At 73.1% G+C, this 115,343-nt stretch carries 87 protein-coding genes, 3 tRNA genes and 2 pseudogenes (2 of these 92 running past the window's edge); 56 read left to right on the top strand and 36 right to left on the bottom strand.

The features are described from left to right. A protein-coding gene (locus F0L17_RS08310; RefSeq protein ID WP_155070558.1) for a cation:proton antiporter crosses the window boundary here: on the top strand, nucleotides 1-977 show its 3' portion. 277 nt of this gene lie to the left of the window's left edge; 977 of the gene's 1,254 nt are visible here — the last part of the coding sequence; its start codon lies beyond the left edge, outside the window; it ends in the stop codon at nucleotides 975-977. Nucleotides 978-1,024: 47 nt separating this feature from the next. On the opposite strand, the gene nhaA is transcribed toward F0L17_RS08310, so the two are convergent. Then, on the bottom strand, nucleotides 1,025-2,374 hold the full coding sequence (gene nhaA, locus F0L17_RS08305; RefSeq protein WP_155070557.1) for a Na+/H+ antiporter NhaA: 1,350 nt from the start codon (nucleotides 2,372-2,374) through the stop codon (nucleotides 1,025-1,027). 404 nt (nucleotides 2,375-2,778) lie between these two features. Between nhaA and F0L17_RS08300 the strand changes: the two genes are divergently transcribed. After that, on the top strand, nucleotides 2,779-3,885 hold the full coding sequence (locus tag F0L17_RS08300; RefSeq protein ID WP_155070556.1) for a PucR family transcriptional regulator: 1,107 nt from the start codon (nucleotides 2,779-2,781) through the stop codon (nucleotides 3,883-3,885). Between the two features lie 37 nt (nucleotides 3,886-3,922). Here F0L17_RS08300 and F0L17_RS08295 read toward each other — a convergent pair whose 3' ends face one another. After that, a complete protein-coding gene (locus F0L17_RS08295; RefSeq protein ID WP_155070555.1) occupies nucleotides 3,923-4,354 on the bottom strand; it encodes a nitroreductase/quinone reductase family protein in 432 nt (143 codons plus the stop codon). Nucleotides 4,355-4,540: 186 nt separating this feature from the next. On the opposite strand from F0L17_RS08295, the gene F0L17_RS08290 reads away from it, so the two are divergent. The 3 genes from F0L17_RS08290 (at nucleotide 4,541) to F0L17_RS08280 (ending at nucleotide 12,657) form a co-directional block, all read left to right on the top strand. Beyond that, entirely contained in the window at nucleotides 4,541-5,230 is a 690-nt protein-coding gene (locus tag F0L17_RS08290) for an OB-fold-containig protein (protein WP_155070554.1), read from the top strand. 55 nt (nucleotides 5,231-5,285) lie between these two features. Further along, nucleotides 5,286-7,331, top strand: coding sequence for an SPFH domain-containing protein (locus tag F0L17_RS08285; protein ID WP_155070553.1), 2,046 nt, complete (start codon nucleotides 5,286-5,288; stop codon nucleotides 7,329-7,331). A gap of 193 nt (nucleotides 7,332-7,524) precedes the next feature. Further along, nucleotides 7,525-12,657, top strand: coding sequence for a DNA repair ATPase (locus tag F0L17_RS08280; RefSeq protein ID WP_420802398.1), 5,133 nt, complete (start codon nucleotides 7,525-7,527; stop codon nucleotides 12,655-12,657). Between the two features lie 166 nt (nucleotides 12,658-12,823). On the opposite strand, the gene F0L17_RS08275 is transcribed toward F0L17_RS08280, so the two are convergent. Next, nucleotides 12,824-14,047, bottom strand: coding sequence for a GGDEF domain-containing protein (locus F0L17_RS08275; protein ID WP_155070552.1), 1,224 nt, complete (start codon nucleotides 14,045-14,047; stop codon nucleotides 12,824-12,826). A 221-nt stretch (nucleotides 14,048-14,268) separates the two neighbouring features. On the opposite strand from F0L17_RS08275, the gene F0L17_RS08270 reads away from it, so the two are divergent. From F0L17_RS08270 to F0L17_RS08240, 7 genes are all read left to right on the top strand, one after another. Then, a complete protein-coding gene (locus F0L17_RS08270) occupies nucleotides 14,269-14,757 on the top strand; it encodes a helix-turn-helix domain-containing protein (RefSeq protein ID WP_202917852.1) in 489 nt (162 codons plus the stop codon). Nucleotides 14,758-14,761: 4 nt separating this feature from the next. Beyond that, nucleotides 14,762-15,313, top strand: coding sequence for a hypothetical protein (locus tag F0L17_RS08265; protein ID WP_155070551.1), 552 nt, complete (start codon nucleotides 14,762-14,764; stop codon nucleotides 15,311-15,313). Nucleotides 15,314-15,320: 7 nt separating this feature from the next. Then, entirely contained in the window at nucleotides 15,321-16,646 is a 1,326-nt protein-coding gene (locus tag F0L17_RS08260; protein ID WP_155070550.1) for an MAB_1171c family putative transporter, read from the top strand. A 46-nt stretch (nucleotides 16,647-16,692) separates the two neighbouring features. Then, on the top strand, nucleotides 16,693-18,102 hold the full coding sequence (locus F0L17_RS08255) for an NAD(P)/FAD-dependent oxidoreductase (RefSeq protein ID WP_338018008.1): 1,410 nt from the start codon (nucleotides 16,693-16,695) through the stop codon (nucleotides 18,100-18,102). Nucleotides 18,103-18,222: 120 nt separating this feature from the next. Continuing rightward, nucleotides 18,223-19,449 (top strand): acyl-CoA dehydrogenase family protein, encoded by a 1,227-nt coding sequence (locus tag F0L17_RS08250; RefSeq protein WP_338018007.1) that lies wholly within the window; start codon nucleotides 18,223-18,225, stop codon nucleotides 19,447-19,449. A gap of 3 nt (nucleotides 19,450-19,452) precedes the next feature. Continuing rightward, complete coding sequence (locus F0L17_RS08245; RefSeq protein WP_155070548.1) at nucleotides 19,453-20,304, top strand: phosphate/phosphite/phosphonate ABC transporter substrate-binding protein; 852 nt, start codon at nucleotides 19,453-19,455, stop codon at nucleotides 20,302-20,304. Further along, entirely contained in the window at nucleotides 20,301-21,530 is a 1,230-nt protein-coding gene (locus F0L17_RS08240; RefSeq protein ID WP_338018006.1) for a ferritin-like domain-containing protein, read from the top strand. The genes F0L17_RS08245 and F0L17_RS08240 overlap by 4 nt, the downstream gene beginning before the upstream one ends. A 115-nt stretch (nucleotides 21,531-21,645) precedes the next feature. Here the strand turns inward: F0L17_RS08240 and F0L17_RS08235 are convergent, their stop codons facing one another. Beyond that, on the bottom strand, nucleotides 21,646-22,962 hold the full coding sequence (locus F0L17_RS08235) for an SPFH domain-containing protein (RefSeq protein ID WP_162465960.1): 1,317 nt from the start codon (nucleotides 22,960-22,962) through the stop codon (nucleotides 21,646-21,648). Then, entirely contained in the window at nucleotides 22,959-24,650 is a 1,692-nt protein-coding gene (locus tag F0L17_RS08230) for an SPFH domain-containing protein (protein WP_155070547.1), read from the bottom strand. The genes F0L17_RS08235 and F0L17_RS08230 overlap by 4 nt, the downstream gene beginning before the upstream one ends. A gap of 117 nt (nucleotides 24,651-24,767) precedes the next feature. On the opposite strand from F0L17_RS08230, the gene F0L17_RS08225 reads away from it, so the two are divergent. Further along, on the top strand, nucleotides 24,768-25,775 hold the full coding sequence (locus F0L17_RS08225; RefSeq protein WP_162465958.1) for a NucA/NucB deoxyribonuclease domain-containing protein: 1,008 nt from the start codon (nucleotides 24,768-24,770) through the stop codon (nucleotides 25,773-25,775). A gap of 66 nt (nucleotides 25,776-25,841) precedes the next feature. Here the strand turns inward: F0L17_RS08225 and F0L17_RS08220 are convergent, their stop codons facing one another. Continuing rightward, entirely contained in the window at nucleotides 25,842-26,348 is a 507-nt protein-coding gene (locus F0L17_RS08220; RefSeq protein WP_155070545.1) for a hypothetical protein, read from the bottom strand. Nucleotides 26,349-26,971: 623 nt separating this feature from the next. On the opposite strand from F0L17_RS08220, the gene F0L17_RS08215 reads away from it, so the two are divergent. Both F0L17_RS08215 and F0L17_RS08210 read left to right on the top strand, forming a co-directional pair. Beyond that, entirely contained in the window at nucleotides 26,972-27,136 is a 165-nt protein-coding gene (locus tag F0L17_RS08215) for a hypothetical protein (RefSeq protein ID WP_155070544.1), read from the top strand. 62 nt (nucleotides 27,137-27,198) lie between these two features. Next, nucleotides 27,199-27,576 carry a hypothetical protein gene (locus F0L17_RS08210; RefSeq protein WP_155070543.1) on the top strand — a complete coding sequence of 126 codons (378 nt, stop codon included), beginning with the start codon at nucleotides 27,199-27,201 and terminating at the stop codon, nucleotides 27,574-27,576. 608 nt (nucleotides 27,577-28,184) lie between these two features. Here the strand turns inward: F0L17_RS08210 and F0L17_RS08205 are convergent. Next, nucleotides 28,185-28,934: an SDR family NAD(P)-dependent oxidoreductase gene (locus tag F0L17_RS08205; protein ID WP_155070542.1), complete on the bottom strand. Its 750-nt coding sequence runs from the start codon at nucleotides 28,932-28,934 to the stop codon at nucleotides 28,185-28,187. 128 nt (nucleotides 28,935-29,062) lie between these two features. On the opposite strand from F0L17_RS08205, the gene F0L17_RS08200 reads away from it, so the two are divergent. From F0L17_RS08200 to griH, 6 genes and pseudogenes are all read left to right on the top strand, one after another. Next, a complete protein-coding gene (locus F0L17_RS08200; protein WP_101254336.1) occupies nucleotides 29,063-29,497 on the top strand; it encodes an Rrf2 family transcriptional regulator in 435 nt (144 codons plus the stop codon). A gap of 195 nt (nucleotides 29,498-29,692) precedes the next feature. Then, nucleotides 29,693-29,851, top strand: a complete 159-nt coding sequence (locus tag F0L17_RS08195) for a hypothetical protein (protein WP_338018005.1) — start codon at nucleotides 29,693-29,695, stop codon at nucleotides 29,849-29,851. A 378-nt stretch (nucleotides 29,852-30,229) separates the two neighbouring features. Next, nucleotides 30,230-30,577, top strand: a pseudogene (locus F0L17_RS08190) (hypothetical protein); the annotation flags it as partial. Nucleotides 30,578-30,705: 128 nt separating this feature from the next. Continuing rightward, nucleotides 30,706-31,992 (top strand): aspartate kinase, encoded by a 1,287-nt coding sequence (locus F0L17_RS08185; protein ID WP_155070541.1) that lies wholly within the window; start codon nucleotides 30,706-30,708, stop codon nucleotides 31,990-31,992. A 34-nt stretch (nucleotides 31,993-32,026) separates the two neighbouring features. Further along, nucleotides 32,027-32,842 (top strand): 2-amino-3,7-dideoxy-D-threo-hept-6-ulosonate synthase, encoded by an 816-nt coding sequence (locus F0L17_RS08180; protein ID WP_155070540.1) that lies wholly within the window; start codon nucleotides 32,027-32,029, stop codon nucleotides 32,840-32,842. Between the two features lie 70 nt (nucleotides 32,843-32,912). Continuing rightward, on the top strand, nucleotides 32,913-34,019 hold the full coding sequence (gene griH / locus F0L17_RS08175) for a 3-amino-4-hydroxybenzoic acid synthase (protein WP_162465957.1): 1,107 nt from the start codon (nucleotides 32,913-32,915) through the stop codon (nucleotides 34,017-34,019). A gap of 82 nt (nucleotides 34,020-34,101) precedes the next feature. Here the strand turns inward: griH and F0L17_RS08170 are convergent, their stop codons facing one another. The 9 genes from F0L17_RS08170 to F0L17_RS08130 all read right to left on the bottom strand — a co-directional run bounded on the left by F0L17_RS08170 (nucleotide 34,102) and on the right by F0L17_RS08130 (nucleotide 44,228). Further along, complete coding sequence (locus tag F0L17_RS08170; RefSeq protein WP_338018004.1) at nucleotides 34,102-35,424, bottom strand: MFS transporter; 1,323 nt, start codon at nucleotides 35,422-35,424, stop codon at nucleotides 34,102-34,104. Nucleotides 35,425-35,571: 147 nt separating this feature from the next. Beyond that, a complete protein-coding gene (gene griF / locus F0L17_RS08165) occupies nucleotides 35,572-36,492 on the bottom strand; it encodes a grixazone synthase (protein ID WP_155070539.1) in 921 nt (306 codons plus the stop codon). A 24-nt stretch (nucleotides 36,493-36,516) separates the two neighbouring features. Further along, nucleotides 36,517-36,912, bottom strand: a complete 396-nt coding sequence (locus F0L17_RS08160; RefSeq protein ID WP_155070538.1) for a tyrosinase family oxidase copper chaperone — start codon at nucleotides 36,910-36,912, stop codon at nucleotides 36,517-36,519. A gap of 77 nt (nucleotides 36,913-36,989) precedes the next feature. Continuing rightward, nucleotides 36,990-38,357, bottom strand: a complete 1,368-nt coding sequence (locus F0L17_RS08155) for an aldehyde dehydrogenase family protein (RefSeq protein ID WP_155070537.1) — start codon at nucleotides 38,355-38,357, stop codon at nucleotides 36,990-36,992. Beyond that, entirely contained in the window at nucleotides 38,357-39,415 is a 1,059-nt protein-coding gene (locus F0L17_RS08150; protein ID WP_155070536.1) for a class I adenylate-forming enzyme family protein, read from the bottom strand. Before F0L17_RS08150 ends, F0L17_RS08155 begins: the two co-directional genes overlap by 1 nt. Before the next feature lie 210 nt (nucleotides 39,416-39,625). Beyond that, the gene (locus F0L17_RS08145) at nucleotides 39,626-40,975 is read right to left on the bottom strand and encodes an MFS transporter (RefSeq protein ID WP_155070535.1); all 1,350 of its coding nucleotides are present in this window, start codon (nucleotides 40,973-40,975) and stop codon (nucleotides 39,626-39,628) included. Between the two features lie 98 nt (nucleotides 40,976-41,073). Then, complete coding sequence (locus F0L17_RS08140; RefSeq protein ID WP_338018003.1) at nucleotides 41,074-42,447, bottom strand: FAD-binding oxidoreductase; 1,374 nt, start codon at nucleotides 42,445-42,447, stop codon at nucleotides 41,074-41,076. Nucleotides 42,448-42,636: 189 nt separating this feature from the next. Then, the gene (locus F0L17_RS08135; RefSeq protein WP_238419300.1) at nucleotides 42,637-43,449 is read right to left on the bottom strand and encodes an AfsR/SARP family transcriptional regulator; all 813 of its coding nucleotides are present in this window, start codon (nucleotides 43,447-43,449) and stop codon (nucleotides 42,637-42,639) included. Nucleotides 43,450-43,604: 155 nt separating this feature from the next. After that, nucleotides 43,605-44,228 (bottom strand): NAD(P)-binding domain-containing protein, encoded by a 624-nt coding sequence (locus F0L17_RS08130; RefSeq protein ID WP_155070533.1) that lies wholly within the window; start codon nucleotides 44,226-44,228, stop codon nucleotides 43,605-43,607. A gap of 231 nt (nucleotides 44,229-44,459) precedes the next feature. Between F0L17_RS08130 and F0L17_RS08125 the strand changes: the two genes are divergently transcribed. After that, nucleotides 44,460-45,590, top strand: coding sequence for a LuxR C-terminal-related transcriptional regulator (locus F0L17_RS08125; RefSeq protein ID WP_162465956.1), 1,131 nt, complete (start codon nucleotides 44,460-44,462; stop codon nucleotides 45,588-45,590). A 111-nt stretch (nucleotides 45,591-45,701) separates the two neighbouring features. Here F0L17_RS08125 and F0L17_RS08120 read toward each other — a convergent pair. Next, a tRNA-Arg gene (locus F0L17_RS08120) sits at nucleotides 45,702-45,774 on the bottom strand. A 301-nt stretch (nucleotides 45,775-46,075) separates the two neighbouring features. On the opposite strand from F0L17_RS08120, the gene F0L17_RS08115 reads away from it, so the two are divergent. From F0L17_RS08115 to F0L17_RS08090, 6 genes are all read left to right on the top strand, one after another. Further along, the gene (locus F0L17_RS08115) at nucleotides 46,076-47,710 is read left to right on the top strand and encodes a dynamin family protein (RefSeq protein WP_338018002.1); all 1,635 of its coding nucleotides are present in this window, start codon (nucleotides 46,076-46,078) and stop codon (nucleotides 47,708-47,710) included. Next, a complete protein-coding gene (locus tag F0L17_RS08110; protein WP_202917851.1) occupies nucleotides 47,707-49,755 on the top strand; it encodes a GTPase in 2,049 nt (682 codons plus the stop codon). Before F0L17_RS08115 ends, F0L17_RS08110 begins: the two co-directional genes overlap by 4 nt. A gap of 412 nt (nucleotides 49,756-50,167) precedes the next feature. Next, a complete protein-coding gene (locus tag F0L17_RS08105; protein WP_155070532.1) occupies nucleotides 50,168-51,622 on the top strand; it encodes a thioester domain-containing protein in 1,455 nt (484 codons plus the stop codon). Between the two features lie 264 nt (nucleotides 51,623-51,886). Next, nucleotides 51,887-53,551 carry an energy-dependent translational throttle protein EttA gene (gene ettA, locus F0L17_RS08100; protein ID WP_155070531.1) on the top strand — a complete coding sequence of 555 codons (1,665 nt, stop codon included), beginning with the start codon at nucleotides 51,887-51,889 and terminating at the stop codon, nucleotides 53,549-53,551. Nucleotides 53,552-53,566: 15 nt separating this feature from the next. After that, entirely contained in the window at nucleotides 53,567-54,007 is a 441-nt protein-coding gene (locus F0L17_RS08095) for a thioesterase family protein (protein WP_162465955.1), read from the top strand. Beyond that, nucleotides 54,004-54,786, top strand: coding sequence for a DUF8010 domain-containing protein (locus tag F0L17_RS08090; protein WP_155070530.1), 783 nt, complete (start codon nucleotides 54,004-54,006; stop codon nucleotides 54,784-54,786). The genes F0L17_RS08095 and F0L17_RS08090 overlap by 4 nt, the downstream gene beginning before the upstream one ends. An 85-nt stretch (nucleotides 54,787-54,871) precedes the next feature. On the opposite strand, the gene F0L17_RS08085 is transcribed toward F0L17_RS08090, so the two are convergent. From F0L17_RS08085 to F0L17_RS08040, 10 genes and pseudogenes are all read right to left on the bottom strand, one after another. Further along, complete coding sequence (locus F0L17_RS08085) at nucleotides 54,872-55,285, bottom strand: globin (protein ID WP_202917850.1); 414 nt, start codon at nucleotides 55,283-55,285, stop codon at nucleotides 54,872-54,874. A 75-nt stretch (nucleotides 55,286-55,360) separates the two neighbouring features. Further along, nucleotides 55,361-56,500, bottom strand: a complete 1,140-nt coding sequence (locus tag F0L17_RS08080) for an ABC transporter permease (RefSeq protein WP_338018001.1) — start codon at nucleotides 56,498-56,500, stop codon at nucleotides 55,361-55,363. Then, nucleotides 56,497-57,225: an ABC transporter ATP-binding protein gene (locus F0L17_RS08075; RefSeq protein WP_155070529.1), complete on the bottom strand. Its 729-nt coding sequence runs from the start codon at nucleotides 57,223-57,225 to the stop codon at nucleotides 56,497-56,499. Before F0L17_RS08075 ends, F0L17_RS08080 begins: the two co-directional genes overlap by 4 nt. A 199-nt stretch (nucleotides 57,226-57,424) precedes the next feature. Beyond that, nucleotides 57,425-58,567, bottom strand: a complete 1,143-nt coding sequence (locus F0L17_RS08070; protein WP_155070528.1) for an FHA domain-containing protein — start codon at nucleotides 58,565-58,567, stop codon at nucleotides 57,425-57,427. Between the two features lie 539 nt (nucleotides 58,568-59,106). Then, on the bottom strand, nucleotides 59,107-60,570 hold the full coding sequence (locus tag F0L17_RS08065; RefSeq protein ID WP_155070527.1) for a protein phosphatase 2C domain-containing protein: 1,464 nt from the start codon (nucleotides 60,568-60,570) through the stop codon (nucleotides 59,107-59,109). Between the two features lie 622 nt (nucleotides 60,571-61,192). Then, entirely contained in the window at nucleotides 61,193-62,476 is a 1,284-nt protein-coding gene (locus tag F0L17_RS08060; protein ID WP_155070526.1) for a hypothetical protein, read from the bottom strand. A gap of 644 nt (nucleotides 62,477-63,120) precedes the next feature. Then, nucleotides 63,121-64,188, bottom strand: a complete 1,068-nt coding sequence (locus F0L17_RS08055; RefSeq protein WP_155070525.1) for an N-acetylglucosamine kinase — start codon at nucleotides 64,186-64,188, stop codon at nucleotides 63,121-63,123. Then, the gene (locus tag F0L17_RS08050; protein ID WP_155070524.1) at nucleotides 64,179-65,444 is read right to left on the bottom strand and encodes a 6-phospho-beta-glucosidase; all 1,266 of its coding nucleotides are present in this window, start codon (nucleotides 65,442-65,444) and stop codon (nucleotides 64,179-64,181) included. The genes F0L17_RS08055 and F0L17_RS08050 overlap by 10 nt, the downstream gene beginning before the upstream one ends. Before the next feature lie 67 nt (nucleotides 65,445-65,511). After that, nucleotides 65,512-66,813 carry an ROK family transcriptional regulator gene (locus tag F0L17_RS08045; RefSeq protein WP_155070523.1) on the bottom strand — a complete coding sequence of 434 codons (1,302 nt, stop codon included), beginning with the start codon at nucleotides 66,811-66,813 and terminating at the stop codon, nucleotides 65,512-65,514. A gap of 392 nt (nucleotides 66,814-67,205) precedes the next feature. Continuing rightward, nucleotides 67,206-68,105 (bottom strand): annotated as a pseudogene (locus tag F0L17_RS08040) (mechanosensitive ion channel family protein); the annotation flags it as partial. Between the two features lie 214 nt (nucleotides 68,106-68,319). Between F0L17_RS08040 and F0L17_RS08035 the strand changes: the two are divergent. Continuing rightward, nucleotides 68,320-68,859: an HNH endonuclease gene (locus tag F0L17_RS08035; protein WP_162465954.1), complete on the top strand. Its 540-nt coding sequence runs from the start codon at nucleotides 68,320-68,322 to the stop codon at nucleotides 68,857-68,859. A gap of 104 nt (nucleotides 68,860-68,963) precedes the next feature. Here the strand turns inward: F0L17_RS08035 and F0L17_RS08030 are convergent, their stop codons facing one another. Beyond that, nucleotides 68,964-72,269, bottom strand: a complete 3,306-nt coding sequence (locus F0L17_RS08030) for a beta-N-acetylglucosaminidase domain-containing protein (protein WP_338018000.1) — start codon at nucleotides 72,267-72,269, stop codon at nucleotides 68,964-68,966. A gap of 710 nt (nucleotides 72,270-72,979) precedes the next feature. Between F0L17_RS08030 and F0L17_RS08025 the strand changes: the two genes are divergently transcribed. The 6 genes from F0L17_RS08025 to F0L17_RS08000 all read left to right on the top strand — a co-directional run bounded on the left by F0L17_RS08025 (nucleotide 72,980) and on the right by F0L17_RS08000 (nucleotide 80,811). Further along, entirely contained in the window at nucleotides 72,980-73,243 is a 264-nt protein-coding gene (locus tag F0L17_RS08025) for a hypothetical protein (protein ID WP_162465953.1), read from the top strand. 38 nt (nucleotides 73,244-73,281) lie between these two features. After that, the gene (gene malQ, locus F0L17_RS08020) at nucleotides 73,282-75,630 is read left to right on the top strand and encodes a 4-alpha-glucanotransferase (RefSeq protein ID WP_155070521.1); all 2,349 of its coding nucleotides are present in this window, start codon (nucleotides 73,282-73,284) and stop codon (nucleotides 75,628-75,630) included. A 9-nt stretch (nucleotides 75,631-75,639) separates the two neighbouring features. Then, nucleotides 75,640-75,936 (top strand): hypothetical protein, encoded by a 297-nt coding sequence (locus tag F0L17_RS08015; protein WP_162465952.1) that lies wholly within the window; start codon nucleotides 75,640-75,642, stop codon nucleotides 75,934-75,936. Between the two features lie 436 nt (nucleotides 75,937-76,372). Continuing rightward, the gene (locus tag F0L17_RS08010) at nucleotides 76,373-77,815 is read left to right on the top strand and encodes an FAD/NAD(P)-binding protein (protein WP_155070520.1); all 1,443 of its coding nucleotides are present in this window, start codon (nucleotides 76,373-76,375) and stop codon (nucleotides 77,813-77,815) included. A gap of 243 nt (nucleotides 77,816-78,058) precedes the next feature. Beyond that, complete coding sequence (locus tag F0L17_RS08005; protein ID WP_162465951.1) at nucleotides 78,059-79,432, top strand: cation:proton antiporter domain-containing protein; 1,374 nt, start codon at nucleotides 78,059-78,061, stop codon at nucleotides 79,430-79,432. Between the two features lie 164 nt (nucleotides 79,433-79,596). Beyond that, a complete protein-coding gene (locus tag F0L17_RS08000) occupies nucleotides 79,597-80,811 on the top strand; it encodes an SMI1/KNR4 family protein (RefSeq protein WP_155070518.1) in 1,215 nt (404 codons plus the stop codon). A gap of 51 nt (nucleotides 80,812-80,862) precedes the next feature. Here F0L17_RS08000 and F0L17_RS07995 read toward each other — a convergent pair whose 3' ends face one another. Next, nucleotides 80,863-82,569 carry a TIGR03767 family metallophosphoesterase gene (locus tag F0L17_RS07995; protein WP_155070517.1) on the bottom strand — a complete coding sequence of 569 codons (1,707 nt, stop codon included), beginning with the start codon at nucleotides 82,567-82,569 and terminating at the stop codon, nucleotides 80,863-80,865. 331 nt (nucleotides 82,570-82,900) lie between these two features. Here F0L17_RS07995 and pepN (F0L17_RS07990) point away from each other — a divergent pair, with 331 nt between their 5' ends. Next, on the top strand, nucleotides 82,901-85,474 hold the full coding sequence (gene pepN, locus F0L17_RS07990; RefSeq protein ID WP_162465950.1) for an aminopeptidase N: 2,574 nt from the start codon (nucleotides 82,901-82,903) through the stop codon (nucleotides 85,472-85,474). A gap of 165 nt (nucleotides 85,475-85,639) precedes the next feature. Here pepN (F0L17_RS07990) and F0L17_RS07985 read toward each other — a convergent pair whose 3' ends face one another. Together F0L17_RS07985 and pepN (F0L17_RS07980) are read right to left on the bottom strand one after the other, a co-directional pair. Beyond that, complete coding sequence (locus F0L17_RS07985) at nucleotides 85,640-86,746, bottom strand: hypothetical protein (RefSeq protein WP_155070515.1); 1,107 nt, start codon at nucleotides 86,744-86,746, stop codon at nucleotides 85,640-85,642. Between the two features lie 239 nt (nucleotides 86,747-86,985). Beyond that, a complete protein-coding gene (pepN, locus tag F0L17_RS07980; protein WP_162465949.1) occupies nucleotides 86,986-89,589 on the bottom strand; it encodes an aminopeptidase N in 2,604 nt (867 codons plus the stop codon). A 255-nt stretch (nucleotides 89,590-89,844) separates the two neighbouring features. Here pepN (F0L17_RS07980) and F0L17_RS07975 point away from each other — a divergent pair, with 255 nt between their 5' ends. Beyond that, nucleotides 89,845-90,483, top strand: coding sequence for a mycothiol-dependent nitroreductase Rv2466c family protein (locus F0L17_RS07975; protein WP_155073324.1), 639 nt, complete (start codon nucleotides 89,845-89,847; stop codon nucleotides 90,481-90,483). A gap of 136 nt (nucleotides 90,484-90,619) precedes the next feature. Here F0L17_RS07975 and F0L17_RS07970 read toward each other — a convergent pair whose 3' ends face one another. Then, nucleotides 90,620-92,062: an amino acid permease gene (locus tag F0L17_RS07970; RefSeq protein WP_155070513.1), complete on the bottom strand. Its 1,443-nt coding sequence runs from the start codon at nucleotides 92,060-92,062 to the stop codon at nucleotides 90,620-90,622. Nucleotides 92,063-92,433: 371 nt separating this feature from the next. Here F0L17_RS07970 and F0L17_RS07965 point away from each other — a divergent pair, with 371 nt between their 5' ends. The 3 genes from F0L17_RS07965 to F0L17_RS07955 are packed head-to-tail and all read left to right on the top strand — an operon-like array spanning nucleotide 92,434 to nucleotide 94,388. Then, nucleotides 92,434-93,039, top strand: a complete 606-nt coding sequence (locus F0L17_RS07965; RefSeq protein WP_155070512.1) for a biotin transporter BioY — start codon at nucleotides 92,434-92,436, stop codon at nucleotides 93,037-93,039. 24 nt (nucleotides 93,040-93,063) lie between these two features. Next, nucleotides 93,064-93,552, top strand: coding sequence for a ribose-5-phosphate isomerase (locus F0L17_RS07960; RefSeq protein ID WP_155070511.1), 489 nt, complete (start codon nucleotides 93,064-93,066; stop codon nucleotides 93,550-93,552). Nucleotides 93,553-93,560: 8 nt separating this feature from the next. Then, nucleotides 93,561-94,388, top strand: coding sequence for a DNA-formamidopyrimidine glycosylase family protein (locus F0L17_RS07955; RefSeq protein WP_162465948.1), 828 nt, complete (start codon nucleotides 93,561-93,563; stop codon nucleotides 94,386-94,388). 45 nt (nucleotides 94,389-94,433) lie between these two features. On the opposite strand, the gene F0L17_RS07950 is transcribed toward F0L17_RS07955, so the two are convergent. Next, nucleotides 94,434-95,666, bottom strand: a complete 1,233-nt coding sequence (locus F0L17_RS07950; protein WP_155070510.1) for a GNAT family N-acetyltransferase — start codon at nucleotides 95,664-95,666, stop codon at nucleotides 94,434-94,436. 113 nt (nucleotides 95,667-95,779) lie between these two features. Here F0L17_RS07950 and F0L17_RS07945 point away from each other — a divergent pair, with 113 nt between their 5' ends. Continuing rightward, the gene (locus tag F0L17_RS07945; RefSeq protein WP_155070509.1) at nucleotides 95,780-96,934 is read left to right on the top strand and encodes a PP2C family protein-serine/threonine phosphatase; all 1,155 of its coding nucleotides are present in this window, start codon (nucleotides 95,780-95,782) and stop codon (nucleotides 96,932-96,934) included. A gap of 56 nt (nucleotides 96,935-96,990) precedes the next feature. Further along, a complete protein-coding gene (locus tag F0L17_RS07940; protein ID WP_162465947.1) occupies nucleotides 96,991-97,725 on the top strand; it encodes an endonuclease V in 735 nt (244 codons plus the stop codon). A gap of 14 nt (nucleotides 97,726-97,739) precedes the next feature. On the opposite strand, the gene F0L17_RS07935 is transcribed toward F0L17_RS07940, so the two are convergent. After that, entirely contained in the window at nucleotides 97,740-98,933 is a 1,194-nt protein-coding gene (locus tag F0L17_RS07935) for an acyltransferase family protein (protein ID WP_155070508.1), read from the bottom strand. 467 nt (nucleotides 98,934-99,400) lie between these two features. Between F0L17_RS07935 and F0L17_RS07930 the strand changes: the two genes are divergently transcribed. Further along, on the top strand, nucleotides 99,401-99,595 hold the full coding sequence (locus tag F0L17_RS07930) for a hypothetical protein (protein WP_155070507.1): 195 nt from the start codon (nucleotides 99,401-99,403) through the stop codon (nucleotides 99,593-99,595). 90 nt (nucleotides 99,596-99,685) lie between these two features. On the opposite strand, the gene F0L17_RS07925 is transcribed toward F0L17_RS07930, so the two are convergent. Continuing rightward, nucleotides 99,686-99,759: transfer RNA gene (locus F0L17_RS07925), tRNA-Gly, on the bottom strand. Between the two features lie 130 nt (nucleotides 99,760-99,889). Between F0L17_RS07925 and F0L17_RS07920 the strand changes: the two genes are divergently transcribed. The 5 genes from F0L17_RS07920 to clpX all read left to right on the top strand — a co-directional run bounded on the left by F0L17_RS07920 (nucleotide 99,890) and on the right by clpX (nucleotide 104,532). Continuing rightward, a tRNA-Pro gene (locus F0L17_RS07920) sits at nucleotides 99,890-99,966 on the top strand. Nucleotides 99,967-100,061: 95 nt separating this feature from the next. Further along, complete coding sequence (gene tig, locus F0L17_RS07915; protein ID WP_162465946.1) at nucleotides 100,062-101,459, top strand: trigger factor; 1,398 nt, start codon at nucleotides 100,062-100,064, stop codon at nucleotides 101,457-101,459. Nucleotides 101,460-101,708: 249 nt separating this feature from the next. Beyond that, nucleotides 101,709-102,311: an ATP-dependent Clp protease proteolytic subunit gene (locus F0L17_RS07910; protein ID WP_155073320.1), complete on the top strand. Its 603-nt coding sequence runs from the start codon at nucleotides 101,709-101,711 to the stop codon at nucleotides 102,309-102,311. A gap of 64 nt (nucleotides 102,312-102,375) precedes the next feature. Then, nucleotides 102,376-103,062 (top strand): ATP-dependent Clp protease proteolytic subunit, encoded by a 687-nt coding sequence (locus F0L17_RS07905; protein WP_155070506.1) that lies wholly within the window; start codon nucleotides 102,376-102,378, stop codon nucleotides 103,060-103,062. Between the two features lie 180 nt (nucleotides 103,063-103,242). Continuing rightward, nucleotides 103,243-104,532: an ATP-dependent Clp protease ATP-binding subunit ClpX gene (clpX, locus tag F0L17_RS07900; RefSeq protein WP_162465945.1), complete on the top strand. Its 1,290-nt coding sequence runs from the start codon at nucleotides 103,243-103,245 to the stop codon at nucleotides 104,530-104,532. 92 nt (nucleotides 104,533-104,624) lie between these two features. On the opposite strand, the gene F0L17_RS07895 is transcribed toward clpX, so the two are convergent. Beyond that, nucleotides 104,625-105,578, bottom strand: a complete 954-nt coding sequence (locus F0L17_RS07895) for a hypothetical protein (protein WP_155070505.1) — start codon at nucleotides 105,576-105,578, stop codon at nucleotides 104,625-104,627. A 145-nt stretch (nucleotides 105,579-105,723) separates the two neighbouring features. Between F0L17_RS07895 and F0L17_RS07890 the strand changes: the two genes are divergently transcribed. The 8 genes from F0L17_RS07890 to mrdA form a co-directional block, all read left to right on the top strand. After that, nucleotides 105,724-108,372, top strand: coding sequence for a valine--tRNA ligase (locus F0L17_RS07890; protein WP_162465944.1), 2,649 nt, complete (start codon nucleotides 105,724-105,726; stop codon nucleotides 108,370-108,372). Between the two features lie 87 nt (nucleotides 108,373-108,459). Beyond that, the gene (folC, locus tag F0L17_RS07885; RefSeq protein WP_162465943.1) at nucleotides 108,460-110,016 is read left to right on the top strand and encodes a bifunctional tetrahydrofolate synthase/dihydrofolate synthase; all 1,557 of its coding nucleotides are present in this window, start codon (nucleotides 108,460-108,462) and stop codon (nucleotides 110,014-110,016) included. Nucleotides 110,017-110,021: 5 nt separating this feature from the next. Beyond that, on the top strand, nucleotides 110,022-110,363 hold the full coding sequence (locus F0L17_RS07880) for a DUF4233 domain-containing protein (RefSeq protein WP_162466768.1): 342 nt from the start codon (nucleotides 110,022-110,024) through the stop codon (nucleotides 110,361-110,363). A gap of 102 nt (nucleotides 110,364-110,465) precedes the next feature. Next, a complete protein-coding gene (gene ndk, locus F0L17_RS07875; RefSeq protein ID WP_155070504.1) occupies nucleotides 110,466-110,879 on the top strand; it encodes a nucleoside-diphosphate kinase in 414 nt (137 codons plus the stop codon). Nucleotides 110,880-111,163: 284 nt separating this feature from the next. After that, a complete protein-coding gene (locus F0L17_RS07870) occupies nucleotides 111,164-112,183 on the top strand; it encodes a rod shape-determining protein (RefSeq protein WP_155070503.1) in 1,020 nt (339 codons plus the stop codon). A 138-nt stretch (nucleotides 112,184-112,321) separates the two neighbouring features. Further along, complete coding sequence (gene mreC, locus F0L17_RS07865) at nucleotides 112,322-113,257, top strand: rod shape-determining protein MreC (protein ID WP_162465942.1); 936 nt, start codon at nucleotides 112,322-112,324, stop codon at nucleotides 113,255-113,257. A 2-nt stretch (nucleotides 113,258-113,259) separates the two neighbouring features. Then, nucleotides 113,260-113,970, top strand: coding sequence for a rod shape-determining protein MreD (gene mreD, locus F0L17_RS07860; RefSeq protein WP_155070502.1), 711 nt, complete (start codon nucleotides 113,260-113,262; stop codon nucleotides 113,968-113,970). Nucleotides 113,971-113,983: 13 nt separating this feature from the next. Beyond that, on the top strand, nucleotides 113,984-115,343 hold the 5' portion of the coding sequence (gene mrdA, locus F0L17_RS07855; RefSeq protein ID WP_162465941.1) for a penicillin-binding protein 2. 755 nt of this gene lie beyond the right edge of the window; only the first 1,360 of its 2,115 coding nucleotides appear in the window; the start codon lies at nucleotides 113,984-113,986; the stop codon falls past the right edge of the window.

The following is a 115,343-nucleotide window of genomic DNA, read 5'->3' as shown; positions in this document are numbered from 1 at the left end:
TGGGCATGCCCCTGGCGTTCCTCGGCGTCGCGCTGCTGACGCACTTCCTGGTCGGCCTGGACTGGACGACGTCCTTCCTGGTCGGCGCCGTGCTGGCGCCCACCGACCCGGTGTTCGCCTCGGCCATCGTGGGCCGCAGGGAGGTGCCCGCGAGGCTGCGCCAACTGCTCAACATCGAGAGCGGGGTCAACGACGGGCTCGCCCTGCCCTTCGTCCTGATCCTCATCGCGGCCGCCGCGCCCACCGGGCACGCCGAGAGCGCCGACTTCGGCACGATCGCCACCGAGCTGGGCCTCGGCCTGCTCTTCGGTGTGACCCTCCCGCTACTGGTGAACTGGTTGGTGCGGTTCCGGTTGCTGGGTGCGGAGCCGAAGCTCCAGCCGCTGCTTCCGTTGGCCGTCGGCGTGATCCTGTACGCGGCCTGCCACCTCACCCACGCCAACCCCTACCTCGCCGCGTTCTCCGCCGGCGCGGTGATCGTCGCCGTGGCGCCGGAGGCCAAGGAGGCGTTCGAGTCGCTGGGCGAGTCCCTGGCCGAGCTGGCGAAGTTCGCGGCGCTGCTGGTCTTCGGCGCGCTGCTCACCCCGCAGCTCTTCGGTGACCTGTCCGTCGGCGGCTACGCGGTGGCGGTGCTGGCCATCGTGCTGATCCGGCCGGCCTCGCTGCTGCTGTCCCTGGTGGGCACCGAGTTCAATCGGAAGGAGAAGCTCACCGCGGCCTGGTTCGGCCCCAAGGGCTTCGCCTCGGTGGTCTACGGGCTGCTGGTGCTCAAGGCCGGGATCCCCCAGGGCGAGGAGGCCTTCACGCTGATCGCCGTCACCATCGCCTTCTCGATCGTCGCCCACAGCAGCACGGACGTCCCGATCGCCCGGGTCTTCGACGTCGAGGAACTGGCGGGCATCCCGGACGACGGCAGGGGGCCGCGCGGGAAGGCTCGGAAGGGCGGCGACGGCGCGGGGGGCGGGACCGGCGGCTGACGTCTCCGTGGCCTGCCGGTCCCGCCCCCCGGGGCGGGTCGGGTGTGTCAGCCGTCGCGGTCGGTCGCGGTGGGCGCGTCCTGGTCGGTCCGCGCCAGTCGCTGGTAGATGTCCGGGACGTTGTCGTGGTCCTCGTCCCGGTTCTCCTCCTCCCACAGCCGCTTGTACTTGGTGTTGCGGATCCGCAGGAAGACGCAGGCGAAGAGGGCCGAGGCCAACGAGCCGATCAGCACGGCGGCCTTGACGTGCTCGGAGATCACGGGGTCCTCGAAGGCCAGCTCGCCCACCAACAGCGAGACGGTGAAGCCGATGCCGGCGAGCATCGAGACACCCGCGACGTCGGCCCACTCCAGGTCCTCGTTGAGCTGGGCGCGGGTGAAGCGGGCGGCCAGGTAGGTGCCCCCGAGGACACCCGCGATCTTCCCCAGGAACAGACCGAGGATCACGCCCAGCGCCTCGGGCTGCCGGAAGGTCTCGGCCAACGCGTCGCCGGAGACGCCGACACCCGCCGCGAAGAGCGCGAACACCGGCACCGCGAAGCCCGCCGACAGCGGACGCACCTTGTGCTCGATCCGCTCGGCCGGGGACTCCTTCTCGTCGGCCCAACCGGCGCTGCCCCGGTGCGGCTTCACCCGCAGCAGCATGCCCATCGCCACGCCGGCGATGGTGGCGTGCACCCCGCTGGCGTGCATCAGCGCCCAGATGACGAGGCCGAGCGGCACGTACACGTACCAACCCCGCACGTGCAGCTTGTGGTGGAGGAAGCCGAACAGCGCCAGTCCCGCCACGGCCCCGGCCAGGGCGGGCAGGTTGAGGGTGGAGGTGAAGAAGAGGGCGATGACGATGATCGCGCCGAGGTCGTCGACGATCGCCAGGGTGAGCAGGAAGGCCCGGATGCCCGAGGGCAGGTTGGTGCCGATCACGGCCAGCACACCGAGCGCGAAGGCGATGTCGGTGGCCATGGGCACGGCCCAGCCGTCCATCTGTCCGCCGCCCGCCGCGTTGACGGCGACGTAGAACAGGGCGGGCACCACCATGCCGCAGATCGCCGCCACCACCGGCAGCGCCGCAGCGGCCGGCCGGCGCAGTTCGCCGACCAGCAGTTCACGCTTGAGTTCGATGCCGGCGACGAAGAAGAAGATCGTCAGGATGCCGTCCGACGCCCAGTGCCCCACCGAGAGGTCCAGGTGGAGGGAGGGGATCCCGAAGTGGAAGTCGCGCACGGACTCGTACACGTCTCCCCAGGGGGAGTTCGCCCATGTCAGCGCCACCACCGCCGCCGCCAGCAGCAGCATGCCGCCGACCGTCTCGGTGCGCAGCGCGTCCAGCAGGAAGCGGCGCTCCTGGAACGACGGCAGTCCGAACAGGGAGGTGCGCTCTTTGGGAGCCTGGGACATGGAGTGGGTCCTCCGGGTCGGTTTCGGGTACGTCGATAACGTTGCCGACCAGACTTCCCGGCACACCACTCGTGATCTTGATTGTCATACCACCGTACCCACACGGGATCGTTTCCACGCAAGAGCGGGTCCGTGCGCGGCCGTGTGCGTACCGTCAGGTGGTGCCCCGATTCGCCCGGTCCACGCCGTTGTTCACGATCTCCGGGGTGCACGGCCTCCGGCGCCACGAGTGGCGACCGTCACACTCCGGCCCCGCGCCCGCGCGTGAGCGGGGAGGCCGTGACGGACGCGGCCGAACGTGCCACCGCGCGGCCGGCTTACGCTGAGCCGGTGACACGAGCCGGGCGGAGCGGGTCGGGCCCCCGGCCCGGAAGTCGGAGGTCGGAAGTGGGGGCGGCACGGGGATGAGGCGCGGCGAGATCCCGGATTCCTTTCTCGGCGACTACCCCGAGCTGCTCGCCGAGGTCTCCGAGACCGGACGGCTGCCGCGCCGTCCCGAGCTGGACGCCCTGCGCGAGTTGGGGGAGCGGGCCGCCGAGGAGGGGCACGGGCTGCGCGAACTGGTCGGCCTCTACCTGGGCGCGACCCGACGGCTGTGGGGCGCCCTGCCCGGCATCGCCCGATCGGCCACCGCCGTCGAGCGGGCCCGCACCGGGGACGCGTTGCTGGCCGCCCTGGAGGCGTCCGTCGCCGCGCTCGGCGAGGGGCACGAGCGGGCCCAGCGACTCGCGGTGCGGCAGGCGGAGGCCGAACGGCGGGAGTTCGTCGACGACCTGCTCTACGGCCGCAGCGACCTCGGCCGGCTCGCCGAGCGGGCCCAGCGCTTCGGGTTGCGCCTGGCCCGGGCGCACGCCGTCGCGGTCGCGGAGGGCACCGAGCGGTACGACGACGTGCACCCCGCCGTCCGCCGCGTCGAGCGGGAGCTGGTGGGACGCTTCGGCGAGCGCGACGTGCTGCTCGCCACCAAGGACGGCCGGCTGGTGTGCATCGCCCCCAGTACCGAACGCTCCGTCCTGGAGGCGTTCGCGAAGCTGGCCGAGAACCCCGGGCCCGGTTACACCTCCGCCCGTCGTGTCGTGCTCGGACGCGACCACAGCGGCCCGAGCGGTGTGGTGCGCTCCTACGAGGAGGCGCTCGGCGCCCTGGACCTGGCCGACCGGCTGGAGCTGCCCGCCGCCCGGTTGAACGCCGCCGAGATGCTGGTCTTCCCCGTGCTGATGCGCGACCGCGCGGCGATGGCCGATCTGGTGAAGACCGTGTTGGGCCCGCTCACCCAGGCCCGCGGCGGTGCCGGGCCGTTGGTGGACACCCTCTCGGAGTGCGCGGCGGCGGGCTATGTGAACGCCGAGGCCGCCCGTCGGCTGGGAGTGAGCGTGCGGACCCTGTCGTACCGTCTGGCCCGCATCCGCACCCTGACCGGATACGACCCCGGCGACGGTCTCCAGCGCTACACCCTGGAGACCGCCGCGATGGGCGCCCGGCTGCTGGGCTGGCCGGAACGACCCCTCTGACGCCCGGCGGCGCCCCCGGTCCGGGAGCGCCGCGCGGTCAGGCGTCCGCGCGGCGGAGTTCGACGACGGGGATCGTCCGGCCGTGGCGTCCCGCCCGCTCCCGGTGCTCGGCGAAGAACGGCTGCTGCCGCACCGCCTCCTCGAACAGCGCGTCCCGTTCGGGGCCGGCGGGGACGACGGCGGTGGCGGGGAAGGTCTCGCCGCCGAGCTCCACGGTCACGGCCGGGTGGGCCGTGATGTTGTGGAACCAGTCCGGATGCCGGGGCGCCCCGTCGTTGGAGGCGACCACGCACAGTCGGCCGTCCAGGCGCAGGAACATCACGGGGGTGGTGCGACGCGCTCCGCTCCGGGCGCCGGTGTGGGTGAGCAGCAGCAGCCGTCCCGCGTCGAGCCGCCCTCCGACCGTGCCCCGGCCGCCGCACGTCCGGAACTCCTCGATCACCTGCCTGTTGAACGCGGAGAGATCCATGCTTCTCCCGGGAATCGATCGTCCGTCAGTTCGAACGAGAGTAGTGACCGGAGCGGATCGGCGTGTTCGGTTCCGCCTGCAGCCGGATATAAACGCGCCGTAAAGATTGCCTGATCCTGGCAATGATCGAGAGACGGTGGAGTGCCACCATACGAGCACACCGCAACGGACACGGGGGTGGGGACGATGAGCGAGTTCATGCGTGTGGCCATGGACTTTCCGGCCGTCCTCTTCGGTTTCGGCCTGCTCGTCGTCCTCTTCTACTGGTTGGCGGTGCTGGTGGGGGGCGTAGGCGTCGATGCCCTGGACGGGGGTGAGGGCATCGACGCCGCGGCGCCCGGTACCGGGTTCGCAGGGGCGCTCGCCGCCGTCGGACTCGGTGGCGCGCCCGTCCCCATCTCCCTCACCATCTTCCTCTCCATTGCCTGGTTCGCATCACTGAGCGGTACGGCCGTCGTATCGGGAACCCTCGGGGGGACCCTGCCGCGTCTGCTGGTCCTGCCGGCCGCGCTGCTCGTCGCCTGGGCGGCCACCCGGCTGCTGGTCCTCCCGCTGCGTCGGCTCTCCCGACGCGAGACCGGCATCAACCACCGGGACCTCGTCGGCCGGGTCTGCACCGTCCGCACCGGGCACGTCGGCCACCGCTTCGGACAGGCCGAGATCACCGCGGACGACGGTTCCTCCGCGCTGGTCCAGGTCCGCGCCCTGGACGCGGACGCCGTCGGGCTCACCGCCGGGAGCACCGCCCTGGTCTACGACTACGACCCCGAGGACGGCTCCTTCCGGATCATGCCCTGCGATCCGGTTCTCGACCCCACGGCCGACCCCACCACCGACCCCGCGCGGAACCGGGACCCGGGCGCGTCGCCGCACTGAGCGCACCCGCCCTCACCGGCCTCCCCGCACACGACCTCACAAGGGATCCATCGCCATGGACGCCATCTCCACGGGCTTCGGCGTGCTCGTCGCCGTGCTCCTGCTCATGGGAGTCGCCCTCCTGATCGTGGTCAGCCGCCTGTTCCGCAAGGTCGAACAGGGCAAGGCGCTGATCGTCTCCAAGATGCGCAAGGTCGACGTGACCTTCACCGGCACCGTCGTCCTGCCCGTCCTCCACCGCGCCGAGGTCATGGACATCTCGGTGAAGACCATCGAGATCGCCCGCACCGGCAGCGAGGGACTGATCTGCCGGGACAACATCCGCGCCGACATCCGCATCTCGTTCTTCGTCCGCGTCAACAAGACCGTCGAGGACGTCATCAAGGTCGCCCAGGCCATCGGCACCGACCGGGCCAGTGACCGGGGCACCCTCCAGGAGCTGTTCAACGCCAAGTTCTCCGAGGCGCTCAAGACCGTCGGCAAGCAGTTGGACTTCGCCGACCTCTACACCAAGCGCGACGAGTTCCGCGACCGGATCATCGCCGTCATCGGCACCGACCTCAACGGCTACAGCCTGGAGGACGCGGCGATCGACTACCTGGAGCAGACCCCGCTGGCCCAGCTGGACAGCGACAACATCCTCGACGCCCAGGGCATCCGGAAGATCACCGAGCTGACGGCCGCCGAGCACGTGCGCACCAACGAGTTCCGGCGCAGCGAGGAGAAGGAGATCACCCGCCAGAACGTCGACGCCCGCGAGGCCGTCCTCGAACTGGAGCGCCGCCAGGCCGACGCCGAGATCCGCCAGCAGCGCGAGATCGAGACCGTGCGCGCCCGCGAGGAGGCGGAGACCGCCCGCGTCCAGGCCGAGGAGCGGCTGCGCGCCCACACCGCGCACATCAAGACCGAGGAGGCCCTCGGCATCCAGAACGAGAACCGCGAGCGCGAGATCGCCGTCGCCAAGCTCAACCGCGACCGGGTCGTGGCGATCGAGAACGAGCGCATCGAGAAGGACCGCCTGCTGGAGGTCATCGCCCGCGAGCGCGAGACCCAACTGCGCCGGATCGCCGCCGACAAGGAGGTCGAGGCCGAGAAGCGGGACATCGCCGACGTCGTCCGCGAGCGGATCGCGGTGGAGAAGACCGTCGCGCAGCAGGAGGAGGAGATCAAGAAGCTGCGCACCGTCGAGGAGGCCGAGCGCGAGCGCCAGGCCCTGATCATCGCCGCCGAGGCCCAGGCCCAGGAGCGGCTGGTCAAGGACATCAAGGCGGCCGAGGCGGCCGAGCAGGCCGCCGAGCACCGGGCCGCCGAGGAACTGACGATGGCCGAGGCGCGGCGCAAGGCCGCCGAGTTGGACGCGGCGGCCGCCGTCCGGCTCGCCGAGGGGAGGAAGGCCGAGGCCGCCGCGGCCGGACTCGCCGACGCCGAGGTCAAGGAGCGCATGGCCGACGCCATCGCCAAGACCCGCCACGCCGAGGCGGAGGCCGAGCGGGAGCTCGCCCTGGCCCAGGCCGACGGGCTGCGCGAGAAGCTCAAGGCGGAGGCCGAGGGGCTCACCGAGAAGGCCGGTGCCATGGCCCGGCTGGACGAGGCGAGCCGGGAGCACGAGGAGTACCGGCTGCGGCTGGAGGCGGAGAAGGAGATCCGCGTCGCCGGCATCGACGTCCAGCGGCGGATCGCCGAGGCCCAGGCGACCCTGATCGCCACCGGCCTGGAGAACGCCAACATCGACATCGTCGGCGGCGAGTCCGTCTTCTTCGACCGGCTGGTGAACTCCATCGCGGCCGGGAAGAGCATCGACGGCTTCGTGAACCGCAGCGAGACCGTCCGGGCCATGGCGGGCCCCTGGCTCGACGCGGAGAACTCCACCTTCACCGGCGACCTCGCCGGAATGCTCTCCGGGCTCGGTGCCGACGGACTGCGCGACCTGACGCTGGCCGGCCTGCTGACGAAGCTCGTCGCCGCGGGGGGACCGGACGCGCCGAAGCTCTCCTCCCTGCTGGACGCGGTCCGCGGCTCCGGGGTGGCGGACCTGCCCCTGTCGGCCCTGACCGGTGGTGCCGCGGCCTCGGTGCCGGCCGCCAACGGAGCGGCCGCCTGACGGCCGTCCGGCAGCCGTCCGGTGTCGCGGGGAGAGGGGCCGCGCGGCACCGGCCGGTCCGGCGGCCCCGGGCGTCCGAACGCGCCCCGCGCACCCGATGGACCGAGTACGTCACAAGGACCCGGCACGCCCGAGCGACCCGGCACGTCCGGCGCGTTCGCGCCCGCTCCGGGGACCGGTGGAGGAACAGGAGTTGAGCAGCGTGGAGACCCAGGTCACGGAGGTCCGGGCGGTGCAGGACGGCGGATCCGGCGCGCCCGACGCCCCGCCGGAGCGACCGGACGCGGGCACCTACGAGGTGCTGCGCGGCCGCATGACGGCCGCCGCCGCGGACCTCGCGGCCCGCGCGCGGGCCCTCGACGACCGCCGCACGGCGGCCTTCGGCGGCGCCGGGTTCGAACTGGCGGGCGTCGCGCGACTGGACACCGGGCAGCCCCGGGTGCCGTGCGACCTCGTCCAGGTGGGCGGGATGCTGCTGCTGGGCGCGAACCCGCCCGTCGGACACGGCCGGGCGACCGGTGTCGACGACGTGTTCACCCTCCACCGCCCCGTGTCGGACACCGCCACGGGCGGGACCGGCGCGCCCTCCTTCCGGGCCGCCGACCCCGGCGCCGTCCCCGGCCTCCTCGACGACCCCCGCCTCCACCGCGACGTGGAGGAGCTGTACCGCTACTACCGGCAGGCCCGCCTGCTGCGCCTGCGCCGCACCGGGCCGCTGCTGCTGGCCGTCTTCCGCACCGGCGAGCGGGTCGCCGACATCCGCGTGCTGCGCTGGCGTGTCGAGCCCGACGGCACCGTCGCCTACCTCGACGCCGAGGGCGAGCGCGACCACCTCGACCACCCCGGCCGCGCGACCGCCTCCGCCCGCTTCGCCCACGAGATCGAGTGGACCACGGCCGGCCGCGAGGACCACGTCACCGGACGCCACCCGCACGTCGCGGTCGCCGGGGGAGAGCTGTACGTCTCCACCGTCGGCGGCTCCCTGACCGTCAAGACCGTCGACGACACCGAGACCGCCGAGGGCGTCCACAGCGAACCCGTCGACGACCCCCTGCAGTCCCTGGCCGACGCCGAGATCGCCCACGCCCGCGTCGGCCCCCTGGTCCTGCTGCGCGTCCTGCCCTACAACGAGACCGTCCACCGTCACCTGGTCTTCAACACCCGCACCGGCGAGGTGCTGCGGCTGGACGGCATCGGGCGGGCGTGCCGCCGCCTCCCCGACGACCAGGGCGTCGTCTTCCCCGGCGGCTGCTACCTGGCCGACGCCCCGACCGGTTCCGCGGCCCGCACCTTCGACGTCGACACCGAGGGGATGGAGTACGAGGCCGCGGTGTGGTCACCGGGCGGCGAGGACGTGCTCCACGTCTTCCACGCCCCCGCCCGCGGCCGGACCCTGCTGCTGCCGTACAACCTGATCCGCAAGGAGCCGGCCGCACCCGTGCCCGCCCTGGGCCACGCCCTCCTCGACGACGGCACCCTCGTGGTGCTGCGCGGGCCGGAGGCGGGGGCGGACGGCGCCGAGGCCGCCGGGCAGGACGCGCCGCGCACCCACCCCGTCCAGGTCTGGAGCACCCCGTACCTCTCCGACGACCACGCCGCCGCGCTCGCGGCCGAGCGGCCGGTCGAGGACGGACCGCTGAACCGGGTCGGCAACGCCGAGGTGGTGCGCGCCGTGGCCGACTGCCTGTCCGTGGTGCGGCTGACCGACGGCGCGGTCGGGGACGCGGGGGCCACGGTCGCCGCCCTGGAGGCGGTCGCCGCCGCCTGCGCGCGGACCGTCGACCGGCACCACTGGCTCTCCTCGCCCGCCCTGGCCCGCGAACTGGAGGGTCTCGACGCGCCGTTGCGGACGCTGCGCGAGACCGCCGAGCAGGCCGTCGCCGAGTACGAGCGGGTCGCCGAGATGCGCGCGCGGGCCGCGGAGGCCGTGGAACGGGCCGCGGCGGAGGCGACCGCCCTGGTGCGCCGGGTGCGGGGCGAGAACCCCCGCGGGGCGGCCGGCTGGGTGGAGTCGCTGGCCGGACTGCGCCGCGCCCTGGGGTCGGTGGAGTCCCTGCGCGAGACCCGCCACGCCGACACCGACCGGATCGACGCCGTCGCCGCGGAGTTGGGGGAGGCGTTGCGCGCCACCGGTCGCCGCGCGCTGGCGCACCTCGCCCGTCCCGGTGCGCTGGACGACGTCACCACCGCCGTCACGGAGGTGGCCGACCGTGCCGCGGCCGCCGGCACCGCCGCCGAGACCGTGCCGCCGGCCGAGGAGATCTCCGCGCGCGCCGACGACCTCGCCGGTGTCACCGAGGTGGTCGCCTCCCTGGAGGCGTCCGACACCACCGTGCGCACCGCCGTGCTGGAGCGGATCGGCGAGGCCACGGCCGCCGTCAACCGCGCCCGCGCCCGGGTGGAGGGCCGGCGCCGGGAGTTGCTGGAGGCCGAGGGGCGGGCCGAGTTCGCGGCCGAGACGGCGCTGCTGGGCCAGGAGGTCACCGCGGCGCTGGCCGCCGCGGGCACGCCCGAGGAGTGCGACGAGCAGCTGGGGCGGCTGCTGGTGCGCCTGGAGGACCTCGAGTCGCGCTTCGGCGCCCACGACGACTTCCTGGACCGCCTCGCCGAGCGGCGCGAGGAGATCCGCGAGGCCTTCGCCGGCAGGCGACAGGCCCGGTCGGACGAGCGGAACCGGCGCGCCGAGCGTCTGGCGCGCTCCGCGGCGCGCGTGCTGGAGACCATCGCGCGCCGCTGCGCCTCCCTGAACACCCAGGAGGAAGTGGCCGCCTACTTCGCCGCCGACCCGCTGGTCGCCCGCGTCCGCACCACCGCCGACGAACTGCGCGCCCTCGGCGACACCGCGCGCGCCGAGGAACTGGCGGGGCGTCTGAAGGCGGCCCGGCAGGAGGCGGGCCGCGCCCTGCGCGACCGCGCCGACCTCTACGACGGCATCCCGGGCGCGGGCGGCACCGTACGGCTGGGCCGCCACCGGTTCGCCGTCACCACCCGGCCGTTGGAGGTGACCCTCGTCCCCGACGGACCCGACGGCGGCGGGCCGGCGTTCGCCGTGTCCGGCACCGGCTACCGCGCCCCCGTCCGCGACGCCGACCTCGCCGGCGTCCGCGAGTTCCGGGACCAGCCGCTGCCCTCGGAATCCCCGGAGGTCTACCGCGCGGAGTACCTGGCGGCCCGCGTGCTCGACGAGGCGCTCCGCGGCACCGGCACCGCCGTCCGGCCGGCCGACGCCGAGGGGGCGGGGGCGGGGGCGGAGGCAACGACGGAGGCCCTGCTGCCGGTGGTCCGCCGGGTGGCGCAGGAGGCGTACGACGAGGGGTACGACCGGGGCGTCCACGACCACGACGCCGCCGCGATCCTCGCCGCCGTGCTGCGGTTGCGCGCCGGGGCGGGACTGTTGCGCTTCACCCCCGGCACCCGGGCGGCGGCCCGGCTGTTCTGGGCGTACGGCGTGGCCGGCGGCGCCGAGGGGACCGGAGACCGAGCCCGGTGGATCGCCCGTGCCCGCTCCCTGGTCAGGGCCCGGGACGTGTTCGGGGCGCGCGAGGCGGTGGACTCCCTCGCCGCCGAGCTGGGGCGGGCCGCGACCCGCTTCCTGTCGGAGGCCGGCCTGCCGGTGCCCTCCCGCCCGGAGCCGGTGGGCGCGTACCTGACCGAGGAACTGGCCGAGAGCCGGGGCCGCTTCGTCACCGGGCCCGGCGCCCGCGCCCTGCTCGACGGCTTCCGCGGCGCGCTCGGCGGCCCGTCCTCCGCCGCCGTCCGGGAGTTCGACGAGGACCTGCGGGCGCTCGGCGGCGGATCGCCGGACGACCCCGGGCACCTGGCCGCCCGCCACGAGCTCGCGGCGGCCTGGCTGGGCTCCTGGGCGGCGTCCGCCCAAGGGGCCGGCGGCCCCGTCCCCGGCGGCGCCGACAACCCCGACCTGCCCGAGGCCGTCGCCGCCCTGCTGTGCGCGGACGCGGCGCCGGGACGGGACGCCGACGCACCGCTGACGGCCACCGTCACCGGACTGTTGGGCACCCACCCGAGGATCACCGGCGGCGTCCTGCCGCTGCGCCTGGACGAGTTCCTGGAGCGCACCGCGGAGTTCCGGGCCGTCCGCGTCCCGGCCCACCGCGCGTACACCCGGCGCCGCGCCGAGCTGCTGGAGACCGAGCGGAGGCGGCTGCGGCTGGAGGCGTACGTCCCCCGCGTGCTGCCCACGTTCGTCCGCAACCGCCTCGTCGACGAGGTGTACCTGCCGCTGGTGGGCGACAACCTCGCCAAGCAGCTCGGCGCGGCGGGCCGGGACCGCCGCACCGACAGCCAGGGCCTGCTGATGCTGCTGTCGCCGCCCGGGTACGGCAAGACGACGCTGATGGAGTACGTCGCCTCCCGCATCGGTCTGACCTTCGTCCGCGTCGATGGACCGGCGCTGGGACACCGCACCACGTCCCTGGACCCGGCGGCGGCGCCGGACGCCGGAGCGCGGCGCGAGGTGGAGAAGATCAACTTCGCGCTGGAGACGGGCGACGACGTCCTGCTCCACCTCGACGACGTCCAACACACCTCGCCGGAACTGCTCCAGCGCTTCATCCCGCTGTGCGACGCCCAGCGCCGCCTGGACGGCGTGCGGTTCTCCGACGGCCGCCCGGCCACGTACGACCTGCGCGGCAGGCGGTTCGCGATCTGCATGACGGGCAACCCCTTCACCGAGTCCGGCGCCCGTTTCCGCGTCCCGGACATGCTGGCCAACCGGGCGGACGTGTGGAACCTGGGCGACGTGCCGGCCGGGCGCGCGGAGCTGTTCGCGCTCAGCCACGTCGAGAACGCCCTCACCGCCAACCCGGTGCTGGCGCCCCTGGCCTCGCGCGAACGCTCGGACGTCGAACTGCTGGTGCGGATGGCGCGCGACGGCGCCGGGGACGGAGCGGCCCGCGCCGACCGGCTCGTCCACCCCTACGCCCCGGCGGAGCTGGAGCAGGTGCTGGGCGTGCTGCGCGGGCTGCTGAGGGTGCGGCGCACGGTGCTGGCGGTCAACGCCGCCTATATCGACTCCGCCTCCCGGGACGACGACGCCCGCACCGAGCCGCCGTTCCTCCTCCAGGGCTCCTACCGCGACACGGCGAAGCTGGCCGCGCGCCTGGTGCCGGTGATGACGGACGAGGAGGTGGAGGCGCTGATCGACGACCACTACACGGCGGAGGCCCGCACCCTGACCACCGGCGCGGAGGCCAACCTGCTCAAGCTCGACGAGCTGCGCGGCCGGCTGACCGGGGAGCGGGCGCGGCGCTGGGAGGAGGTCAAGGCGGCGTTCCGGGCGGGCCGGCCCGCGGTCGCCCCCGGGTGATCGGCGTCGGGCGGGACCGGTGGGGACGGGCGACGGGGGAGACGGCGTGCGAAGGAGCGGCGCGAACGGGGGGACGGCGAAGGGAGACGCCCCCTACAGTGCGGGTGTGGCCGTTGAGGGGGAGGGACGGGCGGTCGCCCGCAGCCGGCCCCCCGGCTCCCCGCGGCTAGGAGGCGCAGGAAGTCGGGGCGGAGTCCTCGGGTGTCCGGTGCGACCGGCTCCCGTGGCGCCCGGACGTACCGAGGGGGCCGCCGGGCGGCCCGTCACCCCCCTCGGCGCGGCCTCCCAGCACGGCCGCCATCGCCTCCCGCAGCGCCCGGACGCCGGTCAGGCGGCGACCGGGGGACGGCGGCACGAGCCAGTGCAGTCCCGGCGGCCGGACGCAGGCCGCGTCGGGCACGACGACGTAGGAGCCGCGTCCCAGAACGTGGGCGCCCGGCAGCCCCCGGTGGTCGGCGGCCCGGGGCGGGATCAGGAAGTACACCCGCGACCGGTCCTCCGGCCACGTCCTCGCCCCCGCCCCGGTGCGCGCGTCGAGGTCGTCCCCTCCGCCCCTGGGGTCGGCTATGACCGGCCCGGGGGGCCGTCCGCCCTGCCGCAGCAGGGCCTCCAGCACCCGGCGCCCGGTCGGCCCCGGCATCCGGACGGCGTCCCACCAGGTGCCGGCGGGCACCGCGCGGTGCATCCCGCCGTACGGCACCCAGCTCGGCCGGTCGGCGCCCGGTGCCCCGGGGCGGGCGCGGCGCGGGGGGCGGGGAACGACCGGGAGCCCCCCGTCGGTCACCGCGGGGCCGGGGGTGCCGGCCAGGTGGACCCGGTCGCCCCCGGCGCGCTTGGCCTGGCGCAGCGCCACGTCGGAGTCCAGCAGCAGGTCCGACAGCCCACCGGGGGCCGGGTCGCCCGGGTGCCGGACGCAGAGGCCGAGCGAGACGGACTGTCCGGTGAGGGTCACGGTCGTGTCGCGATCGACCGGGGCCGTCACGGTCATCTCCCGCACGTCCCGCAGCAGCAGCCGGGCCGTCTCCGTCGCCGCCGCGACGCCCGCCCCGGGCAGCAGCACCAGGAACTCGTCGCCCGCGTGGCCCCCGTAACGCCCGCACAGCGCGCCCTCGACACGCCGCAGCACCTCGGCGACGCCGCGCAGTACGGCGTCGCCGGCGAGGTGACCGTAGGCGTCGTTGACGCTCTTGAAGCGGTCGAGATCGCCCAGCAGCAGCGCGAGGGGCTCGCGCCGCCGGTGGGCGAGGTCGAGGGCCTGGGAGGCCCTGATCTCCCAGGCCCTCCTCACCAGCAACCCGGTGAGGTCATCGGTCGGGGGTCGGTGGCCGCCCTCCGGGCAGCACGAGGGGGACGAGAGGTGCTCCTCGGCTGTCCTTCGCGCAGTACTCATCGATCCCCTTCTCCTCCGGTCGGTCCGGTGTGCGGATGGTGGCGGTGAACCTGCGGTTGACTTACTCGTTGCCCTACTCAACCAGTAGTTGAGTGCATGCGATGAGTGAGTTTAGGCTTGCGAACAGGCCCACTGTCAACTCCCGGGCATGTGCCGCGCGTTATGATGCGGTGACGCATTCCGGCCGTTCAGGCGTGGCGGACGAGGTGGAGGTGGATACGGTGTCCGATCCCGGTGGGCGTCGGACGCTGGCCGAGAATCTCGACCGGCTCTTCGACACCATCCGTCCGGAGGGTCCCAAGGGCCGCCGGTACACCAACGAGGAGGTCGCCACCGCCATCAAGCGGGCGGAGCCGGGCATCCGGGTGGGCGGCGCCTACCTGTCGGCCCTGCGCAAGGGCACCAAGCGCAACCCCTCGACCGAGTTGCTGGGCGCCCTGGCCCGCTTCTTCGGCGTCCCGGCCTCCTACTTCCTGGACGAGCGGACCGCCGCCCAGACCGACGCGGAGCTCGAACTGGCCAAGGTCGCCCACAACCTGGGCGTCAGGAAGCTCGCGCTGCGCGCGCTGGAGCTGTCCCCCGAAGGACTCGCCGCCGTGACGAGGATCGTCGAGCACGTCCTGGAGAGCGAGCCCAGGTCCCGTACCCGGCCGCAGGGCGGCCCGTCGCCGGGGGACTTACCGCCGGACGACCGACCGGTGGAGCGCTGATGCGATGGACCTGAAGGCGATGCGCCGTAGTTGCGCGGCACTGGTGCGGGACCTGGAACTCCCGGTCCCCGCCGAGCCGGACCGGGTCATCGCCGCGCTGTGCGGCAGGATGCGGCAGCGTCTGGGGAAGGACGTCCACCACCGTCTCGTGCCCTTCCCGCCCGACACCGTCAGCGGACTGTGGGTGGCCACCGACTCCGCCCACTACATCCTGTGCGAGGAGCGCACCAGCCCCTGGCACCAGCTGCTCATCACCTGCCACGAGTTCTGGCACATGGAGGCGGAGCACGCCGCCACCGACGCGGACGAGGACGCCCCCGGACTCGTCCTGCCCTCCCTCGACGCCGGAACCGTCGCCCGCATCGTCGCCCGACGCAGCCACTGCGACGCCATGGCCGAGCAGGAGGCCGACTTCTTCGCGTCCATGCTGCTGGCCAAGGTCAGTCGCTGGCTGCCCGAACGCACCTGGGAGGTGCCCGACTCCGCCGCCGCGGTCGTCCACCGGCTGGAGGACTCCTTCGGCAACGGACCCGACCCCCGAGGAAAGACGCGGTGAGACACCCGTGAGCGACCAGAGCGCGATCCAGGCCCTCTGCTCCGCGGTCGGCTGGGTGGCGTTCGCGGTCAAGCTGCGCGATCTGCGGCGCGCCCCGCGCAACCCCATGCGTCGGGCGATCTGCTCCACCCTCTTCCTCGCCTCCGCCTGCGTCCTCTTCGGCGCCCCCGCCGTCATCGACCGCGTCAACGACCTCACCGGCGTACCCAACTTCTCGGCTCCCCTGGTGTACTGCCTGCTCGTCGCCCTCGGCGCCTCGTGCCACGTGTTGCTGGCCTACTGGCGGCAGCCCGCCGAGGAGGCCAAGGCGGTCGCGCGCCGCTGGACGCTGGGCTACGCGGCGGTCGTCGTGGCGTTGATCGCGCTGTTCACGGTCGGCGAGGCGCCGGACGAGCGGCTGGCGGACTTCGACACCCACTACGCCACCACCCCCTACATCGCCCAGTTCGTCGTGCTGTATCTGCTGGCGCTGTTCGTCGCCATGGCGGCGCTGGTGCACACCTGTTGGGGCTGGGCGAAGGTGGCCGGGCGCCCCTGGCTGCGGCGCGGGCTGCGGCTGATCGCCCTGGGGTCACTGGGCGCGCTCGGCTTCTCCGTCGCCAAGCTGGTGGCCGTGGTGGCCCGGTGGGTCGGCGTCGACTGGAGCGAGCTGGACTCCGCGCTCGCCCCGGCGCTGGCCATGGTGGGCCTGGTGGTCAGTGCCGTCGGCTACGCGCTGCCCGTCCTGGGCGACCACCTCTCGCAGCTGGGCGACCTGGCCGGGCGCCGGCGCGCCTACCGTGCCCTGTACCCGTTGTGGGACGCGCTGCGGCGGGCCACTCCGGCCATCGTCCCGTCGACCCCCGTGCCCTGGTGGGACTTCGAGCTGCGGTTGACGCGGCGGCTGGCCGAGATCAACGACGGCCGCCTCGCCCTGCGCTCCCACACCGACCCCGAGGTCGCCAAGGCCGCCGAGCGGCTGGCGCGGGAGGCCGGGCTGGAGGGCGTCGAACTCCACGCGGTCGTCGACGCCGCCCGGCTGAGGGCCGCCATCGCCGCCAAGGCCGCCGACATCAGGTTCCCCCAGGAGACGGCCGACGCTCCGTACGGGGGCCCGCGCGGCGGCACCGACGGCATCGGCGAGCTGGCCTGGCTCGTCGGCGTCTCCCGGGCCTTCGCCTCCTCGCCGCTGGTGGCCGCGGCGGTCGCCCGCGCCGACGTTCCCCGTGCCGCCGAGGCCGACGGGGCTCCCGGGGCCTCTCACGAACGTCGCGACGGCGATGCCGCCGTCGGCGGGGAGGGCCTCGACCGGGCGGCCCGGCCGCCCGACTCCCCGCGCCCCGCGAGAGACTGATGGGTCGACGCGGGTCCCCGCCCGGGGACGCAGTGAAGGAGGATCGGTGCGCCCGACGCAACACGCCGTGGTGCTCGGTGGCGGTCTGGCCGGAACCCTGGCCGCCGCGGCCCTCGCCCGGCACCTGGACACGGTCACGATCGTCGAACGCGACGTCATGCCCGAGGGGCCCGGACCCCGCAGGGGCGTGCCGCAGGCCCGCCACTCCCACCTCCTGTGGTCGGGGGGCGCCCGGGCCGTGGAGGAGCTGCTGCCCGGGACGACCGAGGCGCTGCTGGCGGCCGGGGCGCGGCGCGTCGAACTGCCCGACGGGCTGGTGTTGCTGACCGCGCACGGGTGGCTGCCGCGGTGGTCCGGGAGCCAGTTCATGGTCGCGTGCAGCCGCGACCTGCTGGACTTCACGGTGCGTCGGCGCGTCCTGCGGGTGCCCGGGGTGGAACTCCGCGAAGGGGTGCGGGCCGTCGGACCGGTGGGCACCGCGGAGCGGATCACGGGAGTGCGGGTCCGGGACGAGCGGACCGGAGAAACCTTTGTGCTGGAAGCCGACCTCGTCGTCGACGCCAGTGGCCGCGCCTCCCGGGCCGACCGCTGGCTGACCGGGCTGGGCCTGCCGCCGGTCCGCGAGGAGACCGTCGACTCCGGACTCGCCTACGCCACCCGGATCTTCCGAGCCCCGGCGACCGCCGGCGAGGACTTCCCCGTCATCACCATCCAGGCCGACCCCCGGGACGGCGAGCCGGGGCGGGGAGCGGTGTTGCTGCCCATCGAGGGCGACCGCTGGCTGGTGACGATCTCCGGCACCCGCGGTGGCGAACCGCCCACCGAGGAGGGGGAGTTCGTCGAGTTCGCGCGGAACCTGCGCAGTCCCGTCGTCGCCGAGCTGATCGACGGCGCCGAACCGCTGACCCCGATCCACGGCTCCCACAGCACCGCCAACCGCCGTCGCTACTTCGAGCGGCTCCGGGTCTGGCCCGACGGGTTCGTCGTCCTCGGCGACGCGGTGGCCGCGTACAACCCCGTCTACGGGCAGGGCATGTCGGTGCTGGCGCAGGGGGCGGTGGCCATCGGACGGATCGTCGGACGCCACGGCCTGCGCCCGGGGACGGCGCGGCGCGCCCAGCGGGCCGTCGCCCGGCCGGTGAACGGCGCCTGGATGACGGCCGTCGGTCAGGACGTCCAGTTCCCCGACGTGGTCGGCCCTCGTCCCTCGGCCGTGGACCGGCTGCTGGTGCGCTACGTGGACCGGCTGGTGCGGACCGCCGCCTCCAGGCCCACGGCGGCCGAGGCGTTCCTGGAGGCGTTCAGCCTCTCCGGGCCGATGACCCGCATGGTGGGCCCGAAGGCCCTGCTGGCCACCCTGCTCGGCCCGACCGGACCGGCCCCCGCCGCCCCGACCCTGACCGCCGACGAGTACGCCCGGGCGCGCGGCACGGGGAGCGCCGGAAGCACCGTCTGACACCGCGGGGAACACCCGCCGCCCCGCGCCACCGGGCCGTCGTCGAGGGATGGTTGCCGGAAATGACCGATCCTCCTACGCTTTGTCCCGGTTGATCTTCCATGAGAGGCGGTCCGGGCCGTGAGCACCCAGTCATCCGAGCACGAGGGCGTCCTGATGGCGGGTCACCCGCCCCGCGGTTCCCAAACCCCCGACGTCGCGGCGACGGTGCGCTCGGTCGTCGAACGCACCGTCTCCCGCGAGGCACCCGAGGTCGACCGGCAGGGCCGGTTCCCCCGCGCGAGCGTCGAGGCGCTCGCCGAGGCCGGGCTGCTCGGCCTGCTCGCCGCCCCCGAGGTGGGCGGCGCCGGCCAGGGACTGCGCGCCGCCGCCCACGTGGTGGAGCGGCTCGCCGCGAGCTGCGGCTCGACCGCCATGGTCACGCTGATGCACTACGCGGCCACCACCCTGATCGAGGCACACGGCCCCACCGAGGTGCGCCGGGCCATCGCGGCCGGTACCCACCTGACCACCCTGGCGCTCTCCGAGGCGGGTTCCCGCAGCCACTTCTGGGCGCCGCTGGGCACCGCGCGACCCGACGACCGGGACGGCACGGGCGGGGTCCTGCTGGACGCCGACAAGAGCTGGGTCACCTCCGCCGGCGAGGCCGACAGCTACGTCTGGTCCAGCCGGCCGCTCGACGCCGACGGGCCGATGACGCTGTGGCTGGTGCCCGCCGACACCGACGGGCTGAGCGTCGCCGGCGGATTCGACGGACTCGGACTGCGCGGCAACTCCTCCAGCCCCGTGACCGCCCGCCAGGCACGCCTGCCGCGCGCGGCGATGCTGGGGGACGACGGCGCCGGCATGGACATCGCCCTGGCGACGGCCCTGCCGGCCTTCCTCGTGCTCAACGCGGCCGCCTCACTGGGCACCATGGAAGCCGTCCTGACCGCCGCCCGGGAACACCTGACCGGCACCCGCCTGGCCCACCTGGGACGCACCCTGGCCGACGACCCCTCCCGCCGCGGCCGGTACGCCGAACTGCGCGTCCGCGCCGACGGCGTGCGCGCCTTCGTCACCGACACCCTCACCGCCCTGGAGACCGACCGCGAGGACGCCACGCTGCGGGTCCTCCAGGTCAAGGCGGTCGCCGCCGAGGCCGCCGCCGAGGTGACCGACGGTGTGATGAAGCTCTGCGGCGGCTCCGCCTTCCGCCGCGACCTGGGCGTCGAACGCCACTTCCGCGACTCGCTCGCGGCCCGGGTCATGGCCCCGACGACCGAGGCGCTCCACGACTTCACCGGCCGGGCGAGCCTCGGACTCCCGCTCTTCGACGCCCCGGACGGATCCGACGGAAGGGCCTGACCGATGACACTGCTGATGGGCGCCGTCGCCTACGACCCCAAGGTCGTCACCATCTGGGAGGGCTTCCGCGCCTGGCTGCGCTCCCAGGGCCTGCCCTTCGACTTCCTGCTGTACTCGCACTACGAGCGCCAGGTCGAGGACCTGCTGGCGGGCCGGCTGCACGCCGCCTGGAACTCCCCGCTGGCCTGGGTCCGCGCCCGGCGGCTGGCACGGACCCGTGGCCGGGAGGTCCGCCCCCTGGTGATGCGCGACACCGACCGGGACCTGACCTCCGTCGTCCTCGCCCGTCACGACGCGCCCGTCACCACGCTCGCCGACCTCAAGGAACGCACGGTGGCCGTCGGCGCCGTCGACTCCCCGCAGGCCACCCTGCTGCCGCTCGCCCTGCTGCGCCGGGCGGGCCTGCGGCCCGGGGAGGACTTCACGGTCCGCCGGTTCGACATCGGCACCGGGCTCCACGGCGACCACGTCGGAGGGGAACGGGAGGCGGTGCGCGCCCTGCTGGCGGGCGAGGCGGACGCCGCCTGCCTGGTGGACGCCAACCACCTGCTGTTCGGCCGGGAGGGGACGCTGCCGCCGGGCGGGACACGGGTGCTGGCGCAGACGGAGCCGTACGACCACTGCGTCATGACGGTCGTCGACACCGCGCCCGCCGACCTCGTCGAGGAGTTCGCCGGGCTGCTGCTGTCCATGTCCTACGCGGACCCCGAGGTGCGCCCGCTGCTGGACCTGGAGGGGCTCACCGCCTGGCGGCCCGGACGCACCGCCGGGTACGCGCAACTGGAGGAGGCCGTCGACGGGGCGGGCTTCTACGACGCGGCCGGGCGGGTCACCGCCGAGGAGTACGCGCCGTGACCGCGTCCGACACCGGGCCCACGCCCCCGGTGCTCCGCCTGGGCGCCCTCGGCTTCGAGCGGGGCGCCCACCTCCTGCTCCGGCGCGCGCTGCGCGACCTGCGTCCCGGCGAGGAGCTGGCGGTGGCCGGGGACGACCCCGCGCTGCCGGTCCACCTCCGCGCCTGGTGCCGCGCACAGGGCCACCGGATGCGCGCCCCGGAACCCGACGAGCACCGGGCCGACGGAGTCCGCGCCCGGGTGGAACGCGGCCGCGGTGACCTCGACCGCTGGGCGGGCGCCGAACGGGCCGGCGGCCCCGGCTCGGGCGGCCTCGCCGCGCGCCCCTCGCCGGCCTGGGGCCTGGCGGCGCGCGGCGCCCTGGTCGAGGGCGGCGGACCGGCCGGTCCCTTCGACCTGATCGACCGCGACCACGTCTGGGCGGACGTGGCGCCCCACCTCTACGCCCGCGCGGCGGCCGAGCAGTGGGACCCGGGCCGGGCGGTCGACTGGGACGCTCCCTTCGGCCTCCCCGACGAGGTGGAGCGGGCCGTCGTCCAGGTGATGACGTACCTGGTGGAGAACGAGCAGGCCGCCCTCGTCGTCCCCGCCCGGCTGCTGGCCCGCATCCATCCGCACTTCCGGGAGGTCCTCCAACTGCTGGCCGTCCAGGCCGCCGACGAGGCCCGGCACATGGAGGTCTTCACCCGCCGCGCCCTGCTGCGGGGCGGCGAGATGGGCACCTCGTCGGCCGGGGGGCGGGAGTCGCTGAACACCCTGCTGACCGAACCGGACTTCTCCCTGGCCTCCTTCCTCCTCTCCGTGCTGGGCGAGGGCAGCTTCCTGAGCCTGCTGGCCTTCCTGGAGCGCCACGCCCCGGACCCGGTCACCCGCCGGATCACCGCCCTGGCCCGTCGGGACGAGGCCCGGCACGTCGCCTTCGGAGTGGCCCACCTCCACCACCGGGGCACGGTCGACCCCGCCCTGCGCGGCAGGCTCCGCGCCGCCGTCGAGCGCCGCCACGACGCCCTCACCGACACCGCCGGCCTCAACCAGGACGTCTTCGACTCCCTCGTCGTCCTGGCCGCCGGCGAGTGGACGCCGGAGGCGATCGCCCGCGGCCACGACGCGGTCATGGGACTCCAGGCCGAGATGGACGAGGGGCGGCAGCGCCGCCTGGTCCACCTCGGCTTCCCCGCCGACGAGGCCGCCGAGCTCTCCGCCCTCCACACCCGCAACTTCATGTGACCCCGGCGGAGGCCGGGACCGCCGCCGGCGCCGCCCGCCGCGGGGGCGAGGGCCTCCCGCGGCCCGGGAGGACGCCCGTCCACCCGGTCGGGGGAACCGGGCGGACGGGCGGGGCTCAGCGCTCGCCGTCCGCCGCGTCGGCGGACCGCGGTGCCGGGTCCACGGGCGGGAGAGCGGTGAGGCGCGGCAGCAGCTGGGCCGTCAGGAGCGTGGACAGCGCCGAGGTGTCGCCGCCCCCGGCGCCGTCGGTGCGCACCACGACCGGCCGGGGCGCGCTGCCGGCCAGGGTCGCGCCGACCTCCAGGCGACGGCGGGCGAGTTCGTACTGGAGGACCGCCCGGTTGTCGCGGTACGCCTGGGCCAGCCGGCGCTGGGCGCGGGCCTCGTTCTCGGCGGCGATCAGACCGCTGCGCCCGCGGGTCTCGATCTCGAACCGCACCCGCTGCGCGTTGGTCTCCTGCTCCTCCAGGAGCTGGGCCACCTCCTCACGCGCCCTGTTCAGGGCGGCCTTCACCTCGACGATGCGCGCGTCGCGCACCTTCTTCGCCCGCTCGATGTCCATCTGGAGGCTGTCGATGCGGCGCTTGCGGGTCAGGCCCCACTCCTGGTCGTACGCGGCGCGCTCCTTGGCGACCCGCTCCCGGGTGGCCAGGTGCTGCTGGTACTGGGCCGGGAGCTGCACGTCCGGGATGTTGCAGCCGGTGATGCGCACCCCGTAGCGGGACAGCTGGCGGTTGAGCAGCTCCTGCATGTCGGCCACGTCCGAGCCTCGCAGGTCGTAGGCCCGTTCGGTCCGCATCTTGCGCGCCCGCTGCCGGATGGCGTCCTGCACCGCGCTGGAGAGCACCAGGTCGAAGTTGCCCGCGCCGATGGTCCGCACGAACAGCACCGCGTCGGTGATGCGGAACTTCAGGAAGAACTCGATCGACCGCAGCGGCACGTTCTCCTGGGTGGGGCAGGCCATCACCGGGGCCGAGTAGGGGATCTCGGTGGCGGTGTCCACGACGAACTCCACCCGCGACCACGGGTGCCACAGGTAGTGGCGGCCGGGGTCCAGGGTGCGGGTGACCGCGCCGTAGCGGGTCAGGACCCCGTTGGTGCCCTGCTCGATCTCCACGATCGAGGAGCGCCACCACCACAGCGCCCCGACCAGCAGGGCGAGGACGCCCAGGACGTAGGAGAGCGCGGCCAGGGAGCCACGGGCGGCGCCGGCCGGCCCGTCGGAGTCGCCCGCGCTCAGCAGGACGCCGGTCAGCAGCGCGAACGCCCCCAGCCACAGCGGCAGCAGCCACCACAGCCGGCGGCGGTGGCGGGGGATGATGACCGGGACCAGGGTCCCCGCCTCGCCGCCGCGCAGCAGTTGGGCGATCTCGTTCCAGGGGGCCACCGCCTCGGAGATGACCGACCTGCGTGCGGTGGACACGGCGCTCACTGCGCGGCCTCCTCGGTGTCGTCGGGCGCTCCGGGCGCTCCGGGTGTTCCGGTGTCGTCGGGTGCTCCGGGCTCCGCGGCCGCCACGCTTCCGGAACCCGCGGTGTTCCCGGCCGGCACGGTCGGCCGGTCCTCCTCCAGCAGGGCGCGGATCTCCTCCTGGCGCTGGTCGATGCGGTCGGAGACCGCCTGCAGCCGGGCGCGGACGGCGGCCATGTCGGCCTCCGTGAACAGCTCCGCGCCGTGCTCGCCGATCATCTCCCGGGCCAGCCGGAGGAAGTCGACCCCGGCCGTGCCGTCGGACTCCTCCGCGCCGCCGACCCGCACCAGCTGCGGCAGGTGGTCCGCCACCTGCTCCAGGGTGTCGAGCATCTGCTGCCGGTAGCGGTACTCCAGGATCTCCGGGGCCTCGGCGGCGGTCACCGCGCGGATGTCCAGGGCCTGTGCCTCCAGCAGCGCGGCGTTGGCCTTCGCCTCCGACTCGGCCTGCACGTAGCGCTGCCGGGCCAGCGCCTGGGCCCGGTTGGTCTCCCGCTCGACGGCGGTGTCCATCTGGGCCTGGTACTGGGCGATCTCCGCCTGGATCGCGGAGAACGTCTCCTGGAGGGTGGCCAGCTCCTTGGTGAGGTCGCCCTCGTCCTGCTCCTTACGGAGCTGGAGCGCGTACTCGTGGGTGTAGGCCTCCTTGGCGACCCGCACCATCTCCGGGGCGGCCAGGTCCATGCGGTAGTTGCGGTCGGCGGGCTCGGCGTGCGTGATGTTGGCGTTGGTCAGCTCCACCGCCGGCTGGAACTGCTGGTTGAGCTGTTCCAGGAGCCGGCCGGTGTCCTCGCCGACCATGTCGTAGATGCCGGCGGCCTCCTGCTCGTAGATCAGGCTGCGGATGGTCTCGCTGACCGCGTTGCTCAGCTTCTCCTCGAAGCCGCGGACCGCGCCGAGGGTGTAGACGAACTCCACCGGGTCGTTGATCCGGAACTGGATGAACAGGTCGATCGAGGCCTTCACCCCGCTGCGGGTGGGGGCCTCGCGCACCGGCGCGTTGAACGGGTACTCGCGGGTGGTGTTGAGGATGTACGACACCCGCTTCCACGGGTTCAGCAGGATCACCCGACCGGGGCCGACCACCTGCTCCAGCTTCCCGAAGCGGGTGATCAACGCCTGGCAGCCGTCCGGCACCATCACCATGCCCTGCCGCCACCAGACGAAGGCCACGGCCAGCACCGCCAGCACCCAGTAGTGGAGGCCGAAGAAGGGGTTGGTCAGCGCGCCGCCGCCGATGGCGGACACCACCGAGGAGCCCACCACGCCCACCACGAGCAGCGTGAGCACCGGGAGCATGCTCAGCAGGGAGCGCCCGCGCGGGAGCACCATCGGGCAGATGACGTGCACCGACTCGCCGCCCTCGCGCCGCTGCTCGCTGCGGTTGAGCGCCTCCCCGGCCTCCACCAGCGGAACGGCCCGCTGCGTCATGACGGTGGCGATGGAGCCGCCCTGCTCCCGTGCCGCGGGGAAGTCGGCGGGGTCCATGCCGTCCTGTTGGGAAGGGGCGCCCTGCCGGGAGGTGTCGTCCCCGCCGCCCCCGCCCTCGCCGGGGGGTTCCGGGCCCCTCCCGACGCGCCGGCGCAACTCCTCCTCGGCCATGGCCCGAGGATTCGCCCCTCCGGCGACCGTCTGTGCGATTCTGCGCATCTCCTGGGATCGTGCCACGTCTGCCCTTCGCCGTCGTCGGTCGCGGTCGTGTCGTACGGGTGCTCCGTTTCATCTCACAGCATGCGGCACGGTGGGGGCGAGGCCAGTAGGCCGATCGTGACCCGCGCGGAACCTTCGGCTTCCCCGGCCCGTACGGAACGTACCGACAGGCGACCCGGCCCCGACCCCGGGCCTCCCGCGACAAGGCCGGGCCGTGTCGACGAGTGCGGCCTGCTGGTTTTCGTCTCCGAGGGGGACTTCAACAAAGCCGGCGCCAAGCTGGAAGCGAGACCGGAGTGCGAGGGGGAATGGAACACCGGAGTTCCCGGCAACCCCACGGAAGAGGACGCCCGCCGGCCCGGAATCCGGACGGGCCGCAGTGACTCGCCCAACCAGTGGAAGTACGACGGCGACACGAAGTTCGACCTGTGGTCGCTGGCGCCGAAGCTGCCCGATGTCGCCAATGGTGACCAGATCGCCACGGGCCTGTTCACGCCGGTCCTCGAGTTCACGATCCCCGGCTATTCCCAGGTCATACCGGCCGAGGGCGAGCAGGGGGAGGTCCGCTTCGACAGCGCCGCCTACAACAAGCGCGCTCAGCTGGGGTCGGTTTTTCCCGACGCCACACCCGCCCTGCGCTACGACCGCAGCGACACGAGCGATCCCTCTGCTCCCGTGGAGCCGTACCTCGGGGTGGCCGCGGTCGCGGACCACATCGGCGACGCTCTCGAAGACCCGGGCAGCACCTACCCGACGAAGAGCGACAAGAACCTGTCCGGTGGGAATTCCTTGAACCCGATGCACCGCCTCGCAAAATCGGCCGGAGCGGACGAGTTGAGCCGCTACAACGCCAACAGCAGGGCTAAAGATTCCGCCTGCGGCAGTCCTGCCATGCCGGGCAAGCCCGGACCGGATGAGAAACTCGACTGCGACGAGTTCCCCATGGCCTCTACCTATGAGGGTGCGGCGCGCGCGACCCACGAAGGGGACCAGTACGCGAATGGATTCTCCGTTCGCTACATCGACTGGGTTGAAAACCGAGAAGCTGGGCGCCGCCTCGACAGCTGGTACGACAACGACCGGATCCTGAACCACGACCCCTTCGTGATCGTCATCGGCGACTGACCGGGACGGATTTTCGGAAGTGGTCAAGCTGCGGGGTTGGCTCATCATGCCGGCCCCGCGGTCCTTTCACCCGGAATTGGTGCAGGCGGCTATGCGCCAGATCTGCACGAGGCAGTATTGCTCTTTGCCGGCCAATTCCTTTTCTTGTCCTGGCGGGACTTGCAACGTGCGCGCCCCTCCGATCGGCGAAATGAAAGGACCCCTCTCGCCATTGAACATCCACTGCCACCGCATCTTGTACAGGCCGGGTGAGGGGATAATCAGAGGGATCTCTTGCACCCCGCCGTCAATGGTGTAAATCCCAAGGTCTCCTCCAGGGATTTCCACTTCCACTTCTTCCCGACCGAACCAGCGAGCGTCTTTTTCGGGAGGAAGGGTGGACCAGCTCTCCAAGCGGACGACCGCCTCAATGACCTGGGATGGCACCTGCAGGTAAACCAGACCGGGGGCGGAGAGCAGCCAATGTGCATCATCCGGATCCAGTCCATACGCATCGACAGCCGTATCAACCAGCCCGAACAGACGGTAACTTGGGATGACTACGGTTTCGAATACGTCCAGCAGCCTACTCAAGGGTCACCTCGCGCGTCATCGGTTGAGCTTCGATTTCCGTTTGTTCCCGGGGGACCTCCGGGGCCTTTCACACCAGCTGATCCGAAACTGCCATCGGCCAGGTCACGGTAGATGCGGCCCCTCTTCCGAGCCCGAGTCCCTCTGATCCACCACAAGGCGTGCCGTGGGCGGATCCAGTGACAGACACGTCCGATCCGGCCAGTACGCCTCGTCGACCAGACCGAACATGCCATCCCCGATGTACACGCTCTGCTGCATGGCAGTCGACACCTGTGCCGCGTCCCCTCTCGCCAACATGGCGGCTCGGCTTCCGGTCCCGGACACGGCTCATGCGGCTGTAACGGCGGCGCCCCGCGCGGAGGGTGAGATCGGTGCCGTCACGCGATCGCTTTACGATATTACGCTCCGTGAGGAACTCTTTCGCTCGGATTCAGGGCGCGAGGACGGTCAGCCGCAGCAGCGCGGCCGGCGACTTTCGGTCTCCGTCCGTCCCACGCCGGGGCGGGGAAGGGCGCGGCGTCGCTCGTCTCGGTGCCCTCTTCACCCGGTCGGAGCCGGTCTCGTGTCCCGCAGTAGCGTAAGCACCCGGTAGCGGACCGTGGACCGAACGGTGAAGGAGAGCGGTGCGCGACGTGCGCGAGAAGCAGCCCAGAGCGCTGGCGTACCTGTGGATGGACGCCAATCCCGATCACCCCGAGGCGAAGATGGACTACAGCGTGCGGGATGAGATCAGTGCCGCGGCTTACGACGGGAACAACCGCGCCAAGGGCTTGGCGGGGCAGCAGTGATGCGTCGGCCACCGCGTCACCGGCTCACCGGCTGTCTCCTCGCGGCATCGGTGCTCGCCACCGTGACAGCCTGCTCGGAGTCTCAGGACTACCCGGTCCCGCAGGAGGTCTGCGGGACCGCCGTCGAGGGTTCTCCGACTGTTCCGCTGCTGCCGCCGGGGGAGTCGATCGACGAGGAGTACCGTGTTCGGGAGGCGGGCAGCGAGACCTGCTGGATAACGGTGGACCGGCGACGGGTCATGATCCTGTGCAAGGACCGTCATCCCGACGAGGTCGATCCGCTGAAGCTCGCACACGGTGTCGTGCATCAGCTGGCCAACCCCGAAGCGGTGGATCCCGGGGACCGTGCGGCACTCGGCGACCTCTACCAGGACCTCAGCGAACACGCCCGCAAGACCTACGCCCTGCCCCACCAACCGTTCACGGGGTCAGGGGCGTGAGCCCGCCGCGTGGGCGGTGAGGGCCGACCAGGCGGCAGGGGCACGGACAACGGCCGCCGCTGCGTGTCCTCGGAATCCCGGACGAGGACCGTCGCAGGCCGTACCGTCACCTCGACGCTGTAGCCGCTCTTGAACCAGTGCGGTTCAGTGAGCCTCCACCAACTTGAAGGCGCAGGTCGAAGGGCTGGTGTGACCCGTACTCGGGGGACTCGCTCTGGTCGTGGGCGGCAGTCCGCGGAGAAGATCGTTCGTCAGGAACCGCTCTCCTTGGAGCTCGTGACGCGATCACGATCCGGTCTTCTCGAGGCGTGTGGAGCGGACGAGGCCGCAAGTCAACGAGAGGAAGGCATCGTGGAGTTCGATACGTTGTTCCCAGCGGACCGCGAGGCGTTTGAACCGGTGGAGCAGGGCGAAGGTCTGCTCGGCGGCTAGCGGAGCTTGCCTGGGCCCTTGGTGTTCGGGGAGTCCTTGCGGGAGATCAGCGCCTGGATGCAGCGGCGTCGCAGCTCACGCGCACACCCTTCGAGTCGTACGCCTTGTCGCGGTTCGTCGGCCGTGCGCGCCCCGAAGGCACGATGTTCTTCGGGGCGCGCGGCAGGGGTTCGGGTTCAGGCGTTGTAGCCGCCGTGGGCGTCCAGCACCGCGCCCGTGACGTACGACGCGGCGGGGCTCGCCAGGAAGGCGATCGCCGCGGCGATTTCGTCGGGGTGCCCCATGCGTTGCAGAGACAGCGAGCTGACCAGGGCATTGAGGGTCTCGGGGTCCGGCGGTTGCATGCCGCCCTCCATCAGTCCGGCCTCCACGACGTTGGCCGTGATGTTCCGGGGCCCGAGGTCGCGTGCGACGCCCATGGTGTACCTCTCGATCCCGGACTTGGTCGCCGCGTAGTCGGCAAGGCCGGGGGCGCCGACCCGGGAGCCCAGTCCGGAACTCACCGTGATGATGCGGCCGCCCTCGCGCAGCACTCGGGAGGCGGCCCGGATGACGGCGATCACGCCGAGGTAGTTGGTGGCGTGCATCCGGTCCAGTGCGGCGGTGTCGGCGTCCGGGTCGTCCACCGTGCCGGCCACGGAGATCGCCGCGTTGTTGACGAGGATGTCCAGGCCGCCGAAGTGCGCGACCACGTCGTCGATCAGCGCCGGCGCCCGGCTCGTGTCTGCCTGGTCGGACTGGAAGGCGACGGCCTTGGCTCCCTTGCCGTGCACCTCGTCGACGACGGCCTGCGCCTGCTTCTCGGAGCTGACGTAGGTGAAGGCGACGTCGGCACCCTGCTCGGCCAGCAGCCGTACGGTCGCGGCTCCCAGTCCGCGCGACCCCCCGGTGACCAAGGCGACCTTGCCCATGAGTGGCTTGCTCATTCTTCTCACCTCGTTGATCGACCCTTCCCGACAGTCGCAACTCTAATTGTTACGACAGGGTGTTGCAACCTTCACTGTTACGACTGCACTGTCGTAACATAAAGCGTTGCGGCCGAGAGGAGGGCTTCATGAGTGCCAACAGCAGGTTGACCATTGCCGCCCACGCGCTGGCCTGGATCGGTCTCTATCAGCGCCAGGGTCATGAGGTCGCCACCTCCGAGCAGATCGCGACCAGCGCGAACACCAACCCCGTGGTGATCAGGCGGCTGCTCGGCGAGCTGCGCAGGGCCGGGCTCGTGGAGTCCCGGCGGGGCGTGGGCGCGGGCTGGTCGCTGGCGCGCGAGCTGGAGTCGATAACCCTGCTCGACGTGTACGAGGCAGTGGAACCCGGCCCGCTGTTCGCGATGCACCGCACCACCCCGGACCAGGGATGCGTGGTGGGTTACGGCATCCAGCCGGCGATGCAGAGCATCTACGAGGGCATCGAGGAGACCCTGAGGCACGAGCTGGCCCGCGTCACGCTCGAGAACGTACTCCGGGACGTACTCGCGGCACCTCGCTAGCCTCCCCGTTACGCCTTGACATCACCAAGATCCCCATCGATGCCCAAGCCAGTGAATAGCCTGGCAAGACGAGCTCGCCTTTGTCGCGCCGGTGCCCGGGCAGGTGGGCGGACGTGCGGTGATGCTGATCCCGCACCGCACCTCAGGCGTGGAGGAGACCACCCTTCCGCCGGACTGCCAGCGCATTCTCGCGCCGTGCGGCAGGCCGCCGGTCCGGTCAAGGCCCGGCAGATCGGCGACGCGCTGGGAATCGACGTCAGCGTGCGGGCCGCGCTGCGCGGGAAGCTGGTCAGACTCGTCGGTCGCGGCCGGCTCCGCAAACCACCCGACGGCCGGTTCATCACGCGCCCGTGACCTGAGCCTGCAGCAGCGCGGCGCGGGCGTAACCGGAGTGCCCCCAGCGGCCGTTGGAATTGTGTGACGAAAACCAAAAAGCACGGCGAGGATGCCTGCCCGCTTGTCCACCAGTGCCGTCTGCCGCCGTCCTCGCGCACCGTCAACCACCTCGCCGAGCTGCTGCGACGTCATCTGAAAGTGATCCGGTCCAGGTGGCGGATCCTGCCGCCCGGGAAGATCGCGGTGATCGTCCCGGCCGTGCTGCGCCACGATCAGCGCCTGGCGGACCTCGGCTTCCGCGGCCTGGACGGCGACGTACGCGATCCCGTGATCGTCCCCGGCTTCCACGCCGGCCGCACCCACAAGCTCACCCCCGGCCAGAAGACCGCCAACGGCGTCATCGTCTCCACCGGCACACTGGAACCCGGCATCGACGTCGGCGACCCGGACCGGGTGATCCGGATCGACGCGCCGTCCTCCGTCGCCTCCTTCCTGCTGGGCGCGGCCGGACTGCTGCTGTGGTCGTGAGGCCGGGTGGAGTCGGTCGCCGCGCCGCCCCGGTTCACCGTCCCGGACGGGCGCGGGGAGATCGGCCGCACCGGCCCCGGTCCGCTCGCCGAACGCGCCGACGGGCCGCGCCGCCTGCTGCCGGCCGGGCGGAGCCGGCAGGTCACCCACATCGACCGGCGGCGCAGGCGCTGCTTCGTCGAGCCGGTGGACGGCGGCGGCAGGGCCAAGTGGGCCTGGACCGGGCACCGGGCCCGTGATGCGCGGCCGATGCGGCCGTGGTGCGGACGGATAACGGCGGCGATACCCGCCTCCCGGAAGCTCGTCCCAGTGGCGACGCACGAGTCCGACGAGCGGAGGCGACGATGGCGCTGGACGACGCGCGTACGAACGGCATTGTGGTGCAGAAGTACGGCGGCAGTTCGCTGGCCACCGCCGAGCAGGTCCGGTCGATCGCCCGGCGGGTCGCCGCCGTCGCCAGGTCCGGCCGCCGCGTGGCCCTGGTCGTGTCGGCCCGGGGCGGGACCACCGACGCACTGATCCGTCAGGCCGGGGAGTTCTCCCCCGCGCCCCGGGGGCGCGAACTGGACCAGTTGCTGGCCACCGGCGAGACCGCCTCCGCGTCCCTGATGGCCCTGGCCCTCCAGCACGCCGGAGTCCCCGCCACCGCGCTGGCCGGCGCGCAGACCGGCATCCTCGCCACGGGCCCGCACGGCTCGGGGATCATCGTGGCGATCGACACCGAACGCGCCGTGGAGCTGCTGGACGCCGGTCATGTCGTGGTGATCGCGGGGTTCCAGGGCGTCACCGCCGAGGGTGACGTCATCACGCTGGGCCGCGGCGGCTCCGACACGACGGCGGTCGCCGTCGCCGCCGAGCTCGGAGCCGCGGCCTGCGAGATCTACAGCGACGTGCCGGGCGTGCTCACCGCGGACCCGCGGGTCGTCCCCACCGCCCGGCTGCTGCCCTCCATCGACCTCGACGTCATGGCCGAGATGGCGTTCGCCGGCGCCCGGGTCATGCACTCCCGGGCGGTCGAACTCGCCGCCCTCCACGGGATCGGCATCCACGTGGGCCACTCGGCCACCTCGCGGATCGGTACCCACATCCACAAGAGAGACGGAGACGCCATGCTCGAGACCCAGACCGCCGTCACGGCGGTCGTGCACGACCGGGACGTCGCGCGGGTCACCCTTCGAACCGACCGTGTCCGGGAACACCCCGCGCTGGCGGTCTTCCAACTGCTCGCACGGGAGGCCATTCCGGCCGACATGACCACCGTCTCGGAGCAGTCCGGCGGGGGCCTGTCCATCGAGCTGACGGTCCACGACACGTACACCTCGGCGGTCCGGCGGTCGCTCTCGGAGCTCGCCTCCCCCTCCGGACGGGGCGGCGTGGACGTCGACGAGGGCGTGGCCAAGGTCTCGATCGTCGGCAAGGGACTGCTGAGCCGCCCCGAGTACGCGGCCCGGATGCTCTCCCGTCTCACCGAGTCCGGCATCCGCGCCGGCTCGCTGTCCACCTCCCAGACGAGGATCTCGGTCACCGTGCCCCGGGGCGAGGAGGAGCAGGCCGTGCGGCTGCTCCACACCGAGTTCGGGCTCGACGCCCCGGAGGGCGCGGATCCCGTCCCGATGGCCTCGCACCCGTGACCACCGACTCCCTTCCCACCCCACGGGGGCATTGATGATCACCAACACGTCCTTCGCCAGAAGGCTGAGGCTTCACCGGCTCCACCGTCACGATCCCGACCGCCTGTTCGTCGTCCCGCTCGACCACTCCGTCACCGACGGCCCCGTGACCGGCGGGAGGCACCTGGGGGAGCTGGTCGGGCAGCTCGCCTCGCACCACGTCGACGCCGTCGTCCTCCACAAGGGGTCGCTGCGCCTGGTCGACCCGGAGTGGTTCACCCGCACCTCGCTGATCGTGCACCTGAGCGCGAGCACCGTCCACGCGTCCGACCCCAACGCCAAGTACCTGGTGGCCGGCGTCGAGGAGGGGCTGCGGTTGGGCGCCGACGCGGTCAGCGTGCACGTCAACCTCGGCTCCGCCGAGGAGCAGCGGCAGATAGCGGACATGGCGGCCGTCGCCGAGGCGTGCGACCGCTGGAACGTCCCGCTGATGGCGATGATGTACCCCCGCGGCCCCCGGATCGGCAACCCCCGGGACCCCGCCCTCGTCGCCCACGCCGTCCAGCTCGCCGCCGACCTCGGAGCCGACCTGGTCAAGACGCCGTACGTCGGTTCCGTGGCCGAGATGAGGGCCATCACCGAAACGGCCCCGGTCCCCGTGCTCGTGGTCGGCGGACCGCGTGCCAGGGACGAGGCGGCGACCCTCGCGTACGTCGAGGAGGCGCTCAGCGCCGGCGCGGCCGGGGTCGCCATGGGGCGCAACGTCTTCCAGGCGCCCGACCCCGGAGCCATGGCGGACAAGCTCTCCGACCTCATCCACGGCAGGAAGGAGATGCCCGCCGTACCGGCCGCCAAAGGAGCCGTCGCCTGACCGCGGCGACGACACCGCGCACCGATTCCCGTACCGCACCGCATTCCGCAACGACACGAGGAGTACGTACGTGAAGCTCAGCTGGCTCGACATCCGTTCCCTCGGCGAGGCCCGCGACGCCATCGTCCAGGAGGCCCTGCACCACCGTGTGGAGGCGCTCGTCTCCGACGACCCGGCGGACCTGGCCGACCTGCCCCCGACCGTGACGAAGGTGCTCTTCCCCCAGGGCAAGCCGCTGCCGGAGGAGTTCGGGGACGCCACGGTCGTCATCGTCGACCCCGAGAAGCACGGCGTCACCCCCGCGGAACTGGCGATCCGCCACCCGGAGATCGAGTTCGGCCGGTTCGTCGAGATCGTCGACGCGCCGACCCTGGAGGAGGCCTGCGACTCGGCGCGCACCGAGAAGTGGAGCCTGCTGCTCTTCCGCGACCCGACCAAGATCCCCCTGGAGATCGTGATCGCCGCCGCGGCACGGGCCAAGGGCTCGCTCGTCACCGTCGCGCAGGACGTCGAGGAGGCCGAGATCATCTTCGGTGTCCTGGAGCACGGGTCGGACGGCGTGATGATGGCCCCCAAGGCGGTCGGGGAAACCGCGGCCCTCAAGCGGGCCGCCGAGGCCGACGTGCCCAACCTCAACCTCGTCGAACTGCGCGTCGTGGAGACCTCCCACATCGGCATGGGCGAGCGTGCCTGCGTGGACACCTGCACCCACTTCCGCGAGGACGAGGGGATCCTGGTCGGGTCGCACTCCAAGGGCATGATCCTGTGCGTCAGCGAGACCCACCCGCTGCCGTACATGCCCACCCGCCCGTTCCGGGTCAACGCCGGCGCCATCCACTCGTACACGCTGGGCAAGGACGAGCGCACCAACTACCTGAGCGAGCTGAAGGCGGGCAGCAAGGTGACCGCCGTGGACGTCAAGGGCAACACCCGACTGGTGACGGTGGGCCGGGTGAAGATCGAGTCCCGGCCGCTGATCTCCATCGACGCCGAGTCCCCCGACGGGCGGCGCGTCAACCTGATCCTCCAGGACGACTGGCACGTGAGGGTGCTGGGCCCCGGCGGCACCGTGCTCAACAGCACCGAGCTCAAGCCGGGCGACACGGTCCTCGGCTACCTCCCGAGCGAGGACCGCCACGTCGGCTACCCGATCGACGAGTTCTGCCTGGAGAAGTAGGGACCACCGAGCCGAGGGGCCCCCTCGGCCTCCGCGGCCGGCCGTGCCGCCCCCACCTCCCGGGCGGCACGGCCGGCCGCGTTCACGTGGACGCGCCGGGACGGGAGCGCGGCACCGCCAGCAGGACCGTGACGGCCCCCACCAGACCGGCCAGCGCGAAGACGGCGAAGCCCCACTCCTCACGCCCCCGGCTCACCAGGACGCCGCCCAGCCACGGACTGACCACGGCGCCCAGCCGGCCGATCCCCGTGACCCAGCCGATGCCGGGCGCCCGCAGCGCGGGCGGGTACAGCCGCCCGGCCGCCGCGTACACCATGGTGCCGGCGCTGAACAGCCAGACCCCGGCGAGCGCGATGACGCAGTAGGCCACAGCCAACGGCGGCCGGGTGCCGAGCAGCAGCATCGACACGGCGGTCAGCGCGAACCACACACCGGCCACCGGAGCCGCGCCGAACCGCCCGGCCACCTTTCCGGCGACCAACATGCCCACGATCCCCCCGGCGTTGACGACCATGAGCAGGCCCACGGAGGAGTCGAGGCCGTAGCCGGAGGACCGCATCAGCTGCGGCAGCCAGGTGCTCACGCCGTAGACGAGCATCAACCCGCAGAAGGAGGCGACCCACAGCAGCAGGGTCGTTCGGCGCCGGCCCGCGTCGACCAGGTCCGCCACGGCCCTCAGCCGTCCGGACACGCCGCCGGTGGGGGTGTCGGCGGCCTCGGGGAGCGGCAGACCGTACCGCTCGGCGGTGTCCGCCGCGCGGTCGGCGTGCCCCCGGGAGTACAGCACGGCCGGGGACTCCGGCATCCGGAGCAGGAGCAGGAGCACGGCCGGGACGGCCGGCAGGACGCCCGCGGCGAAGGCCCAGCGCCACCCGTGGGAGGGGGCCACGGCCAGGCCGATGCCCGTCGCGGTCATGCCGCCCGCGTGGTAGGCCGTCATCAGCACGCCGGTGGCCAGGGCCACCCGCCCGGCCGGCGCGAACTCCGCGACCACGGCGAGGCAGGTCGGCAGCAGCCCGCCCAGGCCGAGCCCGGCGAGGAAGCGTCCGGCGCCGAAGGACACGGGATCGCCGGCCAGGGCGCAGACCCCGGATCCCACGGAGAAGACCACGACGCAGGAGACCGTCATCGGGCGCCGGCCGAACCAGTCCATGGTGTTGCCGGCGCCCAGCGCGCCCAGCAGCATGCCGAAGGTGGTCCAACTGCCGATGGTTCCGGCCGTGGCGGGGTCGAGGCCGAACCCGGTGTCGTCGAGCATGTACGGCATGACGGCCCCGTACACCATGACGTCGAAGCCGTCGAAGAAGACCGCCGTCCAGCACAGGGCGAGCACGGGCGCCGCGGCGCCCAGCCCCTGGGGCGGGCGCGCGGCCCGTGGGCCGCGCGGACGTGTCACGGAGAGCACTGCGACCTCCGGGGGGAAGAGGGGACGGGGAGGGAGGAGCGGGCCGCGTCCCGAGGCGGGCGCCGAGGGGCTCCGCCCGGCACACCGCCTCGCGAACGCGCAAGGCGCCGGGCAGCGGAGGATCCACTGCCCGGCGCCGGGTGGAGGTCACTTGTCGTAGCGGTACCACTTGGTGTGGTCGATCAGCTTCGCGGGGGTCAGGGTGTGCCACGGGCCCAGCGGGGTGTGCAGGTCGGGCACGTCCTGGGTGTCCGTCAGGGGCAGGTAGTGCGGCACGTCGGGGTGGCGCTCCTGCCACAGGGCCCAGCACCGGTCGATCATGCAGTGGTTGAGGAAGAACACCGGGTCGTTGGGCGAGCCGATGTACATCATGTGGCCGCCCACCCAGACGTGGCCGGCCCCGTGCAGCTTGCCGAGCTTCTCCTCCCAGGGGAACTTGACGTACCCCTCCAGGTGGTTGCGGAAGCTCTCGAACGGCGGCTCGCCGCCCGAGGTGTGGTTCCACGGCGGGCAGTCGTAGACGGGGAGGGCGAGCGTGTCGTCCAGCTCCTTGGACGTGGGGAGCCGGTCGGTGAGCGTGCCCATGTCGCGCACCAGGAAGTCGCGGTCGTCGTGGGTGTAGTTGCCGTTGAGGGCGGGGTTCTCGTCACCGACCGGGACGACGCTGATGTCGAGGACCCAGCCGTTGTCACGGGCGAAGGGGCCGGTCATCACCCGGCGGTCGCCGGGCCGCCCGTTGCCTCCCATGAACTCCTCGTCCCACAGGGGGGAGTCCTCGCCCTGGTCCACGGTCCAGTCCCAGTACGGCAGGGTGACGCGGGGATCGACCTTCTGCAGCTCCCGCTCGAACCGCAGCAGGTACTGGCGGTGCCAGGGCAGGAAGCCGGGGTTGACGTGCCCGAGCCGCTTGCCGGTCTCCTTGTCGAGGTAGTCCATGGAGTTGACGCGGATGTGCAGCGCGACGAACCGGTCGTAGATCCCTCTGCGCTTGATCTCCAGGACCGCGTTGACGAAGCGGCGCTTCTCCTCGCGGGTCATGTCCAGGTGGTTCTTGCGGATGTGCACCATGGTGGGCTCCGTTCGTGGGGCGGGTCAGACGACGGTGACGTGGGAACCGTGGGCGCTGGGCAGCAGGGCGGCCCCGCGCAGCTCGTCGACCGCCCGCCGTGCGGCGACCAGGGGAGTGGGGGCCATCTCGTAGTGGCACATCGAGCTGAGGTAGGCGTCGTCCGCGAACTTCATCAGGTGCAGCGGACGGTCGTCGATGAAGACGCCGCCTCCGGCGGCCGCGGCGGCGATCCGTATCGTCCGCCCCTTGTACCGCTCCGTGTACTCGGTGTCCTCGGCGTTGTCGGTGCCGGCGGCGCGGGCCCGCGCCGCCGCCGGGTCCGCGGACAGGGCGCCGGTGGCGAGCGGCACGCCCGCCGCGGCGGCGGCCAGCGTCGTGCCGGCCGCCAGCTTGACCACGTCTCGCCTGTTCACGTCCATGGAAAGGGGTCCCTTCTGATCGGTGACGGTGGAGGGAACGGTGGAGGAAACGAGGAGCGGGAGGACGCCTTTCGGGGTCAGTCCCGGACCACGACTCCCTTGGGCTCCAGCAGGAACTGGGTGTAGTTGTCGTCGTGCGGGATGCCGGGGACGGCGGTCCAGGGCAGCACGGTGCCGCGCGTCACCTTGCGCACGCTCGGCTCGCGCACGGCCGCGTCGACCAGGTCCTCGCGGTCCGTCAGGAGGTTCAGGACGAGCGAGTCGCGCAGGGGGGCCACCCCGTCGGCCTCGGACCACGGCGCGACGACGACGAACGGGAAGGGCAGTTCGGTGCCGACCGCCGGGTGGTCCGGCCGGTTCGCCGAGAGGACCACCGGCCGCAGCAGGAAGGAGCCGTCCGCCAGTTCGACCACCGACTCGCCCGGGTCGAACCGGGCGCTGTGGTCGGTCAGCTCGGCGCGGAGCGCGACGACCTGCCGGCGTATCCGCTCCGCCCGCTCCCGGTCGGCGACGAGCAGGGTGGCCTGCTCGTCCGTGGCGGGGAGGGAGGGCAGGCGGCCCAGCCGCTCGGCGAGCCGGTCCGCCACCTCGCCGACCGGACGGGAGGTGAGCACGGCGGACAGGTTGGTGCACCGGGTGCCGCCGTCGAAGGAGGCGGACACCGCCAGGTGCTCCACCACGGCGTCGTCGGGGTCGGCGTCGAGCAGGGCCTTGGTGCGCCCGGGGCCGCGCACCGCGACCGACTCGTGGCCCTGCCACCGCCGCACCGCGCTGTCGCCGCCGTAGACGATGCCGCGGTCGGCCTCGCGCAGCAGGAACTCGCCGGTCCGGTGCGAACAGGGCAGGTAGGCCACCTTCTCCGGCGGCAGTCCGGCGGCCAACAGGGCCCGCATCAGCCGCCTGGCGGTGAAGGGGTCCCGACTGCCGGGCCTGACCAGCACGCTGTACCCGTGGAAGAGGGCCTGCGCCCAGGCCACGTTGGGCACCGGGTGGTTGCTGGCCATCACGGCGGTGAAGGTCCGGCCCCGGGGCACCCAGCGGGTGTCGAAGCCCGGACCGAAACCCGTGCTCGGCAGTTCGGCCGCCGTCGTCTGGGGAAGCTCCGCCAACTCGGTGACGAGGTCCTCCACCGCCTGTGCCACCGCCGCCGCCGTGAGCCCGGTGGCCCGCGAGACGCGCGCCGCGTACTCCCGGGGGTCCTCGTCGTCGAGGACCTCCTCGGCGAACAGGCGGGCCGCCTCGGCGAAGACGCCGGCTCCGGGACTTCGGCCGTCGGCGTGCCGCCGGATCTCCCCGAGCGCCGACAGGGCCAGCAGGTGGGGCGCGAGACCGACGTCGGCCAGGTCGCCGCCGAGGACGCTCGGCAGCCGGGAGCGGTCGGCGCTGTGCACGGTCCGGCCGCAGACGTACGGGTCGACGGTGACGAGGGTCGCGACGTCGCTCATCAGTAGACCCCCTCGATGACGCGCACGTCGCCGATCTCCCGGTACGTCTGGACGTCCGCGAGGCCGTCGACGGGCGAGCCGGGGCGCGGCTCGACCCGTATCGCGCTGTCCCGCTCCAGGATGTTGGGCAGGAACATCTCCTCGGTCACCAGGTGCAGCCGCACCCGGCCGCGTTCGCCGTACCCGACCCGCCGCCCCTCGCCGTCCACGAGCTCCAGCCGGGTGGTGGCCGGGAACGGTTCGAACACGCAGGGGTGGGGGTCGCCGGGCGCGGCCGGCCGTTGGGGGGCCACGCCCATCAGGCTGTTGCCGTAGATGCCCACCACCGCCGCGTCGGGGAAGAACACCTCGTCGATCTGGCGGAGGCTCTCCGTGCTGATGGACGTGCCCGCCCAGATCACGGCCCGGACCTTGGCGCGCACCATCTCGTAGAGCTCGCCGCGGGCGCAGAGGGCCTCCAACAGCGGGGGAGTGATGTTGAGGACGGCGACGTCCTGGGTGCGGAGGATCGTTTCGGCCTGGTCCAGCAGGTGCTGGACGTACTCGTCGGCGTCGTCCTCGCGCCCCTCGGCCAACAGGCGCTTGACCCAGCGCGGGTCCAGGTCGACGGTGTAGAAGACGCCCCCGCCGAGCGCGGCGTAGCGCGCGACGTCGAAACCGATGACGTGCGGGCCACTGGGGCCCAGGTGCAGCCAGTTGCCGCCCTCCGGCACCCCGGACTCGACGAGCCGGCGCCGGGCCCACTCCAGCATGTGCGACCGGTAGCCGCTGTCCACGATGCGCTTGGGCGATCCCGTGGTGCCGCCCGAGTCGTAGACCCGGAAGGACCGGTCCGCCAGGCCCCGGGGGATCAGGTCTTGGGCCGGCACCGTGCGCAGCTCGGCACTGACGTCGGGGAACCGGGTGAGGTCGTCGATCCCCTGGACGTCGGCGATGGGGTCGAAGCCGAGCGTCCCACGCTTCCCCAGCCAGAAGGGCGAGCCCGTGTCCTCCCCGAAGTGCCAGGCCGTCAACTTGCGTATGTGAGCGTCGAACTCGGTGTCCGCGACAGGTGTCATGGCTTCTCGTGGCCTCTCTCAACGCGTGCGGGAGCCGGCCCGCCCATCGTCGGGCCGGTGGCTATCACCGCCGTATCGCCGGTGTTTCGCGGACCGGGGCCGACGACGGCCCGTTCGTCCGCTCGCCCGCCGGGGGAGCCCACCACGCGACCGAGGCCACGGCCCCGGGGGTGGGGGCCGTGGCCTCGGCGTACCGGACCGGGCGCGGGGCTAGCGGTCGCGCCGGTCGAGGGTGAGGGCGAGCGGGACGGCCAGGAGCGGGAAGACCGCGACGGCCCCCACCACGCCCGTCAGGGACACGGACTTCACCAGGGCCCCCGCGGCGGCGCTGCCCACGCCGCCCCCGACGAAGAAGGCCAGGTTCAGCAGGCCCATGGCGCCGCCTCGCAGCGCCGGTTCGATGCGGGTGGACATCAGCCCGGTCGTGACGACCTGGGTGACGGCGAAGGCGGCGAAACCGAGGGAGGCTCCGACGACGGGCAGGAAGGCCGCCTCCGCGAGCAGGGAGCCGGCGAGCGCCACGGCCGTGGCGCCGGCGATCACGGACAGCAGCCTGCCGCCGCTCCCGGCGAGTCGCCCGGCGAAGCGGGAGAGCACCGCGCCGACCACGGCACCGGGCAGCAGCCAGGCGCCGACGGCCAGGACGCTCCAGCCGTGCTCGCGGACCAGGACCTGCGGCACCGCGTACATCGCGCCGAACAGGCCCGCGTACACCCCGACGCCGGTGGCGGCGGCGCGCAGGAAGGTGCTGTCCGTGACCAGCCCGCGGGGCACGAACGAGGACTCCGAGGAACGGACGCGCAGCACCAGGCCGGCGCCGGCCAGCACCAGGGCGGCACCGAGCGCGACCACGACGGGGGCGGACAGGCTGAGGGCGGAGACCTGGAGCAGGAGCAGGAACGACATCGCCGCGACGGTGAGCAGGACGGCACCCGGCAGGTCCAGCGGCCGGCCGGAGCCGCGCCGGGCCGCGGCCGGGCGCAGGCACAGCGGGACGGCGAGCAGGGAGAGCGCCGGCAGGACGAGGGTGATGCGCCAGGTGACCCACTGGGTGAACACCCCGCCCGCGAGGGTGGCGCTCGCGGAGAAGACCGCCATGGTCGCGCCGAACCCGGCCAGGACCCTGGGGCGGTCGGCCGGGTCGGAGGAGGCGGAGAGGGCCAGGGCGTTCGACGTCATGGCGCCGGACCCGGCCGCCAGGACGAACCGGCCGGCGACCAGGACTCCGATGTTGGGGGCCAGCAGACAGATCACGGCCCCGACCGCCAGCACCACCGAGCCGATCAGCATGGAGGCGCGCACTCCGCGGGAGTCGGCGAGCCGACCGAAGAGCGCCGTCCCCACGCCGAGCGCGAGGGCGTGCGCGGTCAGCACCCAGGCGGCGGCCGAGGCGGTGGTGTTCAGGGAGGAGGCGACGTCGGGGAGCGCGACGCCCGCCGCGGTGACTCCGAAGACCGCGGGACCGAAGAGGGCTCCGTAGCGCAGGCCGGCGGAGCGGGGGCTGAGGGGGACCGGACTGGGGACAGCCGCGGTGGTGGGCGCGACCGGATTGGTGGTCATGGCGATTCCTTGTGGCGAGAGCGAGCGGGTTGCGTACCTGCTGACGGGAGGCGGTGCGGTGGTGCGGCGGTGCCTTCCGGGCCCGACACGGAAGGCGCCTACGGGGCGGGCGGAACGGTGTGGCCCAGCCTGAAGAGGTTCCGCGGGTCGTACAGCGCCTTCAGCCGCGTCAGACGGGCGTAGGCGTCCGGGGTGTAGCAGTCCGCGGCGGCGTCGGCCGTGTCGGGACCGGCGAGGAAGTTGAGGTACCTGCGCCCGGTGCCCCAGCGGGCCATCGGGCCCAGTACGCGGTCGGGGGAGCCCGGCGGGGAGAGGGTGGCCAGGGTGAACGACCCGTCCCTGCCGCTCACGGCGTTGGGCACGGCCGCCGGGCGGCCGAGGGCTCCGCCCAGGTGCCGCAGCTCCACCACCAGGTCCGTGTTCGGCGACTCGGGCCCGGCCACCGCCATCAGGGTGTCCAGCGCCTCACGGTCGAGGTCGCGCAGCACGATGTTGCGCTCGTGGTAGGGCAGCGGTTCCGTGGGGTCCTGGTGGATCCGGGGGACCTCCGCGTACGGCATCTCGTCGACCGTGTCCGCGAGGGCGGGACCGACGGCCCGCAGCGGGCGGACGAGCCGTTCCCCCTCCTCCGCGGAGCCGGCGAAGGCGATGCGCAGGTGCGCGGCCGGGCGACCGCGCAGGAACTCCGGCACCGCGGGCACGTCCGGCAGGCGGAGCAGCGCCACCGAGGAGGTCATGGACTCGGGAACGGTCCCGGTCCACTCCCGCCAGGTGTCGAAGAGCCGCGCGGCCGACTCGGCCGGGAAGTAGACGCCACCCCCGTACAGTCGCCGAACGGGCATCAGGCGGAACTCCAGGGCCGTGACGATGCCGAGGGAGCCCTTGCCGCCGCGCAGCGCCCAGAACAGGTCGCCGTTGCGGTCCGCGGTGACCGTGCGGAGGAGCCCGTCGGCCGTCACGACCTCGATCCGGGTGACGTGGTCGGCCGCGTAGCCGTACCGGCGACCGAGCGGGCCGAGCCCGCCGCCCAACGTGTACCCCACCACCCCGACCAGGTGGGAGGAGCCGTTGAGCGGGGCGAGGTGGTGGCGGGCGGCCGCCGAGATGACCTGGTGCCACCGGGCCCCGGCCTCGACGCGCGCGATCCGGGCGGCCGGGTCCACCCGGACGGCGTTCATGCGGCGCGTGCCGACGAGGACACCGCCCTCGGCGGGGGCCGCGATGCCGTGGCCGGTGGCCTGCACCCCGATCGGGAGGTCCTCGGCGGCGGCGAAGCGCACCGCGTCGACGATGTCGTCGGGATCGACCGCCGCCACCACCAGGGAGGGGCGGTGCCGTGCGATCCGGTTGAATCCGGCCAATTCGGCCTCGTACTCCGGGTCGTCCGGTGTGAACACCTCCCCCTTCACGCCGGAGGCGAGCCGATCCACCCTCTCCTCCGGGATGGCCGGGGTCCGTGTCTGCTCCGTCACGGGCGTCCCCCTCTCTCTGCGGTGCTGTTCGTCGTGCCGTTGTTCCGGCTGTGACCAGCAGTCTTTCCGCGGTCGAAAGGGTTCTCCATCCCTCCTCCCGAGGGACCTGGGGGACCGGGCCCCCCTCAAGCGAGGGGGGCGGCGCGACGGTGCGCCCCGCCCGGGGCCGATCGGCCCCGGGCGGGGCGTTCAGGAGCGCGACCAGGCGGACCGGAGGCTCTCCTCGCGCAGCAGGGCGATTTCCTTCTCCAGGAGCGCGATCCGGTCCTGCGGAGGAAGAGCGGGGAAGGCCGCCTCCGGATTCCCGGAGCGGTGGTGCGAGGCCGGCGCGGGCACGTTGGAGAGGGGGCCCGCCGTGGCGTCGCCGAGAATGAACCGTTCGATGGAGCGCAGCCGTTCGCCGGGCTCGATGCCGAGTTCGTCGCAGAACATCCTGCGCGTTTTGCGGAACAGCGCCAGTGCGTCGGCCGTCCGCCCCGAGCGGAACAGAGCCAACATGAGTTGTGCCGCGAGCGTCTCGCGGAAGGGGTGTTCGGCGACGTGCCGCGCCAGTTCACCCAGGATCTTGCGGTGGTTTCCCAGTTCCAGTTCCAGCTCGAAACAGTCCTCCAGCGCGGAGTAACGGTCCTCGTGGTACTTCAGGGCGATGCTCTCCAACAGGGGACTGTCCAGGCCGGCGCCGATCGGGCCCCGCCACAGGCCGAGGGCCTCCCGGAACATCCGGACGGTGGACTCGCGGTCCGTGACCCGCGCCTGTGCGCGGGTCCGGGCCAGGAGGTCCCCGAAGAGGTGGAGGTCGGTCTCCTCCGCGGGAGCCCGCAGGCGGTAGCCGGTCTTGTGCGTTTCGATGGTGGCGGCGACCCCGCCCGCCGCGAACTGTCTCCGGAGTGACGAGACACATATTCTTATCTGGCTGCGGGCCGTGGCCGGTGGCGATTCACCCCATATTGCCTGGATCAGGCGCGGAGCCTCGATCACGCGGTCGATTTCGAGTAACAGCATGGTCAGCAGGATGTGCTGTCGGTTTCCGCTGAGTTTGACCTCGCCGTTCGTGCCGTGCACGACAAGAGGTCCCAATAAGCGGAAGGAAAGATGCCCACCCACGAATTCCCCCCAACCTTCCATTGGCATAGAAAGTGTTGCGTCGTCTGGGTAGTTCACCAGTCGGGGAGGAACTTGACTCCCCAACCTTCCGTCGTCAGCAGCCGGTCGCTCAGCTCCCTCCCGAGACAGGCTATAGCGTCCAGAGCGTCGGCCTTGTCGAGTGTCCCGGCATCCAGGGCCCGCAGCCCCGAGAGGTTCATCATTTCGGCCACCGCCACCTTGGCGTCCTCGTCGTCCGACGCCACGAACATGTCGACGGGCAGGCCGTCGATCCGCCCCGAGTAGACGGCGTCGGCGTCCGCCGCCGCGAAGATCTTCACCCACCTGGCCGCCGGCGCCGCCGTCACCAGGTCGCCCGTGACGGTCGTGACCACCGCGTCCGGGAGCGGGGGCGCGGTGGCGTCCACCAGGAACTTCCCCGCCAATGCCGTGGCCCGGTCCCGCACGAAGGCGAGCGACTCGTCCCTGTCCGGCGTCAGCATGACGAGACGGGGGCTCAGGGCGCCCCGCACCGAGGAGGCCAGCACCGCCCCGGGAGCGCCGGCCGCCGCCTCGGCGGCCACCTTTCGAGCCTTCCCGATGCTGCGGTCCGCCAGCAGCACCACGGCGCCCGCCAGCGCCGCCCGCCGGGCCAGTGCCCTGCCCATGCCGCCGGCTCCGATGACTCCAACCCGCATGGCCTGGTCGACTCCTTGACTTTTCCGGGAGCAGTGGCGTTTCTTCTTTCCGCACCGCCGGGGCGGTGGTCCCGCGCCCCGCTTCGAGCCCCCTGTCGGTCGCGCGCCGCCGGGAACACTTGCCCAATCGGGGTCCGCTTTCCATCCCTCATTCGGGGGAGGGAGCCGCGTGCTTCCGCACCCCCCAAACGAGGGGTTGGCGAGGCCGCCGCCGGTTGGGAGGATCGAGGTGTGACCGGTCCGAGCTCCTCCCGAATCGAAGTCGGCCGTACCGAACTGCTCTCGCGGGCCGCGAAGGCCACCGACGCGCTCGGCATGTTCGCCGAGGCCTCGCACCACCTGCGCAGGCTCATGCCCTACGACGCGGCGGTCTGGCGGGTCACCGATCCGCTGACCGGGATGATGGCCGCCCCGATCCGCGCCGAGAACCTCGACGAGGGCGGGTGTGCCGTCTACTGGGAGAGCGAGCTGTTCACCGAGAACATCAACCTCTTCCGGGATCTCGCCCGGGCCCCCGTGCCGGTCGCCGGACTGCGCGAGTCCACCGGGGACCTCCCGGCGCGCAGCAGCCTGTACCAGGAGTTCATGCGCCCGCGCGGACTCCAGGACGAGCTGCGCGCCGTCCTGCGGATCGGCGGACGTCCCCACGGCCACATCAGCCTCTTCCGGGCGAAGGGGCGCCCCGCGTTCGGCGCCACCGAGATGAAGCTGATCGAGAGCCTGGTCACCCCACTGGCCAAGAGGTTGCGCGCCTTCGCGGAGCCCACCCCCCAGGCCCTGCCCGACGCCCGACACGGTCCCGGGCTGCTCCTGTTCGACGCGTCCGGAGCGCTGCTCTCGGCCAACGAGGACGCGCGTGCCCATCTGGAGGACCTGCCCGACGGGCCGGCCACCTCCTTCCAGCTCGGTCTGCGCGTCCCGGCCTGGGTGCAGTCGACCGCCTTGAAGGCGCGCGCCATCGCCCAGGAGCGGGACCGCGGACAGGCCCGCGTGCGGGTGCGCACCCGCAGCGGGCGGTGGCTGGTCTGTCACGCCTCGTGCCTGCGCGAGGCCGACGGGAAGCTGGGCCCTTCCGCGGTGGTCATCGAGCCGGCGAAGACGTCGGAGATCGTCCCGCTGATCGTCGAGGCGTACGAGCTGACGGAGCGGGAGACGGAGGTGACCCGGCTCATCGCCCGGGGACTGCCCACCGGGGAGATCGCCGAGCGGCTCCACCTCTCCCCGCACACGGTGCGCGATCACGTCAAGAGGGTCTTCGAGAAGGTGGGGGTCTCCAGCCGGGGCGAGCTGGTGGGGAAGCTGTTCACGGAGTACTACGCCCCGTTCGCGGACGACGGCATGGTGCGCGTCCACGACGCCTGACCGGGCCCGCGGGCACCGTCGCGGAGCCCGGCCGGTTCCTTCCACACGGAGGCCCGGCCGGGCTCCGCCCTTGGGCGCTCCTCGGCGATGGGCGCGGCACTGGGCCGGCGGCGCCCCCGGCAGGACTCGAACCTGCGGCCAAGCGCTTAGAAGGCGCCTGCTCTATCCACTGAGCTACGGGGGCCGAAAGCGGTCACGGACGGACGGTGGGGCGCCCCCCGGGAACCTTGCCGCGACAAGGATAGGGGCCCGGACGGTTCCTCCCCGTTGCTTCACGTCCGCGACACCCTGTGGAGGTTCAGTGAAGCGGTCCGATAATCGCAGGCGAGTACGAATCATGCATCGGTTTGCGCGCTCCGGCGCAGGGGTGTTGTGCAGTCGTTATGCCGTTCAGCCTCACCGTTACGCGAGCCACAGGGGTCAAAACACCTCGTTCTAGGCCGAATGCGCTTCAAAAAACGCTCTAATTTGGGCATTCTTCACATGTGGCGATCTTGGAAGCTAGGACCGAACTGCTCGACGCGCTCAACACGCTGCGTGACCGCGTCGCCGCAGCCCGCTTTCCGTTGCCGCTCCCCGGGGCCGAGCGCGCCCGGCGCTGTCGCAACGAGCTGCTCGCCCAGCTCGACGACTACCTGGTGCCCCGGCTGCGCGCCCCCGAGGCGCCGCTGCTCGTCGTGGTCGGGGGGTCCACCGGCGCCGGCAAGTCCACCCTGGTCAACTCGATCGTCGGACGGCGGATCAGCGACGCGGGGGTGCTGCGCCCCACCACCCGCACCCCCGTGCTCGTCTGCCACCCCACCGACCAGCACTGGTTCGCCGGCCCCCGGATCCTGCCCCGACTGAGGCGGGTGTGGACGCCCCGCCGCGACGACCGTCCCGCGGACGGGGAGGAGCCGACCGCCGTCGCCGACGACGACCCCTCGACCGAGGAGGCGGACGTCCCGCCCGCGCTCGCCGTGGAGACCGCCGAATCCGTGCCCACCGGGGTGGCCCTCCTGGACTCGCCCGACATCGACTCCCTGGTGACCGCCAACCGAGAGCTGGCCGCCGAGCTGTTCTGCGCCGCCGACGTGTGGGTGTTGGTCACCAGCGCCTCCCGGTACGCCGACGCCGTCCCCTGGCACCTGCTGCGCGCCGCCCGTGAGTACGACGTGACCCTGGCCACCGTGCTGGACCGGGTGCCCCACCAGGTGGCGGCCGAGGTCTCCCGGCACTACACCGCCCTGCTGGAACGTGCCGGACTCGGTGACGTGCCGTGCTTCACCGTCCCCGAGCTGCCCGAGTCCACCCGCGGCGGCTGTGGACTGCTGCCCGCCACGGCCGTCGCCGAGCTGCGCGAGTGGCTGCTCCACCAGGCCCGGGACCCCGCCGTCCGCGTGGTCGCCGCCGACCGGACCGCGTCCGGGGTACTGGCCTCGCTGCGCTCCCGCGTCCCCGAGCTGGCGGCCGCCGCGGCGGCCCAGCACGCCGCCGCGCTGCGGTTGATGCGGCACATCGAGGACGCCTACGACGCGGTCGGCGAACGGGTGCGGCGGCAGCTCGCCGACGGGGAGCTGCTGGCCGGCGACGCCCTGGCCCGCTGGCGGGGCTTCCCGCAGGACAGCGGTGGCGACGAGCTCCTGGACGCCTTCTGCGACGGCCTGTCGGCGCTGTTGCGCGGTGCCGTCGGCGACGCCGACGAGCGGGCCGCCGAGGCCTGGCGCCGTGAACCCGGGGCGCCGGAGTGCGGGCGCGCCGACGAACTGGCGGCGGAACGCGTCGACATCCAGGTGCGGCGCTGGCGGCGCTGCCTGGAGGAGCTGGCGGAGGAGGAGTCGCGGACCGCCGACGGCTGCCCGTTGTCGGCGGAGGAGGTGGCGGCCCTGCTCGCCGCCGCCGCCCTGGGCGGACGCCGCGCCCGGGGCGCGGGCGACGCGCTGGCCGTCGCGCTGGGCGCGGGCGTCGCCGGACGGCTGCGCGACCAGGGCGACGGGTTGTTGGAGGAGTGCCTGGACCGGGTGCTGCGGGGGGAGCGCGCCTACCGGCTGGCGCCCCTGAAGGATCTCGACGCCACCCCCGGCCAGCAGGTGGCCCTGATCGCGGCCCTGTCGGTGCTGTGGAGGAGGAAGAGGAGGTGACCGAGGTGACGCCGGACGTCCGCACGGACACGGGGACGGACACGGAAGCGGGAACGAGCGCGGGAACGGTCGAGGAGGTGGCCGAGAGCACGAACGCCGAGAGCACGAACACGGCGTCGGAGGGCGGCGGGGCCTGGGACGACGGCCTGATCGCCCGCAGGGCCCACCCGGACGCCTCCCGGGACGGCCGCGCGTTCGGCGGGCCCGACCGGAGCCGTGGGGACGCCGGGTGGGAGCCGTTCCCCCCGGAACCGTTCGCCGGCACCCGTTGGGAGGACGCCCGTCAGGGGCGCCGCCGGACCGGCCGGGAGGGCGACCGGCGCCTGGAGGCGCGCTTCGGCGCCGTGCCGATGTCCGCCGTGGGGGAGGCGGAACCGTTGCGCGGGAGGCTGCGCGCGCTGCGGGAGCTGGTCGGTCTCTCCCGCACCCGGCTGGACGGCGAGGTGCTGGAGGAGGCGGGACGCGTCCTGGACGAGGCGGGCGCGCGCGGCCGGCTGCCGCGGACGTACACCACCGTCGCCGTCGCCGGAGCCACCGGCAGCGGAAAGTCGATGCTGTTCAACACGCTCGCCGGGGTCCGGTTCTCCGCGACCGGGCTGCGCCGCCCCACCACCGCCGTGCCCGTCGCCTGCGTCTGGGAGGGCGAGTGGGACGGCGGCGCCGACGGGTTGCTGGAACGGCTCGGCGTGCCGCCCCGGGCCCGGCGCCGGGTGCAGCCCCGCGATGCCGCCCTGCGCGGCCTCGTCCTCATCGACCTGCCCGACCACGACTCCGCGGCCCCCGGCCACCGCGAACAGGTCGACCGGATGCTGAGGCTGGTGGACGCGGTGGTCTGGGTGACCGATCCGGAGAAGTACGCGGACGCCGCGCTGCACGAGCGCTACCTGCGACCGCTGGCCGGCCACGCCGAGGTGACGTTCGTGGTGCTCAACCAGACCGACCGGCTGCCCGCGGACGCCGTCGACACCGTCATGGACGACCTGCGGCGGCTGCTGGACGAGGACGGCATGGCCCTGGGGGAGCACGGCGAGCCCGGTGCCACCGTCCTGGCGCTCTCGGCCCTCACCGGCGAGGGCGTGGAGGAACTGCGGCAGTCGCTGGGCGAGCTGGTCTCGGGGCGGCGGGCGGCGGAGCTCCGGCTGGCCGCCGACGTGGACGGCGCCGTCGCCCGACTCCGCCCCGTCTACATGGTCGACACCCCCTACGGCCCGGTCGGGCTGACCGAGCGGGCCCGCGAGGACTTCGAGGACCGGTTGGCCTCGGCGGTGGGCGCGACGGCGGCCGGGCAGACCGCCGAACGCCTCTGGCTGCGGCACGCCGAGCACGCCTGCGGCACCCCCTGGGCCCGGCTGCTGCGCTGGTACGAGACCCGGCGCGGACGCGGCGAGACGGCCGCGGCGCCCGTGCCGTCCCCGCCCGTGCCGTCCCCGCCCGTGCGGGGCGTGGCCGGGGAGGGGTTCGGGGACGGGGGCGGGAGCGCACCCGCGGTGGCCCGCCCCGTCCTGGCGCAGGCGGTGCGCACGCTGGCGGAGGAGGCGTCGGCCGGGCTGCCGCAACCGTGGGCGAAGTCGGTGCGGGACGCGGCCTGGCGGGGTGCCGCCGGACTGCCGGAGGCGTTGGAGGAGGCGATCGTCGGGAGCGGGAGCGGGGAGGACGGTGCGGGAGGCGGGGGCGTGCGCCCACCGCGTCCGCGCTGGTGGACGGTGGTCGCGTGCACCCAGTGGCTGCTGCTGGTCGTCCAGGCGTTGGGCGCGTACCTGCTGGTGGACCTGGTCGCCGGGGGACCGGGGCGGGTCGGCGTCTGGCTCCCGGTGGGGCTCCTGACCGGTGGCGCGCTGGCCGGGCCGCTGCTGGCCTGGAGCTGCCGGATCGCGGCACGGGGACCGGCGCGGGCCTACGGACTGGAGAGGGAGCGCGGGCTGCGGCGGCTCGCCACGGGGTGGGGGCAGGCGTGGGTGCTGGAGCCGGTGGCCGCCGAGTTGCTGCGCTACCGCGAGGTGCGTGAGCAGTACGTCATCGCCGCGGGCGGGACCGACCGCGCATGAGCGAGTGGGCGGGACCGACCGCGCATGAGCGAGTGGGCGGGACCGACCGCGCGTGAGCGAGTGGGCGACACCGGCCGAGCGGTTGCGAGTGCAGCAGGGCGAACGGGACGGGGAACGGTGGACGTCAAGGGAGTTGATACGGCGTCAGTTGGGGTGATCCGGCCCACGACACCTCGACCTTTCTCCGTGCCGCTCGTACGCTTCCCAACAGCGAACCGTCGACGGGTCTGTGACGCCGTGTCACGACCGGCCGGTAACAACCCGCATGCCGGTTAAAGTCCGACTCCTGGGGATTCCCCGATAACGATTCGGCCTCGGAGTGTGTAACATCTGACTTTTCTGGGGACTGCGTCGCGCGCGCTCCCTACGATCGCCCCCTGAGACACGGGGGTTGACGAGGGGACGACCACAGATGATTTCTGTACGCGGACGAGGCCCTGCCCGTCTCGCCGCCGCAGCAGTTGCCACGGGCCTGCTGACGGCAGGAGCGATAGCCGGCGCGGGGAACGCCGTCGCCGACGAGAACAACCCGCAGCCGGGCGGTGCGACCGCCGTCCTGGACGGGCTGAAGACCTTCGACAGTGCTGTCATCCACGGACGCGACGGGGACAAGAAGATCGGCGCCGGCCTCTTCGAGATGGCCGTCGACGGCGGCGGCGTCCTGAAGACGTACTGCATCGACATCCACACCGGGACCCGCAAGGACGCCAAGTACAAGGAAGCGTCCTGGGCGGAGTCCTCGCTGCACAGCAATGAGAACGCGGGCAAGATCCTCTGGATCTTGGAGAACTCCTACCCGCAGGTGAACGACCTCGCGGCGCTCGCCTCGAAGGTCGGCGAGGACGTCAAGCTCACCGAGAAGACCGCCGCTGCGGGTACGCAGGTCGCGATCTGGCGCTTCTCCGACGGCGCGAACGTCGAGGCGGTCGACCCGAGCGCCGAGAAGCTCGCCGACTACCTGGAGGAGAACGCCCAGAACCTCGCCGAGCCCAAGGCGTCGCTCACGCTCGACCCGCCGGCCGTCTCCGGCAAGGCCGGTGAGAAGCTCGGTCCGATCACCGTCCACACCAACGCGCAGACCGTGTCCGTCGCGCCCGGCGCGCAGGCCGAGACCGCCGGTGTGAAGGTCGTCGGCGCGGACGGCAACCCGATCACCACGGCCAAGAACGGCGATAAGCTCTTCTTCGACGTACCCGAGGGCACCGAGGACGGTTCCGCGTCGCTGTCCCTCCAGGCCAGCACCGAGGTGTCGGTGGGCCGCGCCTTCACCAGCATCGACCGGCAGTACCCGAGCCAGACCCAGATCCTGGCCGGTTCCAGCGAGTCCGGCGTCACCGCGACCGCCACCGCCACCTGGGCCACCGAGGCCCCGGCCCCGGCGGTCACGGCCGAGAAGAAGTGCGTCGAGGGCGGCGTCGAGGTCTCCGTGGTCAACAAGGGCTCCGAGCCCTTCACCTTCGCCCTCGCCGGTGAGGAGCACGAGGTCCCGGCCGACGGCAAGCCGGTGTCCGTGCTGGTGCCCGTGAAGGAGGACCAGCCCTACAAGATCACGATCACCGGGCCGAACGGCTTCGAGGAGACCTTCGAGGGCACTCTCGACTGCGAGACCGCCAGCGAGGTCACCACCGGCGGCACCGGCGGTGGCGAGGAGTCCCCCGAGCCCTCGACCGCGCCCAGCCCGGCCACCGTCGGCGGCGGCACCGGTGACACCGGCGACACCGACACCGGCGGCAACCTCGCCGAGACCGGCTCCGACAGCAGCACCCCGATCATCGCGGGGGTCGCCCTCGCCCTGGTGGTCCTGGGTGGCGCCGCGGTCTTCTTCCTGCGGAAGAGGAAGCCCGCCACGGCCGGTTCCGACGACTGACCGACCGCGTTCCACCGCACCACCGGTCCGGGCGTGATCGTCCGATCCGCCCGGACCCCTTCCGGCCACGTGCTGCCGCACCCCCACGCGGCAGCACGTGGCCTCTTCCGTCTCCGTCCCCTCGAAGGCGCCCCGCGCACCGTCCGCGCCGTCGACACCGCCCGTGGCGTGACGCGGGTCGCCCCGGTACTCGTTTTCGTCCCCGGCCCCGGGTGCGGCAAGATGGGTTCATCTGCCCACTCCCTGATTGCCGGACGGTTTCTCTTGGCTGAGTACATCTACACCATGCGCAAGGCGCGTAAGGCGCACGGCGACAAGGTGATTCTCGACGACGTCACGCTGAGCTTCCTGCCCGGCGCCAAGATCGGTGTCGTGGGCCCCAACGGGGCGGGCAAGTCCACGGTGCTGAAGATCATGGCCGGGCTGGAGCAGCCGTCCAACGGCGACGCGTTCCTCGCCCCCGGCTACAGCGTCGGCATCCTCCTCCAGGAGCCCCCGCTGGACGAGTCCAAGACCGTGCTGGAGAACGTCCAGGACGGCGTCGCGGAGATCAAGGGCAAGCTCGACCGGTTCAACGAGATCGCCGAGCAGATGGCGACCGAGTACACCGACGAGCTGATGGAGGAGATGGGCAAGCTCCAGGAACAGCTCGACCACGCGAACGCCTGGGACCTGGACGCCCAGCTGGAGCAGGCCATGGACGCCCTGGGCTGCCCGCCCGGCGACTGGCCCGTCACCAACCTCTCCGGCGGTGAGAAGCGCCGCGTCGCGCTCTGCAAGCTGCTGCTGGAGCAGCCCGACCTGCTGCTGCTGGACGAGCCCACCAACCACCTGGACGCCGAGTCCGTGCAGTGGCTGGAGCAGCACCTGGCCAAGTACGCCGGCACCGTCGTGGCCATCACCCACGACCGCTACTTCCTGGACAACGTGGCCGAGTGGATCCTGGAGCTCGACCGGGGCCGCGCCCACCCCTACGAGGGCAACTACTCCACCTACCTGGAGAAGAAGGCCGCCCGCCTGAAGGTCGAGGGGCAGAAGGACGCCAAGCGCGCCAAGCGCCTCAAGGACGAGCTGGAGTGGGTCCGCTCCAACGCCAAGGGCCGTCAGGCGAAGTCCAAGGCGCGTCTGACCCGCTACGAGGAGATGGCCGCCGAGGCGGAGAAGACCCGGAAGCTGGACTTCGAGGAGATCCAGATCCCGCCGGGGCCGCGCCTGGGCAACGTCGTGGTCGAGGTGGAGCACCTGCACAAGGCGTTCGGCGAGAAGGTCCTCATCGACGACCTGTCCTTCTCGCTGCCGCGCAACGGCATCGTCGGTGTCATCGGCCCCAACGGCGCTGGCAAGACCACGCTGTTCAAGATGATCCAGGGCCTGGAGGAGCCGGACTCCGGCACCATCAAGGTCGGCGAGACGGTCAAGATCTCCTACGTCGACCAGGCCCGCGAGAACATCGACCCGAAGAAGACGCTGTGGGCCGTCGTCTCCGACGAGCTGGACTACATCAACGTCGGCCAGGTCGAGATGCCCTCGCGCGCCTACGTCTCCGCGTTCGGCTTCAAGGGCCCGGACCAGCAGAAGCCGGCCGGCGTCCTCTCCGGCGGCGAGCGCAACCGCCTGAACCTGGCGCTCACCCTCAAGCAGGGCGGCAACCTGCTGCTGCTGGACGAGCCGACCAACGACCTCGACGTCGAGACGCTGTCCTCGCTGGAGAACGCGCTGCTGGAGTTCCCCGGCTGCGCCGTGGTGGTCTCCCACGACCGCTGGTTCCTGGACCGTGTCGCCACGCACATCCTCGCCTACGAGGGCGAGAGCAGGTGGTTCTGGTTCGAGGGCAACTTCGAGTCGTACGAGAAGAACAAGATCGAGCGACTCGGTCCGGACGCGGCCCGTCCGCACCGCGCCACCTACAAGAAGCTCACCCGGGGCTGAGGGGCCGAGGCAGAAGTGCGCCACACATTCCCCTGCCCGCTGCGCTGGTCGGACATGGACGCCTTCGGGCACGTCAACAACGTGGTCTTCCTCCGCTACCTGGAGGAGGCGCGGATCGACTTCATGTTCCGGCTGGCGCGGCAGGCGGCGTCGGAGTCCTTCACCGGCGGCTCGGTGGTGGCCCGGCACGAGATCGACTACCTGCGACCGCTGACGCACCGGCACGAGCCGGTGGTCGTCGAGCTGTGGGTGACGAAGATCGGGGCCGCTTCGGTGACGGTCGGCTACGAGATCAAGGACGGTCTCGGCGACGACGACACCGTCTACGTGCGGGCCTCCACGGTCGTGGTCCCCTACGACCTGGAGCGGGAGCGGCCCCGCCGGCTCACCGAGGAGGAGAAGGCGTTCCTCAAGGAGTACCTGGACGACAGCGCGACGGGGGCCGTCGCCGCATGAGCGCCGGCGACCGGACCCGGCACCTGGCGCTCGTCGATCCGGGGGAGGCGGCGGAGCTCGCCGCCCTCCTGGGCCGGCTGCTGCGGTGGGAGAGGAACGCCGCGGTGCGGCTGCGGGCCACCGAGGACGGTGTCCTGGGCGTTTTCGCCCGCCCCGCCCGCTTCGAGGTGCTGGCCGTGCGGACGGCCCGGTTGGCGGAGCCCGCCCCGCTGGACGCCACCGTCTCGGCCGGCGAGCTGCTGGAGAGTCTGGACGAGTCGGCGGGGACGGTCACCGTGCCCGCCGCCGTGACCGGCCCGCCCTGGGCCGGGCTGCTGCCGCCGCGCGGTGGCTGGCGCCCGGTGGGCGAGCTGCCGTACGAGTCGGTCCGGGCCGCCGCGGCGGCCGTGGTCGCCGAGTTCCGACGGCGCAGCGAGGCGCTGGGCGAGACCGGGCGCACCCGGGAGGCACTGGACGCGCTCGCCGAGGAGATCTGGTCCCGTCCCCTGGGCGGCGGCACCGGGCTGCCACTGCGCGCCGTGCACGCCGCCTGGGCGCTGGGCATGTTGCGGGAGCGCGGCCCCGCCCTCGCGGCCGGCCCGCAGGGCCCGCCCGCCCCGCCGCCCGCCGGCCGCGGTGCCGGGGGCGGCGACGGTTCCGGTGTCGGTTCCGGCACCGCGGGGTCCTCGGTGGTCACGGTGCTCGCCGCCGTCTCCTGGCTGCGGCTGCGCACCCCCTACGGTTCGATCGCCGTACGGGGACGGGGCGGCGGCGGAGGCCTGAGCGTCACCCCGCTGTGAGACGGCGACGCCCGGGGGGCCCGGCCGGTGGGGCGGGGCACCCGGGCGCCACGGACCCGTGGCCGCGGACGGGAGCGTCCCGGGATCAGTCCGGGGCGTTGACCATCGAGCCCGCCGCGTAGACCAGGTAGTCCCACAGTTGCCGTTCGTGCTCGGACGCCAGGTCGAGGCTGTCCACCGCGTCCCGCATGTGCCGCAGCCAGGCGTCGTGGGCGGCGCGGTCGATGGTGAAGGGCACGTGTCGCATCCGCAGCCGCGGGTGTCCGCGCTGCTCGCTGTACGTCCTCGGCCCGCCCCAGTACTGCATCAGGAACAGGGCCAACCGCTCCTCGGCCGGTCCCAGATCCTCCTCCGGGTACATCGGCCGCAGCAGCGGGTCCTGTGCGACGCCCTCGTAGAAACGGCGCACCAGGCGCCGGAACGTCTCCTCGCCCCCGACCTGTTCGAAGAAGGTCTGCGTCTGCAAGCTGCCGCGCGGAATCTCCATCACGCCCCCCATGGTGGCAGATGGCCCGACCGACGGTCCCGCCCCTGCGGGGGCCCGGCCCCCGCAGGGGCGGGACCCCGCGGGGGATCAGGCGTCGTCCCAGCGGAACAGGCGCGCGGCGACCGCCGTCAGCACCGCCGCGAACAGCAGCAGTCCGCCCATGGTGGGCAGGGCCGCGCCCCAGCCCTGACCGCGCGAGAGGACGTCCTGCATCGCCTCGGTCATGTGCTTGAGGGGCAGGAGGTCGGAGACCGTCCGCAGCCAGGAGGGGGCGCCGTCCAGGGGGAAGAAGGAGCCGGAGAGGAAGGCCATGGGCAGCACGATGACCTGCGTCACCCCGTTCGCCGCCTCCTCCGTCTTCGCCCGGGCGCCGACGACCAGGCCGATGGACATGAACGCCAGCGTGCCGCAGATCACCAGCGGCAGGCACAGCCACCAGTACCCGGACAGCTCCAGGCCGTAGAACGGGAGTGCCGCCACCCCGACGAAGACCAGGGTCTGGACGAGGGCGAGGGCGATGTTGACCCCGATGCGCGCGGCGATGACCGTGCTCGGCCCCACCGGAGAGAGCCACAGCCTGCGCAGGATGCGCTTCTTGCGCCAGTTGACCAGGGTGAGCGCCGAACCGACGACCGCGCTCATCGCCACCGCCCAACCCAACATGCCGGGGGTGAGGAACTGGATGGCCTTCAGGGACTCGTCCTCCACCCGGGAGGCGGTCAGCTCGTACGCGGGGGGCTGTCCGGTCGCCGCGATGTTGGCCTGCTGCACGAGCGAGTCGACGATCGCCCGGACGCTGCCCGCCCGCGCCGGGTCGGCCGCCGAGTAGCGCAGCCGCACCTGATCGCCCTCCTGCCACAGCAGCGCGTCCACGTCCCCGGCCCGGACGTCCTCCAGGGCCTGCTCGCGGTCGTCGGTCTTCCGGACGGTGAGGAAATCGTCCAGGGCCCCGCGGGTCTCCTCGGGCAGGGCGTCCAGCACCTCGACCCGGCCGAGCTGGACGATCTCCGCGCGCGGTGTGGACTCGTCCTTGAACAGCGCGCCGAACAGGACCAGGAACATCAGCGGGAAGAGCAGGATGAAGAAGACGGCGGTGCGGTCCCTGAGCATCCCCAGGGCCATCGCCCGCGACAGACTGGCGAAGGCCCGGCCGTCGAACCTCCTCCCGCGCGGTGTCGCCGTCGAGTCCGCCCCGGTCGTCCCGTCCGTCTCGTTCCGCGCGCTCACTCGCGGTACTCCCGTCCGGTCAGGTGGAGGAAGACGTCCTCCAGGGAGGTCACGTCCAGTTCCCGGACCAGGTCGGCGGGGGCGCCCACGCGCAGCACGCGCCCGCGGTCCATCACCGCGACCCGGTCGCACAGCGTCTCGGCCTCGTCCATGTAGTGCGTGGTGAGCACCACCGTGCGGCCCTCGCCGTTGATGGAACGCAGCAGGTCCCACAGGTTGCGGCGGGCCTGGGGGTCCAGTCCGGTGGTCGGCTCGTCGAGGAAGACCAGTTCCGGGTCGTGGACCAGCGCGCACGCGATGGAGAGCCGCTGGGCCTGCCCGCCGGAGAGCCTGTTCTCGCGGGTGTCACCCTTCTCCGTCAGACCGACGGTCTCCAGCATCGCGTCGGCGCGTTCGGCGGAGACCCCGTAGAGGGAGGCGAAGGTGTGGATCTGCTCGCGGGCGGTGAGCTTCTCGAAGAACGCCGACGCCTGGAGCTGGACACCGATGCGCCGCAGCAGCGACGGGTTGCGGGGGAAGGGCGGTTCGCCCAGCAACCGCACCTCGCCCTCGTCGGGCTCGCGCAGCCCCTCGGTGATCTCCAGGGTGGTCGTCTTGCCCGCGCCGTTGGGTCCGAGGATGCCGTAGAACTCGCCGCGCTCGACGGTGAGGGACACCCCGTCGACGGCCTGTACGTCCCCGTACCGCTTGCGCAGTCCCTCGACGGTGATCGCGGAAGTGGTCATGGAAGCGGAGCGTAACGGCGGAATATCACCTTCCGGCCCTCGTGGTGATCTCGTGCGGGCGTCTTCGGAGCGGCGTGTCGGAGGGAGGGCGGGGGAGCCCCGCCCCACCCGACGCGGGCTTGGGGACCACCACGGCGGTCCGGAAGCGGCCGGCGGCGTCCGGCCCGGTCCGCCGGGGACGGTCGAGCCCGGCTCGGGGTCAGCCCCGGTGCAGGGTGATCGTGGTCCACGCGCCGACGTGCACCCGGTCGCCCTCCCGGAGCGGAACGGGGACGAACGGCTGGATCGGCTCCTCGGCGCCGTTGACGGTGGTGCCGTTGGTGGAGTCCTGGTCGACCACGGACCAGCTCCCGTCGGGCTGCTCCACCAGGACCGCGTGCTGGTGCGAGACGCCCGGATCCTCCGGCGGACGGCCCAGGTCGATGTCGGGCGACTCGCCGGTGGAGTGGCGACGACGGCCGATGGTGACCTGGGGGCCGGTGAGCTGCACCCGCTGCTCGGACGCGTAGGCGGGAATGCTGAGACCGGCCGCCTCGGGGCCGCTGCGCCGCATCATCGCGGCGAAGTAGTCGCGGTCCGGGCCGATCGACACCGTCCAGGTCGCGGGCTGTTGGTGCTGGGGCTGTTGGTGCTGGGGCGGCTGTCCGTGGTCGGGCCGACCGTAGTCGGGTTGTCCGTAGTCGGGCTGCCCGTACCCCGGTCGGCCGTAGTCCTGCGGGCCGGGCTGCTGCGGGGGCGCGGGGGACTGGGGCGGCTGGGGGTAGCCGTAGCCCTGCGGCTGCGGCTGCTGCTGGTGTTGCTGCTGGTGGTGCTGGGGCTGGGCCGGGCCGGGAGGCGGGAGCGTCCAGTCGTCACCGCCGCCCGTCTGCTGCGGGGGCGCGGGAGGCTGGGGCGGCTGGGGGTAGCCGTAGCCCTGCGGCTGCTGCTGGTGCTGGTGTTGCTGCTGGTGGTGCTGGGGCGGCTGTCCGTAGTCGTGCCGGCCGTGCTGCTGCGGGTCGGAGCCGAAGGAGTCGGACGGTCCCGCCTGCGGGGGCGGTCCCGGAGGTGCCGGAGGAGCGGGCGGCGACAAGGGCGGGCCCTGCTGGAAGCCGGGCGGCAGGTTCAGACCGCTCATGCTGCCGCCCGGGGCCTGGGACGGCGGCGCCGGCGGAGGGGGCGCGGGGTAGCCGTTGCCGGGGGAGTCGCCTCCCGGGCCGGGGTAGCCGTAGCCACCGCCCTGACCGGGCATCGGAGGCGGCGGGACGGCGCCGGCGGGCGCGTCCGGGGTCGCGGGCATGCGCAGGCCGCACACCTCGCACCAGTCCTCGGCCGCCGACTGGTGGCCGTTCGGGCAAGTCGGCATGTCGGTCCTTCCCCCTCCGTGCACTCCGTGTCGCGCTGATCGTCGGTCGCCTGTCCGCGCGGACCGTTCCCGGACCGCGTGCCCGGCGTGGCCCCGTCGGGTGCGAGGACCTCCGCCGTCAGCGGAACAGTACCGGCCACCGCGGCGGCCACGTCCACCACCTTGGCGGGCGACCCCGGTGTTCCGCCGCCCCCGGGGGCGGGCCGGGGGCCGTCCGCGCACCCGGAACGGCCGCCCGTCATGGCCGGATGATCCGCCTTGTCGAAAGCGACGGTTTTGCGGCGCGCCGCTCCGGTCACGCTCCCCACACAGCCGCTGTGACCTGCGGATTTCTGGGGCGGTGAGTGGTGGACGGGGCGTTCCGGATCGCCCGGAGACCGTTTTTCGAGCAGGGGCCGGGAGCCGGCCGGCGGCGGACGGGAAACGCGTCGGGGCCGTTCCGTGATCTGCGCCACCCACGGGGCGGCGGCGGCGCGGACGTACCGGAACGTGTGCCGCGCCGCCGGTGGACGGACCCGTCCACCGGCGGCGCCCGGACGTCAGTTCCTTCCGTCCGCCCCCTCGGAAGCGGCCGGGAAGGGCACCACCGCCACCGTCACGTTGTCGTGGCCGCCCCCGTCCAACGCGTGCCCCACCAGGCGCCGGGCGCAGCGCAACGGGTGGACGCGGGCGTCGGCCGGGACCACCGCGGTCATCTCCTCGGCGGATTCGGCGTAGTTCCACAACCCGTCGGTGCAGACCACCACCACACCCGGCCGGTCCGGGGCGAAGGAGGCGGTGTGCGGATCGATCTCGTGGGCGTCGGCGCCCAGCCAGCCGGTGATGGCGTGGGCCCGGGCGTCCGCGTACGCCTCGGCCTCGCCCATCAGGCCCGCCGCGACCATCTGGGCGGCCCAGGAGTCGTCCTCGGTGAGCCGGACGGCCGAGGTCGAGCGGTCGTCGGGGACCCAGTAGACCCGACTGTCGCCGATCCAGCCGACGGTGAGGAGGTCACCGGTGACCAGCGCGCTGACGATGGTGCACGCCGGCGCGTTCTCTCCCGGGTCACGGGACTGGGCGGCCAGGGTGTCGACGGCCCGGGCGGCGGCGATCAGCGCGTCGTGCATCGCCTGCCGCGCCTCGACACCGCGCGGCAGCGCGTCGGACATCGAGGAGCAGGCGGCCTCGGCGGCCGCGGTCGACGCCTCGTCGGGGCGGGTCGCCGAGGACACCCCGTCACAGACGACGGCGATCACGGCCGGCGAGCCGTCCGGCAGGGCGGCCGTGGAGATCGCGAAGGAGTCCTCGTTGCGGTGGTGGCGCAGCCCGCGGTCGCTGACCGCCGCCACCCCCACCGACTCCCCTTCCACGTGGTCGCGTTCGCGTGGCTGCACGTGGCCGCAGTGCCCGCAGCTCGGTGCCGCCCCACCGGCGCCCGAGGCGCCTTCCTCGTCCACCGCGTCCGCGCCGCAGGCGACGCACCGGGCATCGGGTGTGTCGGAACCTCCGGCGGGTGGTTCGTCCGGGCGCGGCCCGTCCTCCCGGAGCGCGGCGGTGTGCGGCGGCGCGGACAGCCGGGGGTCGGGGGGGCTCGCCGGGGTCGGCGCGGGCGGGGGCAGGATGTAGTCGCCGTCGCCGTCGCCGTCGCCGTCGCCGTCGCCGCCGCCCTCGCTGTCGTGCCCGGCGGAGTGCGCCGCCGGGCCGGGCGGCGCCGGCGCGGCGGGCGCGGGCGCCGGCGCCGGCGGCCGGAGGGTGAAGTCCGCCTCCTCGTCCGCGGGCCGGGCGGGGTGGGCCGGTCGAGGGGGCTGCGCCGGCCGCGGAGGTGGCGCGTGCGTCGCGGCCGGCGGCTCGGGGGGCACGGACGGCATGGGGGGCACGGGCGGCGCGTGCGGCGTCGGTGTCGCGGTTCCGGGGGCCCCCACCGCGACCGCCAGGTCGGCGCCGCAGGCACCACAGAAGCGGTCGCCGTTCCCCAGCGGTTCCTCACAGCGGGGGCAGACGGGGAGTTGGTCGAGCTGCGGCATGGTCACACCCACGTTCCGGGGCGGAGACGGTCGGCCCGTTCCACCGGTTCGGTCCTTTCGGTGCCGGTCGGCGCGGGTCCGACGAGTGGCCGGAGCGGAACGTTCCGGCCCCGGACGGGGATGTCCCCTCGTCCGACTCGTGACCCGACAGGGGCGGCGGGCGCCCCGTACCGGCGGGCGCGGGCGCGCCCTGACGGCCCGCCGGCACCCAGTCCAACGCACTGCCCAGTACTTCGGCGGTCAACCATGCGCGGCACAGCGGAACCGGACCGACCGCGCACGGCGGCTCCACCCGGTGGCTCGCCGCCGCGGGTCCTTCCGACGGTTTTCGTGCGGGAAGCGCTGCCGCAGTCTGGCACGTACGGCGGCCGTCCGCGCGGCCGTGTGGCGGACGGGGGTCTTTGGCACGGGCCCCGACCTCCGTACCGGGTCGCGCGGGTGACCGCCCGTCAACCGTACCCGGCCGGGGCGGGGACGACCCCGGCGGAGCCGCGTCCGGCCGCCCACGACGGGCCGGCCGGGGCCGGGAGCGCCAGGGCGGCCGACCGCGTGGCCGGCCGCGCGAGCGCCGGTGCCGTGCCCGACGCGCCCGTGGCCCGCGCCCGGAGGCGCCGGCCCGTGCTCACCGGGCGCTCCCCTCCCCGGCCGCGCCGCAGCCCGGTGTCCCACCGCCCGGTGTCCCGTCAACGGATCGTGTCGCGGACGCCATGGCCTCCAGGGCCGCCTGCCGGTAGCGCAGCACGGCCTGTTCCGCGGCCCGCAGGTCGCACGGCGCGCTCCACAGCAGCCGTCGCGCGATGTCGTACCGCTCCGCCGTCAGCGGGTCGTCGGCCAGCCCCTGCCGCGCCAGCCTCGTGCGGTACGCGTCCAGCCTGCCGCGCAGTTCGGCCCGTACCGCCAGGGGCGCGGTCACGGCGGTCAGTGCGGCGCGGGCCCGCTCCAACTCCTCCTCCGCGCGCTCCTCCAGGCTCTCCAGCAGCGGGGACAACCGGTGCCAGCGGGCGTGCCTGCGGTGTTCCGCGGCGGCGGCCACCTGCTCGTACAACGCGGTCGGCGGACCGCTCACCGCGGGCACGTCCACCGCCGCGATCCTCGCCAACACCTCGCCGCGCGCCGTCCGGGCCTCGGCCAGGGTGCGGTCGGCGCGGGAGAGCACGTCGCGCACCCGCATCAGCCGCTGCTCGGCGTCCTGTCGCACCTGGAGCACGGCCTCGATCTCGCGCCGGATGTCGTCCAGCGCGCGGGCGGCCCGGTCGTACCGTTCGGTGTCGGGACGGCCACCGCCGGGCGCCGAACTGCCGCCCGCCGGGATCCAGAAGGCCAGCGGGTCGGCGACCACCTCGGCGCGGAGCGAGGTCAACTCCTCGGTCGTCCGCTCCAACTCGTCGCCCGCCGGATGCTCGCCGGGGCGCACGCCCACGGAGTGCGCCAGGGAGCGGACGCGCTGGAGTTCGGCGGAGAGCATGTCTATCCGGGCGGGCAGCGCGGACCACACGGACTCGGCGGCGGCCACCACGTCCAGCACCCGGGCGTACCAGGTGTTCATCCGGTCCACCAGCTCCGCCAGGCCGATCCGCTCGACGGAGCCGTCCTCGGTCGGGACCGTCACCGCCGGGCCCCGCAGCCCGCGGGTCAGCTCGGCGAGGTCGTCGGGGGACGGCCGGCGGCTTCCGCCGCGCAGTTCGCGGGCCGACTCCAGCGCGGCGGTGTAGACGTCGAAACAGGTCCACAGCAGCGAGACCGCCTCCTCGGCCCGCGCCCACCGCTCCTTGGTGACGCCCGTCAGTTCGGCGCCCTCCAGCAGCCCGCGCCCCGCGTGGTCCTGGAGGGACAGCAGGCAGGTCTCGATCGCCTCGTGCTCCGCACCGAGCCGCGCCAGGAGGCGGTCCGCCTCCTCACGGTCCATCACCGGGCCGTCCGACGCGCCCGGTCCGGGCCCGGATCGCCCGCCACCGGTTCCGGTCGGTACGCCGTCCGGTCCGGGATTGCCGTCCTCCCCCATCGGTCACCTCGCCGCTCTCGTCGCCGATTCCGTCGTCCTCGTGGTCCGTCCCCGACGCGGCCGTGGTGACGGCCGTGGCCGCGTGGCCGGTTCGCACCCGCTTCTCCCCATCCTGTCGGTCGGACACCGTTCGTGTGCGGCCGTCCACCGACTGTTCCCACCACCTCGGCGACGTTCCGCGAACGCCGTGTTGACGCGGGGCACCGGATCCTCGTCGGGACGAGGCCGTCGCCGCGCCGTACGGCCGGGCGGTCGGGCGGGGAGTCCGCGGAGGGGGCCGGGGGAGAGGACCCGGGGAGAGGAGGCCGGTGGGTGTCACTGCCGCGGCCTCCCCATCGGTCACCGACCGCCGGCCCGCGCCCCCCTGCGCGGTAGGGACCGGGGGTCCGATCAGCAGTATGGCGGTCCGAGGGCCCGGCGGCACCGCTCCGGCCGGATCCCGTTCGGATCGCGGCCCCGGCGGGAGCGTCCGGGGCCGTCGGCTCGGGGGAGCGCGCCCGGTGCCCGTACGCCCTCTCCACCGGGCGTACGGGCGCTCGGTGGCGCGGTCAGGGGCGCGCGGCGTAGTGCGCGCGCAGCCGGGCGCAGGCGGCGGGGCCGGCGCCGAGGCGGTCCAGGGCCAGCAGCCCGGCGCCGAGCACCGGAGGGGCGGTGACGACGTCGACGACGGCCCGGGGCAGACGCTCGGCGACCAGCGCCAGGATCGCCTCGTGGAGCACGGGGTGACGGGCCGCCACGACACTGCCTCCCAACACCATCGGGAACGGCTCGTCCACCAGCCCCAGGCGCTCTGCCGCCACCGCCGCCATGACCGTGATCTCCTCGGCCTGCCGGCGCACCAACGCCAGGGCGATCCCGTCACCGCCGGCGGCCACCTCGAAGAGGACGGGGACGAGTTCGTGGCGGCGCGCGGCCGTCAGGTCGCCCAGGTGGAACGCCTCGATCAGCGCGTACATGGTGGGCAGCCCGAAACGGGCGGGCAGCGCCCGGGCCAGTTCGGTCCCCGCGCCCCGGCCGTCCTCGGCGCGGGCCGCGTGCCACAGCGCCTCCTCGGCCAGCCCCCCACCACCGCCCCAGTCCCCCGAGAGCCGGCCGACGGCGGGGAAGCGGTGGACGCGGCCGTCCCCGGCCACCCCGACGCAGTTGACGCCCGCGCCGCAGACGACGGCCACGCCGTGCCGCGTCGATCCGTCGTCGGGCTGTCCCGCGCGCAGGACGGCGAACGTGTCGTTGACGACCGTGTCGGTGCGGCCCCAGCCGCGCGCCGCCACCAGGGCCGTCACCTCCCGCTCCTCGCGCGGCAGGTCGACGTTGGCCAGGCAGGCGGAGACGTGCTCGGCCACGGGGGTGCCCGCGCCGTCGTCGAACCCCGCGTCGCCCACCGCCCGGGCCACGGTCTCGCCCAGGGCGTCCACGGCGGCCTCCGCCCCGGTGACCGGCGGCTGGAAGCCCCCGCCCCGGGCGGTGCCCAGCACGGTGCCGTCCCCGGCGACCAGCGCGACGTCCGTCTTGCTGTTGCCCGCGTCGATCGCCAACGCGGCGACCGTCGGGGGGCCGGGGGCCGGGAAGCCGGCCGTCGGGGAACCGTGCGCCGGAGAGGCGGGCGTCAGGCCCATGCGAGGTGCTCCCGGTTGTGGGCGATCAGGCGGTCCGTCAGGCCCTCGGCGAGCGCGTACTGTCCGACGAGGGGGTGGGCGAGCAGCGCGGCGAACACCCGGTCCCGACCGCCGTGCAGGGCGGCTTCCAGCGCCAGGTGCTCGTACGCCGTCACGGCCGAGACCAGTCCGGCGTGGAGCGGGGAGAGCGCCGGCACGGGCAGCGGCTCGGCACCCGCCGGGGTGACCTCGGCCGGGACCTCGACCACCGCGTCGTCGGGGAGGAAGGGCAGGGTGCCGGCGTTGCGGACGTTCACCACCTGCACGCCGCGCCCGCCGTCTCCCAGCAGCGCGGCGACCAGGGCGACGGCCGCCTCGGAGTAGTAGGCGCCGCCTCGCTCGGCCAACAGTTCGGGCTTGGTGTCCAGGGCCGGGTCGGCGTACATCTCCAACAGCCTCCGCTCCATCGCGGCGACCTCCGCGGCCCGCGAGGGCCTGGTGCGCATCTCGGCCACCACCTCGTCGTGCGCGTAGAAGTAGCGCAGGTAGTACGAGGGCACCACGCCCAGCCGGTCCAGGAGGGCCTTCGGCAGCCGCAGGTCGGCGGCGATGGTCCCGCCGTGCTCGGCCAGCAGCCTCGGCAGGACGTCCGTCCCGTCCGGCCCGCCCAGACGCACGCCCGTCTCCCAGGTGAGGTGGTTGAGCCCGACGTGGTCCAGGTGGACCTCGTCGGGACGGACGTCCAGCAGCGCGGCGAACTTCCGTTGGAGCCCGATGGCCACGTTGCACAGGCCCACCGCGCGGTGGCCCTCGTTCAGCAGGGCGCGGGTGACGATGCCGACGGGGTTGGTGAAGTCGACGATCCAGGCGTCGGGGTTGGCGCGGCGCACCCGCTCGGCGATGTCCAGCACCACCGGGACGGTGCGCAGCGCCTTGGCCAGTCCGCCCGCGCCGGTGGTCTCCTGACCGACGCAGCCGCACTCCAGCGGCCACGTCTCGTCCCTCTCCCGCGCCGCCTGCCCGCCGACGCGGAGCTGGAGGAGCACGGCGTCGACGTCGGCGACGGCCGCGTCCAGGTCGGAGGTGGTGGTGACGGTGGCCGGGTGGCCGGCCCGGGCGAGGATGCGCCGGGCGAGTCCGCCCACCGGCTCCAGCCGATCCCGGGCGGGATCGGCCAGGACCAGCTCGGTGACCGGCAGGGCGTCGCGCAACCGGGCGAGGCCGTCCACGAGTTCGGGGGTGTAGGTGGAGCCGCCGCCCACCACTGCGAGCTTCATGGGGCTCTGGTCCTCCTCGGATGCGGCGCCCGCCGTGGGGGCGGAGCGGATGGGGTCGGATTTCGGGTCAGGGGCGGCGCGAGGTGTCGAACACCTCGTCGCGGGTGGTGGCCAGGGCGCTCTCCAAGGCCCCGCTCAGCACCGGGTGTTCGGTGACGGTGCCGATGACCAGCCGGGGCCGGGGCGCGGCCAGGTCGGCCAGCTCCTTTCGGACCAGTGCGCGCAGCGTCTCGCCACCGGCGGTGAGCACCCCTCCGGAGAGCACGACGAGTTCGGGGTCCAGGACGGAGACCAGCGCGGCGAGTCCGGTCGCCAGCGCGGTGGCCGTGCGCCGCAACAGCTCGCCGTGCGGGCCGTCGGGGACGCCGGCCGTCTCCTCGGTCGCCTTCCCGGCCGCCTCCTCGGCCCGGACGGCGACGGCGCGGGCCAGCAGGGCCGCCGCGACCTCCTCGTCCGACCCGGCGGGCACGTCCAGGCCCAGCTCGCGGGCCGTCCGCACCACCGCGCGGGCTCCCGCCAGTTCCTGGAAGCCACCGCCGCCCGCCTGCGCCACGCGGCGCATCAACGGAGCCCCGGGCACCGGCAGGAAGCCGACCTCGCCCGCGCCGCCCGTCCACCCCCGGTGCAGCCGTCCGCCCAGCACCAGGGCGGCACCGATGCCCTGTTCGTTCCAGAGCAGGACGAAGTCGTCGTGGCCGCGCGCGGCCCCCAGGCGCTGTTCGGCGACGGCGGCGAGGTTGACGTCGTTGTCGTACTCCAGCGGTGCCGGCAGCGCGGCGGCCAGCTCCTCCAGCAGGGTGGGGGAGTGCCAGCCGGGCAGGTGGGAGGCGTACCGCAGCCGCCCGGTGCGGGGGTCGAAGGCGCCGGGGGTGCCGATGACGACGCGGTGCAGTTCAAAGCGGGTGAGTCCGGCGTCCTTGGCGGCGCCGTCCACGGCGGCCACCACCTGCCGTACGACGGGTCCGGCGTCCGCCGGCTCCGGGGGGCCGGTGTCCGCGCCGGGCCGCCGTCCCGACGGCCGCCCCGGGGTGGGCAGCTCGAAGGAGCCGACCGTCCGGCCGGTGATGTCGGCGACGGCGGCACGGATCCGGGAGGTGGTGACGTCGAGTCCGGCGACATGGGCGACGGTCGGGTCGAGGGAGTACAACTGGGCGTTCGGACCGGGGCGGCCCCGGCTGGTGCCGCTGACCCGGACCAGGCCGGCGGCCTCCAGGCGGGCCAGGAGCTGGGACGCGGTCGGTTTGGAGAGCCCGGTCAGCCTGCCGATGCGGCTGCGCGACAGCGGACCGTGGGCGAGCAGCAGATCGAGTGCCGCGCGGTCGTTCATGGCCCGCAGCACCCGGGGGGTTCCGGGGGTGGGTCCGGTCATGCTTCTCTCCCGCCCACTACTGTCAGGAAAGTTTCCTGTTCTACGAGGAGGACACTATGGCCCGTCTCGGCACGACGTCAACGGCCGTGGTCGGGGCGCTCCGGCCACGGCCGTCGGTGTCGTGCGGAGCCCCACGTGCCCGCCCCGGGCTACGGAGCCGGCCGCATCCGGTCGCCCCCGGCGCCCCGGCCGCCCGGTTCCCCCACCGGCCCCCGCGTCGGCTCTCCCGCGGCGCCCTTCGCCGGGGCCGTCCCCGGCCCCTTGGCCAGGTCCACCGGCCTCCCCACCGCGTCCGGCTCCCTCGGGACACCCGCTCCCCTCCACGCCGGACGTCCGATGCCCGGGGCGCCGCCCGGGGCGCCGTCCAAGCGCTCCAGGTCCTCGTCCAGCTTCCGCAGGGCGGCCACCGAGTCCCCGTCCACCATGTGGATGCCGCGCGCGTCCAGCGCCCTCTTGATCCGCCCGCGCAGCTCGCGCTCCACCGGGATCGACTTGCCCGGCATGGTCTTGGCCGAGACGCGGATCACCATGGTGTCCAGCGTCACCGAGTTCAGGCCCAGCACCTCGACGGGTGCCCACAGCACCTCGTCCCACGGCGTGGTCGTCGACATCTCCTCGCCGGCCGCCGCGATGGCCGACCGCACCTCGTCCAGGTCCTCGTCGGAACGGACCTCGACGTCCAGGGAGGCCGTCGCCCAGCCCTGACTGAGGTTGCCGACCCGCTTGATCTCGCCGTTGCGCACGTACCAGATCTCGCCGTCGTCGCCGCGCAGCTTGGTCACCCGCAGCCCGATCTCCAGCACCGTGCCGGTGGCCTCGCCCGCGTCGATCCGGTCGCCCACCCCGTACTGGTCCTCCAGCAGCACGAACATCCCCGACAGGACGTCCGTGACCAGGTTGCGGGCCCCGAAACCTATCGCCACACCGGCGACACCGGCGCTGGCCAGCAGCGGCGCGAGGTCGATGCCCAGCGTCGACAGCGTGATCAGTACCGCCGTGCCCATGACCACGAAGGTGGAGACGCTGCGCAGCACCGAACCGATCGCCTCGGTGCGCTGGCGCCGCCGCTCGGCGTTGACCAGCAGGCCGCGCAGCGCGTTGCCGCTCGCCTCGGCCTCGGCGTTGCGGTTCATCCGGGCGATCAGCCGGGTGATGGCGCGCCGGACCACCGAGCGCAGGACGACGGCGATCACCAGGATCAGCGCGATGCGCAGACCGGTGGCGAGCCAGGTGCCCCAGTTCTCCTCGATCCAGCCCGCGGCGTTCGTGGCCGTCTCGTGCGCGTCGTTCATGGAGTCCACCCTCGACACACTAACGGGGGACGTCGCACCGTATCGGCCTCCGCACTCCGAGTGGCTCCGCTGCCAGGAGGGAAGTAACGGGGTGTGGGCGAAAACACGCTCGGCGCGTTACGCGATCGTGGTGGCGCGGGCACCGGGGCGCGGGACACACTGGGGGAGATCGTCCCGGCGCGAGCCACGCGCCGCCGACGTACAAGGAGGCACCGTGCCGCACGTCCTGGTCCTCAACGCGTCGTACGAGCCGCTCGGCGTCGTACCGCTCCGCCGCGCGCTCATCCTCGTCCTCAACGGCAAGGCCGTCAGCCTGGAGGATTCCGGCGCCCTCATGCACAGCGCGACCCAGGTCATACCCGCGCCCAGCGTCGTTCGACTGAAGCGCTTCGTACGGGTGCCGTTCCGCGGCACCGTGCCACTCACCCGTCGTGCCCTGTTCGCCCGTGACGGCGGCAGGTGCGCGTACTGCGGTGGCGTCGCAACCAGCGTCGACCACGTGATCCCGCGCAGTCGCGGTGGGCAGCACTCCTGGGAGAACGTGGTGGCGGCCTGCCGCCGCTGCAACCACGTCAAAGCCGATCGCCACGTGGCGGAGCTGGGCTGGCGGCTGCGCCACCAACCCGCCCCGCCGACCGGTCTGGCCTGGCGGATCATCGGAACGGGCCACAGGGATCCGCGCTGGCTGCCGTACCTGCGGCCGTACGGCGCGGACGACGCCCTCGCCCGGATCGACGGCAGAACACCCGCCTGAGGTCCGGGTTTCGTCGTACGGGGCCGGTACCGGCCCCGTACGCGGCGTGCCCCGGCGTTCCCCGGTGTTTCCGGGGAGCGGCCTCGGGCCCGTGGACCACCGGGTCACCCGTCGTCGCGGGGCTCCCGCCCGTCCGTCCCGTCCTCGGCGGCGGTGCGCTCGGTCCGGACGGCGTAGACCTCCAGGGACCACAGCGAGAGCCCGAAACGGGTCGCCCGCTCGTCGCCCACCACCCGCACGAAGCGGGTGTCGGCGGGGGAGTCGAACCGCACCGTCTCCTCGCCGCCCCGCCCGTCGCGGACGGTCGCGGCCGTCGTCCACCTCCTGCCGTCCGGCGAGACCTGGACGCGGTAGCGGGAGGCGTACGCGTCCTGCCAGCGCAGCCGCACCTCGCCGACGCGGACGGGCCGGTCCAGTTCCACCCCCAGCCACTGTCCGTCCTCGGCCGGGGAGGACCAACGGGTCTCCGGATCGCCGTCGACGGCCGCCGAGGCGGGGAAGTCCGCGGTCTCGTCGGCCGAGGAGAGCGCCGTCGCCCGACGGGCCAGGTCCGGTCCGCCGGTGGGCGGCGCGGCGCGGACCACCAGGGTCTGCCGCAGGGTCTCGCCGTCGGCGGTGAGGGTGACCGGGACGCGGTACGTGCCCGGCGTCACGTCCTTCCCCGCCCGGACCTCCACGGCCGCCGCCACCGACACGCCGCGCCGCAGCGTCACCCGGCGCGGCGCCCGCACGGTGAAGCCCTCCGGAGCCCGGACGGTCAGACGGCCGCGCACGTCGGTGGGGCGGTTGCCGGTCAGGGACGCCTCGACCACGGCCGGGCCGCCGCCGATGACGGCGTCGGTCTCGGCGCGGGTCAGTTCCAGCGCGGCGCCGGGGGCGTCGGAGTACCAGGGCGTCACCTCGTGGACCACCGGGGCCGTCGAGCCGTCCTCCCAGACCAGTCGCACGGCGTCGGTCCGCAGGTCGTCGACGCGCAGCTCCGTCCAGCCCTCGTCCGACAGCGCGCCCAGCCGCTTCCAGCCCTCGCCCGGCACGTGCGCCTCGACGGCGGCGCGGGCGCCCGGGTCCGGCTCCGACTGGACGGTGACCGCCTCCAGGGAACGCGGCCGGGGCAGCCGCAGCACCAGTTCCTCGGGGCCGGTGAGCAGGTCGGGGACGCCCGGCGCCCCGGTGCGCCGGTCGGAGGGGGTGGAGGGCGGACCGCCGGAGTCCGGCTCCTCGGCGGCGCGGAAGGCGGTGGCGGGATCGCCGTCGGCGGCGTGCTCCAGGGCGGAACCGGGCACGGGGGTGGGCCCCCCGCTCACCCGCTCGCCCGAGCGGTCCCCCTTCCGCTTCCCGCCGCGGGCGCCGGACCAGTCGTCGGCGGCCTCCAGCGCCCGATCCACGAAGTCGGGCAGGACGCCGTCGCCGACGGTCGCCCCGCTCCGCCGGGCCTCGGCGCGCAGCCGTTCCAGTTCCAGCCGGGCCCGCCAGGCCGCCGCGCCGTCCCCGTCGCGCTGGGCACCCAGCATGTCCAGCGCGTGCTCGCCGGCGCGTCCGTAGCGGGCCAGCTGCCGCACCCAGGGACGTGCCTCCTCGCTCAGGGCGCCGCCGGCGACCCGGGTCAGGTGCTCGGGGGACCCGCGCAGCACGGCGAAGGCGTCGCGCAGCCTCTCGGCGGTCGAGGCGAACCGCTCGTCGTCCTCGCCCCGGTGGGCCGTCCAGAAGGCCTCCACCAGGGGAGCCAGCTGGGCCGACTCCTCCTCGTTCAGCACCGAGGAGGCGCTGTTGGCGGCGAGTGCGCGCAGTGCCTCCCGGGCCTCCCGGTCCGCGCCGCTCGGGCTCCGTCCACCGTCGTCGGTGGTGGCCGCCAGGTCGTCGACGGCCGCCCGCCAGGACTCCGCGGGCCGGTAGGCGCGCGGGTTCCAGGCGTAGTCGGCGACGGTGAACAGCGGGATGCGGGAGGCCGTCGCCTGCTCCATCGCGTTGGCCAGCAGCTCCGCCGAACGGTTGGCGACGGCCGGTTCGCGTCCGGTGTAGGGGCCCAGGAAGAGGCGGTCGGCCGCGTAGTCGTTGACCGGGTAGTTGTCCAGCGTGGTCAACGGGTGGCGCAGGGCGTCGCGGGCCTCGGCGACCTCCCCGCCGGTGATCGTGGCCGGGACGACCCCGACGCCGCTCCAGGCCACCTCCACGTCCCCGCCCAGCCGCTCGGCCAGCTCGTCGCGGTACTCGGTGCGGCCGTCCTGGTAGAACTCCGTCGGCAGCACCGACAGCGCCACCGCGTCGTCGGGCCCGAAGCCGTACCGCTCCGCCAGGTGCGCGGCCACCTCGTTGGCCAGCTCCGCGTGGGCGCGGGCGGCCGCCTTCGGTCCGGAGCCGTAGCGGTCGGCGTCCTCGTCGCAGTGCCACTCGGTGTAGCTCGCGTCCTCGAAGCGCAGTTGGACGGCCCGTACCCCCAGCGCCACCATGGCGTCGACCTTCCGCAGCAGCGCCCGGCGGTCGTCCCGTGCGACCAGGCACATCGACTGTCCCGGCGAGACGGCCCAGCCCAGTACCACGTGGTTGCTCCGGGCGCGTTCGGCCAGCTCGCGGAAGTCCGCGCGTCGCTCGGCGGGGTAGGGGTCGCGCCAGCGGGACTGGCGGAAGGGGTCGTCGCCGGGCGCGTACAGGTAGCGGTTCTGCTTGGTGCGGCCCATGAAGTCCAGGTGCGCCAGCCGCTCCTGGTGCGACCACGCCTCCCCGTAGAAGCCCTCGGCCGTGCCGCGCACGGGGGCGGCGGGCCAGTCGCGCACGACGACCCCGGCCACCCGGGCCCCGCCCTCGCCGTCCCCGCCGCCGGTGATCAGTTGCCGCAGCGTCTGCGCGGCGTGGAACAGCCCGTCGCGTCCGACGCCCGCCAGGGCCACCGTGCCGGCCGGACCGTCCAGGCCGTCGGCGCGACCGACCGCCAACCGGTAGCCGCCGGGGGGCAGGTCCCCGCGTTCGGGAGCGCGCAGGAGGCGCAGGGCCCGCTCGGCGGCCTCGTCCCCGACCCGTACCACCAGGCCCTCGGCGCCCTTCTCCGCACCGGGGCGCACGACGCGCACGCTCCGCGCGCCGGCCGAGCGCAGGGCGTCGCGGACGACGTCGAGGGCGTACGGGGCGGCGGCGCGGTCGTTGTCGCCGACGACCAGGACGACCTCGTCACCGACCGGGACCGAGGCCCCGTGCGTCCGTAGGGACTGCGGACGCGGCCAGACGGAGGGGACGCCGTCCCGCGCGGTGGCGCGGTCGTCGCCGGGGTCGCCCGCCTCCGGGCTCGCGGTCCGTTCCGGTTGCGGCGGCGCGGCCTGGGCGCTCGGCGCGCCGCCGAGCAGTCCGCCGAGAACCGCCGCGACCAGCGCCGTCGCCCCGGTACGGCGCGCGCCGCGGCCGTGCGTCGCATGGTTCACGTCTTCATCGGCCCTTCTCGCCCCGTTCACCGCGTGTCGACCGTACGCGCCGGTCGGTGAAGAGCCCACCACCGGGTCGGCGAGGGTGTCAACGACGGGGGCCGAAGTGTCCGACTTGTCGACGGCCGAAGGGGGCACGAAGGCGACGCGAAGGGGGCATGAGGGGGGAACGGGAAGGAAGGGGGAACAGGGCCGGAATCGGGGCTTCCGTGTGCCGTTCCCGAGGTGACCTCCGAGTCGACGACGCCCCCGCCCGACGGCCGGGCTCCCCGGGCCCGGCCGAACCGGAGGCGGAGGAGGGGGGAGGGGAAGGGGGTGCGTCGCGCACACCGCCCCGGGCGGCGATCGGATGGCGCCCGAGTGAGGTCCGAGTGAGGCCCGAGTGACGTCCGGGTGAGGTGCGGGTGGGGTCGCGGGCGGGGCGGAGCCGGGCCGTCCGCGCGGCGGCTCCCTCCGGGAGGTGGTCCGCCGCGTGCGACAAATCTTGGCCAAGATGCCCGCTTTGCTCGAATGCCCTACGCTGGCAGGCGCGTCATGCCGTGAAATCATCGGCGACTGGCCGGGTGACGTGGGTCACGTTTATGTCGTCGAAAGTGTCTGGGCACTGCCCCAGTGGGTAGGGCCCCACATGGCCGACCCTCATCGGCCCCTGTTCCCATCCAGACCCAGCCCGAGCCCCGCACGACCGAAACCGACGAACGGAGGCCCCCGTGGCCGCGTCCGCTGAAGTGCTGAATCCCCTCCCCCTCCTTCCCAAACAGGGGCGGGAGCCGATCGACCTCTCCGGCGTCTCCGACCCGGACTCCGGACTGGACGGCTCCTGCGCCTGCGGTTACCCCGAGACACCTCTGACCAGCGAACCCCCGCTCGCCGACAGCGCCCCGCTCACCAGTGAGCCGCCGCTCTCCGCCGAGATCCCGCTGACCAGCGAACCGGTCGCGGTGGGATACGGAGCGGAATCCGCGGAAATCTAGATCTTCAGGGGTCTCCACAGACCGGAGGGAGATACCGGATGAGCCGACTGGCACACCTGGCCGCGGCACACGGAGTCTGCACCTCCTACGACCCCGCCCCGGGCCGTACGCTCCAGGTGCCCGACACCACGATCGTCGAGGTCCTGGCCGCACTGGGCGTCGACGCCTCGACCCCGGACGCCGTCCGCGAAGCGCTGGACCGGCACGCCGAGGAGGAGGCCGCCCGGCTGCTGCCCCCCACCGTCGTCGTACGCGCCCCCCATCCCCCCGGCCCCGGCCGGGACGCGCCGCCGACCGCGGAGCCCTCCGCGGTCCGGGGCGTCCTCCCCCCGCTCCCCGACGGCACGGTGTTGAGCGTGGCGACCGAGGACGGCCGCGTCCTGGCCCGGGGCACCGGGGGAACCGGTCCCGGCCTCGTCGGGGAACCGCTGCCGCCGGGCTGCCACGCCCTGCGCGCCGAGGCACCCGACGGCCGTACGGCCCGCGCCACGCTGATCGTCGCCCCCGACCGCTTCCCGGCGCCTCCGGGCCGCTCCTACGGGCTGCTCGTCCAGCTCTACTCCCTGCTCTCCTCGCGCTCGTGGGGCATGGGCGACCTGGCCGACCTCGCCGACCTGGCCGCCTGGTCCGGACGCGCGGTCGGCGCCGGGTTCATCCAGCTCAACCCCCTGCACGCGGCCGTCCCCCCGGGTGAGGGCGAGAGCGTCGATCCCTCCCCGTACCGCCCCTCCTCCCGCCGTTTCGCCGACCCCGTGCACCTGCGGATCGAGGAGATCCCCGAGTACGGCTACCTGCGGGGCGAGGCCCGCCGGCGGGTCGACGAACTGGCGGCCCGCGCCGCCGAGCTCCGCGACGCCACCCTCACCGAGGACGGCCGGATCGACCGCGACGCGGTGTGGGCGCTCAAACGCGAGGCCCTGGAACTGCTCCGCACCGTCCCCCTCAGCCCCGGCCGGCACGTCGCCTACTGCGACTTCCTCGCCGAGCAGGGCCAGGCGCTGGAGGACCACGCCGTCTGGTGCGCCCTGGCCGAGGTCCACGGCTCCGACTGGCGCTCCTGGCCCGGCGGCCTGGACGACCCGCGCTCGCCGGCCACCGCCCGCGCCCGCGTCGAGCTGATGGACCGGGTCGACTTCCACAGCCGGCTGGCCTGGCTCACCGACGCCCAGCTCGCCCGCGCCCAGCGCACCGCCCGCGACGCCGGGATGTCCGTCGGCCTCGTCCACGACCTGGCGCTGGGCGTCCACCCCTCCGGCGCGGAGGCCTGGGCCCTGCGCGACTTCCTCGCCGACGGCGTCTCCGTCGGCGCGCCGCCCGACGCCTTCAACGCCCAGGGCCAGGACTGGGGGTTGCCGCCCTGGCGCCCGGACGCCCTGGCCGCCGCCGGCTACGCCCCCTACCGCTCGCTGCTGTCCGGGCTGCTGCGCCACACCGGCGGGCTGCGCATCGACCACGTCATGGGGCTGTTCCGGCTCTGGTGGGTCCCCGAGGGCCGCCCGCCGACGGAGGGCGCCTACGTGCGCTACGACGCCGAGGCCATGCTCGGGATGCTCGCCCTGGAGGCGTACCGCGCCGGCGCCGTCGTCATCGGCGAGGACCTGGGCACGGTCGAGCCCGGAGTCCGAGCGGAGCTGGCCGGACGCGGGGTTCTGGGCACCTCCGTGTTGTGGTTCGAGCGCGACTACGAACACCTGCGCACCCCCCACCACGAGATGCCCCAGCCGCTGCACCCACGGGACTGGCGAGCCGACTGCCTGGCCACCGCCACCACCCACGACCTGCCCAGCACCGCCGCCCGGCTCAGCGGCGACCACGTCCGACTGCGCGCCGACCTCGGACTGCTGACCGGCACCTTCGCCGCCGAGCAGACCCAGGACGCCGCGGAGACCGCCGAGTGGGTGGCGTACCTGGACCGCCTGGGCCTGCTGCCGGAGGGCGCGGGTGACGAGGAGAGCGAGGTCAGGGCGATCTACCGCTTCCTGGCCCGCACCCCCGCGAAGATGGTCGGCGTCTGGCTCCCGGACGGCGTCGGCGACCGACGCCCGCAGAACGTGCCCGGCACCGCCGGCGACCGGTACCCCAACTGGCGGCTCCCCGTCGCCGGCGACGACGGCCGGCCCGTCACCCTGGAGGAACTGGTCGCCTCGCCCCGGCTGCGTGCCCTGCTGGAGACGGTCTACGAGGAGCTGCACGGCCCCCGGGAGCGTCGCATCCCCGCGCCGGGAGAGCACGGCGGACAACGCGAGGAGGACGTCAGGGGAACCGCGGGGGCCCGGGACGACCACCCCTCCGCCCCGCGTGAGGCACGTCACGACGGGCACCGCGTCGTTCCCCGACGGGCCACGCAAGGCCACCCTGAACGCGTGCCGCCGGGCGACGTTCGCTAGCGTGGAACCGTGGACACCAAGGTCACCGAGAACGTCAAGAGCGCCGGCACCGCCGTGCGCGCCGGAGCCGTCACCGCCCTCACCACGCTGACGCTCCTGGCCGCCGCCCCCACCGCCTCCGCCAACCTCTACCGCGACGACGGCGACGACCCGGGCACCGGCCTGAGCGTGGTCGAGACCCTCGGTCTGTACGTCGTGGCGCCCGTCGCCCTGTTTCTGATCATCGCCGCGCTGGTGATGGTGGGCGACAAGTCCTCCCGCGACAGCGGCCAGATCGCCGGTCGCCAGGAGCCCAACCGGGGCTGACCGGCGGCCCTCCGGCCCGTCCGGCCGACTCGATCGGCGGCGGCGCCCACCACGCCCGCTCCGCACCGGCCCCACCCGGGTCCCACTCGGGTCCCACCCGACGCCGGTCGCGCCGTCCCGCCGCGACCGAGGCGGTCCCGGTCCGGCCGCCGGTCGATCGACGCGGAGCGGACGACGCGGTGGGCGCCGCATCTCCTCACGCCCGGGCGCCCGCCCCGGGCGACTCCGGCGTTCGCCGTCGCCGTGCCGTGCTCCCGCCGCCGGTGCGGATCCGACACCGCGCCGGTGGAACCCGTGCGGGCCTGCCGGCTCGAATCTGTTCTCGGGTGTCCCCAGAACCGGCCATTCCCTCTTCTTCGCCGTCTGTCGACGTTCCCCCTGCGCCAGGATGCCGTCCGGGAACGCGCGTTGTGCCCCATGACGGAAGAGGTCCCGCGTGGCCGTGCGGAGTGTCGCCATCATCGGTGCCGGTACCACCGGAATCAGTGTGTTCGCACAGTTGGTGAGGGGAAGCGAAAGCGATGTCTCCTCCATCACGCTGATCGATCCCAACGAGCCCGGCGCGGGGCCGGTGTTCGGAGATCCGGATCCCGATCTGCTCTGCAACACCTCGGCGGGAATCTGCTCTCTTCTTCCCCAGGTCCCCTCCGACTTCACCGATCACTGTGCCGAGCGTGGTCGGCCGGTCGCGGACGCCGATTACACCCCCAGAGCATGGGTCGGCGAGTACGCTCGGGAACGCTTCGGTCGGTACTTCGAGGTGGCCGGTGCCCGGGGCGTCAAGGTCGATCACGAGCGCGATCTCGTCCGGAGCATCGCCACGACGGGGAGAAGGTACCGCCTCCACCTGGAGAGCGGACGTCTGCGTTCCTTCTCCCACGTCATCGTGTGCGTGGGGGTGGGGGAAGCCATCGTTCCGGACGGCTTCGCCGCATACACCTCCCACCCGCGGTGGGTACCGTCGCCCTACCCCTCGGCCCGCCTGCGCCGACGGATCGGAGACACGCCCTCCCGCGTCCTGGTGGTGGGCAGCGGGTTGTCGGCGGTCGACGCCGCACTCCTGCTGTGCCGCGACGGCCACCGCGTCACCATGGCCTCCCGAACCGGAATCCTGCCGGCGGTGCGCTCCCGCATCCTGCCCTCCCCCCGAGCCCTTCCCTCCCTGGACGGAATCAGCGGGATGGACCCGGACGATCCGGACCTGTACCGCAGGCTCGGTCGTGCCGTAACAGAGGCCGTGCGCACGGTCGGGGGGCCGCTCCCCCTGCGCCGACAACTGTCCCGCGGCGCCGATCCGGTTCGACGGCTGAGGGAGGAGATCGCACTGGCGGAAGCCGATCTGTGCCACTGGCAGGACATCGTGCTCCCGCTCGTCGACGCCGTGTCCGCGTGGACCGCGGGATGGCATCCGTCCCGACGCGCGAGCGTCTTCGCCCCCGTGAGCTCCCTGATGTGGCGCTACCTCACCTCCTTGGCGCTGCCCAACGCCCGGAAGCTGTCGGGACACCTCGACGACGGGGAATTGGAGCTGGACGTCTACGACCCCGCGCGTGTCCGTGCCCACGCCAAGGGGTTCGAGGTCGTCTCGCGTGACGGCCGTGTCCGCACCTACGACCACGCCGTGTCCGGGGCCGGATTCGAACTGCCCGTCCTCCACCACGACGGGGCGGCCGTCCATCTGAGGAACCCGCCCGACAAGGCGGTCCCCGTCACCGCCCTCGGCGGGGATCTCCGTCCGCGTCCGGGGATCGGGGAGGGGAACATATGGGTGGTCGGCCCGGCCACGCACATCCACCAGCCCTTCGCCAATTTCCTGGGCTCCGCCACCCGCCAGGCGGAAATCGTCGCCCGGTGTGTCAGGGGAGAGGCCGTTCCGTGAGGACGTCCTCCGTCATCCGTCACCCGCCGCCCCCACGGGCCGCCCGCCCGACCACCGGGCCGGGCCGCGACCGCGTGCGCGGGCGCTCGTGGGCGGACACGATCGGCGAACACCGCGTGTGAATACCGCTGTGAACACCGTGTGTGAAGCCCGCGTCACCGCAATGACCTGCGTGTTCGCGGGTACCAGAGGCGCTGCGGTGCCGAACGGCGCGGCGGTGTGACGGGAAGGCGGGGCCACACGGTGACGATCGGCGACGGTGTGTTCGCATGGCTGGGAGTGGCGGCACTGCTCGCGGCCGTGCTGCCCCGCGTGGTGGCCGGGCGGCGGCCGCTTTCGCTGCCCCTGGTCTTCATGCTCTGCGGCATCGGCGTGTACCTGCTGCCGTTGCCGCTGCCCGCCGTCGATCCGGTGGACGACCGACTGTTGGTGGAGCACGCCACCGAGGTCTGCGTGATCATCTCGCTGATGGGCGCCGGACTGGCGCTCGACCGGCCCCTCGGCCTGCGCCGCTGGGCCTCGACCTGGCGGCTGCTGGGCGTCACCATGCCGCTGACCGTCGTGGCCACGGCCGGTGTGGCGTGGTGGCTGCTGGACTGGCCGCCGGCCGCCGCGCTGCTGCTGGCCGCCGTCCTGGCGCCGACCGACCCGGTACTGGCCTCGGAGGTGCAGGTGGGCCGGCCCACCGACGACGAGCACGACGAGGACGAGGTGCGCTTCTCCCTCACCAGCGAGGCGGGCCTGAACGACGGGCTCGCCTTCCCCCTGACGTACGCGGCCGTCGCACTGGCCGCCGCCGCGGGCGCCGGCTGGTCCGCGGACTGGGTCGGCTCCTGGGCGTTGAACGAACTGGCGTACAAGTGCGTCGTCGGCCTGCTGGCCGGGCTGGCGGTGGGAAGGCTGCTGGGTTGGCTGTTCTTCCGGACGCGCTCGAAGGTGCTGCGGCTGTCCCGGCACAAGGAGGGCTTCGTCGCGCTGGGGGCCACCTTCCTGTCGTACGGGCTGGCCGAGATCATCGGCGGTTACGGCTTCCTCGCCGTGTTCACCACCGCCTGCGCCATCCGGGCCGCCGAGCGGGCCCACGGCTACCACAACGTCCTGCACGACTTCGTGGAACAGGTCGAGCGGCTGCTCACGGCGGGGCTGCTGTTCCTGTTGGGCGCCTTCGTCGCGCTGGGCGGTCTGTCCCACCTGACGTGGCAGGGCGCCGCCGTCGCCCTGGTGGTGCTGTTGGTGGTCCGGCCGTTGGCGGGGTGGGCGGGACTGTTGGGCAGCCGGATGGAGCGCCGGGAACGCGGGGTGGTCGCGGGTTTCGGCATCCGGGGCATCGGCTCGCTGTACTACCTCGCCTACGGGCTGGGGCAGGCGGACTTCCCGGTGGCGGAACGGGAGGTGTGGGCGGTGGTGACGTTCACCGTGCTGGCCTCGGTGGTGCTGCACGGAGTCACGGCGGGCCCGCTCATCGCCCGGCTGGACCGGCTGCGGGGAACCGGGGGCGGCCCCGCGTCGGGCGGCGGCCCGGACGGCCCGGACGGCCCGGACGGTGAGTCCGGCCGGCGGTCCGAGCGGTCCGAGCGGTCCGAGCCGAGGGGCGAGACGGCCGAGGACGGTCGGTGAACGTCCGCGAACCGGACGGCAGCGGTCACACACCGTATCCGGCGGGAGACCACCGGACGGCGGCGCGGGCGGGGTGGGGGACGGGCGGTGGACACGGTCACGACGGAGGCGGGCGGCCCCCCGGGCGGGCCCGGAGTCGGTGCGGGATGCCACCATGTCCCCCCATGGAACTGCTTTCGCTCGTCGCACGGCTCGCACTTCCGGAGCCCGCGCAACCGTGGGACCGTCCCACCGCGCCCGCTCCCCTGGCCGTCGACTGGGCAGCGGTGGAGAGCCGGCTGGGCCTGCGGCTCCCCTCCGGTTACAAGGCGCTGGTCTCCGCCCACGGGCCGCTGGACATCGGCGAGTACCTGTGGATGCACGCGCCGTGCGAGCGAGGGGGCCGGTTCGACTACGGGGACTGGCTCTGGGAGATCCACCGCGAGTGCCGGATAGCCTCCCGCCGGACCCCGCCGTACCAGCCCCCGCCGTTCCACCCGGAGCCCGGCGGGCTGCTGGCCTGGGGTGAGACACGGGGCAGCTGCCGACTGTTCTGGGACACCGGGGCGTGTGACGATCCGGACCGCTGGCCGGTCGTCGTCCACGACCGGGACGCGGGAAGCGACGAGAACCCCTGGCTGCACTGGGGCACGACGCTGACCGAGACGGTGGCGGCGCTCCTGACCGACGGCCTCCCGCTCCCCGGCGGCAGGACGCTCGGCCCGCTGCCGGCCACCGTACGCCGCACCGCCTTCCTGACCGACGCCCGTCCCTGGACGCCGCCGGAGCGGGACCCCGAGTCGGTGCCGGAGGCCGGGGGCGTACGACGCGCCGCGCTCGCCGGGGGACACGGGTTGGAGACGCTGACGCGGCTGGTGCCGCCGCCCGCGACCCCGTACCTCGGGGACGGCACCTGGGAGTGGCTCTTCGCCGAGCTCGGCACCCGGCTGCCCGACGAGTACGTGACGCTGATGGAGCGCTACGGCTCCGGGCACTGGGGGAACTGGCTCAGTTTCTTCACGCCCCTGCGCACGGTCGGTGAGGGCCTCGTGCACCACGCCCGGGAAACGGCCGACAACTACCGTCGGTTGCGCGGGGAGTTCCCCGAGTACCACCCGCTCGCCGTGTGGCCGGAGCCGGGCGGTTTCCTGCCCTTCGCCGTCTCCGTCGACAGCGACCACCTGGGCTGGTTGACCGAGGGGGAGCCGAACGACTGGCCGGTGACCGTCTGGCCCCGCCACGCCGACCAGGGGCCGGCCCTGCCGGGCACCCTGACGGACATCCTGCTGCAGTGGCTGCGCGGAGACCTCGTCACGGAGGGCCTGGCCGGGCTGGACGAGGGGGACGACCCCCTGGCGTTCGCCGAGTTCTCCCCGGGGAACGCCGACACCCACTGGTGACCCGGCGGGCGGACGCGGAGGGGAGCGGACGTCGGACCCGCGCGGGACCGGTCAGCGTCGGCGCGGCAGCAGCAGTTCGGCGTTCCGGTCGCCCGGCTCGCCGGCCAGGGTGGTGTTGCGGCCCGGGGCGTTGAAGGCCAGCTCGCGGTAGAGGGAGGCCAGGCCCGTACGGGACAGGTCGCCCTCGTCGGCGGCGTACGGCGCGGCGGACTCCACGCAGGTGACGAAGAGGGAGAGCGTCCCGTCGCCGTTGTCCGTCAGCTCGACGGTGCGGGCGAGCTGCGGGTGGTCCACGTGCGAGGCCGTGGTGACCTCCCAGAAGCCGTCGTGCGGGGTGATCCGGTTGCGGTGGCTGTGCCCGTTGATCCACGCGACCACGTTCCCGTGCCGCTCCAGCAGGGCCAGGAGCTCGGTGCCGCCGGTGGTCATGGAGTCGCTGTAGTGGTGGCTGAAGACGATGATCAGGTCGTCGCCGTGGCGTGTCAGTTCACGGTCCAGCCAGCGCAGCTGTGCGGCGGAGACGTGGCCCCGGTAGTCGCCCTCGGGGTCGGTGGTGTCCAGGCTGATGCCGGTGACGCCGTCGGCGACGCGGAAGGAGTAGTACAGCCGGCCCTCCGCCACGCACTCCCGGGTGTAGCCGTGCCCGACCGGCCCCGGACCGGTGTGGGCCGGGTCCAGGTGCAGTTCGGCGTACTGGCGGGTGGTCAGCGGCGCGCGGGACGGGTCGGGGGTGACGGTGCGCATCCCCCGCGCGTGGGCGCGCAGCATCTCCCGCAACCCCTCGCCCCGCACGTCCTGTCCCCTGCGCACCGTCCGGTGCAGCGCCAGGCCCTCGGCCGCCGGCAGCTCGTACAGCTTGCGGTCCCCGACGGCCAGCTCGGTCAGCTCCGCGATGCTCGCGAAGTGGCCGCCGTACAGGTCGTCGTGGTTGCCGACGGTGGAGTACCAGGGGATGCGCAGGCCGGGGCTGACGACCTGGCGGCGCGCGGCGTCCAGCAGGCCCTCGACGCGGGGGAAGCCGTGCCGCTTGTCGAGGTCGCGCACCGGGTCCTCGGGGTGCCAGTACAGGGGGAGACCGGAGTCCTGGACGCCCTCGTAGCGCGTCGGATCGCCGGTGTCGGGGGTGATGCGGCCACCGCTCATCGCGGTGAGGAACCACTCCGCCTCGGCGCGGCAGTTGTTGTCGGTGTTGTCCCCGGTGGTCATCGCGAAGGCCAGGGGAGCCCCGGTGGCCGGGCCGCCGGCCAGCGAGTTGATCCGTTCCACCAGGGAGATCAGACCGTGGACGGTGAGTGCCTCCTGCGGGCGCCAGGCACCGGGCCGGCCCGCGCGCTGGTACTCGAAGCGCAGGGGGTGCTGGACGTCCGTGACGTGGGTGTCCGTCAAGTGCGCGAAGCAGGCCAGGGGCGTGCGCCGGTCCTCGCGCGTCCGGTCCGCGGCGACGAGGTCCTCGCGCACCACCCGTTCCCAGCCGCGTCCCTCGCCCAGCCTCCGGTAGCCGCCCGTGCCGCGCGGCGCGGCGACGCTCTCCACCGTGGTGCCGGCCGGGGAGGGAACGGCGGGCCGGGAGGGGGAGGGGGCCGGTCGGGTGGGCGGGACGGAGGCCGGAGCCGTCGGCGCGGCGGCCCCGGCGTCCGTCCCGCCCGTGCCGAGGGCCACCCCCGCGGCGCCGGCGACACCGACCGCCCCGGCGGCGAGCAGCGTACGGCGGTCGAGGACGTGCCGGGCGAGCCGGCTGCTGCGGGACGTACGGGACATGGGCGTCTCTCCCCGGAAGCGAACGCGGCACCTTGGGGGTGGGGCGTCCCCACCCACCGGGGATCGTCGGCACCGGTGGTGACCCGTGGTCCAACGGCACGGAAACGTCCGGCACCGATCAGGACGCAGGGATCACCGGGGACGGGCCCGTCACGTTCCGCTCGCCGTCCGGTGCGGCTCCGCTCACCGCCCGTTCACCCACCGGGCGGGAGTGGCGCCTCCCACCCCCGTGGCCCGTCCCCGGCGACCGGTGGGAAAGCACCCCGCGCCCGCCGGGGCCGACGTGCGAGGATGGCGCGGAACGCACACGGACGAGAAGGAGATGACGCAGGTGCCTGGTACGAACCTCACGCGCGAGGAGGCGCGGGAGCGGGCCCGTCTGCTCGAGGTGGACGCGTACGACATCGAACTGGACCTCTCCGGAGCCCAGGAAGGCGGGACGTTCCGCTCGGTCACCACGGTGAGGTTCGACGCCCGTGAGGCCGGGACCGGCTTCATCGACCTGGTGGCGCCCACCGTGCACGAGGTGGTGCTCAACGGCACCCCCCTCGACCCGGCCGAGGTCTTCGCCGACTCGCGCATCGCGCTGCCCGGCCTGGTCGCCGGCCGCAACGAGCTGCGCGTCGTCGCCGACTGCGCCTACACCAACACCGGTGAGGGCCTGCACCGCTTCGTCGATCCCGTGGACGGGCAGGCCTACCTCTACACCCAGTTCGAGGTGCCCGACGCCCGCCGGGTCTTCGCGAGCTTCGAGCAGCCCGACCTCAAGGCGACCTTCGCCTTCACCGTCACCGCGCCCGAGGGCTGGACGGTGATCTCCAACTCGCCCACTCCCGAGCCGGAGCCCGGGGGAGTGTGGCGCTTCGAGCCGACGCCGCGCATCTCCACCTACGTCACCGCGCTGATCGCCGGCCCCTACCACAGCGTGCACAGCACCTGGGAGGACGGCAAGGGCCGCACCGTGCCGCTGGGCGTCTACTGCCGCCCGTCGCTGGCCGAGCACCTGGACGCGGAGGCCATCTTCGAGGTCACCCGGCAGGGCTTCGACTGGTTCGAGGAGAAGTTCGGCCTGCCCTACCCGTTCGCCAAGTACGACCAGCTCTTCGTCCCGGAGTTCAACGCCGGCGCGATGGAGAACGCGGGCGCGGTCACCATCCGCGACCAGTACGTCTTCCGTTCCAAGGTGACGGACGCCGCCTACGAGACGCGGGCCGAGACGATCCTCCACGAGCTGGCCCACATGTGGTTCGGCGACCTGGTCACCATGGAGTGGTGGAACGACCTGTGGCTGAACGAGTCGTTCGCCACCTACACCTCCATCGCCTGCCAGGCCGCCGCCCCCGGCAGCCGCTGGCCGCACGCGTGGACGACCTTCGCCAACTCCATGAAGACCTGGGCCTACCGCCAGGACCAGCTCCCGTCCACGCACCCGATCATGGCCGAGATCCGTGACCTGGACGACGTCCTGGTCAACTTCGACGGCATCACCTACGCCAAGGGCGCCTCCGTCCTCAAGCAGCTCGTCGCCTACGTCGGCGAGGAGGCGTTCTTCAGCGGCGTGCGGACGTACTTCAAGCGCCACGCCTGGGGCAACACCCGCCTGACCGACCTGCTCACCGCCCTGGAGGAGACCTCCGGACGCGATCTGAAGACCTGGTCCAAGGCCTGGCTGGAGACCGCCGGCATCAACGTGCTGCGCCCGGAGGTCACCGTCGACGACGACGGCGTGATCACCTCCTTCGCGGTGCTCCAGGAGGCCCCGGCGCTGCCCGCCGGCGCCAAGGGCGAGCCGGTGCTGCGCCCGCACCGCATCGCCATCGGCTCCTACGAGCTCGACGGCGACTCCCTGGTGCGCACCGGCCGTGTCGAACTGGACGTGGACGGGGAGCGGACCGAGGTGCCCGAGCTGGTCGGCACCCGGCGCCCGGCCGTGCTCCTGCTCAACGACGACGACCTGTCCTACGCCAAGGTCCGGCTCGACGCCGACTCGCTGGCCACCGTCACCGGCCGGCTGGGCGACTTCACCGAGTCGCTGCCGCGCGCCCTGTGCTGGGCGTCGGCCTGGGACATGACCCGTGACGGCGAGATGGCCGCCCGCGACTACCTGGAACTGGTGCTCTCCGGCATCGACAAGGAGTCGGACATCGGTGTCGTGCAGTCCCTCCAGCGGCAGGTCAAGCTCGCCCTGGACCTGTACGCCGCCCCGAGCTGGCGGGAGACCGGCCTGCTGCGCTGGTCCGAGGCCGCCGTGGAGAAGCTGCGCGCCGCCGCCCCCGGCAGCGACCACCAGCTCGCCTGGGCGCGGGCGGTGGCGGCCGGCGCCCGCACCGACGAGCAGCTCGACCTGCTCGCCGGGCTGTTGGACGGCAGCCGGGAGATCGAGGGCCTGGCCGTGGACACCGAGCTGCGCTGGGCCCTGCTCCACCGGCTGGCCGCCACCGGACGCGCCGACGACGCCGCCATCGACGCCGAACTGGAGCGCGACCGCACCTCGGCGGGCGAGCGGCACGCGGCGTCGGCGCGGGCCGCCCGGCCGACCGAGGAGGCCAAGGCCGAGGCGTGGGCGTCGGTCGTGGAGTCCGACAGGCTGCCCAACGCCATGCAGGAGGCGGTCATCGGCGGCTTCGTCCAGACCGACCAGCGCGAGCTGCTGGCCCCCTACACCGCGAAGTACTTCGAGGCGCTCAAGGGCGTGTGGGAGTCGCGCAGCCACGAGATGGCACAGCAGATCGCGATCGGGCTCTACCCGGCCCTGCAGGTCTCCGAGGAGACCCTGCGGGCCACGGACGCCTGGCTGGAGTCGGCCGAGCCCACCGCCGCCCTGCGGCGCCTGGTCACCGAGTCCCGCGCGGGCGTCGAGCGCGCGTTGAAGGCACGGGCGGCGGACGCCGCGGCGGCCGTCTGAGGCCACCGCCCCGCCCCTTCGGGCCGCGTCCCCAGGGCCCCCAGGACGGGGACGCGGCCCGAGGTCCCTCCCGCGCCACACATCGGGCGGCGGGGCCGGGGGCGGGGGCCGGGGGCGAACCACGGTCGTCCGGGAACCCCGCCGGGACGTGCGGCGACCGGCCGTTCAACGGGGCAGGACCGTCAGGTGGGCGGCCGGCGGCCGGCCCGGCGACGTCTCCAGGGCGGTGCGCACCGCCTCCGCCTGCCGGCCGGGGTGGTCGCGGAGCCGGTCCGGGGTGATGTGGAGGACCACGACGCCCAGACGCTCGAACTCCTCGCGCTTGCGGGCGTGGCGCGCGCCCGCTCCACCGCCCCGCGCGCTCCCCGCGGCCTCGCGCCCCTGCCCGTGCCCGTGCCCGTGCCCCTGGATGTCGATCTCGACGGCGACGGCCTGGTCCGGCCAGTAGGCGTCCACACCGCCGAGGTGGGGACCGCCGGGCAGCCGCAGGTCGACGTTCCAGAAGGGCTCGGGCAGACCGTGGGCGCGGACCAGTCCGTACAGCAGGCTCTCGGCCACCGCGCGACTCTCGGCGAGCAGGGCGGCCACGGCGTCCGCCACGGCGGGCCGGCCCAGCAGCCGGGCCCGGCCCAGCTCCGCGACGACGGCCGAAGCCTCGCAGTGGCCGTCGCGCACCGCCTCGGTCAGCAGCCGGCGCACCGCTTCGGCGTCGGTGAGCCGGGCGGTGGTGTCGGCCAGCGCACGGGGCACCGGTGCCACCGGCAGGCCGGTGACCTCCTCGGGCTCGGGGAGGGAGCGGGTGCGCACCACGCGGGCGAAACCGGCCGAGCGCAGCCGGCGGGCGCTCGGCACCAGCACGTCGATGTGGTCCAGGGCCGACAGCGGGGGAGTGGAGGAGAAACCGCGCAGGGCGAGCGCGGCGGGACCGGTGATCACCGCGTCCGTCCCCCGGGGCGCGCGTCCGCCGGTGGGCGGCCCGCCCGAGGGGCGGACGGTGCGGACCTCGGGCCGGGCGCCGACCTGGGCGGGCACACGCTCCCGGCTCGCGTACAGCAGTACGGCGTGCAGCCGCTCCTCGCCGGTCGGCGGGCCGGGGTGCAGCAGGTAGACCCTGGGCAACGGCATCTGCCAGGGGCCGCCCGGCCGGCAGCGCTCGTCCGCGACGACGGCGGGAACGCCCAGGTCGCGCAACGCGCGGGCGGTCACCACCCGGCGCGTGACGTGCGAGAGGTGGCGGACGGGGCGGGAGGAGAGGGGGGGCTCGTGGCTCATGTTCCGGCGATTCCCGCCTCCGGTCCGTCCGCCAACCTCTGTTACGCGTCTGTAGACGAACACGGACAAGCCCGTCCTAAAGTACGGGCGTTCGACAGCCGATCGGGCACGGGCCGACTGCCGGAGACGAGTGGGGCGTCGACGACGGAAGCGGCCCCGACCCCGCACGTCACCGGCCCTCGCCCCACCCGGTGGGACGAGGGCCGACGGCGACGTGCGGAGTCGGGGCCGGGGTCGGCTCAGGCGGACGCCGCCGCGTCGCACCGCTGCGCGCGCAGGGCGCGCGCCGTGTCGTCGCGCGCCTCCGACACCAGTCGCCGCAGCGCCGGAGGGGCGTCCTCGTGGGCCGCCAGCCAGGTGTCCGTCAGCTCCAGCACCCTCGCGTCGTCCTGGAGGGCGGGGTACAGGCCGCGGACGATCGCCATGCCGATCTCGATCGACCGCTCGGCCCAGACTCGCTCGATCGCCTCGAAGTACCGCTCCGCGTACGGCGCCAACAACTCCCGCTGCCCCGGCTGGTCGAAGCCGGAGATGGTCGCCTCCACCAGCGCGTTGGAGAGCCGGTCGGAGTCCACCACGTCCGTCCACGCCCGTGCCTTGACCTCGGGGGACGGCCGTGCGGCCAGGCAACGCACCTGGTGCCGCCTGCCGGAGGCGGTGTCGTCGCGGGCCAGTTCGGCGGCCAACCGCGCCTCGTCGGCGACGCCCCGGGCGGCGAGGGTCGCCAGGAAGGCCCAGCGCAGCTCCTGGTCGACGTCCAGCCCGTCGATCCGGCCCGTTCCCTCCAGCAGCCGGTCCAGCACCTGCAGGTCGTGCTCGTCGTGCGCGACGGCCGCGAAGAACCGCGCCCAGGCGAGCTGGTGGTCGCTGCCGGGGGTGGCCTGCCGCAGGTGCCGCAGCGCGCCGTGGGCGAGCAGCCGCGCGCCCTCCTCGCGCCACGCGGGCGCCACGTAGTGCACCAGAGCCGCGCGCGCCCAGGCGTGCAGCATCTGCACCACGCCGATGTCGCTCTCCTGGCCGCCGAAGCGCAGCACCAGGTCGAGGAAGTCGCGCGCGGGCATCAGCCCGTCACGGGTGAGGTTCCACAGCGCCGACCAGCACAGCGCGCGGGCCAGGCCGTCGGAGACCGAGCCCAGGTGGGACCGGAGCGTGGCCAGCGACGCCTCGTCGAAGCGGATCTTGCAGAACGTCAGGTCCTCGTCGTTGACCAGGATCAGCTCCGGGCGCTCGACGCCGACCAGTTCCTCCACCACCGTCCGCGCGCCGGTGACGTCCACCTCGGCCCGGGCGTAGCGCTCCAGCGGGCCCCCGGCCACCTGGCGCCGGTAGAGGCCGACGGCGACCCGGTGGGGACGCAGCACGGGGTGCGAGTCGGGCGCCTCCTGGGCGATCGCCAACTCGGTGATCCGCCCCGCGGAGTCGTAGGTGGCGTGCGGGGCGAGGGAGTTGACCCCGGCGGTGCGGAGCCAGGCCCGCGCCCACTCGCCCATGTCGCGTCCGGAGGTCTCCTCCAACACGGCCAGCAGGTGCTCCAGCCTGGTGTTTCCCCATGCGTGGCGCTTGAAGTACCGCCGCGCGCCCTCCAGGAAGGCGTCGCGCCCCACGTACGCCACGAGCTGCTTGAGGACGGACGCGCCCTTGGCGTAGGTGATGCCGTCGAAGTTGAGCTTGGCGTCCTCCAGGTCCCGGATGTCGGCGGTGATCGGGTGCGTGGAGGGGAGCTGGTCGGCGCGGTAGGCCCACGACTTGCGACGGTTGGCGAAGGTGATCCAGCCCTCGGTGAAGCGGGTGGCCTCCACCATCGAGAAGGAGCCCATGAAGTCGGCGAAGGACTCCTTGAGCCACAGGTCGTCCCACCACTCCATGGTGACCAGGTCGCCGAACCACATGTGCGCCATCTCGTGCAGGATGACGTTGGCCCGGCTCTCGTAGGAGGCGTCGGTGACCTTGCCGCGGAAGACGTACTCCTCGCGGAAGGTCACACAGCCGGGGTTCTCCATCGCGCCGAGGTTGTACTCGGGCACGAACGCCTGGTCGTACTTCCCGAACGGGTACGGGTAGTCGAAGTGGTCGTGGAAGAAGTCCAGGCCCTGCTTGGTGACGGCGAAGATGTCGTCGGCGTCGAAGTGACGGGCCAGCCCCCTGCGGCACAGCGCCCCCAGCGGGATCACCAGCTCGCTCCCGTCGGGCATCTCGCGCCGGTAGACGTCGGTGACGTGGTGGTAGGGGCCGGCCACGACGGCCGTGATGTACGTGGAGATCGGCTTCGTCGTCGCGAACCGCCAGATCGCCGCGCCGTCCCCCACCGGCTTCGGGTCGCCCTCGCGCGCGCCGTTGCTCAGCACCGTCCAGTCGGCGGGGGCGGTGACGGTGAAGGTGAAGGGAGCCTTGAGATCGGGCTGTTCGAAGTTGGCGAACACCCGGCGGGCGTCGGCCGGCTCGTACTGGGTGTAGAGGTAGGTCTCCCCGTCCTCGGGGTCGAGGAAGTGGTGCAGGCCCTCGCCGGTGCGGCTGTAGGCGCAGTGGGCGTCCACGGTCAGGACGTTCTCGGCGACCAGGCCGTCCAGGGCGACGCGGGTGCCGTCGAAGACCTCGTCCACGTCCAGCTCGCGACCGTTGAGCGTCACCGAGGAGACGGCGGGCGCCACCAGGTCGGCGAAGGTGGCGGCCCCGGGCTCGGCACAGCGAAAACGGATGGTGGTGGTGGAGCGGAAGGTACGAGGTCCGTCCCCGGTGTGGGGCCCGACCGCCGAGCGCAGGTCGAGCGCGACGTCGTACCCGTCCACGGTCAGCAGCCGGGCGCGTTCCCGGGCCTCGTCACGGGTCAGGTTCTCACCGGGCACGGTGTGACTCCCTCGTCTCACATGGCGAACACAGAAGGTCAGGATCGCATGCGCGGTCGTGCCGCCGTACGGGCGGGCGGCCGGTCGGACGGCCGGGCGGCGGGGAAGCGGGCCCGGGAGCGGGCCCGGAGCGGGGCGCGGGAATCACCGCGCCGCTCCCGCGCGTTCCCCTGGGCGTGTTTCCGCGGCGGCCGGTCCCGCCCGCCGCCGTCCGCCCGAGCGACCACGAACCGCGAGGAGATCCACATGTCACGGATGCCCGAGAAGGCGAACAGAGTCACGGCCGACTTCTGGTTCGATCCCACCTGCCCGTGGGCCTGGATGACCTCCCGGTGGATGCTGGAGGTGGAGAAGGTGCGGCCGGTCGACGTGCGGTGGCACGTGATGAGCCTGGCGGTGCTCAACGAGAACCGGCTGGACGAGCTGCCGCAGCACTACGTCGACCTCGTGCAGGCCGCCTGGGGCCCGGTGCGCGTGCTGATCGCCGCCGAGCAGAAGCACGGCCCGGAGGCCCTCGGCCCGCTCTACACCGCGCTCGGCACCCGCTTCCACAACCAGGGGCGCCCCAACGAGCGCGCCACGATCGTCGAGGCGCTGGAGGAGGCCGGGCTCCCGGTGGAGCTGGCGGACGCGATGGACTCCGACGCGTACGACGAGCGGCTGCGCGCCTCGCACGAGGAGGGCATCGGGCTGGTCGGCCAGGAGGTCGGCACCCCGGTGATCGCCGTACCGGGCGCGGACGGGGAGCGGACGGCCTTCTTCGGCCCGGTCGTCACCCCCGCCCCCAAGGGCGAGGCGGCCGCGCGGCTGTGGGACGGCACTTTGATGGTGGCCTCCACCCCCGGCTTCTTCGAGCTGAAGCGGACCCGCACGGAGGAGCCGCGCTTCGACTGAGCCGCGTCCGCGCCGCCGTCGGGACCGCCGCGAGCGGCGAACGGAAGCGGAAGACGACGGGGACGGTTCCCGTGGTGGGCGCCACGCCGGCGCTCGGGAGCCGTCCCCGTTCCCGTCCGTCTCCTCCCCGCCCCGGCTACCGCCGGTCGTCCGCCCCGGCGGAGGGGGCGGCGTCCGTGCCCGCCCGCCGCTGTCGCACCAGACCGGCCACCGACAGGGCCACGGTGAGGGCGGCGGTGAAGGCGAGCTGGGTGCGGGTGTCGCCCTCGCGGAGCATCAGCAGCAGCACCGCCGCCACGCCCGCCAACGACGCCCAGGTCAATCCGGGGAACAACCACATCCGCACCACCAGCCGCTCCGGTGCCTCCCGCTCCAGCCTCCGGCGGGTGATCAGCTGGGAGACGGCGATGAAGCTCCACACCACCAGCACGGCGGCGCCCACCATGTTCAGCAGCCAGGCGAAGACGGTGTCCGGCCACCAGAAGCTGAGCAGCACCGCGAAGAACCCGAAGGCGGAGGAGGCGAGCACCGTGCGGCGCGGCACGCCGGCGGTCACCTTCCCCAGGAAGGCGGGGCCCTCGCCCCGGGCGACCAGGGAGTACGCCATGCGCGAGGCGCCGTAGATGTTGGCGTTCATCGCCGACAGCAGCGCGACGAGCACCACCACGTTCATGACCTCGGCGGCGGCCGGGATGCCCAGGTGGTCCAGGACGGCGGCGTACGGGCCGGAGAGCACCGACGGGTCGTCCCAGGGGATCAGGGTGACGATCACCGCGATCGAGCCGACGTAGAACAGCGCGATGCGCCACATCGCCGTGCGCACGGCCTTGGCCACGCCCCGGATCGGATCCCGCGACTCGGCCGCCGCGATGGTCACCGTCTCCAGGCCGCCGTAGGCGAAGACGGAGGCCAGCAGGCCCACCACCAGGCCCTCGGTGCCGTTGGGCAGGAAGCCGCCCCGCCCGGTGAGGTTGGCGGCCCCGGGGGACTCGGTGCCCGGCAGCAGGCCCAGCACGGCCGACAGGCCCAGCACGAGGAAGGCGACGATCGCGACGACCTTCAGGGCGGCGAACCAGAACTCGTACTCGCCGAAGTTCCGCACCGCCAGCAGGTTGGTTCCGCTGAAGACCGCCATGAAGACGGCCACCCACAGCCACTGTGGGGTGCCCGGCAGCCAACCGGCCATGATCGTCGCAGCGCCCAACGCCTCCACGGCGACGGCCACGCACAGCAGCGTCCAGAAGATCCAGCCCGCGGTGAAGCCGGCCCAGGGGCCGATCGCGCGCTCGGCGTGGACGGAGAAGGAGCCCGAGGCGGGATGGGCGGCCGACATCTCGCCCAGCATCCGCATCACCAGCATCACCAGCAGCCCGGAGAGGGCGTAGGCGACGACGATCGACGGGCCGGCGGCGGCGATGCCCGCGCCGGAGCCGACGAAGAGGCCCGCGCCGATCACGCCGCCGAGGGCGATCATCGACAGGTGGCGCTGTTTGAGGCCGTGGCCGAGGGACGAGTGCTCGGTACCGTTCGGGTCCCGGTGGGGGGAGCCGGCGGGCTTCAGCTCGGGGGTGCCGGACATGGGGAGGTGCCGTCCAGGGGTCGGGGAGGGGGCGGGGGAACGGAGCAACGCGCTCCGAACTCGGCCAGTGTGGGGGGCGCACCCCACCGGCGGCAACGGTCTCCGGAAGCCTGCCCGCCATCCGGACCACTTGGTCACAGACCGTGCACAATCCACGGGCGGCCCGGATACGCCCCGTGGCGGAGCCCCGGCCGAGCCGCCCCACCCCGGTCCCTGTCGCTCCCACCCACCCGCCCCCCGATTCCTCCGGCCGTCCTCCACAAGCCCCGTCGGCACTTCTTTGTCGCCAATCTCACGGGTGGACGGGGGGTAACGTCGGTTAACGTCGGGGCGTCCCCGAAGTCCCGTGACCCCAGACAACCGGAGCCGTGATGAGCACTTCCACCACCACAGCCACCGTCCGCCCGGGCGCGGTCCTCGCCGACGTCCTGCCCGCCTCCACCGCCGCCCGCGCCCGGGTGCGCGACGCGGCGCTGGTCCTCGGCGGTGCCGTGCTCACCGGTGTGGCCGCCCAGCTCGTCGTCCCCGTGCCGGGTTCGCCCGTCCCCGTCACCGGCCAGACCTTCGCCGCCCTGCTCGTCGGCGCCGGTCTGGGGGCCCGTCGGGCGCTGGCCTCCCTCGGCCTGTACGCGGCCGCGGGCGTGGCCGGGATGCCGTGGTTCGCCGAGGGCGGCTCCGGCGCCGCGATGCCCTCCTTCGGCTACATCCTGGGCATGCTGCTGGCCGCCGTCGTCGTCGGCGCCCTCGCCCGCCGCGGCGGCGACCGCGGGGCGCTGCGCACCGCCGGGACGATGGCCGTGGGCACCGCGGTCATCTACGCGATCGGCGTTCCCTACCTGGCCCTGGCCACCGGCATGTCCCTCGGCCAGGCCGCCGCCGCCGGACTGGTGCCCTTCCTGGTCGGTGACGCCCTCAAGGCGGCCCTGGCCATGGGAGCCCTCCCCGCGGCCTGGAAGCTGGTCGGCCGGAACGCCTGAGCGGCCCCTGAATAGACTCTGCCCATGCGCGTCTACCTCGGCTCCGACCATGCCGGTTACGAACTGAAGAACCACCTCGTCCAGTGGCTGAAGGAGGCCGGGCACGAGCCGGTCGACTGCGGCCCGCACATCTACGACGCGGCCGACGACTACCCGCCCTTCTGCCTGCGCGCGGCCGAACAGACGGCCGACGACGAGGACGCCCTCGGCATCGTCATCGGCGGCTCGGGCAACGGCGAGGTCATCGCCGCCAACAAGGTCCGCGGCGTGCGGGCCGCCCTGGCCTGGAGCCGGGAGACGGCACGACTGGGGCGCGAGCACAACAACGCCAACGTGATCGGCATCGGTGCCCGGATGCACTCCACCGAGGAGGCCGTCTCCTTCGTGGAGACCTTCCTGGAGACCCCGTTCACCGAGGACGAGCGGCACGTCCGCCGCATCGACATGCTCTCGGCGTACGAGCGGACGGGCAACCTCCCGCCCATCCCGGACCACCACCCGCGACAGGACTGATCCGACCCGTGCCCGAGGGCCACACCATCCACCGGCTGGCCGCCGACCTCGACGACAGGTTCGGCGGCCGGCCCGTACGGGCCGACAGTCCCCAGGGGCGCTTCGAGGCGGGCGCCGCCCTCGTCGACGGCCGGACGCTGAGCGCCGCCGACGCCCACGGCAAGCACCTCTTCCTGGGCTTCGACGGGCCCGCCGGGGGCGACTGGATCCACATCCACCTGGGTCTGTACGGCTCCTTCCGGCACGGCGCCGGCCGGCCGCCCGCCCCCGTGGGGCAGATACGGCTGCGCCTGGCCACCGACGAGGCCCCCTTCGCGTACGCCGAGCTGCGCGGCCCCAACACCTGCGAGCTGATCACCGACGAGGCCAGGCGGGCCGTCGGCGAGCGGCTGGGCCCCGACCCGCTGCGCGCCGATGCCGACCCGGACCGGGCCTGGGCGCGGATCTCCCGCAGTCGCACCACGGTCGCCGCGCTGTTGATGGACCAGAAGGTCGTCGCCGGGGTCGGCAACGTCTACCGCGCCGAGGTCCTCTTCCGGCACGCCATCGACCCGTACCGGGCGGGCAGGGACCTCACCCGCGCCGAGTGGGACGCGATCTGGACGGACCTGGTCGAGCTGATGCGCGAGGGCGTGCGCGACAACCGCATCGACACCGTGCGGCCCGAACACACCCCCGAGGCGATGGGACGCCCGCCGCGCGTGGACGACCACGGCGGCGAGGTGTACGTCTACCGCCGCGCCGGGATGCCCTGCCACATCTGCGGCGAGGAGGTGCGCACCGCCCCCCTCGCCGCCCGCAACCTCTTCTGGTGCCCCGCCTGCCAGCGGTCCTGACCGGGGCCGTCGGGGCCGGGCCCCGACGGCCGGCCGCTTCCCGCCTCAGAAGCCGTGCGGCAACCAGGGCGCGACGGGCCAGGAGAAGGCGCCGGCCGCCTCGGCCAACGCCCCGGACCGCAGCTCCCGCACCCGTCCGGTGCCCGCCAGCGCGGTCAGGGAGGTGTCGCCCAGGTACGCCGCGCCCAGGTCGCCCACGGTCAGCGCCAGCCCGGCCGGGGCCTCGGTGCGGACACACTCGGCGCCCGAGGCGTCGCCGGTCAGCCGCCAGCGCCCGGAGTTCCACGGACAGAAGGCGTCCTCCACCTCCAGCACCACGTCCACCGGCGCCGCGTACCGCCGCGCCGCCAGTGCCGCGCCCACCTCCACCGGACGCAGGTGCAGCGAGTCCCGGAAGCGGACGCCACAGCGCCGGGCGTCGTCCACCATGTGCTGCCACGGGTCGTCCACCGGCCGCGGCCCCACCTGGAGCGTCGAGGTCAGATCGATTCCCCACAGGAAGCGCCACAGCGCCCCGTACGCCGCCGGATCCAGCGCCTCCAGATCGTGCAGCACCACCGTGCCCTTGGGCCCGGCCACGTCCCACTCCGGCCGGACGGCGAAGCGCGCGTAACCGCGCAGTTCCCCGTCGACCTCGGCCAGTACGCAGCGCCGCGGCGACGCGCCCTCCCGCCGGCTCTCCGGATCGAGCACGCCCAGCCGCTCCCAGCCCGGGAGCCGCCGGAGCATCCCCGGCCGGCCGGGCACCAGGCGGGCGTAGAGCGCCTCGCACGCGTCCAGCACCGCGGTCGGATCCGCCTCCCGCAACCGGACCCCGTCCGCGTCCGGCGGCACCGTCAGCCGGACGCGGGAGGTGTCGATCTCGGCACGCAACTGTCGGGAGGCGATGCCGTAGCCGAAGCGTCCGTAGATCGCCGGTTCGGAGGCCACCAGGATCGCCAGTGGTTCGCCGGCGGCCCGCACGTCGTCCAACTGGCGTCGCATCATGGCGCTGAGGACGCCTCGGCGCCGGTGCGTCGCCGCCACGCTCACCGCCGTCACGCCGGCCGTGGGCACGACCGCGCCGCCCGGCACCGACAACCGGAAGGAGAACGAGCCCGCCGTGCCGACGATCCGGCCGTCGTCCCAGGCGGCGATCGCCCGCTCGAATTCGGTCAGGGCCCGCCACGTCTCCCTCTCCTCGGGCGACTCGGGGACACCGCCGAAGGCGAGTTCGAGGTTGGCGTACCACTCGTCCCACTGGTCGGGGCGTAGTTTCCGGAGATCCGTGCTCGTCATGGGCCCATCCCTATCAGGGCGGAGGAAACGAGGCGACTGGATATCGAACACGGCTTCTGTCACCCCGTATCGGGAATCGACGCACCCCCGAACGGGTGGATAAGGTCCCTGGCATGGCAGGTCGTACGGGCAGGGTTCCCCCAACGCCCCGGTGGTACCAGGCCCGTAGGGCCGTGCACCGGGTCCGTACCGCCCTGCGCCGCTCCGCCGTCGACTACTTCCGGGGCGACGGCTCGGACTGGATCGCCTTCGCCGCGCTGCTGGCGGCCGTCCCGGCCCTCACCTGGGCCACGCTCGCCGAGCCGCTGTGGTTCGCGCCCGAGAGCCTGGTGCTGCCGGTCGTCGTCGGTGGCCTGCTGCTGCGCCCGGCCAGTCTGCTGGTGCTGTACGCCGCCGCGGCCGGCGCGCTGATAGTGGAGGCCACGGTGCTCGGCCCGTACACCGCCGGCCCCGGCCGGGTCACGCCCGGCACCATCCTGGTGGTGGCCGCGGTGGGGCTCTCCGGCCTGCTGGTGGCCCAGTTCCGCAGCCGGGTGGGCGTGCCCTGGAGACGCGGCGGCACCATGCTCTTCGACCTGCGCGAACGCATCCGCGTCCAGAGCAAGCTGCCGAAGCTGCCCGCCGGCTGGCACCGGGAGATGGCGTTGCGCCCGGCGGGCGGCCAGTCCTTCTCCGGCGACTTCGTGGTCGCCGCGCTCACCGGGCCCGACCGCCGCACCCTGGAGGTCGTCCTCACCGACGTCTCCGGCAAGGGCATGGACGCGGGCTCCCGCGCGCTGCTGCTGTCCGGCGCCTTCGGCGGTCTGCTGGGCTCCCTGCCGCCGCACGCCTTCCTCCCGGCCGCCAACGCCTACCTGTTGCGCCAGGACTGGCAGGAGGGCTTCGCCACCTCCGTCCACCTCGTCCTGGACCTCGACAGCGGCGACTACGAACTGTTCTCGGCCGGCCACGTTCCCGCCCTCCAGCGGAGCGCGGGCAGCGGATGCTGGGAGGAGAAGGCCGGCGAGGGGCCGCTGCTGGGTGTCTACGACGGTGCCCGGTTCGACGCGGTCAAGGGCAGTCTGCGCCCCGGCGACGTGCTGATGCTGTTCACCGACGGCCTGGTGGAGAGGGCCGACCGCGAACTGGCCGAGGGCATCGACCGACTGACGGGCGAGGCCGACCGCTTCGTGGTCGCCGGCTTCGAGGGCGCCGCCTGGCACCTGATCGAGGCGGTCGCCCGGGACGTCAACGACGACCGGGCCCTGCTGCTGCTCCGGCGCGACTGACGGCGGTCCGGGGCGGTCCGCGGGGCGGCCGGGGCGAAGGGGGAGAGGGAGGGAACGTGGAAGCGCCGACGGACCGGTGGTGGCCCGCCACGGAGGCGGAGGCGATCGCCGAGCAGGAGCGGATCCGGCGGGCCGCGGACCTGACCTCCCCCGGCCCCGCGCCGGGGGAGGTGCGCAGGATCGCCGGGGTCGACGTCTCCTACGACGAGGAGAGCGGCCTGACGGTCGCCGCGGCCGTGGTGCTGGACGCCGGGACCCTGGAGGTCGTCGAGGAGGCCGTCCACACCGGACGCGGCGGCTTCCCGTACGTGCCCGGCCTGCTGGCCTTCCGGGAGTTGCCCGGGGTGTTGGCGGCTCTGGAGAGGCTGTCGGACCCACCCGAACTGGTGGTCTGCGACGGCTACGGCTACGCCCACCCCCGCCGGGCCGGGCTGGCGGTGCACCTGGGGGTGCTGACCGGGCTGCCGTGCTTCGGCGTGGCCAAGTCGCCCTTCGTCTTCTCCCACACCGAGCCGGGACCGGCGCGCGGGGACTCCTCGCCGCTGTTGGACGAACGGCGGGACCCGCCCGAGGTGGTGGGGCGGGCGCTGCGCACCCGGTCGGGCGTCAAGCCGGTGTTCGTGTCGGCCGGTCACGGGATCGGCCTGGAGCACGCCTGCGCCCACACGCTGCGCCTGGCGCCCCGCTACCGCCTTCCGGAGACGACGCGCGGCGCCGACGGGCTCGGCCGCAGGGTCCTCGGTGGGATCACCGGGGGACGGCGGGAGCCGCGCGGCGCCGCGCGACGGTAGCGATGTCCTTCGGGTCAGCGCCGCACGGGGTCCCGAGGGGCGCTCGCGGACCGCTCGCGGTCCGGTCCGGCTCCGGTCGGGCCGGTCGGGCCGGAGCCGGGCTCGCGGAAGAGCCACTCCACGTTGGGTTCCACCACGGGGCGCGCCAGCCGCCGTACCAGCGGGGTGCACAGCACCACGGCCAGGACCGTGAAGACGGCCGACACCGCGATCTCACCGGCCGGGGTGGCGACCCACGCCACGTCGTACCAGCCCAGGAAGCGCGCGGTCAGGATGAAGAAGCCGTGCAGCAGGTAGGCGTAGAGCGTGCCGGTGCCCAGCGCGGTGAACCAGGTGCGACGCCGGGGCACCAGGGCGAGGAAGCACGCGGCCAGCACCAGGGAGCAGACGGTCAACGCCAGGGTCATCGACGCGCCCGTCCACCAGGGCACGCCCAGTTCCTGGCCGCTGTTGTTGCGGTAGAACCAGGACGGGTTCATCCGGGGCACCGACCAGTAGGCGAAGACCAGGGCCGCCGGCAGGACGAGCCCGGCCGCCCACCGCACCGCGCGGTGCCGCAGGAGCTCGAAGTGCTCGCGGCGCAGGTTGAGCCCGATGACGAAGAACGGCAGGAACTGCAGGATCCGCTGAAGGTGCAGGTCGCCGCCGGTCTGGGGGGAGACGGAGGCCAGCAGGGAGATCCCCACCGCCAGCGGGACGGGCCACCGCACCACCTGCCACAGCGGGGTGGTCAGCCGCCAGACGAACAGCGCCAGCAGGAACCACGACAGGTACCAGGGGTCGAGCAGGCTGATGGGGTGGTCGACGGAGTCCCCGACCCGCCGGTACAGGGTGTAGGCGGTCTCGAAGACCACGTACGGCACCACCACGGTGGTCACCAGCCGCCGCAGACGTCCCGGACGCATGTCGAAGTTCCGGGAGAGGTAGCCGGAGAGGACGATGAAGGCCGGCATGTGGAAGGCGTACACGAAGTTGTACGCGGCCTGCACGGCCCGCGAGTCGCTCAGGAGCGGCCCCCAGGCGTGGCCCACGACGACCAGCACGATCGCCAGGAACTTCGCGTTGTCGAAGAACGCGTCCCGCCGCCCGGCGCTCCCGGAACCGCCAGGTCCGGTCGGGGTGGCCTCCGGTGCCGACGACACCGGGCGCGGGGCCGTGTCCGGCCGGTCCGGGGGGAGTGGGGAACGCTCGTAGCCAGCGTGGAACATCTGCCGCACCTTAATGGGATTCGAACCGCAGGTAAATCCGCGCTGCCCCTCCCACCCCCGGAGGCATTTTCACTCCCGGACGCCTCCGGCCGCTCCCGCGGGCCGTCCGGACGGTGCGACGGTGGATCTCCCGGAGGGATGCCCGTTGTGTGGGCAAGGGCGACGCCGGTCGGAAGCCATGCGTCTTTTGTGCCCGAAATATCGGTGATATCGACAATGGGGTGTCGTTCCCCCGATCGGACCTCCCGGCGCGCACCGACGGCGGTGGGGTCCGGTGGGGGTGGCGTGCCCGTTCCCGCCGGGCCGGAGTCCGGTTGTCGCAGACACGCCCGGAAGCTCTCGATCCGTCTTCTGCCTCCACCTGGGCGGGAGTTGGTGGCACGATGGTCACCGGCGGGGACGCGGCGGAGGGTCCCCGGGCCGGCGTCGCCGGTCCAGAGGCGTTGCGACCGAGGGTGTGATCAGTTGTGGCCATTTCACTGTCGGTGGTGCTACTCCTGGCGATCATCATGATCGTGCTCATTCGGGGTGGCTCACTGAAGGCGGGGCCCGCGTTCGTCGCGGCCCTCTTCGGCTTCTTCCTGGCCTCCACGGGCATGGCCCCGTCGATAAACCGCTTCCTCAACTCGCTCGCCGAGTCGATCAACCAGATCAGCTTCTGAATCCCGCCCGCCCCGTCGGTTCCGCCGCTGGCGAACGGGCGGCAACGACACCACGGCCCGGCTCCCCTGGGGGGAGCCGGGCCGTGGCCGTGGAGCGGGCGACGGGAATCGAACCCGCGTAGCCAGTTTGGAAGACTGGGGCTCTACCATTGAGCTACGCCCGCAACGCGCCGTGGATCGCCGTGGATCACGGAGTGGACCGATCATAACCGGATGATCCGGGCCGGCCAACCGGCGGTGACCGTTCGCGGCACGCTCCGCATCGTACGGCATGTACGCTACGTGTCGCACGGACGGGGTGTGGCGCAGCTTGGTAGCGCGTCCGCTTTGGGAGCGGAAGGTCGTCGGTTCGAATCCGGCCACCCCGACCACGTACTATGAAAGACGCGCCTGTCTGTGTCGTGTCTGCGTGCGGGGCGCCTCAACAAGTAGAAGTTCCCAGCAGTCAGCCCCAAGGAGACCGACCGTGAAGAGCGCCGTGGAGACCCTGAACCCCACTCGGGTTCGGCTCACTGTCGAGGTGCCCTTCGAGGAGCTCAAGCCCAGCCTCGACGCGGCGTACAAGAAGATCAACCAGCAGGTCACGGTGCCCGGCTTCCGCAAGGGCAAGGTGCCGGCCCGGGTGATCGACCAGCGCTTCGGCCGCGGTGCGGTGCTGGAGGAGGCGGTCAACGACGCGCTTCCCAAGCTCTACCAGGAGGCCGTCGAGGAGGGTGAGCTGAGCCCGCTGGGCCAGCCCGAGGTCGACATCACCGAGCTGAAGGACAACGAGCTTCTCGCCTTCACCGCCGAGGTGGACATCCGCCCGGCCATCGAGATCCCGGACTACTCCGGCATCGAGGTCACCGTCGACGCCGTCGAGGTCACCGACGAGGACGTGGAGAAGTCGGTCGAGCAGCTCCGCGAGCGCTTCGCCTCCACCACCGTCGTCGAGCGCGCCGCCGCCGAGGGCGACGTCGTCAAGATCGACCTGGAGGCCCGGGTCGACGGCGAGGTCCTGGAGGACGGCGTCGCCAAGGGCATCGACTACACCATCGGCTCCGGCGAGCTGCTGGACGGCATCGACGAGGCCGTCACCGGTCTGGAGGCCGGCGGTTCGGCGACTTTCACCTCCGAGCTCAAGGGCGGCTCCGCCGCCGGTCGCGAGGCCGAGGTCACGGTGGAGGTCACCTCCGTCTCCGCCCGTGAACTCCCCGAGCTGGACGACGACTTCGCCCAGATGGCCAGCGAGTTCGACACCCTCGAGGAGCTGAGGGCCGACAGCCGCAAGCGCCTGGAGCGGATGAAGAGGTACGACCAGGCCACCCAGGCCCAGGAGAAGGTGCTCGACGAGCTGATCGGCCTGGTGGAGGTCCCGATCCCGGAGAAGCTCCTCCAGGACGAGGTCAACACCCGCAAGCACAACCTGGTCAACCACCAGCTCTCCCAGATGGGCATGGACCTGGAGACCTACCTGAAGCTCCAGGAGAAGTCCGAGGAGGAGTTCGAGACCGAGCTCAAGGAGCAGGCGGAGAAGGGCATCCGCACCCAGTTCATCCTCGACGAGCTGGTCAACAAGGAGAAGCTGAACGTCAGCCAGGAGGAGCTCACCGAGCACCTCATGCGGCGTGCCCAGTCCTCCGGCATGAGCCCCGACCAGTTCGCCCAGGCCGTCGTCGAGAGCGGCCAGGTGCCGATGCTCGTCGGCGAGGTCGCCCGCGGCAAGGCCCTCGCGGTCGTCGTCGAGGCCGCCAAGGTCACCGACTCCAACGGTGACGTCGTCGCCCTCGACGACGAGGACGAGGACGGCGAGACCGTCGAGGCCTCCGCCGAGCAGCAGGGCGAGAAGCGGGCCGACGAGGAGTCCGGCACCTCCGAGGACTGATCCCGGGAACGCCCCCGTACGACGGAACGGGCCCGTGCGCGACACCGCGTGCGGGCCCGTTCGCGTACGGCGGAACACGCCGACCTCACCTGCGGGAACGCTCCCTGCGCTGACAGCGAACAGTTCTCGGACCGGGATGGCGCGTCAGGACCCGCGCGTTAGGGTCCCAAGTACAGACAAGACCCCAGAGACGGCCCTGTGAGAGACCGCAGCCGTCCGACACGAGCAGGTGGACACGTGACGCTTCCGATGCCTTCCGCCGCCACCGAGCCGACCATCGGTGGCCTCGGCGACCAGGTCTACAACCGGCTGCTCAACGAGCGGATCATCTTCCTCGGCCAGCCGGTCGACGACGAGATCGCCAACCGGATCACCGCTCAGCTGCTCCTCCTGGCCGCTGACCCGGACAAGGACATCTACCTCTACATCAACAGCCCGGGTGGCTCCATCACGGCCGGCATGGCGATCTACGACACCATGCAGTACATCAAGAACGACGTGGTGACCATCGCGATGGGCCTGGCCGCGTCCATGGGACAGTTCCTGCTGAGCGCGGGCACCCCCGGCAAGCGCTTCGCCCTCCCGAACGCGGAGATCCTCATCCACCAGCCCTCCGCGGGCCTGGCGGGCTCGGCCTCGGACATCAAGATCCACGCCGAGCAGTTGCTGCGCACCAAGAAGAAGATGGCGCGGCTGTCCGCGCTGCACACCGGGCAGTCCGAGGAGCAGTGGAACCGCGACGCCGACCGCGACCGCTGGTTCACCGCCCAGGAGGCCAAGGAGTACGGCCTGATCGACGAGGTCTACGGCTCCGCCGCGCAGCTCCCGGGTGGTGGCGGTACGGGCGCGTGAGCGCCCCGAGCCCCGTAGCCCGGCACCGCAGCCAGTCCATCTCTCCAGAACGGTGTACAGCCCCATGAACAGTCAGCACACCTTCCCCGGCGCCGGCATCTACGACCGGCTGGAGGCCCGCTACAACGGCCCCTCGCCCGAGGCCCGGTACGTCGTTCCGCGCTTCGTGGAGCGCACCTCGCAGGGCGTGCGGGAGTACGACCCGTACGCGAAGCTCTTCGAGGAGCGCGTGATCTTCCTCGGCGTGCAGATCGACGACGCCTCCGCCAACGACGTCATGGCGCAGCTGCTGTGCCTGGAGTCGATGGACCCGGACCGCGACATCTCGATCTACGTCAACAGCCCGGGCGGGTCCTTCACGGCGCTGACGGCCATCTACGACACGATGCAGTTCGTCAAGCCGGACATCCAGACCGTCTGCATGGGGCAGGCGGCCTCCGCCGCGGCCGTGCTGCTCGCCGCCGGTACCCCCGGCAAGCGGATGGCGCTGCCCAACGCGCGGATCCTGATCCACCAGCCGTACAGCGAGACCGGCCGCGGTCAGGTCTCCGACCTGGAGATCGCCGCCAACGAGGTCCAGCGGATGCGGACCCAGCTGGAGGAGATGCTGGCCAAGCACTCCAGCAAGCCGATCGAGCAGATCAGCCAGGACATCGAGCGGGACAAGATCCTCACCGCCGAGGAGTCGCTCGAGTACGGGCTGATCGACCAGATCATCTCCACCCGCAAGACCTCCGTGGGGATGGGTTAGGCTCGACGGATTCCCCGAACATTTCCGCCCCCCTCGGGTCGAGTCGGTCCGAGGGGGGCCCACTCGGGGGGTCGGGCAGGGTACCGTCATAAGGGGTCCGGGGGCCGCCCCCGCGAAGGCCCAGAGCAAGCACCCGGGTTCGTGGAACTCGACGGATCCCAGGCGAAGGAGAAGCACCTCGTGGCACGCATCGGTGACGGCGGCGATCTGCTCAAGTGCTCGTTCTGCGGCAAGAGCCAGAAGCAGGTGAAGAAGCTCATCGCGGGGCCGGGCGTCTACATCTGCGACGAGTGCATCGACCTCTGCAACGAGATCATCGAGGAGGAGCTCGCCGACTCCTCGGAGATGCGCTGGGAAGAGCTGCCCAAGCCGCGCGAGATCTACGAGTTCCTGGAGGGCTACGTCGTCGGCCAGGAGGCGGCCAAGAAGGCGCTCTCCGTCGCCGTCTACAACCACTACAAGCGGGTGCAGGCGGGTGAGAACGGCGGCTCGCAGGGCCGGGACGACGGCATCGAGCTCGCCAAGTCCAACATCCTCCTGTTGGGCCCCACCGGCTCCGGCAAGACGCTGTTGGCGCAGACCCTCGCCCGGATGCTGAACGTCCCCTTCGCCATCGCCGACGCCACCGCCCTCACCGAGGCCGGTTACGTGGGCGAGGACGTCGAGAACATCCTGCTGAAGCTGATCCAGGCCGCCGACTACGACGTCAAGAAGGCCGAGACCGGGATCATCTACATCGACGAGATCGACAAGGTCGCCCGGAAGAGCGAGAACCCCTCGATCACCCGCGACGTCTCCGGTGAGGGCGTGCAGCAGGCGCTGCTGAAGATCCTGGAGGGCACCACGGCCTCCGTCCCGCCGCAGGGCGGACGCAAGCACCCGCACCAGGAGTTCATCCAGATCGACACCACGAACGTGCTGTTCATCGTGGGGGGCGCCTTCGCCGGTCTGGAGAAGATCATCGAGTCGCGGGCCGGCGCCAAGGGCATCGGTTTCGGCGCCACGATCCGCTCCAAGCGCGAGATCGAGGCGAGCAACCAGTTCGAGGAGGTCATGCCCGAGGACCTGGTCAAGTTCGGCATGATCCCGGAGTTCATCGGCCGGCTGCCGGTCATCACCTCCGTCCACAACCTCGACCGCGAGGCGCTGCTGAAGATCCTGGTCGAGCCGCGCAACGCGCTGGTCAAGCAGTACCAGCGGCTCTTCGAGCTCGACGGGGTCGAGTTGGACTTCGACCGCCCGGCGCTGGAGGCCATCGCCGACCAGGCGATCCTGCGCGGCACCGGCGCCCGAGGACTGCGGGCGATCATGGAGGAGGTGTTGATGTCGGTGATGTACGAGGTGCCCTCCCGCAAGGACGTGGCCCGCGTGGTGATCACCGCCGACGTCGTCCACTCCAACGTCAACCCCACCCTGGTGCCCCGCTCCCGCGGCGAGACGGGCCAGGGCCCGCGCGAGAAGAGCGCGTAGGGACGGGCGGGAGCGGTCCCGAACGACGAGAAGGCGGCGGGGCCGCCCGGAGTGATCCGGGCGGCCCCGCCGCTTGCGTCGTTCGGGTGTGGTCACTCGATCTCGACGAGCACGTCGCCGCGGAGCTTCGCCACCAGCTCGGCGGCCTCGTCGAGGCTCTGGCTCCTACCGGTGATCACCGAGGCCACGTCGGTGGTCACGGAGTACGCGACGGTGCTGTGGTCGCCCCATATGCAGTAGGGGATGGTGAAGTTCTGGCCGATCTCCGAGGAGCCGTCACCGGTGATCTTGATCTCCTGGCACTTCAGGACCGCGTTCTCCAGGCCCTCGGGGGTGAACTCCTTCGGCTCGCCGACGAGCTCGGCCGTCCCCTCGTCGCCGCTCTCGCCGATGCCGGGGGACTCGTTGGCCTTCTCCTCGATCACCTTGAACATGGCGTCGACGACCGCTTCGGGATCCTCGACCTCTCCCCACACACCGCTGAAGGTCAGCAGCTTCTGGTTGACGGGGCTGTCCCCGGCCTCGTAGTTGGCGGCCGCGGTCTGCGGGTTCTCGACTCCGAGCCCCTCGATCTCCTTGATGTCCTCCGCGTCCAACTCGTCCCCGTCGTCGGCGGCCTTCTTGTACTCGCCGCCGAGCACCGTCTCGGGCGTGGTCAGCTTGTACCGCCTGCCGTCGTCGGCGATGTCGCCGCCACCACTGCCGCCGAAGAGGAGCCAGGCGCCGACCGCCAGCGCGGCCACGACCGCCACGGCACCGACGACGATGCCGATCGTCTTGCCCTTGCCGCCACCGCCCGGCGGGGGCGGGGGCATGTGACCGCCGGGCTGCTGCGGGTAGCCGTACCCCGGCTGTTGCGGGTAGCCGTACCCCGGCTGCTGCGGCTGTTGCGGGTAGCCGTACCCCGGCTGGGCCGGGGGCATCCCCATCCCGGGCTGCGGCTGCCCCTGCGGGTGCTGCCCCGGCTGCTGCGGATGGCCGTAGCCGCCCTGCGGGTGCTGCCCGCCGTACGGGCCCGGCTGTGGAGGCGGCTGGTTGTGGCTCATGCTGGGGCTCCCCCTTTGACGAACATGGTTGACGACATGTGCGTGCGTACGCGGCTCCCATCCTGTCGGACGGTGCCGCCGGCGGGCGCACCGGACCCCCAAACCGGTTCGAGACTGTCGCAGAGCGGCCCGTACACTGGCCGTCGTGACCGAGAACACTCAGCAGAGCCCGCCCCCCGCCGGGGCGGAGCCTTCGAACAGCGCCCATGCCAGTCTGCCGACCCAGTACGTTCCGGCCGAGGTAGAGGAGAAGCTGTACGAGCGCTGGGTGGAGCGCGGTTACTTCGAGGCGGACGCCGGAAGCGACAAGCCGCCGTACGCGATCGTCATCCCGCCGCCCAACGTCACCGGCAGCCTGCACCTGGGCCACGCCTTCGAGCACACGCTGATCGACGCCCTCACCCGCCGCAAGCGGATGCAGGGCCACGAGACGCTGTGGCAGCCGGGCATGGACCACGCGGGCATCGCCACCCAGAACGTCGTCGAGCGCGAGCTGGCCAAGGAGGGCAAGTCCCGCCACGACCTGGGCCGCGAGGCGTTCGTCGAGCGCGTGTGGCGGTGGAAGGCGGAGTCCGGCGGCCGGATCTCGGGCCAGATGCGACGGCTGGGCGACGGCGTCGCCTGGTCGCGCGAGCGCTTCACCATGGACGAGGGGCTCTCCCGCGCCGTTCAGACGATCTTCAAGCGGCTCTACGACGACGAGCTGATCTACCGGGCCGAGCGGATCATCAACTGGTGCCCGCGCTGTCTGACGGCCATCTCCGACATCGAGGTGGAGTACGCCGACCAGGACGGCGAACTGGTCTCGATCCGCTACGGCGAGGGCGAGGACTCCATCGTCGTCGCCACCACCCGCGCCGAGACGATGCTCGGCGACACCGCCGTGGCCGTCCACCCCGCCGACGAGCGCTACACCCACCTCGTCGGCACCGAGATCGAGCTGCCGCTCACCGGCCGGCGCATCCCGGTCGTCGCCGACGAGCACGTGGACCCCGAGTTCGGCACCGGTGCCGTCAAGGTCACCCCGGCGCACGACCCGAACGACTTCGAGATCGGCCGCCGCCACGACCTGCCGAACGTCACGGTCATGGACGAGCACGCCGTGATCACCGCCCACGGCCCGTTCCAGGGCCTGGACCGGCTGGAGGCCCGTTCGGCGGTCGTCGCCGCGCTGCGCGCCGAGGGCCGGATCGTCGCCGAGAAGCGCCCCTACGTCCACTCCGTCGGCCACTGCTCGCGCTGCAAGACCACCATCGAGCCGCGGCTGTCGATGCAGTGGTGGGTGAAGGTCGGCCCGCTGGCGAAGGCCGCCGGTGACGCGGTGCGCGACGGGCGGGTCACCGTCCACCCCCGGGAGATGGAGAAGCGGTACTTCGACTGGGTCGACAACCTCCACGACTGGTGCATCTCCCGCCAACTGTGGTGGGGCCACCGCATCCCGGTCTGGTACGGCCCGAACGGCGAGACGGTCTGCGTCGGCCCCGACGAGGAGCCCCCGACCGGCGAGGGCTGGCACCAGGAGAGCGACGTCCTGGACACCTGGTTCTCCTCCGGCCTGTGGCCGTTCTCCACGCTCGGCTGGCCCGAGCGGACGGAGAGCCTGGCGAAGTTCTACCCGAACTCCGTCCTGGTCACCGGCTACGACATCCTCTTCTTCTGGGTCGCCCGGATGATGATGTTCGGGCTGTACGCGATGGACGGCACCCCGCCGTTCCACCGGATCGTGCTGCACGGCATGGTCCGCGACCAGTTCGGCAAGAAGATGTCGAAGTCCTTCGGCAACGCGGTCAACCCGCTGGACTGGATGGACACCTACGGCTCCGACGCGCTGCGCTTCACGCTCGCCCGCGGCGCCAACCCCGGTGTCGACGTCCCCATCGGCGAGGACTGGGTCCAGGCGTCCCGCAACTTCGCCAACAAGGTCTGGAACGCCACCCGGTTCGCCCTGATGAACGGCGCCACGGTCGAGGGCGAGCTGCCCGCGCCCGAGGAGTTGTCGGCGACCGACCGGTGGATCCTCTCCCGGTTGAACACGGTCGTGGCCGAGGTGGACGCCCACTACGACGACTACCAGTTCGCCAAGCTCTCCGACCTTCTGTACCACTTCGCGTGGGACGAGGTCTTCGACTGGTACGTCGAGCTGTCCAAGACCACCTTCGCCGAGGGCGGCGAGGCGGCCCGGCGCTCCGCCCGCGTCCTGGGCGAGGTCCTCGACGTCACCTTGCGACTGCTCCATCCGGTGATGCCGTTCGTCACCGAGACGCTGTGGACGACGCTGACGGGCCGGGAGTCCGTCGTGATCGCCGACTGGCCGGCCGACTCCGGCTTCCGTGACGCGGCGGCCGAGGAGGAGATCGCCACCCTCCGGCAGGTGATCACCGAGGTCCGCCGCTTCCGCGCCGACCAGGGCCTCCAGCCGGGCCAGCGCGTCCCGGCCCGCCTCGCCCTGGAGGGGACTTCGCTGGCGGCGCACGAGACGGCCATCCGCTCCCTGTCCCGGCTCCAGCCCGAGGGCGAGGGCTTCCGGACCACCGCCTCGCTTCCGGTGGCGGGCGCCAGGGTCGAGCTGGACCTCTCCGACGCGATCGACTTCGCGGCCGAGCGCAAGCGGCTGGCGAAGGACCTGGCGGCGGCGGAGAAGGAACTGGCGCAGAGCACGGCCAAGCTCGGCAACGAGGGCTTCCTGGCCAAGGCCCCCGACCACGTGGTCGCCAAGATCCGGGACCGCAGGGCGCGGGCCGAGGCGGACATCGCCCGGATCACCGCCCAGTTGGACGCGCTCCCGCAGGGCTAGGGCCGTCGAAAACGGGTAGTACGACCGGTGCGACGAGAGAGCCCGGGCCGGGCGTGGCGGCTGCCGCTGTCTCCGTACACTGAAACGGTGAGTGAGCACCCTCCGCACGACCCGCACGACGGTCCCGGCGACGACACCGGCGAGGACGTCGGCCCCGACGACCCCGCGGACCGGTTCGAGGAGATCGTCGGCGCCGAGACCGACCGGGACCCCGACCTCGCCGTGATCGAGGCGGGCAGCCGCACCCTGCGCACCCAGGCGGGCCCGCCCCCCGCCGACCTGCCCACCCGGCCCGAGGACCCGGAGGTGGACCGCGAGCTGCGCCACGTCGAGGCCGAACTGCTCGGCCGCTGGCCCGAGACGCGGCTGGAGCCGTCCCTGGAGCGGATCGCCGCGCTGATGGACCTCCTCGGCGAGCCGCAGCGCTCCTACCCCGCCATCCACGTCACCGGCACCAACGGCAAGACCTCCACCGCCCGCATGATCGAGGCGCTGCTCGGCGCGTTCGAGCTGCGCACCGGCCGCTACAGCAGTCCGCACGTGCAGTCCATGACCGAGCGGATCAGTCTGGACGGCGCGCCGATCTCCCCCGAGAAGTTCATCGAGACGTACCGGGACCTCAAGCCGTACGTCGAGATGGTCGACGCCTCCTGCGCCCACCGACTGTCGTTCTTCGAGGTCGTCACCGGCATGGCGTACGCGGCCTTCGCCGACGCGCCCGTGGACGTGGCGGTCGTCGAGGTCGGCATGGGCGGCAGTTGGGACGCCACCAACGTGATCGACGCGGGCGTCGCCGTCGTCACCCCCATCTCCCTGGACCACACCGACCGGTTGGGCACGACGCCCGAGGAGATCGCGAGGGAGAAGTCCGGCATCGTCAAGCGGGACGCCACTGTCGTCCTGGCCCAGCAGCCGGTGGAGGCGGCCTCGGTGATCCTGCGGAAGGCCGTGGAGATGGACGCCACGGTCGCCCGTGAGGGCCTGGAGTTCGGTGTGGTCTCCCGGGAGGTCGCCGTCGGCGGTCAGCTGCTGACGCTGCGCGGGCTGGGCGGGGAGTACCCGGAGGTGTTCCTGCCCCTGCACGGCGCCCACATGGCGCACAACGCCGCCGTGGCGCTCGCCGCGGTCGAGGCGTTCTTCGGCATCGGTTCCGAGCACGCCCGTGCCCTGGACATCGACGCCGTCCGGGCGGCCTTCGCCTCCGTGACCTCCCCGGGCCGGCTGGAGGTGGTGCGCCGCAGCCCCACCGTCGTCCTGGACGCCGCGCACAATCCGGCGGGGGCCCGGGCCACCGCCGCGGCGATCACCGAGGCGTTCGGCTTCAGCCGGCTGGTCGGAGTGGTCGCCCCCAGCGCGGACAAGGACGTGCGTGGGCTGCTGGAGGCGTTCGAGCCGATCTTCGCCGAGGTCGTGGTGACCCGCAACGCCACCACCCGCGCCATGGACGTGGACGAGCTGGCCGCCCTGGCCGTCGAGGTCTTCGGCGAGGAGCGGATCCAGGTCGAGCCGCGGCTGGACGACGCGTTGGAGGAGGCCATCACCCTGGCCGAGGAGGAGGGCGAGTACGCGGGCGCGGGCGTGCTGGTGACCGGATCGGTCGTCACCGTCGGCGAGGCCCGGCTGCTGCTCGGAAAGGACAGGTGACGACGGTGCGTACGCTCTGCGCCGCCACGCTCGTCGGGGAGTTCCTGGTCATCGGCTTCGCCTCCCTGGTGGCGATGCGGCTCGGCGACCTGCCGGCGTCGACGGTGTGGACGGTCGGCGGTGTGGCGATGGTGCTCTGCCTGCTGCTGTGCGGGGTGCTCGGCCGGCCCGGCGCGCTCCGGATGGGGTGGGCGCTCCAGATCGGCCTGATCGCCTCCGGCTTCGTCGTCCCGGCGATGTTCTTCCTCGGTACGCTCTTCGCCGGTCTGTGGTGGGCGTCGGTCCACTTCGGCCGGAAGATCGACGAGGCGAAGGCCCGGAACGCGGCCGCGGCCGACACGGCCTGACGGTGGTGGGGCGGGTGCCGCCGGGGCGGGGACGGCTTCCCTGTAACCTCTGAGCACCCGTAAACCCGTGACACCGTCGATTCCCCCAAGGAGCCGCCGACCATGAGCCAGCGCACCCTCGTCCTCCTCAAGCCCGATGCCGTCCGGCGGGGGCTGATCGGTGAGATCGTCGGACGCATCGAGCGCAAGGCCGGATGGACGATCAGCGCCCTGGAGCTGCGCGCGCTGGACCGCGAGACGCTGGAGCAGCACTACGCCGAGCACGTCGGTCGCCCGTTCTACGAGCCGCTGCTGGAGTTCATGACCTCGGGGCCGGCCGTGGTGATGGTCGTCGAGGGCGAGAGGGTGATCGAGGGGGTGCGCGCCCTGGCGGGTCCGACCGACCCGATCGCCGCGGCGCCCGGCTCCATCCGGGGGGATTTCGGAACGATCGTGCGTGAGAACCTCATTCACGCGTCCGACTCCGAGGAGTCCGCCGAACGGGAGATGAAGATTTTCTTCCCCTCCCACTCCTGATCGGCTGTCAGGCCTGCAAAACCCTTGACCTGGGGCGATCGATGGAATTCGATCGCCCCATCGTGGATTCGCCCCCAGTCGGGGGAACGAATCACCCGGACGCGACGTCCTCACATATGGGGATGACTCGTGTTCCGCCGACAATGACGGAGGAGGAACCCTCCCACCGCGTTCGAACGAGCGCGACTACGATGGAAACTTCTCCGGGCCCCGCAGCGCACGCTGTCGTCCTCCCCTCACATCGCTCCAGTCGGAAGGCCTGACGTATCCTCATGGCGAACAACATGTCGTTCATCGGCCGTGACATGGCTGTCGACCTCGGGACCGCCAACACGCTGGTGTACGTCAGGGGTCGCGGGATCGTTCTCAACGAGCCATCGGTCGTCGCCATCAACACCAACACCGGCGGAATCCTCGCGGTCGGCGCCGAGGCGAAGAAGATGATCGGCCGCACCCCCGGCAACATCGTGGCGGTCCGTCCCCTCAAGGACGGGGTGATCGCCGACTTCGAGATCACCGAACGGATGCTCCGCTACTTCATCCTCAAGATCCACAAACGACGCTACCTCGCCCGCCCCCGGGTGGTCGTCTGCGTCCCCTCCGGGATCACGGGCGTCGAGCGCCGTGCGGTCATCGAGGCGTCCACCCAGGCCGGTGCCCGCCAGGTGCACATCATCGAGGAGCCGATGGCCGCGGCGATCGGCTCGGGCCTGCCGGTCCACGAGGCGACGGGGAACATGGTCGTCGACATCGGCGGCGGCACCACCGAGGTCGCGGTGATCTCCCTGGGCGGGATCGTCACGGCGCAGTCCATCCGAGTGGCGGGCGACGAGTTGGACAACGCGATCATCCAGCACATCAAGAAGGAGTACAGCCTCCTGCTGGGCGAGCGCAGCGCCGAGAGCATCAAGATCACCATCGGGTCGGCGTACGACCTGGAGACCGACGAGCACACCGAGATCCGCGGCCGCGACCTGGTCAGCGGGCTGCCGAAGACGGTGGTGATCTCGGCCGCCGAGGTGCGCAAGGCGATCGAGGAGCCCGTCAACTCCATCGTGGACGCGGTGAAGACCACCCTCGACAAGTGTCCGCCGGAGCTCTCCGGCGACATCATGGACCGCGGCATCGTGCTCACCGGCGGCGGCGCCCTGCTGCGCGGTCTGGACGAGCGGCTGCGGCGCGAGACGGGCATGCCCATCCACATCGCCGAGAACCCGCTGGACTCGGTGGCGCTGGGGTCGGGCAAGTGCGTCGAGGAGTTCGAGGCACTCCAGCAGGTGCTGGACGCACAGCCGCGACGGTGACGCCGGTGGGCCGGGCGGTCGCGCCGCCGCGGCCCACCCGTTCGGGCCGCTTCGCCGAGGCGGCCCGGCGGGTGAACCGAGAACAGATCAACACCACGGTCAGACAGGTCCAACAAGGGGAAGGCACGGCCGTCGCACGTGAGGGATACACGAGAGAGCCGGCTGCTGCTCGTTCTGCTGGTCGCCATCGCGTTCGCACTGATCACGGTGGACATCCGCGGCGGTGAGCGGTCTCCGCTGGACGGCGCGCGGCAGGTCGCCGCCTCCGTCCTCGGTCCGGTGGAGAACGGTGTCGCCGGTGCGGTCGACCCGGTCGGCAACGCCATCGCGGCCGTGCGGGACTCCGGTGAGCGGTACGACCGGATCAGCGCGCTGGAGCGGGAGAACGCCGAGTTGAAGCAGAGGCTCGCCGCCTCCGACCGCGACGGTTCCCGCGGCGAGCAGGTGGAGAAGCTGCTGAGGACCGCGGGAGCCGGCCGATACGGCGTCAAGGCGGCCCAGGTCATCGGGATCGGCGCCGCCCAGGGCTTCTCCTGGACGGTCACGCTCGACGTCGGCGAGCGCGACGGGATCAAGCGCGACATGACCGTCATCAACGGCGACGGGCTCGTCGGCCGCGTCACCACCGTCGGGCCGAGCACCTCGACCGTGCTGCTCGCCAACGACCCGGACTTCACCGTCGGGACCCGGTTGGAGGGCACCGGTGAGCTGGGCTTCGCCAACGGACGCGGCGACAGCGCGCTGACCGTCCAGCTCCTCAACAGCAAGGCCGAGGTGAAGAAGGGCGATCGCCTGGTCACCTTCGGCTCCAGCAACGACCGGCCGTTCGTGCCCGGGGTGCCGGTCGGCGAGGTCGTCCAGGTCGATCCGCACAGCGGTGGCCTCACCCGGACGGTACGGGTGCGGCCGTACGTCGGCTTCACCAAGCTCGACATCGTCGGCGTCGTGGTCAAGGCGCCCCGCACCGACCCGCGGGACGCGGTGCTCCCGCCTCCCTCGACGCCCCGGCCCGCCCCGACGGTCACCGTGACCGTCACCCCCTCCGCGAGCGCCTCCCCAGGAGCTGACCAGTAGCGATGCACCTCAACCGGATCCTGCTCTCCGCCGCGCTCGCCGTCGTCGCCCTGGTGCTCCAGGTCAGCGTGCTGGCCCGGCTCCAGTTGCCCGGCGCCGTCCCCGACCTGCTGTTGTTGACCGTCCTGGCCCTGGCCCTGGTCTACGGCCACACCGGCGGCGCCCTGGTCGGCTTCGGCGCCGGCCTGCTGGCCGACCTCGCCCCGCCCGCCGATCACGCGGTGGGCCGTTACGCCCTGGTGCTGTGCGTCGTCGGCTACGCCGCCGGGCTCACCAAGCCGGAGAGCGGCAGGCACCGCAGCGCCACCGTCCCGATGCTCGTGGTGGCGGGCGCCGCGCTCTCCTCGACGCTGCTGTACGCGGGTGTCGGAGCGCTGGTCGGCGACACCGCGGCCCGCCACGTCGGTCTGGGCGTACTGCTGACGACGGCCACCGTGTACGACCTGCTGCTGGCTCCCTTCACCGTCCCGGCGGTGATGGCGCTGGCCCGCCGCACCGAACACGACCCGCTCGCCGAGGCGTCCGGAGGCAGCGCGGTCGAGGGCACCCGCGGCCTCGGAGGGCTGTCGGGCTCCGGAGGGTGGCTGCGGGGCCGGACCCGCGCCAAGGGGCTCGGCGGCGCGGCCCGCGGCGGAGGCCGGCGCGGCGGTGGCCTGCTGATCAGGTCCCCCAAGAGCGGCACGGGACGGATCAAGGGCGTCAAGCGACTGTGAGGGAGGCGGAGCAGTGAGCAACATCCCCGAGACCGGGCGCACGCCCCGGGTCACCATTCGACTGATCGCCATCCAGGTCCTGGTCTTCTCGCTGATGCTCACCCTCGGCGGGCGGCTGTGGTACCTCCAGATCCGCAACGGCGAGGAGTACGCGGAGAAGGCCGCCGGCAACCACGTCCAGCAGGTCGTCCAACCCGCCGTGCGCGGTGCCATCCTCGACGCGCGCGGTGTGCCGCTGGCCGACAACGAGACCCGACTGGTGGTCTCGGCCAGCCGCACCGAGCTGATGAAGATGGACGACGGCGGCAAGGCGGTGCTCACCCGGCTCGCCGACGTCCTGGGCATGACCTACAAGGAGGTCTCCGAGAAGATCCGCCTGTGCAACGCGGAGACCCCGCAGCCCTGTTGGAACGGCTCCCCCTACCAGCCGATCCCGATCACCGACGAGGCCACCACACAGCAGGCGCTCCAGATCCGCGAACGCCAGGAGGACTTCCCCGGCATCACCGCCGAGCCCACCGCCGTCCGCCGCTACCCGGCCCCGTACGGCGCCAAGACCTCCCAGGTGCTCGGCTACCTCTCGCCGGTCACCGACGAGGAGATCGAACAGACCAAGGACGGCGACTCCCCGCTGCTCAGCTCCGACCAGGTCGGCCGCTCCGGCCTGGAGCGCCAGTACGACTCCGCGTTGCGCGGCGACGCGGGCGTGACGCGCTACCGGGTGGACAACCTCGGCCGGGTCATCGGGGAGGCCGAGAGCGATGAGGCCGAGCCCGGCTCCAGCCTGGTCACCAGCATCGACGCCCGCGTCCAGGCCATCGCCGAGAAGGAGTTGGCGGCGGCGATGAAGGAGGCCCGCAAGGTCTACGACGACAACACCGGCAGGAACTACGAGGCCGACGCCGGCGCGGTGGTGGTGATGGAGGCCAAGACCGGCCGCGTCGTGGCGATGGCCTCCCTGCCGGACTACGACCCCAACGTCTGGGTCGGCGGCATCTCCGCCAAGGACTACGCCGCGCTCACCGGCAAGAAGTCCAACTACCCGCTGCTCAACCGGTCGATCCAGGGGTTGGCGGCACCCGGCTCGATCTTCAAGGTGATCCCCACCGCCGCGGCGGTCAAGGCGGGTTACGACTTCAACGGACGCTACAACTGCTCCTCCTCGTACAGCATCGGCGGCCAGGTCTTCAAGAACTTCGAGTCGCAGAACCACGGCATGATCGACCTCGGCCGGGCGCTGGAGGTCTCCTGCGACACCGTCTACTACGCCCTGGCCCACCAGGAGTGGAAGAAGGACGGCGGACTCGACCCGAAGAAGGAGCCGAACGACTGGTTCTACAAGACCGCCCACGAGTTCGGCCTCGGCAAGCTCA

It is taken from the genome of Streptomyces taklimakanensis, from assembly GCF_009709575.1.
GTDB classification, from domain to species: domain Bacteria; phylum Actinomycetota; class Actinomycetes; order Streptomycetales; family Streptomycetaceae; genus Streptomyces; species Streptomyces taklimakanensis.
The sequence above is the reverse complement of the archived record's forward strand: the minus strand, read 5'-3'. Positions and strand labels throughout refer to the sequence as shown.

Coding starts and splice junctions, on each gene's coding strand:
- nhaA (WP_155070557.1), bottom strand. CDS start 2,374: ATGTCCCAGGCTCCCAAAGAGCGCACCTCCCTGTTCGGACTGCCGTCG.
- F0L17_RS08300 (WP_155070556.1), top strand. CDS start 2,779: ATGAGGCGCGGCGAGATCCCGGATTCCTTTCTCGGCGACTACCCCGAG.
- F0L17_RS08295 (WP_155070555.1), bottom strand. CDS start 4,354: ATGGATCTCTCCGCGTTCAACAGGCAGGTGATCGAGGAGTTCCGGACG.
- F0L17_RS08290 (WP_155070554.1), top strand. CDS start 4,541: ATGAGCGAGTTCATGCGTGTGGCCATGGACTTTCCGGCCGTCCTCTTC.
- F0L17_RS08285 (WP_155070553.1), top strand. CDS start 5,286: ATGGACGCCATCTCCACGGGCTTCGGCGTGCTCGTCGCCGTGCTCCTG.
- F0L17_RS08275 (WP_155070552.1), bottom strand. CDS start 14,047: ATGAGTACTGCGCGAAGGACAGCCGAGGAGCACCTCTCGTCCCCCTCG.
- F0L17_RS08265 (WP_155070551.1), top strand. CDS start 14,762: ATGGACCTGAAGGCGATGCGCCGTAGTTGCGCGGCACTGGTGCGGGAC.
- F0L17_RS08245 (WP_155070548.1), top strand. CDS start 19,453: ATGACACTGCTGATGGGCGCCGTCGCCTACGACCCCAAGGTCGTCACC.
- F0L17_RS08230 (WP_155070547.1), bottom strand. CDS start 24,650: ATGCGCAGAATCGCACAGACGGTCGCCGGAGGGGCGAATCCTCGGGCC.
- F0L17_RS08205 (WP_155070542.1), bottom strand. CDS start 28,934: ATGAGCAAGCCACTCATGGGCAAGGTCGCCTTGGTCACCGGGGGGTCG.
- F0L17_RS08200 (WP_101254336.1), top strand. CDS start 29,063: ATGAGTGCCAACAGCAGGTTGACCATTGCCGCCCACGCGCTGGCCTGG.
- F0L17_RS08185 (WP_155070541.1), top strand. CDS start 30,706: ATGGCGCTGGACGACGCGCGTACGAACGGCATTGTGGTGCAGAAGTAC.
- F0L17_RS08180 (WP_155070540.1), top strand. CDS start 32,027: ATGATCACCAACACGTCCTTCGCCAGAAGGCTGAGGCTTCACCGGCTC.
- griF (WP_155070539.1), bottom strand. CDS start 36,492: ATGGTGCACATCCGCAAGAACCACCTGGACATGACCCGCGAGGAGAAG.
- F0L17_RS08160 (WP_155070538.1), bottom strand. CDS start 36,912: ATGGACGTGAACAGGCGAGACGTGGTCAAGCTGGCGGCCGGCACGACG.
- F0L17_RS08155 (WP_155070537.1), bottom strand. CDS start 38,357: ATGAGCGACGTCGCGACCCTCGTCACCGTCGACCCGTACGTCTGCGGC.
- F0L17_RS08150 (WP_155070536.1), bottom strand. CDS start 39,415: ATGACACCTGTCGCGGACACCGAGTTCGACGCTCACATACGCAAGTTG.
- F0L17_RS08145 (WP_155070535.1), bottom strand. CDS start 40,975: ATGACCACCAATCCGGTCGCGCCCACCACCGCGGCTGTCCCCAGTCCG.
- F0L17_RS08135 (WP_238419300.1), bottom strand. CDS start 43,449: ATGCTGTTACTCGAAATCGACCGCGTGATCGAGGCTCCGCGCCTGATC.
- F0L17_RS08130 (WP_155070533.1), bottom strand. CDS start 44,228: ATGCGGGTTGGAGTCATCGGAGCCGGCGGCATGGGCAGGGCACTGGCC.
- F0L17_RS08105 (WP_155070532.1), top strand. CDS start 50,168: ATGATTTCTGTACGCGGACGAGGCCCTGCCCGTCTCGCCGCCGCAGCA.
- F0L17_RS08090 (WP_155070530.1), top strand. CDS start 54,004: ATGAGCGCCGGCGACCGGACCCGGCACCTGGCGCTCGTCGATCCGGGG.
- F0L17_RS08085 (WP_202917850.1), bottom strand. CDS start 55,285: ATGGGGGGCGTGATGGAGATTCCGCGCGGCAGCTTGCAGACGCAGACC.
- F0L17_RS08075 (WP_155070529.1), bottom strand. CDS start 57,225: ATGACCACTTCCGCGATCACCGTCGAGGGACTGCGCAAGCGGTACGGG.
- F0L17_RS08070 (WP_155070528.1), bottom strand. CDS start 58,567: ATGCCGACTTGCCCGAACGGCCACCAGTCGGCGGCCGAGGACTGGTGC.
- F0L17_RS08065 (WP_155070527.1), bottom strand. CDS start 60,570: ATGCCGCAGCTCGACCAACTCCCCGTCTGCCCCCGCTGTGAGGAACCG.
- F0L17_RS08060 (WP_155070526.1), bottom strand. CDS start 62,476: ATGGACCGTGAGGAGGCGGACCGCCTCCTGGCGCGGCTCGGTGCGGAG.
- F0L17_RS08055 (WP_155070525.1), bottom strand. CDS start 64,188: ATGGGCCTGACGCCCGCCTCTCCGGCGCACGGTTCCCCGACGGCCGGC.
- F0L17_RS08050 (WP_155070524.1), bottom strand. CDS start 65,444: ATGAAGCTCGCAGTGGTGGGCGGCGGCTCCACCTACACCCCCGAACTC.
- F0L17_RS08045 (WP_155070523.1), bottom strand. CDS start 66,813: ATGACCGGACCCACCCCCGGAACCCCCCGGGTGCTGCGGGCCATGAAC.
- malQ (WP_155070521.1), top strand. CDS start 73,282: ATGAGCCGACTGGCACACCTGGCCGCGGCACACGGAGTCTGCACCTCC.
- F0L17_RS08000 (WP_155070518.1), top strand. CDS start 79,597: ATGGAACTGCTTTCGCTCGTCGCACGGCTCGCACTTCCGGAGCCCGCG.
- F0L17_RS07995 (WP_155070517.1), bottom strand. CDS start 82,569: ATGTCCCGTACGTCCCGCAGCAGCCGGCTCGCCCGGCACGTCCTCGAC.
- F0L17_RS07985 (WP_155070515.1), bottom strand. CDS start 86,746: ATGAGCCACGAGCCCCCCCTCTCCTCCCGCCCCGTCCGCCACCTCTCG.
- F0L17_RS07975 (WP_155073324.1), top strand. CDS start 89,845: ATGCCCGAGAAGGCGAACAGAGTCACGGCCGACTTCTGGTTCGATCCC.
- F0L17_RS07970 (WP_155070513.1), bottom strand. CDS start 92,062: ATGTCCGGCACCCCCGAGCTGAAGCCCGCCGGCTCCCCCCACCGGGAC.
- F0L17_RS07965 (WP_155070512.1), top strand. CDS start 92,434: ATGAGCACTTCCACCACCACAGCCACCGTCCGCCCGGGCGCGGTCCTC.
- F0L17_RS07960 (WP_155070511.1), top strand. CDS start 93,064: ATGCGCGTCTACCTCGGCTCCGACCATGCCGGTTACGAACTGAAGAAC.
- F0L17_RS07950 (WP_155070510.1), bottom strand. CDS start 95,666: ATGACGAGCACGGATCTCCGGAAACTACGCCCCGACCAGTGGGACGAG.
- F0L17_RS07945 (WP_155070509.1), top strand. CDS start 95,780: ATGGCAGGTCGTACGGGCAGGGTTCCCCCAACGCCCCGGTGGTACCAG.
- F0L17_RS07935 (WP_155070508.1), bottom strand. CDS start 98,933: ATGTTCCACGCTGGCTACGAGCGTTCCCCACTCCCCCCGGACCGGCCG.
- F0L17_RS07910 (WP_155073320.1), top strand. CDS start 101,709: ATGCCTTCCGCCGCCACCGAGCCGACCATCGGTGGCCTCGGCGACCAG.
- F0L17_RS07905 (WP_155070506.1), top strand. CDS start 102,376: ATGAACAGTCAGCACACCTTCCCCGGCGCCGGCATCTACGACCGGCTG.
- F0L17_RS07895 (WP_155070505.1), bottom strand. CDS start 105,578: ATGAGCCACAACCAGCCGCCTCCACAGCCGGGCCCGTACGGCGGGCAG.
- ndk (WP_155070504.1), top strand. CDS start 110,466: ATGAGCCAGCGCACCCTCGTCCTCCTCAAGCCCGATGCCGTCCGGCGG.
- F0L17_RS07870 (WP_155070503.1), top strand. CDS start 111,164: ATGTCGTTCATCGGCCGTGACATGGCTGTCGACCTCGGGACCGCCAAC.
- mreD (WP_155070502.1), top strand. CDS start 113,260: ATGCACCTCAACCGGATCCTGCTCTCCGCCGCGCTCGCCGTCGTCGCC.